This is a genomic window from Natrinema sp. 74 (assembly GCF_046097095.1).
Classification (GTDB): Archaea; Halobacteriota; Halobacteria; order Halobacteriales; family Natrialbaceae; genus Natrinema.
Genome location: NZ_CP175698.1, coordinates 673,074 through 782,142, shown reverse-complemented (window position 1 = coordinate 782,142; position 109,069 = coordinate 673,074). Strand labels below are relative to the sequence as shown.

The 109,069-nt window shown below is 65.1% G+C and carries 116 protein-coding genes, 3 tRNA genes and 1 pseudogene (2 of these 120 only partly in view); 63 read left to right on the top strand and 57 right to left on the bottom strand.

Going from position 1 to position 109,069, the window contains the following annotated elements; translation table 11 throughout:
* On the top strand, positions 1-1,564 hold the 3' portion of the coding sequence (locus tag ACJ70B_RS03885) for a long-chain-fatty-acid--CoA ligase (protein ID WP_408959101.1). Its footprint begins 11 nt before the window's first position; the window shows 1,564 of its 1,575 coding nt (coding positions 12-1,575); the start codon falls outside the window, past its left edge; the stop codon is at positions 1,562-1,564.
* Positions 1,564-2,364, top strand: coding sequence for an enoyl-CoA hydratase-related protein (locus ACJ70B_RS03880; protein WP_408959100.1), 801 nt, complete (start codon positions 1,564-1,566; stop codon positions 2,362-2,364). Before ACJ70B_RS03885 ends, ACJ70B_RS03880 begins: the two co-directional genes overlap by 1 nt.
* Before the next feature lie 384 nt (positions 2,365-2,748).
* Here ACJ70B_RS03880 and ACJ70B_RS03875 read toward each other — a convergent pair whose 3' ends face one another.
* The gene (locus tag ACJ70B_RS03875) at positions 2,749-3,195 is read right to left on the bottom strand and encodes a dCTP deaminase (RefSeq protein WP_408959099.1); all 447 of its coding nucleotides are present in this window, start codon (positions 3,193-3,195) and stop codon (positions 2,749-2,751) included.
* Positions 3,196-3,292: 97 nt separating this feature from the next.
* On the opposite strand from ACJ70B_RS03875, the gene ACJ70B_RS03870 reads away from it, so the two are divergent.
* Positions 3,293-3,961 (top strand): O-methyltransferase, encoded by a 669-nt coding sequence (locus ACJ70B_RS03870; protein ID WP_408959098.1) that lies wholly within the window; start codon positions 3,293-3,295, stop codon positions 3,959-3,961.
* On the opposite strand, the gene ACJ70B_RS03865 is transcribed toward ACJ70B_RS03870, so the two are convergent.
* Positions 3,946-4,404 carry a hypothetical protein gene (locus tag ACJ70B_RS03865; protein WP_408959097.1) on the bottom strand — a complete coding sequence of 153 codons (459 nt, stop codon included), beginning with the start codon at positions 4,402-4,404 and terminating at the stop codon, positions 3,946-3,948. The two genes, ACJ70B_RS03870 and ACJ70B_RS03865, sit on opposite strands and share 16 nt — an antisense overlap.
* Positions 4,405-4,845: 441 nt before the next feature.
* On the opposite strand from ACJ70B_RS03865, the gene ACJ70B_RS03860 reads away from it, so the two are divergent.
* Positions 4,846-5,538, top strand: coding sequence for a YqjF family protein (locus ACJ70B_RS03860; RefSeq protein ID WP_408959096.1), 693 nt, complete (start codon positions 4,846-4,848; stop codon positions 5,536-5,538).
* 1,050 nt (positions 5,539-6,588) lie between these two features.
* Here ACJ70B_RS03860 and ACJ70B_RS03855 read toward each other — a convergent pair.
* Positions 6,589-6,746, bottom strand: a pseudogene (locus ACJ70B_RS03855) (IS5/IS1182 family transposase); the annotation flags it as partial.
* 104 nt (positions 6,747-6,850) lie between these two features.
* On the opposite strand from ACJ70B_RS03855, the gene ACJ70B_RS03850 reads away from it, so the two are divergent.
* Entirely contained in the window at positions 6,851-7,213 is a 363-nt protein-coding gene (locus ACJ70B_RS03850; protein WP_408959095.1) for a hypothetical protein, read from the top strand.
* Between the two features lie 294 nt (positions 7,214-7,507).
* On the opposite strand, the gene ACJ70B_RS03845 is transcribed toward ACJ70B_RS03850, so the two are convergent.
* The 7 genes from ACJ70B_RS03845 to ACJ70B_RS03815 form a co-directional block, all read right to left on the bottom strand.
* Positions 7,508-7,581, bottom strand: a tRNA-Thr gene (locus ACJ70B_RS03845).
* A gap of 12 nt (positions 7,582-7,593) precedes the next feature.
* A complete protein-coding gene (locus ACJ70B_RS03840) occupies positions 7,594-8,109 on the bottom strand; it encodes an N-acetyltransferase family protein (protein ID WP_408959094.1) in 516 nt (171 codons plus the stop codon).
* Positions 8,078-9,298 carry a phosphoglycerate kinase gene (locus ACJ70B_RS03835; RefSeq protein ID WP_408959093.1) on the bottom strand — a complete coding sequence of 407 codons (1,221 nt, stop codon included), beginning with the start codon at positions 9,296-9,298 and terminating at the stop codon, positions 8,078-8,080. The genes ACJ70B_RS03840 and ACJ70B_RS03835 overlap by 32 nt, the downstream gene beginning before the upstream one ends.
* Positions 9,299-9,399: 101 nt before the next feature.
* Positions 9,400-10,008: a cyclic nucleotide-binding/CBS domain-containing protein gene (locus ACJ70B_RS03830; protein WP_408959092.1), complete on the bottom strand. Its 609-nt coding sequence runs from the start codon at positions 10,006-10,008 to the stop codon at positions 9,400-9,402.
* Between the two features lie 92 nt (positions 10,009-10,100).
* Positions 10,101-10,862 carry a GTP cyclohydrolase III gene (locus tag ACJ70B_RS03825; RefSeq protein WP_408959091.1) on the bottom strand — a complete coding sequence of 254 codons (762 nt, stop codon included), beginning with the start codon at positions 10,860-10,862 and terminating at the stop codon, positions 10,101-10,103.
* A gap of 74 nt (positions 10,863-10,936) precedes the next feature.
* Positions 10,937-11,263 (bottom strand): DUF5785 family protein, encoded by a 327-nt coding sequence (locus tag ACJ70B_RS03820; protein WP_408959090.1) that lies wholly within the window; start codon positions 11,261-11,263, stop codon positions 10,937-10,939.
* A gap of 32 nt (positions 11,264-11,295) precedes the next feature.
* On the bottom strand, positions 11,296-13,548 hold the full coding sequence (locus ACJ70B_RS03815) for a PAS domain S-box protein (protein WP_408959089.1): 2,253 nt from the start codon (positions 13,546-13,548) through the stop codon (positions 11,296-11,298).
* Positions 13,549-13,881: 333 nt separating this feature from the next.
* On the opposite strand from ACJ70B_RS03815, the gene ACJ70B_RS03810 reads away from it, so the two are divergent.
* Entirely contained in the window at positions 13,882-15,501 is a 1,620-nt protein-coding gene (locus tag ACJ70B_RS03810) for an MBL fold metallo-hydrolase (RefSeq protein WP_408959088.1), read from the top strand.
* 74 nt (positions 15,502-15,575) lie between these two features.
* On the opposite strand, the gene ACJ70B_RS03805 is transcribed toward ACJ70B_RS03810, so the two are convergent.
* Entirely contained in the window at positions 15,576-16,514 is a 939-nt protein-coding gene (locus ACJ70B_RS03805; RefSeq protein WP_408959087.1) for a hypothetical protein, read from the bottom strand.
* A 152-nt stretch (positions 16,515-16,666) separates the two neighbouring features.
* Positions 16,667-16,903: a ribbon-helix-helix domain-containing protein gene (locus ACJ70B_RS03800; protein WP_408959086.1), complete on the bottom strand. Its 237-nt coding sequence runs from the start codon at positions 16,901-16,903 to the stop codon at positions 16,667-16,669.
* Between the two features lie 482 nt (positions 16,904-17,385).
* Here ACJ70B_RS03800 and ACJ70B_RS03795 point away from each other — a divergent pair, with 482 nt between their 5' ends.
* The 4 genes from ACJ70B_RS03795 (at position 17,386) to ACJ70B_RS03780 (ending at position 22,103) form a co-directional block, all read left to right on the top strand.
* Positions 17,386-17,541, top strand: a complete 156-nt coding sequence (locus tag ACJ70B_RS03795; RefSeq protein WP_408959085.1) for a hypothetical protein — start codon at positions 17,386-17,388, stop codon at positions 17,539-17,541.
* Positions 17,542-17,768: 227 nt separating this feature from the next.
* Positions 17,769-17,924, top strand: a complete 156-nt coding sequence (locus ACJ70B_RS03790) for a hypothetical protein (RefSeq protein ID WP_408959084.1) — start codon at positions 17,769-17,771, stop codon at positions 17,922-17,924.
* A gap of 170 nt (positions 17,925-18,094) precedes the next feature.
* A complete protein-coding gene (locus tag ACJ70B_RS03785) occupies positions 18,095-20,758 on the top strand; it encodes an AAA family ATPase (RefSeq protein WP_408959083.1) in 2,664 nt (887 codons plus the stop codon).
* The gene (locus ACJ70B_RS03780; RefSeq protein ID WP_408959082.1) at positions 20,751-22,103 is read left to right on the top strand and encodes a hypothetical protein; all 1,353 of its coding nucleotides are present in this window, start codon (positions 20,751-20,753) and stop codon (positions 22,101-22,103) included. Before ACJ70B_RS03785 ends, ACJ70B_RS03780 begins: the two co-directional genes overlap by 8 nt.
* A gap of 328 nt (positions 22,104-22,431) precedes the next feature.
* Here the strand turns inward: ACJ70B_RS03780 and mct are convergent, their stop codons facing one another.
* Positions 22,432-23,607 (bottom strand): succinyl-CoA:mesaconate CoA-transferase, encoded by a 1,176-nt coding sequence (gene mct, locus ACJ70B_RS03775; protein WP_408959081.1) that lies wholly within the window; start codon positions 23,605-23,607, stop codon positions 22,432-22,434.
* Between the two features lie 164 nt (positions 23,608-23,771).
* Between mct and glmS the strand changes: the two genes are divergently transcribed.
* The 5 genes from glmS to citE are packed head-to-tail and all read left to right on the top strand — an operon-like array spanning position 23,772 to position 29,145.
* Positions 23,772-24,227, top strand: coding sequence for a methylaspartate mutase subunit S (glmS, locus tag ACJ70B_RS03770; protein WP_408959080.1), 456 nt, complete (start codon positions 23,772-23,774; stop codon positions 24,225-24,227).
* Between the two features lie 8 nt (positions 24,228-24,235).
* Positions 24,236-25,669 carry a methylaspartate mutase subunit E gene (locus ACJ70B_RS03765; RefSeq protein ID WP_408959079.1) on the top strand — a complete coding sequence of 478 codons (1,434 nt, stop codon included), beginning with the start codon at positions 24,236-24,238 and terminating at the stop codon, positions 25,667-25,669.
* Between the two features lies 1 nt (position 25,670).
* The gene (locus ACJ70B_RS03760) at positions 25,671-26,999 is read left to right on the top strand and encodes a methylaspartate ammonia-lyase (protein WP_408959078.1); all 1,329 of its coding nucleotides are present in this window, start codon (positions 25,671-25,673) and stop codon (positions 26,997-26,999) included.
* On the top strand, positions 26,992-28,059 hold the full coding sequence (gene mch, locus ACJ70B_RS03755; RefSeq protein WP_408959077.1) for a 2-methylfumaryl-CoA hydratase: 1,068 nt from the start codon (positions 26,992-26,994) through the stop codon (positions 28,057-28,059). Before ACJ70B_RS03760 ends, mch begins: the two co-directional genes overlap by 8 nt.
* Positions 28,060-28,101: 42 nt before the next feature.
* Entirely contained in the window at positions 28,102-29,145 is a 1,044-nt protein-coding gene (citE, locus tag ACJ70B_RS03750; RefSeq protein WP_408959076.1) for an L-malyl-CoA/beta-methylmalyl-CoA lyase, read from the top strand.
* 95 nt (positions 29,146-29,240) lie between these two features.
* On the opposite strand, the gene ACJ70B_RS03745 is transcribed toward citE, so the two are convergent.
* A complete protein-coding gene (locus ACJ70B_RS03745) occupies positions 29,241-30,344 on the bottom strand; it encodes a helix-turn-helix transcriptional regulator (RefSeq protein ID WP_408959075.1) in 1,104 nt (367 codons plus the stop codon).
* A gap of 214 nt (positions 30,345-30,558) precedes the next feature.
* On the opposite strand from ACJ70B_RS03745, the gene ACJ70B_RS03740 reads away from it, so the two are divergent.
* Together ACJ70B_RS03740 and ACJ70B_RS03735 are read left to right on the top strand one after the other, a co-directional pair.
* Positions 30,559-31,974 carry a hypothetical protein gene (locus ACJ70B_RS03740; protein ID WP_408959074.1) on the top strand — a complete coding sequence of 472 codons (1,416 nt, stop codon included), beginning with the start codon at positions 30,559-30,561 and terminating at the stop codon, positions 31,972-31,974.
* Positions 31,975-32,052: 78 nt separating this feature from the next.
* The gene (locus ACJ70B_RS03735) at positions 32,053-32,817 is read left to right on the top strand and encodes a hypothetical protein (protein ID WP_408959073.1); all 765 of its coding nucleotides are present in this window, start codon (positions 32,053-32,055) and stop codon (positions 32,815-32,817) included.
* A 271-nt stretch (positions 32,818-33,088) separates the two neighbouring features.
* Here ACJ70B_RS03735 and ACJ70B_RS03730 read toward each other — a convergent pair.
* Together ACJ70B_RS03730 and ACJ70B_RS03725 are read right to left on the bottom strand one after the other, a co-directional pair.
* Positions 33,089-33,172, bottom strand: a tRNA-Ser gene (locus tag ACJ70B_RS03730).
* 42 nt (positions 33,173-33,214) lie between these two features.
* Complete coding sequence (locus ACJ70B_RS03725; RefSeq protein WP_408959072.1) at positions 33,215-33,955, bottom strand: hypothetical protein; 741 nt, start codon at positions 33,953-33,955, stop codon at positions 33,215-33,217.
* 112 nt (positions 33,956-34,067) lie between these two features.
* Here ACJ70B_RS03725 and ACJ70B_RS03720 point away from each other — a divergent pair, with 112 nt between their 5' ends.
* A complete protein-coding gene (locus ACJ70B_RS03720) occupies positions 34,068-34,289 on the top strand; it encodes a hypothetical protein (protein ID WP_408959071.1) in 222 nt (73 codons plus the stop codon).
* 26 nt (positions 34,290-34,315) lie between these two features.
* Here the strand turns inward: ACJ70B_RS03720 and ACJ70B_RS03715 are convergent, their stop codons facing one another.
* The 4 genes from ACJ70B_RS03715 to ACJ70B_RS03700 all read right to left on the bottom strand — a co-directional run bounded on the left by ACJ70B_RS03715 (position 34,316) and on the right by ACJ70B_RS03700 (position 36,907).
* Complete coding sequence (locus tag ACJ70B_RS03715; protein ID WP_408960074.1) at positions 34,316-34,918, bottom strand: uracil-DNA glycosylase family protein; 603 nt, start codon at positions 34,916-34,918, stop codon at positions 34,316-34,318.
* A gap of 110 nt (positions 34,919-35,028) precedes the next feature.
* Positions 35,029-35,286, bottom strand: coding sequence for a hypothetical protein (locus tag ACJ70B_RS03710; RefSeq protein ID WP_408959070.1), 258 nt, complete (start codon positions 35,284-35,286; stop codon positions 35,029-35,031).
* Positions 35,283-36,359: an Mrp/NBP35 family ATP-binding protein gene (locus ACJ70B_RS03705; RefSeq protein ID WP_408959069.1), complete on the bottom strand. Its 1,077-nt coding sequence runs from the start codon at positions 36,357-36,359 to the stop codon at positions 35,283-35,285. Before ACJ70B_RS03705 ends, ACJ70B_RS03710 begins: the two co-directional genes overlap by 4 nt.
* 224 nt (positions 36,360-36,583) lie before the next feature.
* On the bottom strand, positions 36,584-36,907 hold the full coding sequence (locus ACJ70B_RS03700) for a hypothetical protein (RefSeq protein ID WP_408959068.1): 324 nt from the start codon (positions 36,905-36,907) through the stop codon (positions 36,584-36,586).
* A 93-nt stretch (positions 36,908-37,000) separates the two neighbouring features.
* Here ACJ70B_RS03700 and ACJ70B_RS03695 point away from each other — a divergent pair, with 93 nt between their 5' ends.
* Positions 37,001-37,324, top strand: coding sequence for a DUF5783 family protein (locus ACJ70B_RS03695; RefSeq protein WP_408959067.1), 324 nt, complete (start codon positions 37,001-37,003; stop codon positions 37,322-37,324).
* Between the two features lie 78 nt (positions 37,325-37,402).
* Positions 37,403-38,254 (top strand): translation initiation factor eIF-2B, encoded by an 852-nt coding sequence (locus ACJ70B_RS03690; RefSeq protein WP_408959066.1) that lies wholly within the window; start codon positions 37,403-37,405, stop codon positions 38,252-38,254.
* A gap of 21 nt (positions 38,255-38,275) precedes the next feature.
* Here the strand turns inward: ACJ70B_RS03690 and ACJ70B_RS03685 are convergent, their stop codons facing one another.
* Entirely contained in the window at positions 38,276-38,971 is a 696-nt protein-coding gene (locus ACJ70B_RS03685; RefSeq protein WP_408959065.1) for a ThuA domain-containing protein, read from the bottom strand.
* Between the two features lie 277 nt (positions 38,972-39,248).
* Between ACJ70B_RS03685 and ACJ70B_RS03680 the strand changes: the two genes are divergently transcribed.
* The 3 genes from ACJ70B_RS03680 to ACJ70B_RS03670 all read left to right on the top strand — a co-directional run bounded on the left by ACJ70B_RS03680 (position 39,249) and on the right by ACJ70B_RS03670 (position 41,560).
* Positions 39,249-40,364, top strand: a complete 1,116-nt coding sequence (locus tag ACJ70B_RS03680) for a Gfo/Idh/MocA family protein (protein WP_408959064.1) — start codon at positions 39,249-39,251, stop codon at positions 40,362-40,364.
* Between the two features lie 130 nt (positions 40,365-40,494).
* Complete coding sequence (locus ACJ70B_RS03675; protein WP_408959063.1) at positions 40,495-40,893, top strand: hypothetical protein; 399 nt, start codon at positions 40,495-40,497, stop codon at positions 40,891-40,893.
* A gap of 235 nt (positions 40,894-41,128) precedes the next feature.
* Positions 41,129-41,560: a hypothetical protein gene (locus ACJ70B_RS03670; protein ID WP_408959062.1), complete on the top strand. Its 432-nt coding sequence runs from the start codon at positions 41,129-41,131 to the stop codon at positions 41,558-41,560.
* A gap of 118 nt (positions 41,561-41,678) precedes the next feature.
* On the opposite strand, the gene psmB is transcribed toward ACJ70B_RS03670, so the two are convergent.
* On the bottom strand, positions 41,679-42,410 hold the full coding sequence (gene psmB / locus ACJ70B_RS03665; protein ID WP_408959061.1) for an archaeal proteasome endopeptidase complex subunit beta: 732 nt from the start codon (positions 42,408-42,410) through the stop codon (positions 41,679-41,681).
* Between the two features lie 164 nt (positions 42,411-42,574).
* A complete protein-coding gene (locus tag ACJ70B_RS03660) occupies positions 42,575-42,745 on the bottom strand; it encodes a hypothetical protein (protein ID WP_254763558.1) in 171 nt (56 codons plus the stop codon).
* A 347-nt stretch (positions 42,746-43,092) separates the two neighbouring features.
* On the opposite strand from ACJ70B_RS03660, the gene ACJ70B_RS03655 reads away from it, so the two are divergent.
* Positions 43,093-43,446, top strand: a complete 354-nt coding sequence (locus tag ACJ70B_RS03655; RefSeq protein ID WP_408959060.1) for a DUF555 domain-containing protein — start codon at positions 43,093-43,095, stop codon at positions 43,444-43,446.
* 60 nt (positions 43,447-43,506) lie between these two features.
* On the top strand, positions 43,507-44,046 hold the full coding sequence (locus tag ACJ70B_RS03650) for a CBS domain-containing protein (protein WP_408959059.1): 540 nt from the start codon (positions 43,507-43,509) through the stop codon (positions 44,044-44,046).
* Positions 44,047-44,195: 149 nt separating this feature from the next.
* On the opposite strand, the gene ACJ70B_RS03645 is transcribed toward ACJ70B_RS03650, so the two are convergent.
* The gene (locus ACJ70B_RS03645) at positions 44,196-44,852 is read right to left on the bottom strand and encodes a helix-turn-helix domain-containing protein (protein WP_408959058.1); all 657 of its coding nucleotides are present in this window, start codon (positions 44,850-44,852) and stop codon (positions 44,196-44,198) included.
* Positions 44,853-44,980: 128 nt separating this feature from the next.
* Between ACJ70B_RS03645 and ACJ70B_RS03640 the strand changes: the two genes are divergently transcribed.
* Entirely contained in the window at positions 44,981-45,202 is a 222-nt protein-coding gene (locus ACJ70B_RS03640; RefSeq protein ID WP_408959057.1) for a DUF2892 domain-containing protein, read from the top strand.
* A gap of 71 nt (positions 45,203-45,273) precedes the next feature.
* On the opposite strand, the gene ACJ70B_RS03635 is transcribed toward ACJ70B_RS03640, so the two are convergent.
* From ACJ70B_RS03635 to ACJ70B_RS03615, 5 genes are all read right to left on the bottom strand, one after another.
* Positions 45,274-46,248: an aldo/keto reductase gene (locus ACJ70B_RS03635; protein WP_408959056.1), complete on the bottom strand. Its 975-nt coding sequence runs from the start codon at positions 46,246-46,248 to the stop codon at positions 45,274-45,276.
* An 89-nt stretch (positions 46,249-46,337) separates the two neighbouring features.
* Entirely contained in the window at positions 46,338-48,209 is a 1,872-nt protein-coding gene (locus tag ACJ70B_RS03630; protein WP_408959055.1) for a formate/nitrite transporter family protein, read from the bottom strand.
* Positions 48,210-48,333: 124 nt separating this feature from the next.
* On the bottom strand, positions 48,334-49,431 hold the full coding sequence (locus ACJ70B_RS03625; RefSeq protein WP_408959054.1) for an ABC transporter permease: 1,098 nt from the start codon (positions 49,429-49,431) through the stop codon (positions 48,334-48,336).
* A complete protein-coding gene (locus ACJ70B_RS03620; protein ID WP_408959053.1) occupies positions 49,421-51,286 on the bottom strand; it encodes a PrsW family intramembrane metalloprotease in 1,866 nt (621 codons plus the stop codon). Before ACJ70B_RS03620 ends, ACJ70B_RS03625 begins: the two co-directional genes overlap by 11 nt.
* Positions 51,283-52,197 carry an ATP-binding cassette domain-containing protein gene (locus ACJ70B_RS03615; protein ID WP_408959052.1) on the bottom strand — a complete coding sequence of 305 codons (915 nt, stop codon included), beginning with the start codon at positions 52,195-52,197 and terminating at the stop codon, positions 51,283-51,285. Before ACJ70B_RS03615 ends, ACJ70B_RS03620 begins: the two co-directional genes overlap by 4 nt.
* Positions 52,198-52,317: 120 nt before the next feature.
* Here ACJ70B_RS03615 and ACJ70B_RS03610 point away from each other — a divergent pair, with 120 nt between their 5' ends.
* Both ACJ70B_RS03610 and ACJ70B_RS03605 read left to right on the top strand, forming a co-directional pair.
* Positions 52,318-52,740: an SRPBCC family protein gene (locus ACJ70B_RS03610; RefSeq protein ID WP_408959051.1), complete on the top strand. Its 423-nt coding sequence runs from the start codon at positions 52,318-52,320 to the stop codon at positions 52,738-52,740.
* Positions 52,741-52,938: 198 nt separating this feature from the next.
* The gene (locus tag ACJ70B_RS03605; RefSeq protein WP_408959050.1) at positions 52,939-53,772 is read left to right on the top strand and encodes a ZIP family metal transporter; all 834 of its coding nucleotides are present in this window, start codon (positions 52,939-52,941) and stop codon (positions 53,770-53,772) included.
* A gap of 50 nt (positions 53,773-53,822) precedes the next feature.
* Here the strand turns inward: ACJ70B_RS03605 and ACJ70B_RS03600 are convergent, their stop codons facing one another.
* Positions 53,823-54,452, bottom strand: a complete 630-nt coding sequence (locus ACJ70B_RS03600) for a flavin reductase family protein (RefSeq protein ID WP_408959049.1) — start codon at positions 54,450-54,452, stop codon at positions 53,823-53,825.
* 135 nt (positions 54,453-54,587) lie between these two features.
* Here ACJ70B_RS03600 and ACJ70B_RS03595 point away from each other — a divergent pair, with 135 nt between their 5' ends.
* Complete coding sequence (locus tag ACJ70B_RS03595) at positions 54,588-54,938, top strand: winged helix-turn-helix transcriptional regulator (protein ID WP_408959048.1); 351 nt, start codon at positions 54,588-54,590, stop codon at positions 54,936-54,938.
* Positions 54,939-55,049: 111 nt separating this feature from the next.
* Here the strand turns inward: ACJ70B_RS03595 and ACJ70B_RS03590 are convergent, their stop codons facing one another.
* The 3 genes from ACJ70B_RS03590 to ACJ70B_RS03580 form a co-directional block, all read right to left on the bottom strand.
* On the bottom strand, positions 55,050-56,207 hold the full coding sequence (locus tag ACJ70B_RS03590; protein WP_408959047.1) for a pyridoxal phosphate-dependent aminotransferase: 1,158 nt from the start codon (positions 56,205-56,207) through the stop codon (positions 55,050-55,052).
* A gap of 2 nt (positions 56,208-56,209) precedes the next feature.
* Positions 56,210-56,695, bottom strand: coding sequence for an Lrp/AsnC family transcriptional regulator (locus tag ACJ70B_RS03585; RefSeq protein WP_408959046.1), 486 nt, complete (start codon positions 56,693-56,695; stop codon positions 56,210-56,212).
* A gap of 201 nt (positions 56,696-56,896) precedes the next feature.
* The gene (locus ACJ70B_RS03580; protein WP_408959045.1) at positions 56,897-57,499 is read right to left on the bottom strand and encodes a hypothetical protein; all 603 of its coding nucleotides are present in this window, start codon (positions 57,497-57,499) and stop codon (positions 56,897-56,899) included.
* A gap of 29 nt (positions 57,500-57,528) precedes the next feature.
* Between ACJ70B_RS03580 and ACJ70B_RS03575 the strand changes: the two genes are divergently transcribed.
* Entirely contained in the window at positions 57,529-57,651 is a 123-nt protein-coding gene (locus ACJ70B_RS03575) for a hypothetical protein (protein ID WP_408959044.1), read from the top strand.
* A 56-nt stretch (positions 57,652-57,707) separates the two neighbouring features.
* Positions 57,708-57,935, top strand: a complete 228-nt coding sequence (locus tag ACJ70B_RS03570; protein WP_408959043.1) for a hypothetical protein — start codon at positions 57,708-57,710, stop codon at positions 57,933-57,935.
* Between the two features lie 7 nt (positions 57,936-57,942).
* On the opposite strand, the gene ACJ70B_RS03565 is transcribed toward ACJ70B_RS03570, so the two are convergent.
* Complete coding sequence (locus ACJ70B_RS03565) at positions 57,943-58,392, bottom strand: pyridoxamine 5'-phosphate oxidase family protein (RefSeq protein WP_408960073.1); 450 nt, start codon at positions 58,390-58,392, stop codon at positions 57,943-57,945.
* Positions 58,393-58,467: 75 nt separating this feature from the next.
* Positions 58,468-59,724, bottom strand: a complete 1,257-nt coding sequence (locus ACJ70B_RS03560; RefSeq protein ID WP_408959042.1) for an RNA-guided endonuclease InsQ/TnpB family protein — start codon at positions 59,722-59,724, stop codon at positions 58,468-58,470.
* A 284-nt stretch (positions 59,725-60,008) separates the two neighbouring features.
* Here ACJ70B_RS03560 and ACJ70B_RS03555 point away from each other — a divergent pair, with 284 nt between their 5' ends.
* Together ACJ70B_RS03555 and ACJ70B_RS03550 are read left to right on the top strand one after the other, a co-directional pair.
* Positions 60,009-60,572 (top strand): thioredoxin family protein, encoded by a 564-nt coding sequence (locus tag ACJ70B_RS03555; protein WP_408959041.1) that lies wholly within the window; start codon positions 60,009-60,011, stop codon positions 60,570-60,572.
* 160 nt (positions 60,573-60,732) lie between these two features.
* Positions 60,733-61,515 (top strand): HpcH/HpaI aldolase family protein, encoded by a 783-nt coding sequence (locus tag ACJ70B_RS03550; RefSeq protein ID WP_408959040.1) that lies wholly within the window; start codon positions 60,733-60,735, stop codon positions 61,513-61,515.
* Positions 61,516-61,531: 16 nt separating this feature from the next.
* On the opposite strand, the gene ACJ70B_RS03545 is transcribed toward ACJ70B_RS03550, so the two are convergent.
* Positions 61,532-62,650, bottom strand: coding sequence for an NADH:flavin oxidoreductase/NADH oxidase (locus tag ACJ70B_RS03545; protein ID WP_408959039.1), 1,119 nt, complete (start codon positions 62,648-62,650; stop codon positions 61,532-61,534).
* Between the two features lie 136 nt (positions 62,651-62,786).
* On the opposite strand from ACJ70B_RS03545, the gene ACJ70B_RS03540 reads away from it, so the two are divergent.
* Positions 62,787-63,626 (top strand): BtpA/SgcQ family protein, encoded by an 840-nt coding sequence (locus ACJ70B_RS03540; RefSeq protein ID WP_408959038.1) that lies wholly within the window; start codon positions 62,787-62,789, stop codon positions 63,624-63,626.
* A gap of 14 nt (positions 63,627-63,640) precedes the next feature.
* Here the strand turns inward: ACJ70B_RS03540 and ACJ70B_RS03535 are convergent, their stop codons facing one another.
* The 4 genes from ACJ70B_RS03535 to ACJ70B_RS03520 all read right to left on the bottom strand — a co-directional run bounded on the left by ACJ70B_RS03535 (position 63,641) and on the right by ACJ70B_RS03520 (position 67,091).
* Entirely contained in the window at positions 63,641-64,879 is a 1,239-nt protein-coding gene (locus ACJ70B_RS03535) for a tripartite tricarboxylate transporter permease (RefSeq protein ID WP_408959037.1), read from the bottom strand.
* 159 nt (positions 64,880-65,038) lie between these two features.
* Positions 65,039-65,392: a 50S ribosomal protein P1 gene (rpl12p, locus tag ACJ70B_RS03530; RefSeq protein WP_408959036.1), complete on the bottom strand. Its 354-nt coding sequence runs from the start codon at positions 65,390-65,392 to the stop codon at positions 65,039-65,041.
* A gap of 18 nt (positions 65,393-65,410) precedes the next feature.
* Positions 65,411-66,457: a 50S ribosomal protein L10 gene (locus ACJ70B_RS03525; RefSeq protein WP_408959035.1), complete on the bottom strand. Its 1,047-nt coding sequence runs from the start codon at positions 66,455-66,457 to the stop codon at positions 65,411-65,413.
* A 1-nt stretch (position 66,458) separates the two neighbouring features.
* Entirely contained in the window at positions 66,459-67,091 is a 633-nt protein-coding gene (locus ACJ70B_RS03520) for a 50S ribosomal protein L1 (protein WP_408959034.1), read from the bottom strand.
* 296 nt (positions 67,092-67,387) lie between these two features.
* Between ACJ70B_RS03520 and ACJ70B_RS03515 the strand changes: the two genes are divergently transcribed.
* On the top strand, positions 67,388-67,972 hold the full coding sequence (locus tag ACJ70B_RS03515; protein WP_408959033.1) for a hypothetical protein: 585 nt from the start codon (positions 67,388-67,390) through the stop codon (positions 67,970-67,972).
* A 165-nt stretch (positions 67,973-68,137) separates the two neighbouring features.
* Here the strand turns inward: ACJ70B_RS03515 and ACJ70B_RS03510 are convergent, their stop codons facing one another.
* The 4 genes from ACJ70B_RS03510 to ACJ70B_RS03495 all read right to left on the bottom strand — a co-directional run bounded on the left by ACJ70B_RS03510 (position 68,138) and on the right by ACJ70B_RS03495 (position 70,979).
* Positions 68,138-68,626 (bottom strand): 50S ribosomal protein L11, encoded by a 489-nt coding sequence (locus ACJ70B_RS03510; RefSeq protein WP_408959032.1) that lies wholly within the window; start codon positions 68,624-68,626, stop codon positions 68,138-68,140.
* A 108-nt stretch (positions 68,627-68,734) separates the two neighbouring features.
* Positions 68,735-69,037, bottom strand: a complete 303-nt coding sequence (cutA, locus tag ACJ70B_RS03505) for a divalent-cation tolerance protein CutA (RefSeq protein ID WP_408959031.1) — start codon at positions 69,035-69,037, stop codon at positions 68,735-68,737.
* A 93-nt stretch (positions 69,038-69,130) separates the two neighbouring features.
* Positions 69,131-69,322 carry an HEWD family protein gene (locus ACJ70B_RS03500; protein ID WP_408959030.1) on the bottom strand — a complete coding sequence of 64 codons (192 nt, stop codon included), beginning with the start codon at positions 69,320-69,322 and terminating at the stop codon, positions 69,131-69,133.
* Between the two features lie 145 nt (positions 69,323-69,467).
* A complete protein-coding gene (locus ACJ70B_RS03495) occupies positions 69,468-70,979 on the bottom strand; it encodes a phosphoenolpyruvate carboxykinase (ATP) (RefSeq protein ID WP_408959029.1) in 1,512 nt (503 codons plus the stop codon).
* A 339-nt stretch (positions 70,980-71,318) separates the two neighbouring features.
* Here ACJ70B_RS03495 and ACJ70B_RS03490 point away from each other — a divergent pair, with 339 nt between their 5' ends.
* The gene (locus tag ACJ70B_RS03490; protein WP_408959028.1) at positions 71,319-74,684 is read left to right on the top strand and encodes a chromosome segregation ATPase; all 3,366 of its coding nucleotides are present in this window, start codon (positions 71,319-71,321) and stop codon (positions 74,682-74,684) included.
* Between the two features lie 92 nt (positions 74,685-74,776).
* Here ACJ70B_RS03490 and ACJ70B_RS03485 read toward each other — a convergent pair whose 3' ends face one another.
* Positions 74,777-74,908, bottom strand: a complete 132-nt coding sequence (locus ACJ70B_RS03485; RefSeq protein ID WP_408959027.1) for a rubrerythrin-like domain-containing protein — start codon at positions 74,906-74,908, stop codon at positions 74,777-74,779.
* A 119-nt stretch (positions 74,909-75,027) separates the two neighbouring features.
* The gene (locus tag ACJ70B_RS03480) at positions 75,028-76,263 is read right to left on the bottom strand and encodes an MFS transporter (protein ID WP_408959026.1); all 1,236 of its coding nucleotides are present in this window, start codon (positions 76,261-76,263) and stop codon (positions 75,028-75,030) included.
* Between the two features lie 180 nt (positions 76,264-76,443).
* On the opposite strand from ACJ70B_RS03480, the gene ACJ70B_RS03475 reads away from it, so the two are divergent.
* Together ACJ70B_RS03475 and ACJ70B_RS03470 are read left to right on the top strand one after the other, a co-directional pair.
* Complete coding sequence (locus tag ACJ70B_RS03475; RefSeq protein WP_408959025.1) at positions 76,444-76,626, top strand: hypothetical protein; 183 nt, start codon at positions 76,444-76,446, stop codon at positions 76,624-76,626.
* A 119-nt stretch (positions 76,627-76,745) separates the two neighbouring features.
* A complete protein-coding gene (locus ACJ70B_RS03470) occupies positions 76,746-77,321 on the top strand; it encodes a class I SAM-dependent methyltransferase (RefSeq protein WP_408960072.1) in 576 nt (191 codons plus the stop codon).
* A gap of 72 nt (positions 77,322-77,393) precedes the next feature.
* Here ACJ70B_RS03470 and ACJ70B_RS03465 read toward each other — a convergent pair whose 3' ends face one another.
* Positions 77,394-77,864, bottom strand: coding sequence for a hypothetical protein (locus ACJ70B_RS03465; protein WP_408959024.1), 471 nt, complete (start codon positions 77,862-77,864; stop codon positions 77,394-77,396).
* A 349-nt stretch (positions 77,865-78,213) separates the two neighbouring features.
* Between ACJ70B_RS03465 and ACJ70B_RS03460 the strand changes: the two genes are divergently transcribed.
* The 3 genes from ACJ70B_RS03460 to ACJ70B_RS03450 all read left to right on the top strand — a co-directional run bounded on the left by ACJ70B_RS03460 (position 78,214) and on the right by ACJ70B_RS03450 (position 79,907).
* Positions 78,214-78,990: an HAD-IIA family hydrolase gene (locus ACJ70B_RS03460; RefSeq protein WP_408959023.1), complete on the top strand. Its 777-nt coding sequence runs from the start codon at positions 78,214-78,216 to the stop codon at positions 78,988-78,990.
* Between the two features lie 163 nt (positions 78,991-79,153).
* Positions 79,154-79,381, top strand: coding sequence for a hypothetical protein (locus ACJ70B_RS03455; RefSeq protein ID WP_408959022.1), 228 nt, complete (start codon positions 79,154-79,156; stop codon positions 79,379-79,381).
* 187 nt (positions 79,382-79,568) lie between these two features.
* Positions 79,569-79,907 carry a hypothetical protein gene (locus ACJ70B_RS03450; RefSeq protein WP_408959021.1) on the top strand — a complete coding sequence of 113 codons (339 nt, stop codon included), beginning with the start codon at positions 79,569-79,571 and terminating at the stop codon, positions 79,905-79,907.
* 178 nt (positions 79,908-80,085) lie between these two features.
* Here ACJ70B_RS03450 and ACJ70B_RS03445 read toward each other — a convergent pair.
* The 4 genes from ACJ70B_RS03445 to ACJ70B_RS03430 form a co-directional block, all read right to left on the bottom strand.
* Positions 80,086-80,188: transfer RNA gene (locus ACJ70B_RS03445), tRNA-Gln, on the bottom strand.
* Positions 80,189-80,506: 318 nt separating this feature from the next.
* Positions 80,507-81,652: a pyridoxal phosphate-dependent aminotransferase gene (locus ACJ70B_RS03440; protein ID WP_408959020.1), complete on the bottom strand. Its 1,146-nt coding sequence runs from the start codon at positions 81,650-81,652 to the stop codon at positions 80,507-80,509.
* On the bottom strand, positions 81,649-82,086 hold the full coding sequence (gene ribH, locus ACJ70B_RS03435; RefSeq protein WP_408959019.1) for a 6,7-dimethyl-8-ribityllumazine synthase: 438 nt from the start codon (positions 82,084-82,086) through the stop codon (positions 81,649-81,651). Before ribH ends, ACJ70B_RS03440 begins: the two co-directional genes overlap by 4 nt.
* 125 nt (positions 82,087-82,211) lie before the next feature.
* Positions 82,212-83,039: a DUF4097 family beta strand repeat-containing protein gene (locus ACJ70B_RS03430; RefSeq protein ID WP_408959018.1), complete on the bottom strand. Its 828-nt coding sequence runs from the start codon at positions 83,037-83,039 to the stop codon at positions 82,212-82,214.
* A gap of 154 nt (positions 83,040-83,193) precedes the next feature.
* Here ACJ70B_RS03430 and ACJ70B_RS03425 point away from each other — a divergent pair, with 154 nt between their 5' ends.
* The 17 genes from ACJ70B_RS03425 to ACJ70B_RS03345 all read left to right on the top strand — a co-directional run bounded on the left by ACJ70B_RS03425 (position 83,194) and on the right by ACJ70B_RS03345 (position 101,001).
* Complete coding sequence (locus ACJ70B_RS03425; RefSeq protein ID WP_408959017.1) at positions 83,194-84,408, top strand: 5-(carboxyamino)imidazole ribonucleotide synthase; 1,215 nt, start codon at positions 83,194-83,196, stop codon at positions 84,406-84,408.
* Positions 84,409-84,487: 79 nt separating this feature from the next.
* Complete coding sequence (locus tag ACJ70B_RS03420; protein WP_408959016.1) at positions 84,488-85,123, top strand: AIR carboxylase family protein; 636 nt, start codon at positions 84,488-84,490, stop codon at positions 85,121-85,123.
* A gap of 291 nt (positions 85,124-85,414) precedes the next feature.
* Entirely contained in the window at positions 85,415-85,819 is a 405-nt protein-coding gene (locus ACJ70B_RS03415; protein ID WP_408959015.1) for an NADH-quinone oxidoreductase subunit A, read from the top strand.
* Complete coding sequence (locus ACJ70B_RS03410) at positions 85,816-86,523, top strand: NADH-quinone oxidoreductase subunit B (RefSeq protein ID WP_408959014.1); 708 nt, start codon at positions 85,816-85,818, stop codon at positions 86,521-86,523. Before ACJ70B_RS03415 ends, ACJ70B_RS03410 begins: the two co-directional genes overlap by 4 nt.
* Positions 86,520-88,181: an NADH-quinone oxidoreductase subunit D gene (locus ACJ70B_RS03405; protein WP_408959013.1), complete on the top strand. Its 1,662-nt coding sequence runs from the start codon at positions 86,520-86,522 to the stop codon at positions 88,179-88,181. The genes ACJ70B_RS03410 and ACJ70B_RS03405 overlap by 4 nt, the downstream gene beginning before the upstream one ends.
* Before the next feature lies 1 nt (position 88,182).
* On the top strand, positions 88,183-89,295 hold the full coding sequence (locus ACJ70B_RS03400) for a complex I subunit 1/NuoH family protein (RefSeq protein ID WP_408959012.1): 1,113 nt from the start codon (positions 88,183-88,185) through the stop codon (positions 89,293-89,295).
* Positions 89,292-89,753, top strand: coding sequence for an NADH-quinone oxidoreductase subunit I (locus ACJ70B_RS03395; protein ID WP_006181257.1), 462 nt, complete (start codon positions 89,292-89,294; stop codon positions 89,751-89,753). Before ACJ70B_RS03400 ends, ACJ70B_RS03395 begins: the two co-directional genes overlap by 4 nt.
* Positions 89,754-89,793: 40 nt before the next feature.
* Positions 89,794-90,066 carry an NADH-quinone oxidoreductase subunit J gene (locus ACJ70B_RS03390; protein WP_408959011.1) on the top strand — a complete coding sequence of 91 codons (273 nt, stop codon included), beginning with the start codon at positions 89,794-89,796 and terminating at the stop codon, positions 90,064-90,066.
* Positions 90,063-90,536 (top strand): hypothetical protein, encoded by a 474-nt coding sequence (locus tag ACJ70B_RS03385; RefSeq protein WP_408959010.1) that lies wholly within the window; start codon positions 90,063-90,065, stop codon positions 90,534-90,536. Before ACJ70B_RS03390 ends, ACJ70B_RS03385 begins: the two co-directional genes overlap by 4 nt.
* A complete protein-coding gene (nuoK, locus tag ACJ70B_RS03380; RefSeq protein ID WP_049988572.1) occupies positions 90,533-90,838 on the top strand; it encodes an NADH-quinone oxidoreductase subunit NuoK in 306 nt (101 codons plus the stop codon). Before ACJ70B_RS03385 ends, nuoK begins: the two co-directional genes overlap by 4 nt.
* Before the next feature lies 1 nt (position 90,839).
* A complete protein-coding gene (nuoL, locus tag ACJ70B_RS03375; RefSeq protein WP_408959009.1) occupies positions 90,840-92,888 on the top strand; it encodes an NADH-quinone oxidoreductase subunit L in 2,049 nt (682 codons plus the stop codon).
* The gene (locus ACJ70B_RS03370; RefSeq protein WP_408959008.1) at positions 92,885-94,411 is read left to right on the top strand and encodes a NuoM family protein; all 1,527 of its coding nucleotides are present in this window, start codon (positions 92,885-92,887) and stop codon (positions 94,409-94,411) included. Before nuoL ends, ACJ70B_RS03370 begins: the two co-directional genes overlap by 4 nt.
* Positions 94,411-95,937: an NADH-quinone oxidoreductase subunit N gene (locus ACJ70B_RS03365; protein WP_408959007.1), complete on the top strand. Its 1,527-nt coding sequence runs from the start codon at positions 94,411-94,413 to the stop codon at positions 95,935-95,937. The genes ACJ70B_RS03370 and ACJ70B_RS03365 overlap by 1 nt, the downstream gene beginning before the upstream one ends.
* Before the next feature lie 46 nt (positions 95,938-95,983).
* Positions 95,984-97,483: a DHH family phosphoesterase gene (locus tag ACJ70B_RS03360; protein WP_408959006.1), complete on the top strand. Its 1,500-nt coding sequence runs from the start codon at positions 95,984-95,986 to the stop codon at positions 97,481-97,483.
* Between the two features lie 54 nt (positions 97,484-97,537).
* On the top strand, positions 97,538-98,362 hold the full coding sequence (locus ACJ70B_RS03355) for a CBS domain-containing protein (protein WP_408959005.1): 825 nt from the start codon (positions 97,538-97,540) through the stop codon (positions 98,360-98,362).
* A 112-nt stretch (positions 98,363-98,474) separates the two neighbouring features.
* Positions 98,475-99,215 carry an NAD(P)-binding oxidoreductase gene (locus ACJ70B_RS03350; protein ID WP_408959004.1) on the top strand — a complete coding sequence of 247 codons (741 nt, stop codon included), beginning with the start codon at positions 98,475-98,477 and terminating at the stop codon, positions 99,213-99,215.
* Between the two features lie 85 nt (positions 99,216-99,300).
* Positions 99,301-101,001: a methylmalonyl-CoA mutase gene (locus tag ACJ70B_RS03345; protein ID WP_408959003.1), complete on the top strand. Its 1,701-nt coding sequence runs from the start codon at positions 99,301-99,303 to the stop codon at positions 100,999-101,001.
* Positions 101,002-101,042: 41 nt separating this feature from the next.
* Here ACJ70B_RS03345 and ACJ70B_RS03340 read toward each other — a convergent pair whose 3' ends face one another.
* The 3 genes from ACJ70B_RS03340 to ACJ70B_RS03330 all read right to left on the bottom strand — a co-directional run bounded on the left by ACJ70B_RS03340 (position 101,043) and on the right by ACJ70B_RS03330 (position 102,185).
* A complete protein-coding gene (locus tag ACJ70B_RS03340) occupies positions 101,043-101,309 on the bottom strand; it encodes a hypothetical protein (RefSeq protein WP_408959002.1) in 267 nt (88 codons plus the stop codon).
* Between the two features lie 175 nt (positions 101,310-101,484).
* Positions 101,485-101,733, bottom strand: a complete 249-nt coding sequence (locus ACJ70B_RS03335) for a DUF6684 family protein (protein ID WP_408959001.1) — start codon at positions 101,731-101,733, stop codon at positions 101,485-101,487.
* Between the two features lie 62 nt (positions 101,734-101,795).
* Positions 101,796-102,185 carry a hypothetical protein gene (locus ACJ70B_RS03330; RefSeq protein WP_408959000.1) on the bottom strand — a complete coding sequence of 130 codons (390 nt, stop codon included), beginning with the start codon at positions 102,183-102,185 and terminating at the stop codon, positions 101,796-101,798.
* A 252-nt stretch (positions 102,186-102,437) separates the two neighbouring features.
* On the opposite strand from ACJ70B_RS03330, the gene ACJ70B_RS03325 reads away from it, so the two are divergent.
* Positions 102,438-103,145 (top strand): DUF2270 domain-containing protein, encoded by a 708-nt coding sequence (locus ACJ70B_RS03325; protein WP_408958999.1) that lies wholly within the window; start codon positions 102,438-102,440, stop codon positions 103,143-103,145.
* Between the two features lie 24 nt (positions 103,146-103,169).
* On the opposite strand, the gene ACJ70B_RS03320 is transcribed toward ACJ70B_RS03325, so the two are convergent.
* Positions 103,170-104,234, bottom strand: a complete 1,065-nt coding sequence (locus tag ACJ70B_RS03320) for a polyprenyl synthetase family protein (RefSeq protein ID WP_408958998.1) — start codon at positions 104,232-104,234, stop codon at positions 103,170-103,172.
* Between the two features lie 138 nt (positions 104,235-104,372).
* On the opposite strand from ACJ70B_RS03320, the gene ACJ70B_RS03315 reads away from it, so the two are divergent.
* Complete coding sequence (locus ACJ70B_RS03315; RefSeq protein ID WP_408958997.1) at positions 104,373-105,683, top strand: M28 family peptidase; 1,311 nt, start codon at positions 104,373-104,375, stop codon at positions 105,681-105,683.
* Positions 105,684-105,789: 106 nt separating this feature from the next.
* Complete coding sequence (locus ACJ70B_RS03310; protein WP_408958996.1) at positions 105,790-106,599, top strand: NAD(+)/NADH kinase; 810 nt, start codon at positions 105,790-105,792, stop codon at positions 106,597-106,599.
* Between the two features lie 37 nt (positions 106,600-106,636).
* Here ACJ70B_RS03310 and ACJ70B_RS03305 read toward each other — a convergent pair whose 3' ends face one another.
* Together ACJ70B_RS03305 and nth are read right to left on the bottom strand one after the other, a co-directional pair.
* The gene (locus ACJ70B_RS03305) at positions 106,637-106,885 is read right to left on the bottom strand and encodes a hypothetical protein (protein ID WP_408958995.1); all 249 of its coding nucleotides are present in this window, start codon (positions 106,883-106,885) and stop codon (positions 106,637-106,639) included.
* Positions 106,886-106,983: 98 nt separating this feature from the next.
* Positions 106,984-107,667 (bottom strand): endonuclease III, encoded by a 684-nt coding sequence (nth, locus tag ACJ70B_RS03300; RefSeq protein WP_408958994.1) that lies wholly within the window; start codon positions 107,665-107,667, stop codon positions 106,984-106,986.
* Between the two features lie 130 nt (positions 107,668-107,797).
* On the opposite strand from nth, the gene ACJ70B_RS03295 reads away from it, so the two are divergent.
* Complete coding sequence (locus ACJ70B_RS03295) at positions 107,798-108,427, top strand: hypothetical protein (protein WP_408958993.1); 630 nt, start codon at positions 107,798-107,800, stop codon at positions 108,425-108,427.
* A gap of 40 nt (positions 108,428-108,467) precedes the next feature.
* Positions 108,468-109,069, top strand: partial view of a phosphomevalonate decarboxylase MvaD gene (gene mvaD, locus ACJ70B_RS03290; RefSeq protein ID WP_408958992.1) — the 5' portion only. 382 nt of this gene lie beyond the right edge of the window; 602 of the gene's 984 nt are visible here — the first part of the coding sequence; its start codon is at positions 108,468-108,470; the stop codon falls past the right edge of the window.

Genomic DNA, 109,069 nt, shown 5'->3' with positions numbered 1-109,069 from the left:
TGTCACTAACGTCGCCAGTGCCGTCGAGGAGCACGGTGACAGCACTGCGATCGGATTTCGGGGGTCTGAAACCAGCTACGAAGAGTTCTGGGGACAAACGGGTGCCTTCGCCGCCGCGCTCGAGGAACGCGGCCTCGGTCCCGACGACCGCGTCGCGCTTTACCTTCCTAACCTACCGCAGTTCGTGATCGCGTTCCACGGGACGCTTCGCGCCGGCGGCGTCGTCGTTCCGATGAACCCGCAGTACAAGTCTCGCGAGATCGGCCACCTGCTGGGAGACAGCGAGGCAGAGGTCGTCGTTGCGCTGGCCGACCTCGTCCCCTTCGTCGACGAGGTACGGGACGACACGAGCGTCGAACACGTCGTCAGCGTGGGCGGCGACGCCGAGGGTGCGACCGCGTTCGAGGAGTTCCTCGCGCCGGGCGATGCCGAGGTCGCGGACCGAGACGGCGACGACGTCGCGGTCCAGCCCTACACGTCGGGGACCACCGGCCAGCCCAAAGGCGTCCAGCTCACCCACGAGAACCTCGCGTCGAACGCAAACGCCGCCGCGCAGCTCATTCCGGACGAGATCCGACCCGACGATAAGGGACTCGGCGTTCTCCCGCTGTTTCACATCTACGGGATGACCGTGACGATGAACGCGACGCTGTTCAACGGTGGAGCGTACTACCCGATGCCCGAATGGGACGCACAGGACGCCGTCTCGCTCATCGAGGATGAGCAGCTGACGATCATGCACGGCGTGCCGGCGATGTACAACGACGTGATCAACCAGCCAAACGCTGCGGAGTTCGATATGTCCTCGCTGCGCCTCTGTGGCGTCGGCGGCTCCGGCATTCCCGTCGAGGTGTTGCGCCAGTTCGAGGAACTGTACGAGCCGAAGATCTACGAAGGGTACGGCCTGACCGAGACCAGCCCGATTACCCACTTCAACAGCCCGATCGAGGGCCGCCGCGTCGGCAGCATCGGCAAGACCGTCCCCGGCGTCGACTCGAAAGTCGTCGACGAGGAGTTCAACGAGGTCGCCCCGGTCGAGGAGGGACCGGTCGACGAAGAGGAGGCCGACCTCCACGATATCACCGGCGAGATCGTCGTCGCCGGCCCGAACGTGATGAAAGGCTACTACGGCCTGCCCGAGGCCAACGCGGAGGCCTTCACCGAGGAAGGCGGCCGGCGCTGGTTCCACACCGGCGACGTGGGCTACAGCGACGAGGATGGCTTCTTCTACGTCGTCGACCGCGAGAAACACATGATCGTCACCGGCGGCTACAACGTCTACCCGCGTGAAGTCGAGGAGTTGCTCTTCGAGCACCCCGACGTGGCCGACGCCGCCGTCGCGGGGATTCCAGACGAACGCCGTGGCGAGACCGTCAAGGCCTTCATCGTCCGCACGCCCGACGGCGACGTGACCGAAGCGGAGATCAAAGAGTACTGCCTGACCAATCTCGCGGAGTACAAACACCCCCGCGAGGTCGAGTTCGTCGAGGAACTGCCCCGCACCACGACCGGCAAGGTCCAGAAGTTCAAACTCCGTGAGGAGGATGCGGAGGAGGCCGAATAATGGCCCTCGGCGATGCAGTCCTCCTCGAGATCGAGGACGATGGCCCCGCGACGATCACGCTCAACCAGCCCGACCGGCGCAACGCCCTCTCGGACGAGATCAGCACCGGCATCTCGGAAGCGCTCGACGAGATCGAAGGCAGCGACGCCCGCTGTGTCGTCTTGCAGGGCTCGGGCGGCTCGTTCTCGGCCGGCGGCGACATCGAGCGGATGACCGATGCCATCGAGAGCGACGTGCCCGCCGACGACCGCGTCCGGCGACTCGAGCGCTCGACGAACGAACTGATGACGCGGCTCGTCGACTTCCCGATCCCGACGATCGCGCTGATCGACGGCCCCGCCGTCGGTGCCGGCGCGAACCTCGCGATCGCGTGTGACGTGCAACTGGCGAGCGAAAACGCCGCCTTCGGCTTCGTCTTCCGGCAGGTCGGCCTGAGTGTCGACGCCGGGACATCCTACCTGCTGCCCCGGATCGTCGGCGAGAACGTCGCGAAGGAACTCGTCTTGACCGGCGATATCTTTGGTGCCGACCGCGCGAAGGACCTCGGATTGGTCAATCACGTCTACGACGCCGACGAGTTCGACGAGCGCACAGACGAGTTCGTCGCAAAGATCGTCTCCGGGCCGCCGATCGCCCTGCGCCACGCCAACCGGCTCGTCGGCGAGGGCTTAGAGAAATCCCTCGAGCAGGCCCTGACCGACGAAGCCGTCACTCAGGGAATCGTCTTCGAGACCGAAGACCACGAAGAGGGCGTTAACGCGTTCCTCGAGGACCGCGATCCCGAGTTCGAAGGCCGCTAGAGCGTCCACGTCTCGATTCGCGGCCCATTCGGTCACCGCCGTTTCGTCACCGAGTTCCGCGACGATCGCGGCCAGCATCCGTCACGTATCGATTCTCCTTCGCTCCGGCACTCACGGATTGGGCCCAGCACTGTGGGAAGAACCGCACTCGGTAGGCACAGCACTCGGTTGGTGGCCGGGGCCAGGCCGCCCTCGAGCATCAGTTGCGGTCGGGCGTTCAGCGCCTATCTGACGGTGTCCAGACACGACGGCTCCTGATGGGTACCGCCTTCGTGTGGCAGCTGCCGCTCGAGCGCATCGATCACCGCCTCGAGTCGTCAGTGCGACAGACCGGGCGGCGATTCGGTGGCCGTTACAGCGGTCGCGAGGCGAACGGTCACCCGGTTATTGCGAATCGGTTCCGAGCGACACCAGCGTCGACACCCGCGCGTTCTCCTTGATCTCGAGGCCGCCGTCGGCGACCGACAGCGGCATCAGCGGGAGGTGATCGCGCACCTGCACCGACGGATGCGAACCGCCCCGAGCCAGCAGTTCGTTGCGCGCTTGGAGCTGTGCTGGCTCTCCGAGGCCCGTCAGGAACTCGTTGTGCTGGAGCACGTACTGGCCGCCCACGAGCTCCCACCAGCCGAACTCGTCGTCGGGGTTTCGAAGCTCCGTCGGCACTGGCTCGAGGTCGGCATCCGCGAGTTCGTCGCCGCCGAAGTCGATGCGGCCGGGGGCGGCGACCTCGTAGACCGCGCCAACCGTCAGGTCGATCCCGTGGTCGTGGACCTGTGTCGGCTCGTACACCAGATTATCGACGCTTTCGACGAGCGGGTGATCGGCGGACATGTCGATCGAACCGACGGTCTCGAGCGGGAAAAAGGATACAGGTGCCCGCCCGACGAGACTCCCCGAACCCTATAGGCTGGCGCACGTACCGTCGTCCATGACCGACGTCCTCTCCGACGAGATCGCCCGCTTCGTTCGCGCGATCGGCCCGGACCCAGACGAGACCTTGATCGAAATGGACGAGTACGCGGCTGCTGAGGGATTCCCCCACGTCGGCCCCGAGGTGGGCGCGTTCCTCCGGCTCGTCGCCCGGCTGGCCGACGCCGAGCGAATCTTCGAGTTCGGGTCAGGCTATGGCTACTCGGCCTACTGGTTCGCCGAGGCGCTGCCCGACGACGGCGAAATCGTCCTCACCGAGGTCGACGACGCCGAACTCGAGCTCGCTCGCGAGTACATGGCTGCGGGCGGGTACGACGGGCTCGCACGGTACGAACTCGGCGACGCGATGGAAACCGTCGAGAACTACGACGGGCCGTTCGATGTCGTCCTCATCGACCACCAGAAGAGCCGGTACGCGGACGCGTTCGAGGCCATCCGATCGACGGTCCCAGTCGGCGGCGTCGTCGTCGCCGACAACGCGATCACGGCAAGCGTCGTCGACTTCGATGCGGTACTCGAGTGGGCCGAGGGCGGCTCACCGACCGCGGTCAACGATCACACGCAAGGCGTCATCGACTACCTCGAGACGGTACGCGCCGATCCGGCCTTCGAGACCATCGGCGTACCGCTGGGCGAAGGAATCGCGGTGAGTTACCGCGTCGAGTAATCGGGGGTCTCGCCCTCGAGAACCTGTTCGTCGGCCTCGTCGGCCGGCGCGGGGGAGCCGTACTCCTGAAAGCCGAGGAATCCCGTCGTGGCAGCCGCGGCCAGCAACGTCGCCCACGTGACCGCGGTGAGCGCGACGACGGTGGCCTGTGCGGGGCCCGGTGTGACCGAGCCGATCGTCTCGAGGCCGACGGCGTGGCTTCCGGCGACGCCGAGGAAGGCGAGCCAGAGTCCGAGCGCCGTCCGAGCGAGCGTCCGCCGGTCGACCAACTGGGCGTAACGCGCGACGCAGTAGACGCCGCCGATAGCGAGGGCCGTCGCTCCGAGCGTGAGTTCGACCGCGTCGACGGCGACGGTTCCGACGCCGGCGACGGCGAAACAAGCGAGCGAGACGGCGAGCAGGGATCGATCCGAACCGGTCGTTGTCGGAATCACGTCATGCACCGCTTTGCCGGGTTGAGTCGGTGCCCGCGTATATAGCTGTTGGCTGGCTCCGGCGACGGACTCGAGCGGCCGGTCGACCGGTCGGCGGAAAACGCCACTGTCCGCTTTTGGAATCACGGATCGGCCGCCAACGTTATTCTATCACGGTGTAAGGGAGTAGTTGGCGGGGATCGAATTCGGTCGTCTTCGACGGAATTCGTTCGACCATGCAACGCCTCGCCACACCGGAATCGTTCCACGACGGCCCACCGGCCACGTGTTCCGGTTTCGACCCGTCGATTGACGCACTACGATCGAACGGGGGCTCGAACGTCGGCGTCCCGCCGGCGTTTTCTGTGGCATCTACTCACGATAGTTAGACGCGCTCTCGGCCCGTCGTCCCGACAACTGTCTACCGAGCGAGACAGGACCTCTTTTTGGCGTGAGCGCCGAGCCATCGCTATGGTCCTTCCGCTGGCGATGGGGTGGCGAAACCTCCTGTTCGAAAACTGGCCGGTCGACCCCGCCGAGATGAACGCGCGACTTCCCGATGCGCTCGAGGCCGACACCTACGACGGCTCCGCGTGGCTTTCGGTGATCCCCTTTACGAACGTCGACGTCCGGCCGCGGGGACTCCCCGAGTGGGCCGGCGTTTCGCTGCCGGAGATCAATGTCAGAACGTACGTCACGCGCGACGGCGTCCCGAGCGTCTACTTCTTCAGCCTCGACGCACAGGGAGTGGCAAGCGTCGCCGGAGCGCGGCTGTTCCATCATTTGCCGTACTACTACGCTCGCATCTCGCTGTCTCGGGCCGACGGCGGCGTCGCGTTCGAGAGCCGGCGGTATCACCCCGGTGCACGACCCGCCCGCTACGAGGCCACCTACCGGCCCTCCGGCGAGCCGTTTTCGGCCCCCGACGATCCGCTGGCGGCGTTCCTCGTCGAGCGCTACCGGTTCTACACGGAGGCACCCGACGGCTCGCTTCGATACACGGACGTCGACCACGACCCGTGGACGCTGTCCCCGGCGACCGCCACCGTCGAGACCAACACGCTGTTGGCCGCGGACGGCTTTGCGTCCCCCGACTCGGCCCCCGTCCGCTACTACAGTCCAGGCCTCGACGTGGTCGCGAACGCGAGCCAGCGCCTCGAGTGAGCCAAGCGGGACGCGTTCGTCACGTTCGGTTCGTCGCAGTTCGCGACGGCTCGAATCGGGAGCGTGCCCGCTCGAGGCGTCATCTCGAAACCAGAAAAGCGCCCGGCAGGCCGGGGGGACGACCGTTGCCGGACGAGGCTGGGACAAGGGGTCAGGTAGGTGTTGATTGGATCGCTGTCGCGCAGTGGGTAACGCGACAGTAAACACGTTCGGCGCGACGGTTATCAACTTCTCTTCGATTCTAACGAACTTGGAATCGGCCTGTTACACTGCGTTCGGCCCGGTGTACCGGCCCCTCGCGATACCGGTGACCGGAGAACCAGCGGTGGAATTCGAACACGGTCGCAGTAACACTGCGCTCTCACGGGTATCGGGCGCATTGCCCGAGGAACTCCGCCGGCGCTCACAGCGCCCCTTCCGTCTCGATCAGTACCGATGGATGACGAACAATCGAAGATGACTGTCTCTCTTGGACGACGTTTCTATTCGCTCGTACAAGCGTTGAAGTGAATTCCGTACCCTGAGTGGAGTGAGGTGATCACCGTGCGCGACCACAACCGCGTTGTGGCCGTGTGTGTTCGCTGCGGGGCGGCGTACGCAGCGAAAGAATGCTTGGACGGGAGCATCCGCCCTATTGGAACAGCAGTCTGTTCCTGCGGGTCGAAGGACTTCCGAGTGCGAAGGTGACGTAGACTGATCTCAACTGACATAGCCCCTCTTGTTCGTAAAGATTCCTGAGTGGAGTCGGTTAGTGACCGTCTTTACCGGGTGCTGGGATCGTACCGACGGATGATAACCAAACATCAAAACTCAGACACACAATACAATGAGGGCCCAGACTGATTCGTCTCAGGACGCTAGTGGTGACTTGCTGGATGTTGGCTCGCTGTCCGAATTGTGATAACGAGCTAGGGGAGCGGGTCGCGAAGTATGCCTCTGACGGAGAGGCAATCGCGGACTTCGTCTGTCCAAATTGTGACCACAAGTGGTCGCTCCCGTTCTGATCCGGACACCCCGTCTTTCTTTTTAGCGGGACGTTCCGTGCTATTCGTAGAAGTCGGCGTCCAGCCGAGCGTTCCACGCCCTGTGGAGCGACGGAAATTCGCGGTGCGTGATGAGCGGACGAACACCAATTTCACGAACTAACGCTCGAATTGCTTGATCGTCGTCTCCTTGTCGCCGAGGAGGATCGCTACATCACTGATGTTTGAGGATTTCAACAGAGTCAACCTAAACTAATTCATTACCATGTATTGCAACCATTGAGAATTACTATTAGTTTTATCCCCATCAGAAATAAAGTGATCGTTGCATGTCACAATTGACTCGACGATCGATCCTGAAGAAAAGCGCTCTGACGACCGCTGTCGGTGCAGGAGGCGCTTCGGTGCTGGCTGGCTCGGCCGCTGCCGCCGAGTGCCGGCTCGTTGTCTACTCCGAAGGCGGTCGCGGCCAGTACAATATCGTGATTGACGACGGGACTGTCGAGAAGACCAACCACGAATTCTACGATGATGACGTGGAGGATAAGGGCAGCACAACCCGAGTCTCTGGCGAGGTCACCGACGGCTGGACCGGCTCCAATAAGGACATTTACATGTACCAGGGATCCTGTGATGACTCTGATTTCATCGACAAGGAAATTGACTCGAACGTCAGTTATCGCTGGGACTAACAGATACGCATCAGCGGACACCCGATGAAGGCCGTTGAGAGCGCAGATGGAACGAGTTTCGGCGTTCGCGCCCGAAACCGTTGTGTGGTCAGATAGGGAGATTCGGCGTTCACGCCGAAACACCCGCTTTGTCGATTCGTCGTCCGTTTGCAACGATCTCTTGTAGCGCACGACGTCTCGTCCCTTTCAGCCTCCGAGACGAACGAGCTTTGAACCGGCGGTTCTGGTCGTTGCTTGTCCTGGGCTGCCGGAGATTCGAATCTAGGAGAGAGGAGCTTTGAATCTAAGGATTCAAGCCAGGGGTGGGATTTGAACCCACGAAGTCTCGATTACAAGTCGAGTGCATGAACCGCCCATGCTCCCCTGGCGCAAGCCGTGGGTTAGCCGTCCTCCTTTGAGTGTGTATCGTTTTCGTCCGGGTCGCCGAGCGAGCGAGACATCGTCACCCTAAACTCGTCGTAGCCGTGACGGCGGTAGAACCGTCGGGCGGCCTCGTTGTCGGCCATCACCTCGAGCAACATCGTGTCGACGCCGCGGTCGGCGAGTGACTCCTCGGCGGCCTCGAGCAAGGCGGTACCGATTCCGCGGCCTCGGTACGCCGGTCGGACGTAGATGTTCGAGAGCAGGCCGCGCGTGGTGTCGAGCTCGAGGGTTCCCTGTTCGATCGATACGGAGACGAAGCCGACGATCGTGCCGCCGAGGCGGGCAACGAGGAGGCCGTCGGTGACCAGATACGCACCGAGCGTCTCTCGCATCGCCTCGCGGTTCGCGTCGGGGCGGACGGCCGATTCGTGCCGGCGCTGATCGCGGGCGAGGTCGACCCAGAGGTCCGCGAGGGCATCGAGGTCGTCCCGCGAGGCGAGCTCAATCGTCGGCCGCGGGCTGTCGTGGGGCATTCTCGAGGGCAGTCACGGCGGGGAGCGATTCGGCGGTGAGCATCCGCAGGGCGGCCCCGCCACCGGTGCTGACGTGGGAGAAGCCCTCGACGCCGAGCGTGCGCAGCGCGGAGGCCGTGTCGCCGCCGCCGACGATGCTCGTGGGGTTGTCGGTCGCTGCGTCGAACAGCCGGCGGGTCCCCGTTCGGAAGCGCTCGTCCTCGAAGACGCCGGCAGGGCCGTTGAGGATGACTGTCTCCGCGTCGTCGAGGATCCGCTGGTAGTAGTCGAGCGTCGAGTCCCCGATGTCCATCGCGGACTCGCCGTCCTCGGGCGGGAGAGCGTTGACGCCGAGTTCGTGGCGCTCGTCATCGCGGTCGACGGCGACGTCTCGCGGGAGCGCGATCCGATCGCCGTAGGCGTCGAGCAGATCGGCGGCGCGGTCGATCTCGTCCCAGTAGCCCTGATCGTAGATGAAATCGGAGCTCTCGTCGCCCAGGTCGACGCCGTCGGCGATGAGGAAGACGTTGCCGACGACGCCGGCGGTGAGGACGTGATCGGCCAGTCCCTTCTCCAAGACGGACCAGGCGACGTCGATCGAGTCGGGAACCTTCGCGCCGCCGAGGACGTAGACGCGGGGTTCGGCGGTCTCCTCGATGGTGCCGAGCACGTCGAGTTCCGCCTCCATGACGCGGCCGGCGTAGCTCGGCAGGACGGTCGGGAGGCCGACCAGCGAGGGCTGTGAGCGGTGGGCCGCAGCGAAGGCGTCGTTGACGTAGGCGTCGAGGACGGACTCGAGCCCCTCAACGAGGTGGGTCTGAGCGGCTCGCTCCGGGTCGAACTCCATGTATTCCTCGCTGTAGAAGCGCGTGTTCTCGAGGACGAGGCAGTCGCCGTTTTCGAGGTCGCTGATCGCGTCGCGAGCGGCCGCAGAGAAGGTCGCGTCCACGTAGTCGACCGGTCGGCCGAGCAGGTTCGAGAGGCGGTCTGCGTGGGGTTCGAGAGTGGCGAAATCGTCACCGCCGGGCCGGCCCTGATGGGCGAGGACGGCGACCCGTCCGCCTCGCTCGAGCAGTTCGGAGAGCGTGTCGACGTGGGCGCGCAGCCGGGCGTCGTCCGCGAGCGTCCCGTCATCGATCGGACTATTGACGTCGACGCGAACACCGACGGTAGTCCCGTCGACGTCCAGGTCGTCGAGGGTCTCGATCATTACCGGCCCCTCCACCGCGCCACCCGAAAGGTCTTTCTATCGGAGAGATAGCGTTCGGTGGGCCGGTGGCACGGCGACTGCGGCTGAACGACCGGTGTCGATCACACCGTCCGGCAGTCGGCACAGACCAGCTGGCCGTTGGCGTCCCATAACGCGTCGGCGAGCGAGCCGCAGGCCTCGCAGACTCCCTGGGTCGTGTACTCGTCGCCGCCGTTCGGGACGAGCCGGGCGTCGTCCGCCTCGGTCGCGCGGGCCGTCGTTGCATCGGCGACCTCGCGGTCGCGATCGAGCGGCGGCTCGGACGAGCGAACGGGGGTCATCGTCGCCCGGAACGAGCCCGCGGCGGCGATGACGTCGCGCTGGGTGACCAGCCCGACGAGTCCGTCCTCGTCCTCGACAACGACGTTGCGGATGTTCTGGCGGGCCATCGTCGTGGCGACGTCGGTGAGCGAGCGATCGGGACCGACGGCGATGACCGGCGCCGTCATCGCTTCCTCGACGGTCGTGCCGGCGGGGTCGTCTTCGTCGGCGACGAGTCCGAGGACATCCCACTCCGTCACGATCCCGACCGGGTCGGTCCCGCGAACGACCAGCGCGCAACTCGTTCGCTCCTCGCGCATGAGCCGGACGGTCTCGAGGATGCTGTCGGATTCGCTGACGCCGACGTACTCGTTCGTCAGGACGTCCCTGACGGACAGTTCCGATTCCATGTGTGAATTGATAGCACGAACGGGCTAAAAGCTACCCCCGCTACACTTAAGCGAGACGGCGGCGAAGTTCCTGTCTCCGGGTTTCGGGTCGTCTACCGCTCGAGTTCGACTCTGATCCCGTCGGCCCGGCAGGTCTCGAGGGCATGTTTGGCGGCGTAGCCGGCCTCGTGGGCGCTTTTTCCGCGGCCGACGCCGACCTGCATCTCGACGTCGACGGCCTCCTCGACGTGGTGGATCGCCTCTTCGTAGTCCGTTTTCTCGAGGTCGGGACAAACGACGATGACGTTGTCGCCGCCGACGAAAAAGGAGAGGCTGTCGTGGGCGTAGCGCATGTGGCGCATCAGTTCCGCGTAGCCCTGCTCGATCTCGATGAAGGTGTCGAAGGCGTTGAGTTCGTCCGTGTAGTTGCCGGTCGCGTTGATCACGTCGAAGTGGGCGATCTGGACGTCCTCGTCGGTTCGATACTCGTCATCGATGACTCGACCCTCGAGACACTCCCGGCGGTCCTTGTCCTGGGCGCTGCCGGCGTCTTGCAGGCGCTCGGTCGCGTCGGATAGCGCTTGGACGGGACTCGTCCCGGTCGCGACGCCGAGGCTGAGCGTCACCGGATAGCGGTTGCCGACCGATTCCTGGAGAAGCGCGTGGTCCTCGAACGAGCAGCCGTTGGTGACGGCGATCATGTTGTCGAAGCGGGTGAAAAAGGTGTACCCCCCTCGGTTGCCGACGAACTGGGAAATGTCCGCGTACAGCCGCGACTGCATGGTCTGGAGGTCGGCCTCTCGCCGTGGTTCGGGCGTCACCGTCCACGGCCCGTAGTTGTCGATCTGAACGAGCGTTACCTGCGTGTTAGTCACGGTGGACGATCCTTTCGAACGGCGTCGTATAAGTGATACGTAATCCAGATTCGTGACGATCCCTCGAAAACGGCTCAGGCGTGTTTCTTCTCGGGGTCGGCACCCTGCGGGTGGTACTGCCAGAAGTCACCGGCACGCATCGCCGCCCCGACGGCCTTGTGCATGTCGATCATCGTCTCGAACTCCTCGGCGTCGACGTAGTCGAAGATCTCGCGCATCGGGACGATGCGCTCGTGGTTGATCCGAATCGGATAGTCGCCGTATTCGTCGACGAACTCGGCGACGTCCATCGGGTAGTCTTCCTCCTCGTCAACCTTGTCCGCGATGATCCGCATGTCGAACTTGCGCATCCCCTCGCTACCTTCCTCGCCGTCGGGGTCGACCGGCCAATCGTTGCTCATACCTGGGTGTGTGTAGGGGTCCCGCAAAAGGATTACTCTCCGCCGCCGGCACGTCCCCGGTCCGCTCGGTCGACGCCGGTGAACTCGAACCGCGCTCCGCCGTCGGCCCCGTCGGTGACGGCGACGGTCCAGCCGTGGGCCTTGGCGACCTCCGCGACGATCGCCAGTCCGAGTCCGGTGCCGTTGTTGGCACTCGAGTACCCGCTTTCGAAGACGCGGTCGCGCTCGTCGGCCGGGATGCCGGGACCGTCGTCTTCGACGTAGAATCCGTGCCCCCGCTCGTCGTCCAGTTCGCCGATCGTGACCGTGACGCCCCGGCCGTCGTGGTCGGGGCCGTCTTGCTGAGTGTGCGAAGCAGGGCTCGCCGAGCTGTGCTCGACGGCGTTACGAATCAGGTTCTCGAGGAGCTGTTTGAACCGCGTGCGATCGGCTCGAACGATGGCGTCGGTCTCGAGTCGGAGCGTCGCCTCGGTCGTCTCGACGTGTCGCCAGCAGTTCTCGGCGACCGTCGCGAGATCGACTGGCGCGGTATCCGGATCAGGAGTGGGCTCGCGGGCGACCGCCAGCAGGTTCTCGATCAGCACCGCCATTCGGTCGTGGGCCCAGGCGACGACCTCGAGGTCCTCGCTGTCGTACTCCTCGCGGGCGATCTCGAGTCGCCCTTGCGCGACGTTCAGCGGGTTTCGGAGGTCGTGAGAGACGATGCTGGCGAACCGGTCGAGGCGTTCGTTCTGGGCCTTCAGTTCGCGTTCGCGCTTCTTGCGCTCGGTGATATCCCGCAGGACGCCGACGGTCCCTCGGAACTGGCCGTCGTCCGAGGGCAAGATCGCGATGTGGTTTTCGTGAGGGGTCCGACCGCCGTCGTTCGCGATCGTTTCCATTTCGAAGGACGCGCGTTTGCGATCGTCCGAGCACAACAGGTCGCGAATCACCGACTCGGCCGTGGCGATATCGTCGTCGTCCATGACGGTCGAGACGTGTTCGCCGACGAGGGCTGCGGGTTCGTGACCCGTCATCGTCAGGTCCGTGTCGATCGGCGGGACGATTTTGGTGAGATAGCCCTCCGCATCGAGCGTGTACACCTCGTCGGGAATCGTCTCGAGGATCGTCTCGTACTCCTCGAGTTCGCGCTCGCGCTCCTTGCGCTCGGTGATGTCGCGGACGACGCCGGCAACACCGCGGTACTGACCGTCCGCGAGCGGCAACAGCGAGATGTTCGCCTCGCACTGAATCTGTTCGCCGTCCTCGGTTTTGACAATGGTCTCGTGAGTCTGCTGTCGCGTCTCGGTCTCGCTCGAGAGCAGCGATCGGACGCCGTCGGTGCCGCGCTCGACGGATGCCTCGTCGATGAGAAACGAGATGTGCTGGCCGATAATCTCGTCTTTCTCGTAGCCGGTCAACTCGGCGTAGGCGTCGTTGACGTACGCGTATCGGCCGTCCGAGTCGACCGTGTAGACGGGGTCGCCAAGCGCCTCGACGATCGTCTCGTATCGCTCGAGATCGCGTTCCCGTTCCTTCTGGCCCGAGATGTCCTGAACCGTACAAATGAGGTCTCCGTTACCGGTCGTCGACAGCGAGTGGGCCTCGACGAAAGTCGACCCGTCCGCCCGAAGGCCGGTCGTTTCCCCGTGCCAGTCGCCCTCCGCCATCACCGTCGGAATGATCTCGTCGCGGACGGTCGCGACGTCGCCCTCGGGGTAGAGCCGTTCCCAGCCCTCGCCGATCATCTCGGCAGGGTCGTACCCATAGAGATCGGCGTACGCCTGGTTCACGTAGACGAATCGGCCGTTGGCGTCGAGGATCCCGATCCCCTCTTGGGCGGTCTCGATGGCGCTGAGTTGACGCCGGCGTTCGAGACGCGCTCGCGTCGTCGCGACGACGTCGACGACCCGATCGGTCAGCGTCGTGCTCTCGTCCCCGTCGGCTCCTTTACGGACGTACTCGGAGACGCCCGCCGAAATCGCCTCGCTCGCGACCGCCTCCGAGCCCGCGTCCGTATACAGGATAAACGGCACGTCGTCGTAGTCCGCCTGAACGGCCTCGAGTAACGCCAACCCGTCCCGATCGGGGAGGTCGTACTCCGACACGATACAGTCGATATCCGTCTCGGCGAGGCACTCGAGCGCGTCGCTCGCGCCGGTCGCTCGCTGTGTTTCGATGGCGATGTCCGCTTGCTCGAGGAACTCGGCGGCCGCGTGCGGGCGGTCCGGTTCGTCGTCTACGCAGAGCACGCGGATCGACTCCATCGAGACGTTTCCCGAGAGGGATTTGTCTCGGGTTCGCATGGCTTTTCTCTCGCCACAGCGCGGAAATAGCTTGGGGCCGGGTTCACGTCGTGAGCGCTCGGGACGGTCGATGGCGTCTCACCGCACGTGCCCGTCAGTCGTCGCACCCGCCGAGCGGTGCCGGCCGCCGTCTCCGATCGTCCGGTCCGTCGCTCGTTCGACGGTGGGGCTGGGACGACCGTCGCAGGAGCGTGTGCGGTTCGTTCGCACGCGTGCCGGCTACGGGGATGTCCGAATCCGCGCCTCCTCTCTCGAAGCTGTCATTCTCCTATGGTTTCGTCAGAACAGTATAATGAAATTAAAGTAGTGACGGTGCGTAACCCGCGTGAACGCATGCGAGTGTCCTATCAGCACGCGAACGTTCGGAGCGGCAACGAGTCGACGCTCCTCCGGGTTACGGCCAGCGACGGGACCCGCGCATGCATCCTCATTGATTGCGGTGACGGTGTCGATCTGGACGCGCTCCTCGACGATGGCGAGTATCTGAACGCGATCCTCCTCACGCACGCGCACATCGACCATTACCGAACGCTCGCGAGGAACGTCCGCCACAACGCGCCGATCTACGCGTCGCCGGCGACGGCGACCGTCCTCGAGCACGCGCTGCCGGAAGCGCGAAAGGACAACGATCTCGGCGATATCTCGGCCGCTCTCGATGCCCTCGAGCCGATCGAGGAGTGGACGTCGATCCTCTCCGAACTCGAGGTCCGGCCGGTCCCCGCGGGCCACACGCCCGGCGGAGCGGGGTTCGCGATCCGGTTTCGAGACGCCGACGCGGCCGACGGGCTCTCGAACGGTGAACGCCACCTCCTGGCGACCGGCGATTTCACTCGACGGCCCTGTGCGGGCTATCCCGGGCTGGAGACGACCTATCCGTTCGACGTCGACGCCGTGCTGTTGAACGCCTCGACCGACGACGCCTACCCGGCCGCGCTCAACGAATCGGTACAGACCGTTCTCGAGCGAGCGTACGCCGGCTCCCGGGTCGTCGTCGCGACGAGTTCGCTGACCGGCGTGCACTACGCGACGCTGCTTGGTCACGCAGCGGCGACGCTCGATCGCGACCTCCCAATCACGCTCGTTGGACAGGCCGCCAAGCTGTACGACGCACTCGAGGTAGACGATCCCGGTATCGAGACGCAGGGCGTGTTCGACCGGCCCGATGAGGCACTCGAGGAGGGCCGGGTCACGATCGCCGGGCCGGCGACGCCGACACGGGGAAGCGCAGCTCGGCTTCTGGACGCGATCGCGGACGATCCCGCTGCCGTGTTCGTCCAACTCGCGACGGGCGACGCCGCGGCGGTGTCGAACGCGCGCTGTACGACCCACCGCGTCGAATTGCGTAACCACCCGTCGATCGAGGCGATCGACGACGTCGTCCGCGACCTCACGCCGACGCAGGTCGTGATCAAACACGCGATGGGCGAAACGCTCAACCGGTTCCAGCGCCGCTTCGATCGCTGTTTCACGTGGGGAACGAACGACGAGGAGATCCACCGGCTCTACGAGGACGGCGAGTGGCTGGCCCCCGACTGGATCACGGACCGGACGGCGACGAAGATTCGAACGCGACAGTGGGAGGCGATGGACCCCCGCTCGTTCGATGCGGCCGAACCGGTTCCGACCGTCCAGCGGGAGGCGGTCGACCTCGAGGCCGAGGGCGTCGATCTCGAGGCCCTCGAGAATGCCTTCGCTCGGGTGTCGACGGCCTCTTATTCCCACTCGGCCGACGACGATGCGACGGCCGGCGACACCGACACGGACGCTGGGGAACGCGATACCGGTGACGAGTCGGCCGAGTCGGCACTCGAGGGGTCTACGGGGGAGACCGTTCGGGCCCGCGTGTTCACCGATGGCGACGACGAGCAGTTTCTGCGGCTTCTCGACACGGCGGATCTCGACGCGGGCGATACCGTCGCAGTCACGATTTCGGCACGCACCGACTCCCAGTAGCGTCGACGGGAACGCCGCGTCGGGCACTGCTTCGCGAGGCTCGAGCAAACTAGTGGCACGACTCGTAAACGCCGTCAGTTACCCCCGGAGACGGGCTCGAAGTCCGCGATGGTGACGGCGACCGCGTCCCGGTCGGGCACGTCGCGGACGGCGTAGGTCGTCGGATAGACGCCCGCGCCGGCGTCCGTCTCGGGCTGGGCGATCGGTCGCCGATCGATCCCGACGTGGTCTCGGACGTACGCCCTGGTGAGCATCGGCTCGACGAACGTCAACACCCCGGTGCCGTCGTCGTCCGGGTCTGCCACGCCCCAGATGAGCGTGTTGGTGAACGTCCCGCCGTTCAGTTCGGGAACGGTGGGATCGATCAGGTGCTCGCCCATATCGGTGATGACCCGCTCGTCGACGACCGGGCCTCGAGCGTACCCCTCGGGCACGTATCGCTCCGGAAGATCGTAGGTCGGCGCGGCCGGGCCGGCGATGGCGTCGACGGTCTCGGGCGAGCACATGTGGAAGTGTACGTCGAAGTGGGGCTCCGTCCAGACGCCCGCCGGCGGGTGACCGTCGGGGTTCCAGTTCAGCCCGAGGAACGTCATCGGCGTCGCGGCCGTCGCCGGAATCGGAACGAAAAACGCCTGCGACCACCGGTGGTGGATGACCACCGACTCGCCGGTCGGGCCGTACTTGTCCGTATAGGCGTCGTCGCCGGACCGGGCGAGGTCGTCGGCCGACGGCAGCCCCTCGAGCGCGGCCCGCTCGATGAGGAGCCCGTGGGATGCCGGACGCCCCGACGGCGCGACCGTCGTGAACGTCCTCGCCTCGCCGTTTCCGAGGGTGACGGGGTCGCCCCACTCGGTGTTGTCCTTCGGGGGAAAGGCGTCGTCCCCGCTCGCACTCGCCGGTCCGCACAGTCCGAGGACCGCGCCGGTCGCGGCGGTGGCGGTTCCGATGAATCGGCGTCTGCTGACGGTCGATCGGTCGGTGCGCGTCCGCGCTCGAGTCCGTTGTCGTGCCATTGGTAGGGAGGGGTCGCCGTTGCTCGCCCCGACGGGATGCACGCTCGAGTGGCCAATAATGGTATCCAATTGTCAGGATCGGTGGTCGCGAACTGTGCGGTGCGATCGGACGACAGTCGACGCCGGCAGCGAGCGGTCGTCCGAACGCGCCGTCACCGGTCGTCTCGCTCGGCGTCGATCCGGTCGTGGTACTCGAGCAACCGCTGGAGCCCGGCCCTGATCGCTTCGCTTCGGTTGCGGTAGACGTCGGCGTCGACGAGCGACTCGATCGCCGCGAGCTGGTCGTCGGTGGCCCGGAACGTCACCCGATCGAGCGTCGGGCCGTCCTCGAGCCGGGAGCGGTTGTGCTCCGGCGCGGGGTCTGCGGGTGGGGAACGGCTCTCGGTCATCGCCGACCACCGCCGGTCGGCTCGAGGGAGGGTCGATCCGCCGCTCCGAACGCGGTGCTCGTGGGGCCGAAGCTGGCGTGTGTAGCCGCGATGACCATGTCATCGACAGGGGCCGGTCGAGGTTAAGGGCTCGCGTAGCGCAGTGAAAGTGAAACAGGAGTCGGGATTCGTCACCGCGACATTCACCGTGGACGCCGGTGTTCCTCGAGCCTGCGTCTCTTTCATCCGGCGAACAGTAGATATAAGTCACAACGAGGCAACCAGTAAACTGGAAGCCGGTCTCCGGAATGCGGGGGCTGTATCGAAATGCCCCGGGTGGTAGGAGCACCCGAGACGTGGCTTCCAACCCGAGAGGGTTCGAAAGCCATGCTTGCGTTCATTCTACCGGGATATAAACATCCCGCACGACGGCCGAATCGCCCGCCGCACGTAGCTTCGAGTCCGAAATCGCCGGCAGCGACCGGCGGGGAGCCGTGGTCGCGATGAGCCGCGACGACGCGGCCCCCTCGTTGCCTGAGTGCCCGTCCTGTGGCGAGCCGGTGATCATCTCGGTCGCCCACGGTCCTGACACCGGCTCGGTCGGCCCCTGTGGCTGTTCCGTGCCGCCCGATCTGTTTCCGGAGTTGCGAGGGGAGTAGGTCGGGGCTCGCACTCGAGCCCCGACGGACAGCCGACCGGTCGGCGCTGTGACGGACACACCATCGAAACCACCACCTACCGACATCGCGTCGGCCGGTCGGTCCGGAAGCAGGGGCTCGAGTCATCTTCTTCCTCCATCGTTCCTGATGCCGACTGTCAGATTCCTGACTCGGGGCATTTACTTTACACTACCACTGCAATCGAATACTATGGCGGGGTCTCACAATTGCTCCAGAACTGCTGGGCCGCCATCACGGACTACGACTCGAGACGGGTCCGGATCGGTGTCACGATGCTGTCCGTCGTCGTCGGACTGGTCGTCTCGGCGGCGGTGGGCATCGCGTGGGAGCGGTTTTCGGGGCCGAGGTCGCTTCGCTGGTGATCACGCTCACCAGATACGTCTCGATACTCCTCAGTTGGCTCGTTCTCAGCTGCGTAGTTGCTCGAATCTGATAAGCGATTGAGTCGTTCCTCGGTGTCTGCGTTCGTAGCGATCTCAGTCGTACTCTCGTAACAGGATTTATAGGCTGATACTTTCTCGATTTAGAGACCATGGGAACAGGACCGTCGGCCGACGATGAAATACAGGAAAACCCACCAACTGTCTACCAAGTTCCGATAAAGACCGGTGACAACGAACCGATTCGAACGAACTTCGAACGAACCATCGTCGACGGCGTTCGTCGAGACCAACTCGAGGGTCTCTGTGATATCCCACTTGACCACGAGACGCTTCGCATATGGGGGAATCAAGAAAGCGAAGCGGCCGAGACCGATGACTATCTTTTGTTTGCGGACCGTGACGGCCGTCGCGGGGGTGACTACACGCTTCTCGCCCGTATCGACGATGCGAGGGTTCTGGACGAGGAGACGGCCGCTGCGTTTACTGATGCGGTCGGATGGGGAGAGGTGTCGGACGACTCCTACCCGCATGTGATGTTTCTCGACCCCGTCTACGAGACGACTCTTGACCGAGCAGACTTCTGGGAAACGCTCGGGTTTCTGGGATGGCCTAACGACACGTTCAGCGGCATCGACTTCGGTCGCGGCGGTTCGACGTTTTTCGAAGAATACGACTCGATAGAGGAGTTCATCGAACGAATTCACGGTACCAAGCTCTACTCGACCGAGTCAGTAGCTGAGTACGAGACGCTCGAGGCCGCGATGAGCCACGTTCGGAGTCGGCTGGTGGAGTCGTCGGAAAACACGTCGTGGCTCAAACAGCGTCTCGGAGAGGTACTGATCTCGGAGTGGTCGGCTGCGCTCGCCGGGTTCAAACCGTCTGGTACCGTCTCTGCGGAGGCCGCTGCTACGTTCGAGCAACTCCGACGCGTCTACGACTCGCTTGAGCCTAAACTCAGGGAGAGCGCTGACGAACTCAACATTGGGTCTCACTACTCGTTTTCGCCGGCCAAGACGCTCTTTCTCTGTTGGGTCCGAATCCTTCAGGAAGACATCGACGACACTGGTGGCGTACTGAGTCAACCGCGATTGAACAGTATTCTCCGCGACACGTATGCCGTAGAGAATGACACGGCAAGTAATCCTGCCTCTCGAGCGACGGACGATAACCATCCTGTGCTCTCACACATTCGGATGGCATCTCCGACGGTCTACAAGTTCACTGCGCCGTGCGACTATTGGGTGACGAGTATCGAATACGGTGCGGTGTCGTTCGAGGAAGCGTATCGGAGTCGATGGGACAGCCTCTCGACAGGTGATATCGTGATTCTGCATTCGCGCGAGGAACCATCGAACGGGACTCTCACCCCGCAACCGAACGGCATAATTGGAGTTGGAATTCTCGGTCGGACGTTCGAAAAAGACGAGCCGTGGTGGTGGGACGAACATGAACGCGGAGCATCGTATCCGCTGATCGCGATGTTCGATCGGCTGTTTCTCACCGGTTCGGCTGACGATATCGATACCTCCCGATCGATCACCGAAAAGACGACAGCGCAGATAGAGCGAGAATCTGCAGCAGTGACAGCAGACTTGCTCTCGATCGAGCAAGCCAACAGTATCTGTGACGAAGCCGCCGGAAAGGAATTCCCCGTTCAATCGGAGTACGCGACGTTCCGGAACGACGATGACGCGATCGAGTACGAACGGCCGATCGCGCTTATCGAAGCGATCGCGGAGACGTTGACTGAGGTTTCGACGGTCAACGTCCACAAACCGTATCGAGGCTCGCTTTCCGCAGAGACGCTCAAGGGTCTCTACTTCCCGGACGATCAGGGCGAACGGATTCTCGAGCAGATCTCGACGGCGCTCCGAGCCGGAAAACACGTCCTCCTTACTGGACCGCCGGGAACCGGAAAGACGGAGATCGCGCGCCGAGTTTGTTCTCATCTCACGGACTGCCGTCCATATCTGTATTCGGGATATGAGATGACCACTGCGACTGCGGACTGGTCGACGTTCGATACCGTTGGCGGCTATATGCCGAACGAATCAGATGGAAGTAGCGGTGACGAACTCGCGTTCACGCCCGGAATCGTTCTCAATCGCCTCAAAAACACGCAAACGGAAACGCAATCAAACGAATTGATCGTCATTGATGAACTGAATCGGGCCGATATCGACAAAGCGTTCGGACAGCTCTTTACGCTCCTTTCGGGGCAATCCGTTCAGCTTCCATACACCAAAGACGGCCGTGAAGTCGAGCTTACGACGACGACCGAGGTTTCGGGTCGTCCTGCAGATCATCAATACCTCGTTCCGGATTCGTGGCGGATCTTCGCGACTATGAACACCTACGATAAGACCTCACTCTACGAAATGAGCTACGCGTTCATGCGTCGCTTCGCGTTTATCCGCGTTCCGGCTCCTGAACTCCCGGACAGCCCGGCCAACGAGGAAGAACTAGAAGCGATGATCTACGACTATGCCGCAGCATGGGATCTGAACATCGGACGTCCCGAGGCGATGGCGGTCGGCCGTGTCTGGCGAGAAATGAACCACGCGGTAGAGGAGCGAGCGATCGGTCCCGCGATCATCGAGGACGTTCTCCGATACGTAAGTCACCACCCTGAATCAGAACTCGAGTATCATCTCACACAGGCGGTCATCAGTTACGTTTTCCCCCAACTCGAGGGTGTTCCGAAGCGACGGCAGATCGTCCAAGAAATCGCGGCCGTCGGAGAAATTGACGAATCGCTCCTCGAACAAGCGGCACGAGAGATGCTTCAGGTTTCAATGCCGGAACATGAATAGAGATGCACTCCTCGATCAGTTGACCGAGGACATCCTCGCACACGTCATGCGGGGATCGTTTCCCGAGCGCGAACTAGCGCAGTCGATCAAACCCGAACAGTTGGACGAGCGGTTCGAGGAGTACGAACTACTGCTCGATCTTCACTTCGTTCTCAAATCGGATATCGTCTCGTTCGTGAGAGAATTATCGAACCACCTGCGGAGCATTCGAACGGAGACCCAAACGGTCTCGCAGACGCGGCGCGGAACCGTTGACGGCCGAATCAACTGGGGATCGACCATCAAGAAACGCTACTCCGAACATCCTCGAGATCGTTCCATCTTCGTCTGTGATAACCGATCGATCGACTACGACATCCCCGAAAACATCGTTCTTAAGCGGCTGATCTCGATCATCCACACGACGATCCGCGAGGCCGAAGAATACCTCCGGGGCGAATACGACTGGGTTCGAGAGACGTGGAAGGGAAACGAGAACCTCATTGACGAACTACAACGGATCGTCGAGCGAAACGTCCACGTTCGGCGGATCCGTGAGCCGGACACCTATGAGCCGACCGAGCGGATGCTGACGACCGCCGCGAATTCGCGACAGGAGGTGTACCGAAAAGCCGCATCGCTCCTCAAATCACGAGAGCGGCTGTTTCAGGGCGACGCGGAGGAGATCCGAACGTTGCTCGATGAAACTGCGATCGCGCCCGACGATCAGGATTCGCTCTTCGAACTGTTCGTCCTCTTCCGGTTCGTCGCCACGCTTGAACGACTGCAGGAGAATCAACCGACGTTTGAGACGATCGCGACGGGACGGCAGGAAGTGGCTCGATTCGAGGGCGATACAGAGCTCGCGCTCTATCACGATAACTCCGCATCCGATCGAAATCTGTCTTTTGTCGCTGTTCCTGACGAAGATCAAGCGGAGCTTTCACGCACCGACAAAGTGCAACTCACGGCGCAGGACATCGCGAGCGATTACTTCGATCGAGAATTTCGAAACCACACTGGTCGTCCCGATGTCATCGTCCTCGAGATCATCTCCGAATCGGACGATCGACACGAGTACCTGATCGTCGAGGTGAAAAACAGCACCAACGAGGACACGATTCGTCGCGGAATCAAGGAAACGCTGGAATATCTCGCCTTTCTTCGGGTCAACGAAGATTACGTCTTCGGTCGCGACGACGAGGACTATTTCGGATCTGGATGGAACGGCCTCCTGGTCGTTCAGGATCTCGATGAAGAGACGCCGTCTCCCAAGGCACAGGCTGGAAATCCGGTGACGATATTACAAGCGTCCGAGTTAGAGCGTGAACTCGAGGATATTCTGAGTAGGATCGTGGATACGTAGGGGGAGTAGTTCGGTGCAACCACCACTAGAACTGCTCCCTATCGTCTGTGTCTTCTAGACGTTTTGTAAGTGGAGAATCGCAACGATGTGCCTTCAGGAGCTTCGTCGTGCGATTCATCGTGGGACAGAAGAAATAGTCGGAACTGAGCCGCGGTGCACACGAGGTTGGAGCGGACCTCGCTCGTCTTCCAGAGTAATCGGTACACAGCGTATCGACGAACGCTCTCTGTTCTTTCCCATTGATTTGCGGTGTTTTACCGGCTCTCGCTCGAGAACCGTTTCGACAAAGCACCTACTCTGTCTCGATAACGAAGTGAGTGAAAGGTCCCTAGTCGTCGGCCGCCTCGGCGTCCGCGCCCTCACCTAACACTTCGTCGCGGTGTTCGTCTAACAGCGGCGCGCGACCGCGGGGTTCGGGGTTCGTCTCGCTCATCTTGATCGGGTTGCCCGCGATCTCGACTTTGCGGTCGGCACCGGGCTGTTCGACCGGATAGAGCATGTCGCGTGCGTGGACGTGCGGGTCGTCGAAGATCTCTGCGGTGGTCTGGACGGGGGCGGCGGGGACCCGTCCCTCGAGCTTGCCCACGAGTTCGTCGGTGGTCTGTGCGCAGGTCCAGTCGGCGATTTCCTCGCGCAAGGCGTCGCGGTGCTCGAGTCGCTCGGGAGTCGTGGGGTACTCCTCGGCGAGATCCTCGCGGTCCATCACGTCACAGAGCTCGGCCCAGTGGTTGTCGTTGAACGCGGCGATGACGGCGTAGCCGTCGTCGGTCTCGAAGGCGTTGTAGGGGAACAGCGTGGGGTGGGAGTTGCCCCGGCGGGTGGGGGCCTCGCCGGTGTAGGACTGCTGGTAGATGGCGCGTTCGGTGAAGCTGATCATGGAGTCGTACATGCCGGTGTCGACGTACTGGCCCTCGCCGGTCTGTTCGCGGTGGTTGACGGCGGCGAGGATGCCGATGCAGTTCAGGGTCGCGGTAAAGAGGTCGCCGACGCCGGGGCCGGTCTTGGTCGGCGGGCCGTCTGACTGGCCGGTGGTCTCCATGACGCCGCCAAGCGCCTGCGCGATGAGGTCGAAGGAGGGTTGGCCCTGCCGGTCGGTTTCGCCGGTGCGCGGGTCGCCGAAGCCGCGGATCGAGGAGTAGATGAGATCCGGGTTATGTTCTTTCAGCGTCTCGTAGCCGAGGCCGTACTTCTCCATCGTCCCCGCGCGGTAGTTCTCGACGACGACATCGGCCTCCTCGACGAGCGAGAGGAAGTCCTCGCGGTCGTCCTCCTCGCGGAAGTTCAGTTCGATGCTCTTCTTGCCGCGATTGACACTTTGGAAGTAGCCACCGTAGGCTTCCGCTTCGGGGTCGTCGACGAACGGCGGGTTCGACCGGATCATGTCGCCGCCCGGTCGCTCGATCTTGACCACATCCGCACCGAGGTCTGCGAGCAACATCGTACAGTACGGCCCGGCAAGCACCTGCGTCAGATCAACGACGCGGAGGTTGGAAAGGGCTCCCATAGTCTGTACCCCCTCCTTACGAAACCATCGCCAAAACCCTTACCATCGATCATGAAGTTGTTCGATATGACTGTGACCCACGTGAACCCTCAACATTGTGACGCTGTTAGGATGTTTAAGGAGTATTATCATGGAAGATCATTAGGTTTATATCGGAGTTCCTCATGGTTTTGGATACGATGTCCCGAACGGTCGTCCTCGGCGTGATTGGCTCCGATGCCCACGTCGTTGGCATTACAATCTTAGAGCAAGCCTTCAGTGCAGCCGGCTTCGATGTCGTCAACCTCGGCGTTCAGACCTCCCAAGAGGAGTTCGCCGAGGCCGCGGTAGCTCACGACGCCGAGGCTGTACTGGTCTCGTCGCTCTATGGCCACGCCGAGCAGGACTGCCAGGGATTCCACCGCGTCCTCGAGGACGCGGGCGTCGACGCGGTCAGCTACATCGGCGGCAACCTCGCCGTCGGGCAGGACGACTTCGAGCGAACCCGGAAGACGTTCCGGGAGCTCGGGTTCGATCGCGTCTTCGACTCCGAGACGGATCCCGAGGACGCGATCGCCGCGCTCCGCGAAGACCTCCAGATCACGCCGACGGAGTCGGAACGGGCGACTATCAGTTCGTAGATGTCTAGATGATACGAGACGAACGCATTCCAGCCGACGAGCTACGGCGTATCGACGAGGAGATCCGGTCGAACTGGCCGACGGGCGCAGACGTCGACTTCGAGGAAGCCATCGAGTACCACGAGTCGCTGCCCGACCACAAGCGGTTCGCCGACGTCCTCGAGTCGGCCGACAAACCGCTGCTCCAGCCCCGCGCTGGCGTTCCCCGGCTCGACGACCAGATCGAACTCCTGCAGTACCTCCATCAGGAGGGCCAAGCCGACCTTCTCCCGACGACTATCGACTCGTATACGCGCGACAACGAGTACGAGAAGGCCCAGCAGGGCTTAGAGAAGGCCCGGGAGACGGGCGACGACACCTTAAACGGCTTCCCCGCGGTCAACCACGGGGTCGACGGCTGCCGGGAGCTAATCGACGCGGTCGACGCGCCGATCGAGGTCCGCCACGGGACGCCGGACGCCCGGCTGCTCGCGGCGATCACCTTCGCCGGCGGCTTTCAGAGCTTCGAGGGCGGGCCGATCTCCTATAACATCCCGTACACGAAGCGCCACGGACTCGAGGAGACCATCGAGAAGTGGCAGTTCGTCGACCGACTGGCGGGGGCCTACACCGAACGCGGTGTGCGGATCAACCGCGAGCCGTTCGGCCCGCTCACCGGCACCCTCGTCCCGCCGTCGATCGCCATCGCGATCATGCTGGTCGAGGGCAAACTCGCGGCCACGCAGGGCGTGCGCTCGATCACGCTCGGCTACGGCCAGGTCGGCAACGTCGTGCAGGACGTGGCTGCCCTGAACGCCCTCAAAAAGCTGGGCAACGAGTACCTGCCCGATGAGGTCGTCGTCACCACCGTCTTCCACGAGTGGATGGGTGGCTTCCCGCCGGACGAGGCCCGCGCCAACGGCGTGATCAGCCTCGGCGGGATGACCGCCGCTATCGCCCGGCCGGACAAGGTCATCACCAAGTCCCCACAGGAGTTCCAGGGAGTCCCAACGAAGGAGGCCAACTCGGCCGGCCTGCGCACTACGCGGCAGGTCATCGACATGGCGATCGAACAGCAGATCGACATCGACGGCATCGCGGAGGAACAGGACTTGATCGAGCGCGAGACCCGGTGTCTGATGGACACCATCTTCGAGCACGGCGACGGCGACGTCGTCCAGGGAACGCTCGAGGCGTTCGACTCCGGGGCGCTTGACGTGCCCTTCGCGCCAAGCGACAGCGCGCGGGGGGCCGTCCTCCCGGCCCGCGACGACGACGGTCGCGTCCGCATCTTCGAGTGGGGCGACCTCGAGATGGACGACGACATCAAGGAGATTCACAAGGCTCGACTCTCGCGACGCGCCGACACCGAGGGCCGCGACCAGTCGTTCCGGATGGTCGCGGACGACGTCGACGCGATCAGCGACGGAAAGCTCATCGGCCGACCGCAGGGTGACGTTTAACATGGAAATCACAGGAGTGTACGCGACGCCCGGTTACTCCGGGTTCTTCTTCGACGACCAGCGCGCGATCAAGCAGGGAGCAACGCAGGACGGCTTTACCTACGAAGGCAAGCCGGTCACCGACGGCTTCGACGAGATTCGACAGGCCGGCGAGACGATCATCGTCGACATCGAACTCGCCGACGGCACCGTGGTCAGAGGCGACTGTGCCGCGGTCCAGTACTCCGGTGCCGGCGGGCGCGACCCGCTGTTCCAAGCCGAGGAGTACGCCCCGATCATCGAGGGCCCCGTCGCCGACGCACTCGAGGGGCGGGACGCCACCGAGTTCCTCGACAACGCCGAGTTGCTCGAGGAGTTGCAGGTCGAGGTTCGAGGAAGCGAGGCTTCCTCGAGCCAACCAGACGCGCACGCGTCTGGTGCTGGCGACCGCCTGCACACGGCGATCCGCTACGGCGTCTCGCAGGCCTTACTCGCCGCGGCCGGGTCGGCCATGGGGACTACACGGACGGACGTCATCGCCGACGCCTTAGGCACCGAGCCCGCGACGGAGCCGGTGCCGGTCTTCGGTCAGTCCGGCGACGATCGCTACAACAACACCGAGAAGATGTTCGTCAAGGGCGTCCCCGTGTTGCCCCACGCGTTGATCAACAGCGTCGAGAAGATCGGCGAGAACGGCGAGGTTCTCCTCGAGTACGTCGAGTGGTTAGTCGAGCGCTCACAGGAACTCGGCCCGGAGGGGTACGATCCCCGGTTCCACATCGACGTGTACGGGATGATCGGGGAGGTCTTCGGTGCCCCCTACGACCGCGATGAGGTCGTCGACTACTTCGCCGCGCTCGAGGAGGCCGCCGCGCCGTTCCCGATCCAGATCGAGGGGCCGATGGACGTGGGCAACCGCGCTGACCAGATCGACGCGATGGTCGAACTCCGCGAGGGGCTCGAAGCCGCCGACGTCGGCGTCGACATCGTCGCCGACGAGTGGTGTAACACCTTCGAGGACGTGCGGGCGTTCGTCGACGCCGAGGCCGCGGACCTCGTGCAGGTCAAGACGCCCGATCTGGGCGGCATCCACCGCAGCGGGCAGGCGGTCCGCTACTGCGAGGGGACCGAAACGCGAGCCTATTTGGGCGGCACCTGCAACGAGACGGAAACCTCCGCGCGGGCCTGCGCCCACGTCGCGCTCGCGACCGACGCCGCGCAGGTGCTGGCAAAGCCCGGGATGGGCTTCGACGAGGGCTACATGATCGTCGAAAACGAGATGCGACGCACGATTACCCGCCGCGAGCGGGCACGGCAGCGACAGACCGACGAGGTGACTGCAGATGACTGACTGGACCGATCCCGACGCGTTCGCACAGGTACTCGAGCACGTCGAGACCAAAGAGAAGGGCAACTGCTTCGAGGACTTCGAAGAGGGGGACGTGATCGAGCACGACCCCGGGCTCACACTCACGCAGTTCGGCAACGAGGGGTGGATGAGCCAGACCCTGAACCACGATCCCGCCTACTGGCGGACCGACGCCGCCGAGGAACGGGGCTTCGACGAGCCGCCGGTCCACCCCGACTACCTGACCGCGGCGACGCTCGGCATCACCGTCGAGGACTTAAGCGAGAAGGGGGGCTACTTCCTCGGGCGGACCGACGTGCGCTTCCCCACCGCGCCGGTCTACACCGGCACCGAACTCCACGTCGAGAGCGAGGTTGTCAACTGCGCCACCTCGAGTTCCCGACCCGAGTACGGCATCGTCTCCTGGCGCACTCGCGGGAAAGATGCCGAGACCGGCGACGTGCTCTGTTCCTACGAGCGCACGAACATGATTCCGCGTCGCGAACCCGTCGCGACCGACGGGAGCGGTGCCGCAGCCGCCAAAGATGACGGTGACGACGGCCCCGACCTTCCCGACGAGTTCATCGCTCCCGACGGGGGGTACTTCGAGGACTTCGTCGAGGCCCTCGAGGCGGCCGACGACGAGAACGCCGCCGTCGCCTACCGCCACGAGCGCGGCCGCACGCAAGACGACGTGACCGTCGCCTCGCTGCCGCTTTCGACGCTGAACACGGCCAAACAGCACCACAACGTCGACGTGATGAGCGATTCGCCGTCGGGCGACATCGTCACCTACGGCGACGTGACCCGTTCGACGGCGCTCGGCCACGCCCGCTCCGACGAGGAGACCTGGCGCGAGGTCGGCTTCGACGACGAATCGTTCCACACGTTCGTCGCGGTGGGCGACACCGTCTACGCCTTCACGCGTGTTCTCGAGGCCGAAGCGGCTGCCTCGAGCGACGAGGCGGGCACCGTCACCTTCGAGCACATCGCGTTCAACCAGAACGACGAGCCCGTCTACTCGGGCACGCGAACTGCCGAAATTCGAACGCGTCCTAGCTGACACGATCGATTATAATAGACAACCGCAGGCAACTACGAATCCATGACCGACGATATCCAACTCTGTCGCACGTTCCAGACCGCACCGGCCGCCGTTCCGAAAGACGACTCGGCGAAGTATCTGACCTCCGCACTCGAGGCCGAGGGCTTCCAGGCCCCCGACTGGCTCGTCCCCGATATGGAAGACGGGACGGCCCCGGACATGAAAGCCGAGGGCCTCGAGAACACCATCGAGAAGGTCCCCGAGTACGACTTCCCCGGCGAGATCTGGCCCCGCGTCGAGTGGAGCTACGAGGACGAGGAGTACTGCGAGAAAGGGCGCGATCAGATCGACCGGCTCGTCGCCGACCTCGGCGATGAGATCGAGGGCGTCGTCGTCCCCAAGGTCGGCCGCCTCGAGGACGTCAAGCGCGCCGCCGAGGTCGTCGCCGAGGCCGAGGCCGAGCACGGCTACGAAGACGGCTCCATCGGCCTCTCGATCATCATCGAGACCGGTCGCGCCCGTTCGGACCTGCGCGAGATCTCCATGTTCGGCGAGGACTCCCGGCTCACCGCGCTCATCTTCGGCCCCGTCGACTACGCCGCCGAACTCGGCGGCCGCGACTTAGGCGACGGCATGCCCCGCTGGGACGGCCTGCTCGAGGCCCTCTCGAACGAGGCCAGCGCCGCCGGCCTGCTCTCGATCGGCGGCCCCTTCGACGACCTGTTCAAGGAACGCGCCGGCCTGACCTACTACAACGCCGATGAGTACGCCGATCAGGTCGAACACGAAGCGCAACTGGGACTCGACGGCTCTTGGTCGCTGTACCCCAAACAGACCGTCCAGGCCAACACCGTCCACATGCCCACCCCCGACGAGCTCGAGCGCGACGTGCACAAGATCGAGCGCTTCAACGAGGCCAAACGCGAGGGCACCGGCGCGGTCACGCTCGACGGCCAGATGGTCGACGAGGCCACCTTCAAGAACTTCAAGAACACGGTCCAGCAGGTCCGCGCGATCGACGAGATGCGCCCCGGCCAAACTGAGGAGTACTACGACGCGGAGCTGCTGACGCGAGCCCGCGAGCTCGAACTCTCCTACCGCTAAACGTCGCTCGCCTCGCGAATCGGCCGCGCGACGGTTCGTTTTCGGCCCCCTCGAGCACTGCAATCGGAAGACCGGCCTCGCCGGGCTGCGATGTCTCATTCGTCGTCTACGAGATCGATCAGGTTCTCTCGGCCGAGTCGTCGTTTTTCGACCGCTCCCTCCTCGACCATCGTCCCGACGAGGCGCGACGTTTTCGAAGTCGACCAGTCGAACGCCTCGTCGATTGCCGCCTGCCGCATGCGGCCGCCGTTTTCCTCGAGCAACGCCAGGACGCGTTCCTCGTCGGTCAGCACCGGTGCCGCCGTGGGATCGTCGGGCTGTTCCGACGAGTCGGGAGACTGGTTAGCCGTCGCGTCCGGCGGCTCTCCGCGGTCGGTCGCGGTCGACTGCACAGAGACGTCGGACCGCCGTCTCCGTCGGCGTATCGCGTACGCGGCAGCGCCGACGGTGCCGAGCGAGACGATGCCGATGAGTGTGATCGGGGGTCCATCGCCGCCGATCGAGGTCGGTGTCGCGGCGCTGTTATCCTCGGACTGGGTCTCGGTGTTCCCGCCGGTCGGTGTAAAGACGACGCGCGGGTGTTCGTTCGCGAAGTCCTCCCTGCCGGTCCACGTGACCGAGCCCTCGTCCCGGCCGTCGGGCGCGGGGTCTACGCGGTCGACCGCGTACCCCGGGGGAGCGTCGACCGTGAGCGTATCGTTGGCAGCGATGAAGAACCCACCGCGAAAAACGTCACCGACGGCGACAGCGTCGGTCGGCCGGTCGGCGAAGTTCGTCCACGTAAACTGGTAGGTGACGACGCCCCAGCGACGGGGGACCTCCTGTACGCTGGTGGTCGCGGTGACGTTCGTCGCGCGCATCTCCCGTCCGGTCGCGTTCGCCGCGTTGGCGACGACGCCGCGGATTCGATTCCGGAAGGGATCGAGATACTGCGCGGTGTCGTTCCGGAAGCGGGCCCGAAACGCCTCGTACTCGTCGACGTGCTCGTCGGTGTCGAGTCGAGTGCGGATCCGAATCGTCCACTGGGCCGTTCCGTTGGCGTCCACGTCGATCCGCGTGACCGTGTTGTCCGGTTCAGGTGCTGCCTGCTGCGTCGCTGCGCTGGCAGTTCCCGCGGGTGCGATCGCCGTCGCGAGCAAGAGTCCGACGATCCCGAGCAACGCGATCGTCCGAAGCCCGGCTTCCGGCGACCCGTACATCTGACCGCCCTGTTTCGACGAAGTTCGTATAAATTCGATGGCCACGGTAACCGTGCCGACGTCCGGTCGAAATCGCACCGCGACCGGGGCGACGCCGTTGCCGTGAAACCGGCTGCAAACGGCTGCAAACGTCGGAGCGGGTCCGAAAATGGCTGCAAACCGCGTCCAGCGCCGGTCTGATTTATTACCAGTTAGGCTGTGACGGTCTCGTACGATGAGACGACACACGATCGGCACGATACTGATCGCGGTGCTCGTCGTCGGGATGACCGTCCCGGCGGCGACCGCAACCACCGGCCAGTCGCACACGAACGCGGAGCCGGACGTAGCGGCCGCGATGCTAGCACAGGAAAACGCGACGAACGATTCGGACGCGAACGTGAACGTCACCGTCGGCCAACAGCTCTCGACGGTCATCGGCGTCTCGAGCGGCGAGGTCCAGACGGATTTCGAGAACACGGCGTTCGAGGTGTCCGTCGAAAGCGGCGACGATGAGAAACGGGCCGAAGCCATCGCCGAGCGCGCGGACGAACTCCGCGAGCGCGCCGCGGACATCCGTGAACAGTACAAGGAGGCCACCGAGGAGTACGAGGCGGGCGAGATCACCAAATCTGAGTACGCCCAGCGGCTCGCGACGTTGAACGCGCAAGCGACGAACGTGGCAGAAAGCAACGAGCAGCTCCGACAGCGGGCCGCGAACGTCTCTGCGTCCGAGTTGCAGGCGGTCGGCGTCGACCGAGCCGCGCTCGACGAGACGGTCGACAATCTGAGTAGCGTCAGCGGAAGCGGTGCGTCGGCGCTGTTGAACCGGTTTACGGGCGAGTCGCGTGGCGAGGTCGAACTCGAGACCGCCGGCGGACTCTCTATCGAGGTGAAAGGCGAGGACGGCGAGCGGTCGCGCGAACTCGAACGCGAACGCGACGACGACCGTTCCATCTCGGTGAGCCAGTCCGCCGCCCTGGAGACGGCTCGAGCGGCACTTTCGACGCCCGAGAACGGCAGTTGGACGCGCGTCGAGTCGAGCGTGAAAGACGACGAGGGCACCTACGAGTTCAAGTTCACCCTTCGGAACGCGACCGGCCAGACGGGCGAGGCCGAGGTGCGCGTCGACGGCTCGTCGGGAGAAGTGTATAAACTCGAGGAGGAAATCGAGGCTCGGGACGACGAGGACGATCCCGACCGCAAGCGGGACGACAAAGATGACCGCGAACGGGAGCATGAAGACGACGACGAAGACAGCGAAGACGGTGCTCGAGCGCTGCACGTCGACGCGACGATCGACGGCGACACCGTGACCGTGGCCGTGAGCGCCGAGGGATCGGCCGTCGCGAACGCGACGGTCACCGCGAACGATCGATCGGTCGGCACGACCAGTGCGGACGGGACGGTGACGTTTGCCGTCGATACGAACGACATCGAGGCCCTCGAACTGTCCGTCCGTGCGGGCGAGTCCGAAGCCGAACTCGAGTACGCGATCCGAGACGGCTCGCTCGTCTCGAGTGAGGACGCCGATGATGGTGACGGCGACGATGCCGAATCCGACGACGAAGCCGAGTCGGACGACGATGACGGCCGAGGAGAAACGACGGACGACGACGAGACGGAGTCGGGCTCCGAAAACGAACCTTGAACCGACGTTCATGTCAGGTTCGACGCCTCGACTCGGCTGACCGCGTTCGACTATCCCTCGACACAATGATTGACGACGATGATTGACGACGGATTCGAGACACGATCGGGACGGCAACGAGTTCGCTTCGCGTGCGTCCTCGTTGCGATCGCACTGCTCGTGACCACGCCGGTCGCTGCAGCGACGGGAGCGGCCGCGAACCAACAGTCCGAACGAGTGCCGACCGAGCCGGCGTTCGTCGTGGCGCTCGACGCGGAGGGCGCGGCGCAGGTCACCCTTTCCACCACGTTCGATCTGACCACAGACAGCGAACGGCAGGCCTTCCAGGCCCTCCGCGAGAACGAAACGGCGCGAGAGCGGCGAGCGGAGCGGTTTGCCGCGCGGATGGACGACATCGCCACCAGAATCGAAACCGACACCGGACGGTCGATGGCGATCCGCGACGCCGCCGTCTCGTTCACCGAGCGAAACAACACCGGGATCGTCGCGCTGTCGGTGACTTGGAAGGGTCTCGCGGCACAGGACGGCGACCGACTCGTCCTCAGCGAACCGTTCGACGGCGAGTTCGCGCTCGATCGCACGTTCCGCGTGACCGGTCCCGACGGCTATGCACTCGAGGGGGTGACGCCAGAGCCGGCCGACCGAACGGCGAACGCCGCGACGTGGAACGGGTCGGCTGACTTCAGCGGGTTCGAAGCGACGTTCGCCCCGACGGACAGTGGCTCGGCGGCGGACGAGAACGCTGCCAGCTCGAGCGTTCCTGGATTCGGCGTCGGGATCGCCGCCCTCGCGGTGGTTGGCGGTGCGGTGTCGGTAGCGTTTCGCGCCCGAAAGCGACGATAGCGACGCCGAAATCCGCCGGTTGTCCGGACACGGCGCATTCGAAACCATTCCCGCTTGACGCTTCGCCTCCACATATCGCTCGTTCTGAGAACGTCGTTCTCACGATTGCTCGCGTGACTCGCGAACATATCGCAAAAGCGATGGGATGGGAGTTGAACCACGCCCAGACGTGCTCGCTTCGCTGCGCGCGACTGGTCTAATTCAACTCCCACCGTTTCGGTTTCCGCTCGCGAGGCTCCTCGCTTCGCTCGTCGTATTTGCTCGCGGAAAACGGTGGGGATGGGATTTGAACCCATGAGGCTTGACAGCCACCTGCTCTCAAGGCAGGCGCGTTGGGCCGCTCTGCCACCCCACCTCGTCTGTCGGTTCTCCGCGCGTTCAAAAAGGGTTGTCGGTCTTATTCGCGCTCGAGCCCGCCGTCTGCCCCGACTTGGAGCCCGAGTTCGTCCACGAGCGCCGCCGTCGCCGCGGCTCCCGGTCGTCCGGCGGCCCGTCGCGCCTCGAGCGCCGCGAGCGTCGCCCGCAGTCCGGCCGGCGTCGCCACGGTCGGGAGCATCGGCGAAAAGCCGACGCCGAGGTCAGCATCGGCCCCACACCGGGCCAGCGTGGACAGTTCAGGTGTCGCGTAGGCATCGGTAAAGTCGATCGGCTCGGCAAAGCCCGCGAAGTAGGTCCGGCCCTCGGAGGACGGCCCCAGCACCACGTCGTGTCGCCGAAGCGACATCGCCGCGCCGTCGATTTCCGTCCGATTGACCAGCGGCACCGTCGGCTCGAGCACCCCTACGCTCTGCGCCCCCTCCCGCTCGAGTAGGTGCGTGACGGTGTTCCCGATCCGGGCCGAGCGGCTCGAACCGACCTGCCGCTCGAATCGCACGTCGGCGTCCTCGCCGAGCGCCTCGAGGGCGAGCGCCCGGACCTCGGCTTCCGGGTCGCCGTCCGCGTCCGCTTCGGGCAGGGTCTCCGCGTCGCGATAGTTAACGAGGAGGTCGCCGCCGCTCCCCGCGACGGCTCGCAAGACATCGGCGACGGCGGCCTCGTAGAGCGAGACGGCCTCGGCGTCGGACAGCGGGGTCGTTTCGACGAGCGACGACAGAACGAGTCCCTCCCGCGGCGGATCGACCGGGACGACGACGATCATACTATACACTCCGTGTGCGCGGTCCTTGAACGCGGCGCTTCCGCAACTCTACGCCTCTCCGCCACGGTGCAAATGGCGATGAATTATTATGCAGTAGCGTCTCCAGGCCGGTATGGACGAACGAACGATCGCCGGACTGTTCGCGACGGCCGTCATCGCCGCGCTGGCAGTCGTCGGCGTCGTCGGTTTCAGCAACGGCTATCTGATCGATCCGCCTACCGGTGACTACCTCGTCCCGACGATCGCCATCCTCGGTATCGCGGCCCTCGTCGTCGGGGGGCTGACCGCTCTCGGTGCCGGATCGCGACGCTGGCGCGAAAACCCCTACTGGTAACCGATTCCGTCACCCGCCGTCGGTCCTCACCGATTTCGTCGTCCTTTCGTTTGCCGATAGTCCGACGCCATTAGCTCGACGAAGGCCTCGAGCCACGCCTGCGTCTGCTCGGCCGTCTGGTCGCGGGGGTCGATCATCGGGACGAGTTCGAAGCCGCGCCCGCGGATCCGCCGCGCGTGGTCGTCGGGGAGCGCGAGGTCGTCGGCCGGCGTCGTCGTGTACTCAGTGCCGAGTTCGGCCAGCGCACGCTCGCCGACGGGGACGAGGATCTCGGGGTTGATCATTCGGATTTCGGCGTTGAGATACGGTTCGCAGTTGCCGATCTCCTCGTCGGTCGGCCGCCGGTCGGGGTCGCGACAGCGGGAAAGATTCGTCAGATAGGCGTTCTCGAGTGCGGGCCGGTCGGCCGGCGAGTCGACCGCACAGAGCCCCAATCGCTCGAGCATGCGCCGCAGTCCGTCGTCACCACTGCTGCCACCCGCACCGGCGAATGGCACGCCAGTCTCGTCGGCCTGCGCCGTCGGTCGCTCGCCGACGAACAGGAAGTCAGCGCCGACGTCGCCGTAACCGTGGACGACCTGCGTGCGCGTCTCGCAGAGCGCCGGACAGTTCGGGCACTCCTCGTCCATACCAAAGGGGTTCGCTCGGGAGTCCTGATTCGCGTCCACACTCGTCTCTCGAGGGGCGTGCCCAAAAGCGACGCGCCCAACGCCGTGCCGGCCCTGAAAACGGCGCGCGGTCAGCGCTCGAGGCCGCCGCGCTCGGTCACCTCGAGAATGTACTTCACGTTACGGACGATCTCCTCGGGAGAGGTCTCCTCGTCCTCGTCGTAGAGGTCGCTGGTCCGGTAGAGCACGTTCGCGAGTTGTTTGCTCTCGCTCGAGTCGCCCCGGACGTCGTCGGCGATCTCGCGGAGGCGTTCGACGCGTTCGGGGTCGGGCTCGAACTCGTCGGCGGCTTCCTCACCGCCGCCATCGTCGGTTCCGCCGTCGGTCATCGATCGGGCGATGCGGCCTCGTTCCGGCGTGTCTGCGAGATTCCCTGCCGGTGGACGATCCCGGTGTTGTTCGCAACGTTCTCCGTGATGGTCCGTAAGGCGTCGCTGGTGCCGTCCTCGTCTCTCAACACCGTCGGCTTCCCGCCGTCGCCGCCCTCGCGGACGGCCGGATCGAGCGGGATCGAGCCGAGGAAGGGAAGTTCGTGTTCCTCGGCGAACGCCTCGCCGCCGCCGGAGCCGAAGATGTCGTGTTCGCCGCCACAATCGGGACAGGCAAAGGTCGACATGTTTTCGGCGATCCCCAACACGACGGTGTCGTGTTTGGCAAACATCTCGAGACCCTTGCGGGCGTCGTCAAGCGCCACGTCCTGGGGCGTCGTGACGATGACCGCGCCGGTAACGGGCATGGTCTGGAGCATCGTCAGTTGGGTGTCGCCGGTCCCCGGCGGGAGGTCGACGACGAGGTAGTCGAGGTGGCCCCACTCGACGTCCTCCGTCAACTGGGTGATGACCTTGTGGACCATCGGACCGCGCCAGATGACGGGGTCGTCCTCGCCGGTGAGGAAGGCCATGCTCATCAGCTTCACGCCGTACTTCTCGGGTGGGACGAGGGTCTCGTCTTCGGTAGCCATCGGCGGCTCGTCGGCGTCGACCATCCGCGGGACGTTCGGTCCGTAGACGTCGGCGTCGAAGAGGCCGACGCGAGCACCCAGCTTCGAGAGTCCCGCGGCGAGGTTGACCGCGACGGTCGACTTGCCGACGCCGCCCTTTCCGGAGGCGACGGCGATGACGTTCTTGACGTTCGGGAGCACCTGTTCCTCGCTGACGAGATCGTCCCGGTCGGGCACGCTCGCGGTGAGGTCCGGCTCGAGGCCCGCGTCGGTCAGCTCTCGGCGGACGTCGGCGGCGATGTCGCTCTCGGACGGCGAGTAGGGTGCGCCGAGTGCGAGATCGACGCGGACCTCGTCGCCATCGATATCGATGTTGTTGACGAGTCCGAGCGACACGATGTCGTCGCCGAGTTCGGGGTCATCGACCGCCCGAAGGCGGTCGCGAACGGCGGCTTCGTCCATGTCTCTACCTACTGGCGGGCGTCGAAAAGGGTTGTGTTCCCACCTTTTTTCTTCGGGTCCTCCCTCGCGCTGCTCGGTCGAACCGCTCAAAAAATCTGTCTGGCGAGAGCTTCGCTCTCGCTGATCTTTGCTCACTTCGTTCGTAAAGAGACCGAAAAAGCCGTTCGCTCCCGTCGGTCGCTCACGGGTGCAACACTTGCGATTCATACCGCAGGAAACAGCACTTACGCGTTGAAGTCGAACCGCGGCCCGCCGTAGGTCGGCGGATCGGGCTCGAGCTCGACTCCCTGCTCGTATCGCACGAAGTTCAGATAGAACGGCCGGCCACAGCCCTCGACGGGCTCGCCCTCAAGGTCGGTAACTGGGCCGTCCTCGCCGCAGAGAAACTCGATCCCGTCGGCTGACTCGCGGTCGGGATCGTCCGGGCTCGCGTACTCCCAACCCGGCTGGCGGACTTTCGTGACCGATCGGTCCGCCAGGTCCGGCGGTCGCTCGAGGCTGATCACTGCATTGCAGTGGGGGCAGGTGTATCGGACGGTGACGGTCATGCGCCGGGCTAGGTGCTACGGGGACGTATACCGTTCGCCGGCGATCGGGATCGGTCCCGAACCGTTTACTCGATCGCGTCCGCACGCACGGCTATGACCGAGTTCGATCCCGAAAAATTCGAGGAGAAGTACGTCCACTATTTTGAGGAGCTCGAGGAGGCCTACTCTGCCGCCTACCAGCAGCTCCACGGGCAGTACGACTCCCGTGTTCTCAAAGCGATCGACCGTCAGGTGTTGAGCGAGAGCGAACCGTTCTACGCTGGGGACGGCGAGTTCCGCGTCGAGCTCCCCGAGAATCCCCGAGAGCGAGCCGGATCGGTGGCGGACCACGAGCAGTTCGACGTCGTCCTCGAGACGCTCGTCGACCGAATCGAAGCCGAGCTACGACGGATCTTCGAGTTCGACGAGACCGCCTGACCGACCTGCCGAAGCCGCTCGACGGACGGACTGAGACCACCCGGAACACCTTTCCCGCTGACGGGAATTCGTCCACGTATGATCGACGAGACGGCCGAGGAAATCCGCGAGATGCAGACCCACAGTTCCTCGGTGGTAGCGACAAACGCCGCGCGCGCCCTCGAGGAGCTGACCGAGCGGGAGTTCGCCACCGTCGAAGAGTACACGCGCGCACTCGAGCGCAACGGCTCCGTGCTGCGGCGCGCGAACCCCTCACACGCCTCGCTCCAGAACGCGGTCCGCGAGGTCGTCGACGACGTGACCGAGGCCGACCCGGACACCGTCGAAGCGGCCCGCCGGCTCACCAGCGAGAAGATCGACGAGGTCGTCACGCGGATCGAGTCCGCCAAGCGACTGGCGGCCGAAAACGCCGTCGAGCACCTCGCCGACGGTGCGACGCTGCTGACTCACGACTACTCCTCGACGGTGCTCGAGGCGCTCGAGCAGGCGACCGCGGCCGGCAAGACGTTCGACGTCTACGTCACCGAGGCCCGACCCCGCTATCTCGGGCGCAAGACTGCCCGGACGCTCGCCGATATGGACGGCGTCGAGGCGACGCTGCTGACCGACAGCGCTCACGGCGTCGCCCTCGAGGAGTGCGACCGCGTCGTCGTCGGGATGGACTGCATCGTCGACGAGACCCTCTACAACCGCGTCGGCACGTTCCCGATCGCGGCGACGGCCGCCCAACTGGCCGTGCCGGTGACCGTTCTCGGCTCCGCCTCGAAGCTCGTCAGTGAGGGGTTCGTCTTCGAAAACGAGTACCGTCCGAGCAGCGAGGTGATGGCCGAACCCGCCGACGGTTTCACCGTCGAGAACCCGGTCTACGACGCGACGCCGGTCGACCTGCTCGAGAGCGTGATCACCGACGACGGTCGCCAGACGTTCTGACCGCGTCCAACGCGGGGGCGATCAGTCCCGCTTTCCGAACGTTCGGGGCGACCCCTCCGTCGGGCTGGCCCACGCGACCGCGTTGCGAAGCACCCGGCGAACGGTCTCGTTCTCGTAGATCGGATACGTCTCGTGGCCCGGTCGGAAATAGAAGATCCGCCCGTTCCCGCGCCGGTAACAGCAGCCGCTGCGGAACACCTCGCCGCCCTCGAACCAGCTAACGAACACCAGTCGGTCGGGCTCTGGCACGTCGAACGGCTCGCCGTACATCTCGGTCTTCGGGAGCTCGGTGGATTCCGCGAGGCCGTCGGCGATCGGGTGACCGGGATCGACGACCCAGAGGCGCTCGGACGCTCCGTCTTCGCGATACTGCAGGCTACAGGACGTGCCCATCAGCCGCTTGAACGGCTTCGAATAGTGGCTCGAGTGCAGCGGTACGAATCCCATTCCCTCGAGCACCCGCTCTCGCACCCGCTCGACGATCTCGTCGGCGACCTCGTCGTGGGCCTCGTGACCCCACCAGAGCAGTACGTCAGTCGACTCGAGGACATCGGCGGTGAGTCCGTGTTCCGGTTCGTCGAGCGTCGCAGTTTGGACCGTGTGATCGGCCGCGAGCGCGTCGGCGATCGTCGCATGGATTCCGTCTGGATAGACGGCCGCTACGTCGTCGTCTTCGCGTTCGTGTCGGAACTCGTTCCAGATCGTGACTGCGGCCATGGGAGACACCTCCACCGCCGCCGACCTTAGCTCGGACGGTCCGAAGCAGTGGCCCTCATTCAGAAAATCAAGAAATAATCCTTGAATGGTATAACGGCAGGTAATCGTCTAGTTCTGGAAGAATGACGGCCAGATCGTATAGATTAATCGGTCATAACCCTTATTTCGATCGCTGCCCGTTACACTCTATGAACCGGGATCGCACTCGAACGACATCGAAACGGTACGTTTCTCACTGTTCGCTCGTCGCTGTGACCGCGAAACCGAGGGTTGAACGATGATCGGCGAAGGAATCGGCGTCGGAGTCGTCGGCCTCGGCGGCATGGGAACCCTCCACGCTAGAAGCGTTCGCGATCTCGGCGCGGACGTCGTCGCCGGCACCGACCTCGTTCCGGAGCAACGCGAACGATTCGCCAGCGAGTTCGGCGCGACGACCTACGAGACCCACGAGGAACTCGTCGATGACGACGCGGTCGACGCCGTCATCGTGACGACGCCCAACCGATTCCACGAACCGATCGCCACCGCCGCACTCGAGGCGGGCCGTGACGTGCTCGTCGAGAAACCGCTCGCCCACACCTTAGAGAGCGCAGAACGCATCGCCGCGGCGGCGGCCAGAGCCGACGGCATCTGTATGGTCGGGTTCCACAACCGCCACGCCGCGTCGATGGCCATGTTCGACGAACAACACGCCCGCGGCCGCTTTGGCGACCTCACCCACGTCGAGGCCGACTACGTCCGCCGGCGCGGCGTCCCCGGCCCCGGCTCTTGGTTCACCGATCCCGAACTCGCCGGCGGCGGTGCCTTGCTCGACATCGGGGTCCACGCCCTCGACCTCGCCCTGTACGCGCTCGACTTCCCCGAAATAGCCGAAGTCAGCGGCGTCGCGCGGACCACGTTCGGCGCCGACGAAGCGTACGCCGATCCCGACGGTTTCGGCGATAACTGGGACGCCGAGGCCGAAACCTACGACGTCGACGACTCCGTCAGCGCCTTTATCCGCACCGCCGAGGGGCAAACGATCTCCCTCGAGGCCGCCTGGGCGACCAACCGCGATGAGAGCATGGATTTCCGCGTCCGCGGCACGCAGGCCGGCGCAGAGTTCGATATCGGGGACACCGATATGCGGATCCTCGAGGCCGGAACCGCCGGCTGCGACCACTACGCCGACGTCGATCTGACCGGCGACGCCTCGGTGACCGGCTACGCCGAACAGGACGAGGCGTTCCTCACGGCCGTCTCCACCGGGACGAGACCGGCGACAAACACCGTTGAGGAAGCCCTGACCGTTCAGCGCGTCATCGACGCGATCTACCGCTCGAGCGAGACCGGCCGGGCGACGCAACCGAAGGAAAGCGACCTCGAGATCGGACAGCAGACACAGGTTCAGTAACCCTTCGCTCCGTCTTCTTCCGTTCTACCGTCGTCGAATGCGGTGTGTTTCGTTCTCTCTCAGACGGCACCTCTTCGTGTCAAATACACCTAGATAAATTTTTACGTGTCAGTGAAATCCCACAAAATGGATGAACCGCCGAAACGCGTTAAAGGCCACCGGCGCATCGCTCCTCGCGGGAACGGCTCTGACGACGTCAGCAGCCGCCGACACCGGCGACGGTCCGACGGTCGTGTCCGTCGAGTCGAACACCGACTCCAGCGGCGCGAGTGAACCCGACGAATACACCGTCGAGTATCTGGGCGACGGCATCGTCGAGATCACTGGCGTCACCGTCGCGCCGACGCCATGTCACGAGGCCGTCGTCGACAACATCTACCAGAGTACGTACGGCGACGTGGTCGACCTCTCGCTCGAGGCCGGCTCCGGAATCTGTACGACGGTCCTCGCCGAACTTGCATACACCGTCCGTCTCGAGTACGAGACCGAGGCCCGCGACGTGTTCGTCAGCGTTCCGGACGGCGCGTGACCGCTGTCTGCTGACGCAGTCCCACTCGGTCGACGTTCGGACGACGGCGACACGGGTTCTCCGGACCGAACGGCCGTGCGTCTCGTCTTGCTCCGGTTCGGTCAAGAACCCGCCCTCCTTTCAGTTATTTACTATCGTAGAAATGCATATGTATGAAGGCATTGAGGTGCCGTATAGAATGCACCGCCGTACGATTTTGAAACGAGCCGGCGCGTCAGCACTTCTCGGAGCGACGATGGGAGGAACAGCGACGGCAAACGACGACGGGTCGAGCGGCACGGCCGCTGACGGGAAGTCGACACTCGTAACACATCCGAATATCGCTGCGGACGACGGTGACCCGCGCGTCGTTCGATTCGAGCGGCTTCCAGCGAGACAGCCCGACGAGACGATGAACAAAATCGAGGCTCACGTCGACGGAACCGTCGAAATCGTCGGGACCGTCACCCTTTCGACGCCGTGTAATGCCCTTGAGATCGTCGGGATCGAATCGACGTCGTCCGGCGATCTCGTTCAAATGACGACAAACAGAACGAGCGGTATCTGTATGACTGTCGTCGCTCGCGGGTCGTTCCGTCTCGTCTTGCAATACGAAGGCGAGCCCGACGACGTTTCCCTCGAGTTCGTCGACAGTCCCGGATTGCTACATACGAACTGCTGTGCGTAACTCGATCGGCGCTCAGTCGATTTCGAATCGGTTTTTCTACGTCTCGAGCCAACGGCGTTGGGCGGAGAACTGCGCCTGCGAGGCCGATCGTGTATTAGAGACGCGGTGACCGTCCTCCTTACAGCACGTCGTCGAAGTCGTGGTGACCGTGGATGTCGACGCCCTCGTCGGTGATCTCACAGAGGAAGACGCCGTTGCCGGAGCCGGTGTCGCGCTCGACGGCCGATTTGATGCCGCGGGCAGCGACCGTCTTTGCCTCCTCGTTGGACATGTCCGGTTCGTAGGCCTGCTCTAAGTGGCCGTAGGCCAGTTGCATCCCGGAGCCGGTGACGGTGTAGTCGTCTTCCATGACGCCGCCGGCGGGGTCGATGCTGTAGACGTGACTACCCTCTTCGTCGACGCCGCCAAGAATCGGGTGGATGGCGAAGAACGGGCCGCCGCGGGCGAAGTTGCCGGCGAGCGTGGCCAGCGCGTCGATACTCATGTTCTCGCCGCGGCGGGCCTCGTAGAGGTTGACCTCGGCGCGGAGACTCGAGATGAACGACTGCGCGCCGCCGACGCTGCCGACGAGCGTGAGCGCGGCGGTCGGGTGGATCTGCTCGACCTTCTGGACGTTCTTGTTCGAGACGAACCGCCCGCCGAGGCTGGCGCGCATGTCCGTCGCGATGACGACGCCGTCGGCGGTGGAGATGCCGATCGTGGTCGTCCCGGTCTTGTTGACGTTCTCGAGGTCGGCCCGCGTCAGATCGTTCTCCGGCAGGGAGCCGATCTCCGGCTCGTAGGGGTTCGGATCGTCGGCCAACTGGTCGACCGTCCGGGAGAAGTCGGAGTCGTGTGTGGGCGTGCGCATTACCGGAGGGATACGGCCGGGACGGTATAAAACACCGGCGGTCACCTCCGTCGTTTCCGCTTCCAGCGCTTGCAAGACCGAGTCGGCTCGAGCGCCGATCGGTGCGTCCGAAACGCGGTCGCTCGGCGTACAACGAACGGAAAACGCGGAACGTGGCTAGCCGATCAGGGCTGGGTCGCCTCGTATGCCTCCTCGACGTTGGCGAGGACGCGGTGGATCGGGAGCGTCAGCCCGGCCTGGCGGGCGGCGATCGCAAGCGGCATCGCGACAATACCGGTCACGATGCAGAGTTGGTACAGTGCGAACAGCGTCGCGCGGTACACGCGGGATATCATCGGCGTTCAAGCGTGGCTCAGACGGAGGGGCTATATAAGCATTCTTGAAATGCGGAATTCATAACTATCGATATTAAAGGATTGGGTCGCCGCCTGCTTGCGATTCAATCTCGCTTTCAACGAACGCAACCAACGGCGGACTCGAGCCGATAGACAGCTATGCGGGCGGCAATCGACCGGGGGATTTCTCGTAAGTTACGGGCATTATTCGATTCACGTGCGCACCTCCCGGACCGGCGACGCGCGCCTGCGAGGCCGTCGCGACCGCCGTGCGAGCACGTCCCACTAGCGCGGCCGAGCCGGCGACGAACCGCAAAGCAGGAAACCCCCCGGACCGACCACCACGTATGAGCAATTACCTCGTCGCGATGGAGGCTGCATGGCTCGTTCGTGACGTCGAGGAGATTGACGACGCGATCGGCGTCGCCGTCAGCGAAGCCGGGAAGCGACTCAACAGCGAAGACATGGACTACGTCGAAGTCGAGGTCGGCGCGACGGGCTGTCCGGCCTGCGGCGAGCCGTTCGACTCCGCCTTTGTCGCCGCCGACACCGCACTCGTCGGCCTCGGCCTCGAGATGGAGGTCTTCAACGCCGACGGCGAGGAACACGCCTCCAGAATCGCGAAAAGCGAGGTCGGCGGCGCACTGCGGGACGTCCCGTTGTCCGTCGTCGAGGTCGCCGAAATCCCGGACGAAGACTGACTCGCGTCGGGAGCCCGACCGATCCAAAGCTCTTTCTATAACCCTCGGTTATTTACCGATATGGAACTCCCGACGCCCGCCGACCTCCGACAGCGCCGTACCGAGCTCGGGCTCACCCAGAGCGAACTCGCGGACAAAGCCGACGTCTCGCAACCACTGATCGCCCGCATCGAGGGCGGCGACGTCGATCCGCGCCTCTCGACGCTCCGGCGGATCGTCAACGCCTTAGAGAAGGCCGAAAGCGACGTGATCCGCGCCGCGGACCTGATGAACGAGGCCGTCGTCAGCGTCGCGCCCGACGACCCAGTCAGCGAGGCCGCTCGCGAGATGGAAGAGGAGGCCTACTCACAGCTCGCGGTCATCCAGAACGGCATTCCCGTCGGGTCGATCAGCCAAACCGATCTGGTCCACCTCGACTCCGAGGATCGCGACGAACCCGTCGAGGAGCACATGGGCGAGAGCTTCCCGACCGTTTCGAAAGACGCCACCGTAGACGAGATCGGCAACCTGCTCGAGCACTACAAGGCCGTGATGATCACCGAGGCCGGCGAGACCGTCGGCATCATCACCGAGGCGGACATCGCCGCGCGGCTCTCCTGATCTGTTCGGCTCGATCGCGGCCGCGATAGCCGGTTTCGACTCCTCACTCGAGACACTTCGGTCGGTACGCTCGGCGACCATCCGCCTCTTTTCGTCCGACCCCGAAACGCTCCCGCTACTGTCTCTCGTTGCTCGAGGCGCCGGCCAGCTCACGTCTCGAACAGGGACGCCATCACGGTCGACTCGGCTTTCCGGAGGTGCTCCGCGGCGGTCGCCGTCGCGCAACCGAGTTCGCCGGCCACGTCTTCCGTCATCGCCGTCCGGGGCACGTCGTAGTAGCCGAGTTCGAGCGCGGTCGTGACCGCCTCCCGCTGGCGCTCGGAGAGGCTACCGACGACGCTGTCGGCAGCGACGCGCTTCCCGCCAACCCGTTCGACGGTCACGCCGACGCCATCGGGGACGCCGTCGACCGCGGCCTGAATGTCGGCCTCCGCCCCGACGATGCTGAACGTGTTCGTCCCGTCGTCGTTGCACTCGATCGGCGGCACCGTCATGAGGCTCCCGCGGGTGAAGTTCTCGAACAGCGAGCGCGCGGCCGTCGAGACCGCCCCCTCGAGAAAGCAGTAGCACGCCCGGTCCGTGACCGAGAGCACCTCGTAATCCGACACCATCGGACTCTCGGCGAGTTCGTCCTCGAAGCGCCGGTACTCGCCCTCGAGGCGGAACAGGAATCCCGTCGGCGGGCTCGAGACGTTCCAGTTGACGATCAGCGCTCGCTCGAGATAGTCGGCCCCGCCCGCGAGCCGCTCGTAGATCGGCGGCGCGTAGGCATCCCGCGGATCGAGCGTGATGCGGACGCGTTTCATGGCCCCGCGTTCGAAGACGCCGGTCAAAACGATTACCCCGACTCGATGTCGGCCGCGGGCGTCGAAAGATAAACCCACCCGACCGATTCGGCCGAAGCGATACCTCCACGGAACCCGTTCGATCGCGTATGCAGCGCAACGTCGGCGGACTCGATCGAATCGTCAGGACCGTTCTGGGAACGTGGTTGCTCGTCGTCGCCGGTGCGGCGGTGCTCGCCGGTCGGCGGACTACCGCCGTCGCAACGGCGATCGCCGGGTCGGGCCTGCTGATCAACGCGGCGACCCGATTCTGTGGCGGAAACTTCCTGCTCGGCATCGACACGACCGAAGCGTCCTGCTCGAGCGAGTGACGCAAGCGGGCGGTGGCAACCCACAGCCGGACCGACAGGTCGGATGGCGAACCGGTACGATCAGCGAACGACTACTGGTGACCGGACACGGGCACCGGTTCGTAGGGCTCCTCGAGGTACTCCATCTCGGACTCGGAGAGGTCGATCTCGAGGGCTTCGACGGCGTCCTCGAGATGGTCGACGCTGGTGGTTCCGACGATCGGGGCGTCGACCCACTCTTTATGGAGCAGCCACGCGAGGGCGATCTGGGCCATCGAAGCACCCTTGTCGTCGGCTACCTCCGCGACACGCTCATTGATCTCCCGGCCGCCGCCCTCGCGGTAGGGGTGTTCGTACATGTGCTCCTCGGTCTCGCCGCGGGTCGTCGCGTCGATCTCCTCGTGGGGGCGGGTCAGGTAGCCGCGAGCCATGGGTGACCACGGAACGACGCCGATGTCTTCCTTGTCACACAGCGGCAGCATCTCGCGTTCCTCCTCGCGATAGGTGAGATTGTAGTGGTTCTGCATCGTCTGGAATCGCTCGAGCCCCAGCGACTCGCTCGTGTGGAGCGCGTCCGCGAACTCGTGGGCCCACATCGAGGAGGCCCCGACGTACCGCGCGTGACCCCGACGGACGGCGTCGTCGAGCGCTCGCAGTGTCGTCTCGATCGGCGTGTCGGGATCCAGGCGGTGGATCTGATAGAGGTCGATCGTGTCCATCCCCAGGCGCTCCCGGCTGGCCGCCAGTTCCTGCTCGATCGCCTTCCGGGAGAGCCCGCCGGAGTTCGGATCGTCCTCGCGCATCTGGAAGAAGCCCTTCGTCGCGACGACCGACTCCTCGCGGTGACCCTCGAGGGCCTCGCCCAGCACGCGCTCAGACTCGCCCCTCGAGTACATGTTCGCGGTATCGAAGAAGTTGATCCCGAGATCGAGTGCGCGGTCGATGATCGCCTTGCTCTCTTCGTCGTCTAAGACCCACTCGCGCCAGTCGCTCGAGCCGAAACTCATACAGCCCAGACAGATGCGACTCACCTGCATTCCGGTCGAGCCGAGCGTCGTGTACTCCATATCGGCCGTACGGAAACCGATCGGAAAACGGTACGTAGTGCGGCAATCGGCGAGATCCGTCGTGGCGTCTCCGTCGCGCCGTGGCGGACTTACCAGTGACCGAACAGCCGTTCGACGACGGTCCGCTTGCTCGGTCGCTCGGCGAGTAGAACCGAACTCTCGACTTCGTTGACGACGTCCATGTGCAGCGAATCGCTCATCAGTCGCGAGATAACCCCCTCCTCGGTCGCGCCGAGCATGACGAGCGAGCGATCCGCGGCCGCGCGACAGATGGCGTCCTCGACATCGCCGGAGTCGTCGACGACGAGTTCGGCGTCCTCGAGACCGCGCTCGGCGGCCCACTCCGCGAGGAATTGCTCGCCGGTCTCGCGGTCGTCCGGCCCGGCGACGACGTGCAAAAGCGCCACGTCGGCCGCTGTTTTCGCCTGCAGCGTCCGCGCGACCTCGGCGCTCAGGTCCGAGTCCGGCCCGCCGGCGGTCGGGAGGAGGACGCGCGAGGTATCCAGCCCGTGATCCTTGAGAATGAGGAAGTCACAGGGGAGATTGCTCGTCAGTTCGCTGATCCGGCGCTCTGCGCGACCGGAACTCCACGGTCGGTCGTTCCCCCAACCGAGCAAGACAAGATCGGACCGTTCGCGTTCGGCGGTGGCGAAGACATCCTCGAACGAGCGATGCGAGACGACCGTCGACGTCTCGCAATCGACGTCGTAGGCGTCGGCCCGCTCTCGAACGGCCGCCATGCGCTCTTCTGACTCGGCGACGATCCGTTCGGTCTGTCCGGCCCCGTAGCGCATCGAGGTCTGACCGGGCATCTGGACGATGTGGACGGCGTGAACGACCGCGTTCTCGCGGCCGCTCGCGAGCGTGCAGGCGAAGTCGACGATCGCCGACTCGGTCCGCGGGTTCGCGATCGGAACGAGGATTCGGTAGGTGTTCTCGTCGGCCCCGTGGATTTCGGCCGTGTTGATCAGCGGCACGTACGACCGGCCCGCGTAGCCGCCGAAGATCCACTCTCCGATCGAGAGCTGCCGATTCGCACCCTCGAAGCGGGCCGACTCGAGGCGGCGTTCGCTGGTCTGGAAGTAGTTAACGACGGTGACGAGGACAATGCCGCCGATGGTGTTGCCAAGCAAGACTGGCAGGACGAAGCCGTAGAGCCCAGTGACGAGGGCGAGTTCGCCACCCAGAATCAGATAGACCATCTCGGTGAAGGAGACAACGACGTGAAACAGATCACCGAGCGGAATCGCGAGGAAGGCCATGTAGACGACGACGAGCCGCGAGATGGTGTCGCGGGAGGCGTAGACGATCCAGACGACGCCGGCGACGATCAGGCCGGCGAAAGCCGCCTTCGAGAACAGCGTCCACCAGGGCGTCTCGACACCGTGCCGGGCGAGGTCCGTCGCGGCTTCACTGGCGGACTCGTCGAACACGCCGCCGTAGGAGAGCGCGACCGCGCCGAGCGCGCCGCCGGTGAAGTTCCCCGCCAGCACGATCGTCCAGTGGCGAAGCAACGCGGGGATGCTGGCCAGTCGCTCGAGGGTCAACGCGACCGGCGGCAGCGTGTTCTCGGTGTAGAGCTGGTAGCCGCCGATGATGATGTAGATGAACCCGAGTGGGTACAGCAGTTTGCTCAGGATCGGATGGCCGTCCGTCGAGGCCGTCAGTGTGGCGTACAACAGGAAGGTGATGGTGATCGCGAAGCCGGCCGCGAGGCCGCTGAAGAACAGTTCGCGGTTCCCGGATGTGACCTCCTCGTCGGCCGCGGCGACGATGCGCTGGAAAATCTCGTCGGACGAGAACCGGTCACGGACGACCGCGCCGACCGCCGGCGCACCGCTTCTGGACCGCTCGACCGCCTCTCGAACCTGTTCCTGTTCGGGCGGGTCTCGATCCGGCCGCTGTCGCTCGGCCGGCGCGTGATCTGTCCGTCGCTGATCTGGTGGATTGCGCTCGCTCATCGGATACGAACCCGTAACGAGGGAACGCGCTTAGTAACTGCCATTAGCCGCCGGCACGGTTCTCCGTTGCGACGGAGGCGACGATCGGATTCCCTCGAGGCAGCGAGCGACGGCCCGGCTCGAGCTACAGCGAGTCGGGATCGAGCCGGCCGACGCCCCGTCGGAGCGCGAGGAACGCGGCGATCCCGAGGAGGCAGTAGGCCGCGAGCAGCCCCCACGTCGTCCCCGTCGGGTTCCCGATCGCGAACTTCGCGACGGTGTTCGCGGGATGTTCGGGTAAGACGGTCGCGACGACCAGTGCGCCGACGGTGGCCACGGAGTAGAGGAGTTGAGCCTGCCGTCTGTCGGGGGCCCACAGCGCGACCGCGACGCCGCCGGCGACGACGAGCAGCGACAGCGCGGCCACCAGCACGATCAGCGCCGCGGGGCCGGCGATCGAGGTTCCGTTCGCCGTCAGCAGGAGGAGCCAGGCGATCGCCTGTATCGGTGCCAGACTGGCCGTCGCCAGCAGCTTCGCGTCGATCACGTCCGCCAGCGAGAGCGGCGCGGCCCGGAGCAACTCGAGGGTGCCCCGCTGGCGCTCCTCGATCAGCGAGTCGACGGCGATCGAACCGCTGATGAACACCGGGAGGAACAGCAACAGCGGCAGCAACACGGTGTAGGTAAAGCCGACGTACGGGCTCGCACCGACCTTGTCGGGCACCGGCAGCGGCGCTCGATCGAGTCGACCGGCGTCGGCGTTTCGCTGGCGTTCGACGCGCTCGACCTGTTCCAGCGTGTCTCGAAGCTGGACGACGAGCAGGGTGGTCCGAATCCCCTCCTCGGGCGCGGTGACCCTGACGCTGAGCCGCCCGTCGTCGTTCCTGTTCGCATCGAGGACAGCCGTTACCCGGCCGGAATCGAAGGCCCGATAGGCGTCTCCGCGGTTCCCGTAGTATTCGGCCGTGACGCTGTCGCGGTCCTCCGCGACCGCGAGCAGGGTGCCGGGATCGTCACCGGTGACGGCGACCTCGGTCTGATAGTCGCCGACGGCACTCGGATCGTACAGCGAGACGAGACCGACGACCAGAAACGACGAGAACGCCGCGATGAACAGCTGGATCGCCAGCGCGAGGATGATCGTCTTCTCCGAGCGCAGCGAGCGCAGTTCCCGGCGGGCGACGGCCAGGCGCGCTCCCCGGCTCGAGCCCGACTCGCTACCGCGGTCGCGCTCACGCGACAAGCGCGATCACCCCGAGGTTGTAAGCCGCGTGAATCAGCGTGGCCGCGAGGAAACCGACGGCGTACCCCGTCCGGCCGCGGCTCACCCCGAACGCCGAGACGACGGCCGTCGTGACGTGTAAGGCAAGCGGTGCGAGGAAGACCACGAGGAGGACGAGCGGGCCGCTCGAGACGGAGGGACCGAACGCGGCGGCACCGACCGACAGGTCGGGCAGGCCGACGAACTGGACGACGTGGGTGAGCTTCTCGCCGACGAAGAAGCCGACTCCGGAGAGCGCGCCGAGCACCGCGGCGGTCCGCAGCGTCGTGTCGAACCTCGAGCGCGCGACGCCGGCGTAGACGTGGATGCTCTTTGCGATCTCCTCGACCGCAGCGGCGATGACGACGATGACAGGCACTGCGATCGCCTGTGGGACGGCAAAGAGGAGCGCGACGGCGAGCAACTGACTCGCGAAGACGAAGGGGATAAAGAGGATCGACAGCAGCGGGACGCTCCGCCGGCCGCGGATGCGACTCGCGATCGCGTCAATCACCTTCGTCGGGATCGGCTTCTGGGCGAACATGTCCTCCTCGCGGTAGACGCCGATTCCGAGCAGGAAGAACACGGCCGCGCTCAGATAGAACGGCGCGGTCGAGAACAGGTACTCGCCGGCGGTGACCGACTGGTCTTGCAGGTCCATCACGACCAGCGTCAGCGGCGAGATCAGCGCAACGGCGTGGATGTCCGTGAAGATCGCCGGAATGAACGTGTACGTCGTCAGGAAGACGCTGATCGTGACCGTCACGAACGTCAGTTCCTTGAACGAGCGGGCGAGCATCGCGCCGACGAACGTTGAGCCGAGAAAGAGCAAGGCGATCGGCAGCGCTGCCGCGACGGCGAGGGTCCCGCCGTCGATCGCGAACGCGATGGCGACGACGATGGCGGCGAGCCCGCATAGATAGGGCAGCGTCTTGCCCGCCACGATCTCGAGGCTCGACGCCGGCGAGACCAACAGGAGTTCGCCCCGCCGCTTGACTCGCTCGTCCATGATCGTGCTCCCGTAGGCCTGAATGACGAAGTTCATCGGCACGATGAACAGGAAGGCGAGGACGAGCGACTGGAAGGGAAACGGCGGCGCGATCGAGCCGGGAGTCCCCGGGGCCGTCGACGCCGTCGAGCCACCGCCGAGGCCGGGGACCTGCAGACGGCCGCCGCCGTCGCTTCCGGACTCGCTCCCGCTGCTGCCGGCGGTCTCGGTCGTCTGCCCGTCGCCGCCGTCGGCTTCGGTCGTTCCGTCACCGGTACCGTCCGCGCCACTCCCGGTCGCGTTTCCGCCACCGGTGGTCGTCGAATCGCCGAGATTGCGGTCCTGATAGTCGATCGAGACGAGGACCGGATAGGCGGCCGCTTCGTCGGACTCATTGGCCATTAGCTTCGCGTTGTACGACTCGACGGCGTCTCGAAAGGCGTCGGCGGCGGCCTCGCCGTTCTCGCCGACGTAGCCGATCCGGCCGTCTCGCATCACGATCACGTCGGCGTTCGCACCGTCTCCGCCGCCGGTCTCGACGTCCTCGAGCGGGATTGGCCGGAACTGTTCGCTGTGGACGGCGGCGGCGTGATAGCGGCTGTCCTCGTCGACACCGACGACGTAGATCTCCCGCTCGAGGCCGAGCCCCGAGTCGGCGACCGTGAACCCGGCGGTCCCAACCGCGAGGGCCATCACGACCAGCGCCAGTGCCGTCTTCCGGTCGACGGTACCGGCACTGCGGGAGACCTCCCAGCGAGCGATGCGGGCCGTCCGCGCGGCGGCGGCGCGGAGCCGATCTGGGACTTGCTCGAGACGCACGCGGACGTCATGGAGGCGACCCTCGCTCACGCGTCGGCCTCCGCCGCCGGCTCGCTTGCTACCTCGAGGAAGATCTCCTCTAAGCTCGGCGTCTTCGTCTGGATGTCCGTGACGCGGCCGCCCGCCGCCTCGACGGTCTCGCGGATCGACTCGACGGCGTTCATGTCATCGACGACGTGACGGACTTGCCCGTCCTCGTGAGTCACGTCGATCGGTCCCGCCGCGTCTCCCCCGCTTCCGTCTTCGGTGGCGTAGACGTGGTACTCGGTCCCGCCGTGGGCGTCGCGGATCTCCTCTAAGGTGCCGCGGGCGACGATCCGGCCGTCGTTCATGATGATGAGCCGGTCGCAGATGCTCTCGACGTGAAAGAGGTTGTGCGCGCTAAAGACGATCGTCTTCCCCTCGTCGCTTAGCTCGCGCGTGAACTCGATGATGTAATTGGTCGTCAGCGGATCGAGCCCCGACGCCGGCTCGTCGAAGATCAACACGTCGGGGTCGTTCACCAGGGCTCTGGCGATCGCGACCTTCCGTTGCATTCCCTTCGACATGTTGCCGATCCGGCGGTCGCGGTGCTCGAGATCGAGCCGGTCCAGCGAGTCGTGAATTCGCTCGCGAGCCACGTCCTTGGGAACGTCATAGAGGTCCGCAAAGAACTCGAGATAGCTGACCGCGGTCATCTCCTCGTACAGCGGGGATTCCTCGGGGAGGAACCCGAGGCGGCGCTGCATCGCGGGCTCGCCGGGCGTGTGGCCGGCGACGACGGCGGTGCCGGCAGTAGGCTCGATCAGCCCCGCCAGGGTCTTCAGCGTCGTCGTCTTGCCCGCGCCGTTCGGGCCGACGACGCCGAAGACCTCGCCGCGCTCGACGTCGAAGGAGCTGCCCTCGACGGCGACGAAGCCGCCGTACTCCTTCCGGAGGTCGTTCACTTCGAGTATAGCCATTGGATAGCGCGACCGAGGGAGTCTCCCCAGTAAAGTCTAGCGGCCGACGACCGTCGTGACTCGCCGACCGTTCGACATCCCGTCCAAACCCCCAAAGCCGCGGCCGGCGTAGTAACGGGTATGACTCGAGTCCGAATCGCGGAAACGGTGGCCGGCCGTCGGCTCGAAGTCTCGACCGTCGTCGCCGCTTCGGCGGCCGACGCCTGGGACGCCATCGTCGACACGACGCGGTGGCCCGAGTGGTCGCCGATCGTTTGTGGCGTCGAGTCGACGGACCGCCGGCTCCGGCGTGGAACGACCGGCCGAGTGCGACTCCCCGGCGTCTGGCTCCCGTTTCGGATCACCTCCTGTGCCGATCGCCGGTGGACCTGGCGAGTGGTGGGCGTTCCGGCCGCCGGTCACCGCGTCGACGACCTCGGCGAGAACCGCTGTCGGATCGCGTTCGAACTGCCGCCGGCTCAGGCAGGCTACGCGCCGATCAGTCTGCGCTCGCTCGAGAACGTAGAAACGCTGCTCGAGGACGACGAGGCGATCGGTCGGTAAGGACATGCATCGCACACATCGAGTCTCACAGACGGACGTGCCGAAAGACGGCGGTGAATACCAGCGACGAGCGACGGACGGATGGTCATCGCCCCGAATCGGTGGCTGTCGTCGACCTCCGTCGGGCCCTCACGCTGAAACAGCTCGCGAGGAACCGCGACCCGACGGCGTGTCCCGCCCGATTGACGAGCGAGGAACATGGTCACCGTAGTCGAGTCATTCGTCCGGCTCACCGGCGAGAACGCGGTCGTTCAGGGGCTCGTCGGCGGAATCGTCATCGCGACGCTGAACCTGCTCGGCGCGTCGCTGGTGCTCGTCTGGCGCGATCCCTCGGAGCGCGCGCTCGACGGCGCGCTCGGATTCGCGGCCGGCGTGATGCTCGCCGCCGCCTTCACGAGCCTCATTCTCCCGGGGATCGAGCAGTACTCCGGCGGCGATCCCGTTCCTACGCTCGTCGGCGTCGTTCTCGGCGCGCTCTTTCTCGACCGCGCAGACGGTCTCGTCCCGCACGCCCACTACCTGCTGACCGGAACCAGGCGACCGGACGAGGCCGATCCGAGCACATCCCTTCCCCTCGAGAACGAGCGGCTGACCCCGGTCGTCCTATTCATTCTTGCGATTACGCTGCACAACATGCCCGAGGGGCTGGCCGTGGGCGTCGGCTTCGGCTCCGGCAACGTCGAGAATGCGATCGCGCTCATGCTCGCGATCGGGATCCAGAACGTCCCCGAAGGGCTCGCCGTCTCGGTGGCCGCGATCAACGCGGGACTGGACCGGCGCTTTTACGCGGCCGTGGCCGGCGTGCGAGCGGGCCTCGTCGAAATCCCGCTCGCGGTACTCGGCGCGCTCGCAGTGAGCGCCGTCGAGCCGTTACTGCCCTACGCGATGGGCTTTGCCGCAGGGGCGATGCTGTTCGTCATCTCCGACGAGATCATCCCCGAGACCCACATCCGGGGCTACGAACGGATTGCTACCCTCGGCGTGCTGGCCGGCACGGTCGTGATGCTCTACCTCGACGTTAGCTTGGGATAAGGCCGATAGGCCGAGTTTCCGCCGCTGATCTCGGTCAGCTTGATTCCGCTCTACGGTGGCCGCTCGAGCGAGAATCGATCGTCGGTCCGCACGTACTGACTCCCCGCGAGGCGGCCGACTGCCTCGATCTCGTCGACGTCGATCTTCCCGTCGGTGGTCACCGACTCGTCTACGTGGACGTGGCGGACCTCGCCGAGGACGAGCGTCGAACCGCCTACGTCGATCAGATCGTGGAGGGAACACTCGAAGGCCACCTTCGAACCCGCGACGCGAGGCGGATCGACCGCGACCGAGTCGGCGCGCTCGAGGCCGGCGCGGTCGAACTCGCTTTCCCCGGCGGGGAGCGTGGCGCTGGTCTCGTTCATCGCTTCGGCGAGGTCCTCGGTGACGAGGTTGACGACGAATTCGCCGGTATCGCGGGCGTTGCGCGGCGTGTCCTTGAGCCCGTCCGTACCGTCGACGGGTGCGAACAGCAACACCGGCGGCGCGACCGACGCGACGGTGAAGAAGCTGTACGGCGCGAGGTTGTCGACGCCGTCCTCGCATCGCGTGCTCACCCACGCGATCGGCCGCGGAACGACCGCACTCGAGAGGAGCCGATAGAGCGAATCGTCGCGGTCGTCGACGTCGATCTCGAGCGCACCGGTCTCGGTACCACCGGCCGGTCCGCCGCCGGTCATCGAAGCGCCTCCGTCGGCCGCGTCGCGGCCGTTTCCGTCACAGCCGTCTTCCCGGTTACTACTAACACGATGTTACCCGGTTCGAATGCGAACTACTAAAGCGGTTCGCGACGTAGCCGTCACCAGCTATCACTGATGTCATCGCCACAGACGAAACCACGCGAGCAAAATCGAGATGCCTGCCCCGTCATCGCCTCGCTCGAGCAAATTGGATCGCAGTGGCGACTCGCCGTGCTCCACGAACTGCTAGACGGCGAACAGCGCTTTAACGAACTCAAACGCTCGACCGGCGCGAACGCGCGCACTCTCTCGCGGGTCCTCGACGACCTCGGCGATATGGGCTTCGTCGAGCGCCGCATCGAGGAAGACGCCCCCGTCGCCACCTTCTACAGCCTCACTGACAAGGGCGAGTCCTTAGAGCCGGTCTTCGACGAGATCGAGTGCTGGGCCGGCTCTTGGCTCGAAGACGGGGCATTCGAGCCCTGAATCGAGAGCAGTAACGCGAAACGGAGCGGTGCGAACGGCTCAGACAGTCTGCTGTATCTTGCTACTGGCATCCCCTAGGGGAACGCCAGAGCTGACGGCCAGTTGCCCGTCTCAGGCGTGCTCGTCGACGAACGCCTCGATCCTGTTGAGCGCTTTCTTGAGATCCTCGAGCCCGGTCGCGTACGAGACTCGCAGGTGGCCTTCGCCGACGTCGCCGAAGATATCGCCGGGAACGACCGCGACGCCCTGTTCGCGCAGGACTTCCTCGGCGAACTCCTCGGCCGTGAAGCCGTCGGGCACCTCCGGGAAACAGTAGAACGCGCCCTTGGCCTCGAAGACGTCCATCCCGATTTCGCGGAATCGCGAGAGGACGAACCGCCGCCGCCGGTCGTACTGGTCGACCATCTCGCGGACGTCGTTCGCACAGGAGTTCAAGGCCTCGAGCGCGGCATGTTGGGCCGTGGTCGGGGCCGAGAGCATCGTGTACTGGTGAATCTTGTTCATCGCACCGATGGCTTCGGCCGGCCCCAACGCGTAGCCGAGCCGGAGGCCGGTCATCGCGTGGGCCTTTGAGAAGCCGTTGAAGACGATGGTGCGCTCGCGCATCCCCGGAAGGCTCGCGATCGAGGCGTGCTCGCCGTCGTAGGTCAACTCGGCGTAGATCTCGTCCGAGAAGACCGTCAGATCGTGCTCACGGGCGAACTCGGCGATCGGCTCGAGGTCTTCCTCGGGCATGATCGCCCCCGTCGGATTGTTCGGGTAACACATGACCAGCACGTCCGCGTCGGCCGCGCCAGCGTCCTCGAGGCCCTCCACGGTGAGTCGGAAGTCGTCTTCCTCTCTCGTCGGCACCGGCAGCACCTCACCGCCGGCGAAGATGACGCCGGGCTCGTAGGAGATGTACGCCGGCTGGGCGATCGCGACCGTGTCGCCGGGGTCGACGAAGGCTCGGAAGGCCAGATCGACCGCCTCGCTCGCGCCGGCGGTCGCGATGATCTCCTCGTCGGGATCGTAGCCAAGATCGAACCGCTTGGCGACGTAGTCGGCGATCGCCTCGCGGAGCTCGCGCTTGCCCCGGTTTGCCGTGTAGGAGGTCTTGCCCTGCTCTAAGGACGTGATCGCGGCGTCGCGAGCCGCCCACGGCGTCGCGAAGTCGGGCTCGCCGACGCCCAGCGAGATGACATCGTCGCGCTCTTCGGCAATTTCGAAGAAGCGGCGGATGCCCGACGGTGGGACCGACTGCACCCGCTCAGACAGTTCGAACGTCATGATCAGGGCGAAAAGGAGAGGCGGTCGTCGTCCTCACCGTCGCCGAGTTCGATTCCGTTTTCCTTGTAGGAAGTCATCACGTAGTGGGTAACCGTCTGGGTGATTTCGGGAACCGGCGCGACCTTCTCGCTGATGAATTGGGACACCTCGCGGATGGAGTCGCCCTCGACCTCCATGTCGAAGTCGTAATCGCCGCTGACCAGCCGCAGGGCCGTCACCTGTGGGAATCGTGCGAGGCGCTCGGCGATGTCGTCGTAGCCCGTCTCGCGGTCGAGGCGGACGTTCAACTCGACCTCGGCGCGGACCCGCTCGTCCTCGAGCCGGTCCCAGTCGACGACCGCCTGGTAGCCCCGTACCAGGCCCGCTGCCTCGAGTTCCTCGATGGCTGCCTCGACCTCGCTCTCCTCGAGGTCGGTCATTCGCGCGATGTCGGCCGCGGAGTACCGCGCGTTCTCACGAAGCAACTCGAGCACCTCGCGTTCGCTCATACCGCTTCGAAGCGCGAGCGCGAGTAAAGTTCTAACGTTCTCGCAGCGTCGCAGCGGTCGCCGGATCGGTGACCGGAAGGGCGTTGCGATTCCGTCCCCACGACGGGAGAACACTCCCGATTCAGACCTCCCGGTTCAGACGGCTCTACTGCCTCATCGAACGCTTCGCTGCAGCGGCGGAACGAACGACGAGCCGCCTGCTCAACGATAGTTCTTGAACAGCAGCGCTCGCACGTCATCTTTCGTCTGGACCTGTTCGGTTGCCCCATCGGGGAGCTCCACGGCGTACCGGAAGTCCGCCGAGTCCGACTCCTCCCACTTGTCATCGTGGGTCTCGAGCAGGCTCATCATCTCGTCTAACATATCGTCGTCGTCGGCCGAGCCGTCGCCGTCACCGTCGTCGGCGTTCGTCTCGTCGGTCTCATCGTCGTCCTCGTCCTCGCTCGAGCCGTCTGCATCCGATTCAGCGGACTCCACCGGCTCGGATTCGAGGTCGTCGTCCGCATCGTCGACCTCCTCGCCCGCGTCCGGTGTCTCCCCCTCGACGTAGGAGACCGCCTCGAGTTCGTGGGGATCGTCGTCACCCTCGATGGCGGCTCCGACCGACGCGGACACGTCGTCGGTCGCCGAGGAGTCGAACTCGTCGGCGTCGATTTCGATCTCCTCGTCGAGATTGTCGATCAGAAACTGGACGGCGTCTCGCTCGCGGACGAAGCCGTACTTGCCGACGACCAATTCGGAAATTTCCTCGCGGAGATGCTGGATAAAGGCGTACTGTTCGTCGGTGACCTCGAGCGTCTGCATACCCCGTCGATGACACCGGGGATACAAATATGTACGTCGTCACGGCCGGTCGTCGGGAGGGCATCTCGCTGTCGCAGTCGTCGCCCGCGCTCCACCGAGTCGGCCACCGCCGGTGGATCACCGACGACGGGCGGATCTCGGACGGAGATTGAGAGCGAGATAAACGGCAATGAAATTAAGGGGCTTCGACCGCCAGACCTGACTAGATATGGACGAGGTACTCGAACTCGTAGACGTCATCGCCGACTCGGAACTCGAGGGCGCGTTCGTCTGGCTCCTCCGGCTTGCGGGTCTGCTCGCCGTCCTCGCCGGTCTCGGCCTCTGGCTACTGACCGAGATGGGACTGCTCGTCGTTCCGCTGGCCCTGATCGTTGGCGGACTCGTGTTGCTGATCGTCCCGAGCGTCCTCCTCTCGCTCGCGGAGGTATTCGGCTGACCGGTGATCAGGGACGCGAGGGAACCTCTTTTCGCCCTGTCAGCGTCTCGGGATCGAGGCAGAAAAACCGGAACGTGACTTCTGATCGCGGTCGCTCGAAGATGTCGACCCGCGGGACCTGAATCGCCCACATACCCTGCACCGTGCTGGACTCGTACGGCATATCGTCGACGTCCTCGAGCGCGCCGGTCGCGATGACGCTTCGCCACCTGTCGTCGATCTTATCATACGCGATGAAGGAAACGGGTCTGTCGATCAGCTCGCTTTTACGGCTGTCTCGCGGGAACGAGAGCTGATAGTAGAACAGTCCCTCGTCGGCGTTGTAACCGTACGAAACCGGGATCGAGACCGGCGGCTCGTCGGGCTTCGTGGCGAACAAAATAACCCGGGTCTCGCCCCGGCCGAGGAACGCCGTAATCTCCGCGTCGGTCAGTTGAAGCCAGCGCAGCCCTTGCATGCCCCGTCCGGGCGACGCGGCGCTAATTGACATCCTCCTCCGGCTAAAGCCGGAGGAATCCCGAGCGTTGGGATATTAGGGTTTGCAGTCTCCCTGTTCTCTCGGTGTGAACCCTCCGCTCTCGCGGTCGAACAGGAAGACTCCGGGCTGTGCCAACCAGCCGTTACTCATATCCCCTGTCGGGGGACTCTGAGTTATCTTTCTACGGATGTTCACCGCACCATTCACATCTGCATTCATCGTCGTCTCGCACGATGAACAGACGTACAGCCCTCGCTCCACGCGGTTGCTGTCCCGAATTTGCCCGCAACACGAACACGTCTTCGACGTGTTCTCCTCGTTTACCCGGTCAACGAGAATGCCGTGTTCCTCGGCCTTGTATTCGAGGAGACGGGCGAATCGGTCGAACTCCCAGCCGTGCAACTTCTTGCTCCCCGACGCACCCCAGTTCCGCGAGTCACCGTTCTCATCCTCGCGGATGTCACTAAGGTCGCCAACCGCTATCTGTCCCACACCTTTTTCGATACACCGCTCAACGATGTGTTTCGACAGGGTATGGAGGAAGTGGTCTTTGCGTCGGGAGAGTTTCTGCCGAGCCTTCAACGCTTGCTTTGACGGCCCGTTCTCGCCTTCGGTCTGGTACTCCTCGCGGGTGAAGTAGTGCTTGTCCTCTGTCAGCACGTTCCCCGGATACAACTTCGAGGGGCCGTCCTCGTAGTCGATGGCGAGATAGTTGCTGATGCCGAGGTCGATACCCGCCGTGTTGTCACCGGGTGCGTCTTCGACAGGAATCTCTTTCTTACAGACGAGGTGGAGTTCCCACTCGTCGCCGTTCCAGACGGCACGCACCTGCTGGATGTTCTCGACTTCTACGTCAGGGCGGGTTTCGTACTCCGCGAGGAGGAAGTCAGACCGACTCTCTTTCAGGTTGAAGCCTTTCGAGAGGCGAAGTTGGCCGTGTTTGTCGTCGTGCTTGATGGCTCGTTTCTTCCATGTGACGGTGGAGCGAGGGTGTCGGTCGCCACGTTTCCGGTAGCCCGGTGGGTTGTTGCCGTCGTCAGAGTTGTACCAACCAGTGAACGCCTCAGCAAGTTCTTCGAGAACTCGCTGACTTGACTGAGAATGGAGGTCACTGTAGCGTTCGTGGTCTTTCAACTCCGATTTCAGTTCGGCTTCGTTGGGTATTTTGCCGTCTTCGTCCCACCGTTGTTGGATATAGTAGCGACCGACGTTCCACAGTTTCGAGGCTGAGAACCCGCACTGGTCGAGATCGTCACGAACCTGCTGGTGGTTCGTGATTCGGGCGACGTAGGTGCGGGTCGTCTCCAGCATCGAACTGACCTCATAACACCTTATGAAGAAGTTCTTATTAAACCAACGACCGGGCGTGGAATATCCGGCTGGAATGTCGTCGGTGGATTTCCGGTCAGAATGTCGGATTCATCACGCGCCTTTAGGCGCGGGTATTCTCCTTGTTCTTTATAATACGCCGTCACTGACCGCTGAACAGTCCCGATAGACTGTACTCGAGTCCGTTGTACGCTCCGGCCGCCGACCCGCTCGAGCCAATTGCGACCAACGTGACGATTAAGGACGAACGTGAGGAAATCACCGGTATGGTACTGAAAGAATCCGATTCCGAACTCGCGGCCGGCGACGCTGCGCCAGACTTCGAACTCGAGGGCGTCGACGGCGAGACCCACTCGCTCGACAGCTTTGCCGACGCCGAGGCGTTACTCCTCGTCTTCACGTGTAACCACTGCCCGTACGCGCAGGCGAAGTTCGACCTGCTGAACGAGCTCGCCGATGCGTACGACGACGTCGCGGTCGTCGGGATCAACGCCAACGACGCCGACGAGTATCCCGACGATTCGTTCGAGATGATGCGAGAGTACGTCGACGAGGGGACGGTCGAGTACGACGCCTATCTCCGCGACGAAAGTCAGGCTGTCGCCCGCACGTACGGCGCGGTCTGTACGCCGGATCCGTTCCTCTTCGCTCGTGACGACGGCGAGTTCGAACTGGTCTATCACGGCCGCCTCGACGACGCGCTCAGTCCCGACGATGAGCCCACGCGGTTTCACGTTCGCGAGGCCATCGAGTCGGTGCTGGCGGGCGAGTCGGTCGACCTCGAGTGGCAGCCGTCCCAGGGCTGTTCGATCAAGTGGGAAGACGACTGAGCTGGGCCACTGGACGTTATTACCGCATCCCCGGGACCCGTTTTCCGGGGAACGTCGGTACCCAGGCAAAGCAGACCGTCTGAACGTCTCGGTGCGGTGACGGTCTCCGCCGGCGACGGCTGAACGCTCGATTTTAGTAGTGGCCGTGGTAGGCGGGGTCATGAGTCAACCCCGCGGTAACGCACTCCGCGAGATGCTCGAGTCTGGCGCGGTCGCGCTCGGCGTCCTCGAGAACACGTACAGCCCGACTGCCGTCGAACTCCTCGCGGGGCTCGGCGTCGATTTCGTCTGGATCGACCTCGAGCATGGCGGGCCGAGTCCGTGGGACGGCGAGCGACTCGAAGCACTCCTCCGAGCGGCCGACGGCACCGACACCGAACTGCTGGTGCGTGTCGCCGATACGGACCCGGCGCTCGTCCGGAAGGCCCTCGACGCCGGCGTTCGGAACGTCTTCCTCCCGCGGGTCAGCAGCGCCGAAGAACTCGAGCGCGCGGTGCGGGCCGGCCGCTTCGAATACGACGGCGAGTCGGGCCGGCGCGGACTGGCGAGTCCCCGCGCACGACGCTGGGGACTCGTCGATGACTACGTCGAAAGCGAGGACGAGTCGGTCGTTGTCGGCGTCACGGTCGAAACGGCGGCCGCGCTCGAGGACCTTGCGGATATCCTCGCAGTTCCCGAACTCGGCTTCGTCTTCATCGGCCCGCTGGACCTCTCGGTGTCGCTCGGCCATCCCGGCGACCTCGATCACGACGAGGTCGCAGACGCCATCGAGACGATCCGCTCGGCGGCCGTCGACGCGGGCGTCCCCGTCGGCGGCCTCGGGTTCGGAATGGACGACGTCAACGACAAAGCCGAAAACGGCTATCAGTTGCTGAACATCGGGACGACGACGGGCGCGTTGCAATCGAGCGTTACTGGCTGGCTCGACGCGTACGACGAGTGACCGACTCCGCGGCCGGTCAGCGCTGTGCCGCGCGCCGATACTGTACCGGCCACTCCTCTGCGACCGCTTCCGGGTCGCGCTCGAGCGCCCCCGTCGCGCGGAGTCCGAAGTATGGATCGCGCAGGAATTCCCGGCCGACGAGGACGAGGTCGGCCCGGTCGTTGCGGACCAGCGCGTCGGCTTGTTCGGGTTCGGTGACGCCGCCGACCGCACCGACTGCGATGTCGGCTCCCTCGCGAACCCGCTCTGCCAGCGGCACCTGAAAGTTCGGCCCGCCGGGGACCGCCTGCTCGGGGTGGAGCCCGCCCGAGCTGACGTCGATCAGATCGGCACCGAGCTCGGCCAGGTCGTCGGCCAGCCGCACGGACTGGTCGATATCCCACGCGTCGCGGTCCTCGAGCCAGTCCGTCCCCGAGATCCGAACGAAGACGGGTTTCTCGTCCGGCCAGACGTCGCGGACCGCGGTGACGACCTCGCGGACCAACCGCGTCCGATTGTCGAAACTGCCGCCGTAGTCGTCCTCGCGGCGGTTCGTGACCGGCGAGAGGAACTCGTGGAGCAGGTAGCCGTGGGCCGCGTGAACCTCGGCGATCTCGAACCCCGCCTCGAGCGAGCGCTCGGCCGCCGCTCGGTAGGCGTCGATCACGCCCTCGATGTCAGCTTGGTCGGCCTTCCGGATCGCCGGGCGCTCGCCGTCGAACGGCGGATAGGCGTCGGGCGACGGTGAAAGCACTTCCCAGCCCGACGCGCCGGTCGGATCGGTCTCGTCGGGCTGGATCGGGACGTGGCTGTCCCAGGGGCGCTCCTTGCTCGCCTTGTGGCCCGCGTGGGCGAGTTGGATCGCCGGCACGCCGCCTTGGTCACGAATGAACTCGGTGATCGGCTCGAGTGCGGCCGCGTGCTCGTCGCTCCAGATGCCCAGATCGTGAGGTGTGATCCGGCCGTCGGGGGAGACGGCGGTCGCCTCGGTCATGACGATGCCGGCACCGCCGACGGCACGGCTCCCGAGGTGGACGCGGTGCCACTCGGTTGCCAGTCCGTCAGGACCACAGGAGTACTGACACATCGGCGAGACGGCGATCCGGTTCCGACTCTCTACGTCGCGCAGCGAGACCGAAGAAAGCGCGTCAGCCATCGCCCGATCCTAGCCACGGCAGGGAGAAAACGACCCCGAATGGAGCGTCGATTGCCGCCTCGTGCGACGCCGGTCAGCGTCCCCGCCGCGTCGGCCGGCCGTGACATCTTATCTCGCTCGCGCTCACAGATCCGATATGGCTTCGCGAACCTCCGTCCTCGAGCGGTTCAACGCCGACCGTCCCGTCATCGGCATGGTCCACCTCCCGGCACTGCCCGGCGCGCCCGGCTTCGATGGTGACCGCGACGCCGTCCGAACGCGCGCGCTCGAGGATGCACGGACGCTCGAGACCGGCGGGGTCGACGGACTCATCCTCGAGAATTTCGGCGACGCGCCGTTCTACCCCGAGGACGTGCCGCACCACGTCGTCGCCGAACTGACCGCCGTCGCGTCGGCCGTGACCGACGCCGTCGACGTGCCCGTCGGGATCAACGTCCTCAGAAACGACGCCGCGGCCGCGGTATCGATCGCCGCCGCCGTCGACGCCGACTTCGTCCGAGTCAACGTTCATATCGGCACCGCCGCGACCGATCAAGGCCTCCTCGAGGGACGGGCCCACGAGACGCTCCGGCTTCGCGACCGGCTCGCGGCCGACATGTCGATCCTCGCGGACGTTCACGTCAAGCACGCGAGCCCGATCGGCGAGCGAGACATCGAACGCGCGGCGCTCGAGACGGTAGAACGCGGGAAGGCCGACGGTGTCATCGTCTCCGGCCCCGGCACCGGCGTCGAGACGCCGCTCGAAGCTATCGAGTGCGTCGCCGCCGCGGTTGCCGGCCGAGGCGCGGAGACTGTCCCGGTATTCGTCGGTAGCGGCGTCACGAGCGAGACCGTCGGCGACTGTTTCGCCGCCGGTGCGGACGGCGTCATCGTCGGTACCGCGCTCAAACGCGGCGGTGAGACGACCGCACCGGTCTCGAGCGAGCGGGTCACCGCGGTCGTGGACGCAACACGAAGGGCCGACTTGAGCGACTGACTCCCCCAGCGCAGTTAGAGTCCGAGCATCAGCGGTCCGATCAGGACCCCCATCAGATGAACGCGCCGAGCGCGCAGTCGGACCGGTACGAGTCCGATGGCGGTCGCCGCGACGAAGATACCGATTCCGACGATACCGGCGAAGAGAAAGGCGAGGACGAGCAACAGCCCGAGAACGGCGACCGAGACTTTCCAGTACGCTACCCGCCCGATCAACTCGAGGTAGGCGTCGCCGACGACGATCACGAGGACGAACCCGATCAGCCCCGCAAGGACGACGGCCGCGAGTAGGATCGGGAGCTCGAGGGGTGCGCCGAGACCGTCGAAAGCGACCATGATACCGGTCCGGGGCCGGTCGATCGCGGCCAATGCAAAGAGCGCGAAGATCGCGTTTGCCGTGTCCACGCCGCTGGTCGCGACGATGTAGCCCCGGTCGCTGGCTCCGTGTGGCACGACGGCCAGCACCGCGACGGCGGCGATCGCCGCCGTAATCCCGGGCAGATAGCCAACCGCGGCACCCGCGAGCGTCCCGGCGATCGCCGTGACGCCGATCAGCCCTTGCGACATCGCGATCCCGTCGCCGGTCTGGCGGGGGAGTCCGCCCCCGCGAATCGCGTCGAGCAACACCGGCGCGCCGAAGAGACCGGCGAACAGTGGGGCGAGGGTACCGCCGGCCTCGAGCGGGGCCGCCGGCTCGAGATCAAGCGTGAGCGCGCCCAGCCCGGCCGCCAGTGCGAACGAGCAGAGACCGCCGAGCCGGCTCCGCCACGTCGGCTCTGAGGCGAGCAACGCGACCGTAATCATCGCGAGGACCAGCGAGAGGTGCCCTCGTACCGTCGGATAGACGGCCGTCACGCCTCGAGTGACGGGAACGGAAAGCGGCACCGCGGCGAGGACGGCGAGGACGCTACCGATCGCGGAGAGTCGGATCGCTTCAGGGCCCCGGCCAGCGAGGACCAGTCGGTGACCCGGAAGCGCGGTGACCGCCATCTCGGCGTCGGGGACGCCCAACGCCATCGCGGGCACGGCGTTGAGAAACGTGTGGACGACACCCGCGGCGAGCATCGCACAGCCGACGAACAGCGGCGGGCCGGGGACCGACGGCGCGACCCCGGCTAGCAAGAGTGCGAAGTTGTTGGCGTGGAGGCCCGGAACGAGGCCGCTGCAGGCACCAAGCACCGAGCCGGCGAGGACCCACGCGAGCACCTGCAGCGTCAGCCCCGGCTCGGTTACAACCTCAACTAGAGCGGGCATCGGCTGTTCTGGCCGCGCCTTCGGTTATAAGTTCTCGGTCGGACCGTCCGTCTTGCGCGATACGCGACTGAGCCGTCGGCTCGAGAACATTGTCACTCGTCGTTCGGTGCGATAAAAATCGGTGTGTGCGGCTCGTCGAAACCGGATCGACAGTGTGACTTACCCGAAGAGTTCGCCGAGGCCTTCGCCGTCTGCCTCGTCGTCGTCATCGTCGTCGTCCGTCGTGTCCGGCACGTCGCTGGTCTCTTCGACTTCCTCGTCGGCTTCTTCGCCGCCTTCCTCGGCTTCGGCTTCGCCACCCGCGGCACCGCCTGCAGCGGCACCGCCAGCGGGGACGGCAGCAGCCTCGGAGACCGCCTCGTCGATGTCGACGTCCTCGAGCGCGGCGACGAGCGCCTTGACTCGGGACTCTTCGACGTCGACGCCGGCAGCGTCGAGCACGTCCGTCAGGTTCTCTTCGTTGATCTCTTCGCCCGATTCGTTCAGGATGAGTGCAGCGTATACGTATTCCATTGTTGTGTCCTCCGTTAATTATCCGAACATCTCGCCGAGACCGGCCGCGCCGTCGCCGTCGTCTTCGTCGTCATCGTCGGTATCGGCGTCTTCGGCCTCGGTCTCAGTCTCGTCTTCGGTCTGGTCGTCTGCCGATTCGTCTTCGTCCTCGGCCGCCGCTGGTTCGGCGGCCGCCTCGACGTCCTGTAGCTCCTCAGGGAGCGCCTCCTCGTCGTCGATCTGGGCCGCAAGCGCACGCAGCTGTGCGTCGGCCTTGCTGACGAGGTCGGGCATGAGGTCTTCGTCCTCGATCGCAGCCTGTAGACCGAGGCTCTTGGCCTCGCCCGTGGCCTTCGCGATGAGTGTCGGGGCCGTCGTCGCGGTCGGGAAGCTCGCGTTGACCGAGAGGTTCTGTGCGCAAGCGGCGGCCGTCGAGACATCGCTCCGGTAGGCCTCGACGTCGATGTCGAGGTCCTCGGGGTCGAACAGGACGCCGTCGGCGATGACGGCGCGCAGGTCGAGTCCGACTTCCTTGGGCTCGATACCCAGTTCGTTGAGGACGTTCGCCAGATCCGCAGAGACTTCCTCGCCGGCCTCTAAGACCGTCGAGTCCTCCATGACCTGGATCGAACCCTCTTCGATTCGCGCGTTCGCACCGACCTGCTGGAGTTCGCCGACGAACGGGCCCGGATCGACACCGGTGTCCCCCTCGGGGATGACGATGTCGTTCGGAGCAACCTCGCCCTCGTTGATCGGAGCGGGCGTCTTCGACGCCTCGAGCTCCTTGTACAGCGAGAACGGGTTCTCGTTCGTCGCAACGAGGCCGACTTGGCCTCCGATATGCTCAACGAGGTCGCCGAGCCCGGCGTCCTCGAGCGCACGCGTCTGCAGGGTATTGCGGCTGACCCGCAACACGGCGGTGCCGTGCAGGTCGCGGCGCATGTCCTGGAGCTGCTTCGAGGGAATGCCGGCGATGCCGACGACGCCGACACTCTCGTAGTCAGCGATGAGCTGCTCGAGTTCGTCGACCTCCTCTTGCTTCCACTGGGGAAGGTTCTCAGTCTTGCGTTCAGCCTGTGCGCTCATGTTAGGCCACCTCCACGGACGGCCCCATCGTCGTCTTCACGTAGACGGCGTCGATATTCTGGGGTCCCTTCTCGAGGTCGGCGTGCAGGCGACGCAGGATGACGTCGATGTTGTCGGAGATATTCTCGGCATCCATGTCCTCGGCACCGACGAGAGTATGGAAGGTCCGTCGGTCCCCGGAGCGAAGCTGCACGGTGTTCTTGAGTCGGTTGACGGTCTCGACGACGTCGTCGTCGGGCGAGAGCGGGTCCGGCATCTTCCCTCGCGGTCCGAGGATCGTACCCAGATGCCGGGCGATGTCTTGCATTATCGCTTCTTCGGCGATGAAGAAGTCCGTCTCGTCGGCCATGTCCTTGGCCTCGTCGTCGTCCAGATCGGCCACGTCGTCTTCCGAGAGTACGTCGTCCGCGACCTCTTCGGCGCGGACGGCGGTCTCTCCCTCGGCGATGACGACGATACGCGTTTCCTGGCCGGTTCCAGACGGCAGGACGATCGACTCGTCGACGCGGTTCGACGGTTCGTTCAGGTCTAAGTCGCGCAGATTGATCGCGAGGTCCACCGTCTCGGTGAAGTTCCGATCGGGGGCGTCCTCGAGTGCGCGCGCTACTGCGGTTTCAATATCCGAATCTGCCATCGTTCACCTCCGTAGTACGCAGGAGTGCTCCTACGGGTCAGTGAAACAGGCGATGCCTGTCTCCCTTGAACCGAGGACCATGCTAAACTTAAACCCGTCGAACCACCAGAGACCCGGCTCAAACCACCGATCAGCGTCTCACTCCCGAAAAACGGCGCACAGCGATCGAACCGCGGTCGGCCCGCCGCCGAGTCGAGTCCGTGATTGTTCGCATCACTGTACAGTCAGTGAGACCGGAAGGTCTATAATAAGTGCCTGAATACTTTACGGCCATGGGGCCAGTAGAGTTATATACTATGATTGCCGCGCCGACGGTCGACTCGGTCGCGGTGGTGTCGGGACACGGGGCGACACTCGAGGCGTATCGATCCCTCGAACCACCGGTTCGTGCAGCTGTGCAGTTCGCCGGAACACTCTTCGTCGCGATGGGCGTGCTCGGACTCCTCCAGGGGTTCAGCGCGCATGCGGTGGCGAAGTCTCGTCGGAGTCCCGTTATCTCGACCTGTATCGGGCTTCCGGGACTGCTCATCGTCGGCGGAGTCTCGAGCGCCGGGGTTTTCATCTCGGACATGAGTATCGGACCGTTCTTTGCGATTCCAATGGTAATTCTCGGGGCGACGGTTCTCCCGACCGTAACGGCAATTGGATTCACCGCGATCGGCCGGTCTCTTGCCTCGCGACTCGGGGCTGATCGACTGTGGATCGGCGTTCTCGTCGGAGCGGTCGTCAGCGGACTCGCCGGGTTGGCGTTCCCAGTGATCGTCGCCGTCGCCACCGTCGCCGGTGCACTCGGCCTCGGCGCGACCGTTCGCATCGTGTTCGGCGGTATCGGTGCGGGGCGGCCGGATGAGCGGACCGTTCCGCCCGCGAACAAGATCTGACGGCGGCCGATTAGCGTACCGTTCGGTCACCGTTTTGCTACTTCTATAGGCCCGTCAGGGCTCGAGGGCCGACAATTCGGCGCGATGAATTGCTCGGCAAAACAAAACGAACTGCTCCGCTCTGTTCGTGAAAACAACGACGCGTGACAGCGTGACGCTCGTCGATTACGCTGTCGCTTCGTCTGCGAGAACGTCGTCGTACTCGCCGTCGTCGACGCGTTCCTTGAACTCTCGAGCGTCGTTGCCCTCGATGGTGACGCCCATCGAGGCGCAGGTGCCGACGACTTCCTTCGCGGCGTTGATCGTGTCGTAGGCGAGCAGGTCGGGGTGTTTCTGCTCGGCGATCGTCTTGACCTGTTCGACGGAGAGATCCGCGACGAAGTCCTCCTGGGGCTCGCCGCTGCCGGTTTCGAAACCGGCCTCGTCCTTGACCAGCGCCGCCGTCGGCGGGACGCCGACGTCGATCTCGAAGGCGCCGTCGTCCTCGTAGTCAACGGTGACGGGAACTTCGGTGCCGTCGAACGCGGCGGTCTGATCGTTGATCTCCTGTACGACGGCCTGCACGTCGACGGGCGTCGGTCCGAGCTCGGGACCGAGCGGCGGGCCAGGGTTGGCCTGCCCGCCCGGAACGAGCACTTCGATGGTTCCAGCCATACCCGTCACAACCCGTGCGCGAGTTTTAAGGGTTGCTTTTTCGGGCAGTCCTCGTCTGTGACGCTCTCACGTATCGGTCGCCGTCACGTATCGTCACCGCTTGCACGTCTATTCGACGCTCTCGTCTCGCCACGTCGCGAATGACGCGAGGAGGTCGCGCTCGTCGAACCGCTCGATACAGGGAACGTCGTACGGATGCAGTTCCTCGACGCGTGCGACGAGGTCGTTGTACGCGTCGTCGGTCGTCTTCGCGAGCAACAGCGCCTCCTCGTCGCGGTGTACGTCGCCGTCCCAGCGGTAGGTCGAGGTCGTCGAAAGGCGATTGACGCAGGCCGCGAGCCGTTCCTCGACCAGCGTCTCGGCGATTCTGTCGGCCGCCTCGGGCGGCGCGGTGATGTAAACGGTCGGCATAGCGGCGGCTACGCTCGAGCAACGCAAAAGGACACCGCCCCGTCGGCGCGCTGGCGTTCCGTCAGCGCCGGTTATCGGTCGGGCGGAAGGCGGTCAGCCGTCGGTGCTCTCAACCGGGTTGAACGTTCCGTTGATGTCCCACTCGTGGATGCAGTGGGGGTTGCCGACCTGCTTCTCGCCGTTTTCGCGGGCGAGTTGCCAGGCCTCGAGGTCTTCGTCCCATACTTCGCCGCGACCGCATGCTTCGCAGACCCTCGCGGTCGGTGTTCGTACCTGTGCGCTCATTACCCACCCGTGGGAACTCGACGCATATAACGGTATTCGTGTGCGGTGAGGAGTGCGCCGCCGCTGGCGGGTCGTGTAAGCGGAAAAACCAGGGACCGAAGTCTCGTTCGTCGTGCCGCCGGTCGAGACCGGTGTCCGAAGCCGGTCAGTAGACGGCGTCTTTGATCTCGTCGCGGAGTTCGTCGAACTGCTCTAGGTACTCGCGGCGCTCGGCACGCAGGTCGGCGAGCGCATCCTCGTAGTCGTCGACGTGGTCGGGCACGTAGTAGTCCTCGATGTCGATGCCGGGGACGGTCTCGGGGATCGTCAGACCCATCCGGTCGTCGTCGGTCCACTCGATGGTCTCGCGGGCGGCCTCCGTGAGGATGGTGACGGACTCGGTGACGCCGATGTCAGCCGATTTCTGGCCGAGATAGCCCGTGTTGATGACGTAGCAATCGACGTCGAGGATGTCGATGAGCTCGTGGAAGATGTTGCCCTCCTCGCCCTCGGGGCCGACGATGAAGGGATTCGTCCCGACGACGCGGATCGATTCGCCGGCCCGGGACGGATCGCCCGCGCTGGTCTCGATCGACTCGCCGAGCATGAAGGCGACGGCGGCCTGCTTCTGGTCGAGTTTCGCGACCGGCGGCATCAGCGGATTTCGGGTGATGAAGAAGACCTGATCCATCCGGCCGAGGTCGATCTCCTCGTCGGCGCTCTCGAGTTCGTCGCGCTGGACGATCGCCCGGGAGTTCGAGGTGTAGCGGTCCTCGTCGAAGTGGACGGTGCCGTCGTCGTCGACCGCGACGTTTCCTAGAATCGCAGACTCGTCGGTCGCGGCCTCGTAGAGTTCCGGCTGTTCTTCCTCGTCGAGGCCGATCGTCTTGATGAACAGCCCCTGGCCCTCGCTACCGGCGACGGAGCCGGTCGGCAAGAGCCCGCAGACGTCGTCCTGAAGCATGGCGGCGCTTTCGGGTTCCTCGAGCCAGCAGCCGTGGGAGGTCAGCGTGGATTTCCCGGTCGCGGAGAGGCCCATGAACACCTGGCCGACGGTCTGTAGGTCGCCGTCCCCGTCGCGGACGCGGACGCGCTTGCTACCGGCGTGGAGTCCGAGGCCGCCCTGCTGTTTGATCCGGTACATGAACAGTCGGAGGAACGACTTCTTGGCCTCGCCGTTGTAGTCGGTGCCCAGTACGGCGGTAAAACCGGTGTCGGGTAGGATGCGGACCGCGGTCTCGTCGTGGTCCGGCAACTGGACGGTATAGAGGTCGGGATCTCGTCCGTCGGCCGGCTCGAAGAGGTTCGCCCAGGCGTAGGCGATCCGGGCGTAGTCGATCGGCACGAACAGGCGACAACAGAAGGTCGCGTCCGGGTGCCGACCCATGAGTCGGTCGACGCAGATGAGTTCGATCTCGTCGGTGCGGTCGACGGCGTCGTCGATCAGGTCGTGGTCGCGCTCGGAAAAGTCGTCGTCGACGGCGTTTTTCGTCCGATCGGCGCTTCGCGAGCGGAACTCGCTGACGTACGACGGCGAGCCGAACTCGGTCGTCGTCTCGTCGGGCTCGGCGAGTTCGCGCAGTTCCGCGAGCGACGGGTTGTACCGGACGTTCGACGCTGTCGCTGGATCGGGGAGCTGTCGGACCAGCGGACGGGACTCCGTCCCGGTTTCAGACATACATATAATCCACCACCAGCCTGATAAATAAGCGTGAGGATTTCTCTCTTCGTGTGCTATCGACTACCCAGTTATCGAGTGACGTATCCCGTCTGTCCCCTTCAGCGAGCGGAAATCAGCCGTTTCCGCCTCGGCGGCAAATGAGGGTGTGCCGACTCCAAACAAGTACTCAGATACGAGATAATTCTTGGAAATCCGAGTGGGCCTCGAGCGCCGACGGCGATAGCCGACTCCGGGCGGCGACGACGGAGTGTCCGGGACCGTCTCGTCGTCGGGCCGATTTTCATATCTGGTACTCTGGGGGGAACCTCCAAGAGGATAGTACGAGTCGCCGAGACCATGGACTACGGTCTCGACATCGGTCCAGGGGGGATCCGGGCCGCAACCGACGCCGGCGACGGCGCGGCGATTGAATCAGCTCCGCCGGTCGCACTGGCGGTCGACGACGACGCGCTCGAGGCGGCAGGAAGCTCGGGGGAGAGCACCACCGTTCGGGTGGACGGAACGACCTACGCGGTCGGCGAAACCGCTCGGACGGTCGCCGACGCGGTCGGCGACGAGCCCGAGTCGCTGTTCGCAGGTGGCGGTCTCGTCGCCGACTCGAGGGCACACGTTACGTCTGCGCTGGCTGCCCTCGTCGATGTCGCTCTGGGGGACGCGACGGACGGTCGACTCTGCTATACGACGCCAGGTCCGTTCGTCGATACCGCGGAAGCGACCGACGCACACCGCGACATCGTCGCGTCGGTGCTCGACGACCGCGACCTCGAGGCGACTCCGGTTCACAAGGGTTTCGCGGTCGTCTACGACCAGTTCGCGAGCGATAATTACACCGGCTTGGGGATCTGCCTCGAGGCACAGTCGACCAGCGTCGCGCTCGCGTACTACGGCGTCCCGGCGCTGGCGGTCTCGATCGAAAAGGGTCGCGAGTGGATCGTCGAGCAGGCGGCCGGCGATACCGGTCACGAACCAGCACAGATCGCCGGCGTCCTCGAGGAGTTCGCGCTCGATCCCGACGCGGCGGCGGGCGGGATCGAAAGCGCGCTCGCACAGGCGTACGACGACCTGCTCGGCGAGGTGATCGCGGCGCTCCGCGATGCGGCCGACGAGAGCGACCTCCAGCAGGGACTGTCCGTCCCGATCGCGATCGCCGGTCAGGGCGCAGTCGAAGGACTCGAGTTCCTCGTCGGCGGTCGGTTCGACGCGGCTACGCTCCCGTTCTCGGTTCGCGGCGCTCGACGCGCGGACGAACCCACCGCGAGCGCCGCCAGAGGGGCGCTCGCCGCCGCCCGAGATGATGTCGAGGCGTACGAGGGCGTCACCTGGTCTGAATCGGTCGACGGCGACGGCGGCGGAACGGACGGGAGGCCGACTAGTACGGACGCGACTGCCGACACCGAGCGAACGGCGCTCTCGTTCGACGAGCCGGCGGCCGCCGACGCGGCGGCCGACCGAACCGACGATGCCATCGAGCGACTGTTCGACCGGCTCGCCGATCGCGACGACGAAATTCGGTCCGTCCGCGAGGACCTCGAGGCGGCACTCGCCGACCTCGCGGCCATTGAGGAACGGGCCGCTGCGGTCGACGATGTCGACGAACTTGACGAGCGACTCGAAACGATCGCCGACGAGCTAGCCGACCTCGAGGCCGAGAGCGAGACGCACGCGAGTACCGAGCGCCTCGCGGCGCTCGAGGACGAACTCGAGGCCCTGTCGACGGCGCTCGAGGAGTTAGACGGTCACATCGAGATCGTCGAGGGATACCTTGAGGACGTCGAGACAGACGCGGCCGACGAACGGGCGGCGCTCGAGGACCGGCTCGGCGATGTGGCCGCCGATATCGGGGACGTCACGGACCGAACGGCGGCGCTCGACGACGATCTGGCGGCGGTTCGAACGGCGCTCGAGGAACTGGAGGGGACCGCCGCTACCAAGTCATCGCTCGAGGACGTCGAAGCGGCCGTTTCCACGCTCGACGATGATCTCGAGGACGTCGGGGAGCACCTCGACCGAACCGGGACTCGCGTCGACGGGTTCGCCGGTCGGCTGGAGGAACTTACCACTCAGGTCGACGGCGTCTCGGAGCAGGTCGCGGAGGTCTCGCAGCGGGCGGACGGACGGTTCGACGCACTCGAGTCGACGATCGACGCGGAGACCGACGCCGTCGACGACGAACTCACCGCTGTTCGCGAGACGCTGGACGATCGCACCGACGCGCTCGAAACGGAACTCGACGCCGCACGGGCTGCGATCGACGACCTTGAGGACGCGGCGGCCGATGCCGATCGGGTCGACGCCGTCGCGGACGATCTGGCCGCCCTCGAAACGACGGTCGAGGACGACCTGACGGCCCTCGAGACGGCTGTCGACGAGATCGACGAGGCTGTTGCCGGTGTCTCGGAGCGACTCGACGAGATCGACGCGCGGACGGCGAGCGCGGAGACGGTCACCGCACTCACGGCCGATCTCGAGGCGGTCGAAACGGAACTCGAGACGCTCGAGTCGGAGCTTCGGTCTCTCGACGATGCGGTCGAAGAGCGGATCGACGACGCGGTCGCCGACGTCGAGACGGAACTCGACGCAGCGACCGACGCGTTCGAGGGCGATGTTGCGGACCTGGCGGACGACCTCGACGCGCTCGAGGCGACCGTCGAGCGACTCGACGACGAGGCGGTGGCGGCGGACGAGCTTACCGCCGTGCGCGAATCGATCGCCGACGCCGGCGATGAGATCGAGGCGACGGCCGCGCACATCGACGATGTCGCGGCGGATCTCACGACCGTCGAGGAGCGACTCGACGAGTTCGACCGCGAACTCGCGACCGGGCTCGAGGACGTTCGGGCGACGGTCGACGATCGAGTCGATGAGACGCGGACGGCAGTTGACGAAGCGCGGACGGAACTCGACGATAAAATCGACGAAACGCAGGCGGCACTCGACGATCGGATTGACGAAACGCGGACGACGCTCGACGGGCAGATCGACGACGTTCGAACGGCGCTCGACGATCATCGCGACGACGTTGACGAGACGCAAACGGCACTCGAGGAACACGCGGCCGCGCTCGAGCGCGAAACCGATGCGTTCGCCGACGACCTCGAGACGCTCGCGGACCGCGCCGACGACGGTGAGCGACGGCTGAACGACCACGAACGCCGCGTCGACGAACTCGCGTCGACGCTCGAGTCGGTCGAGACCGCCGTCGGTCGCATCGACGACGATGTCGAGTCGCTCGCGGGCCGCATCGACGAGGCGGCGAGCGAAGACGAGGTCGCGTCGCTCGCGACCGACCTCTCGTCCGCCGGCGACCGTCTTGAGGCGCTCCGATCGGAACACGACGACCTCGCTGAAACCGTCGCCGACGACCCGGACGAGGCGGCCGTGCGGGCGCTCGAGGACGACGTCGGCTCGCTGACCGAGCGGGCTGCGACGGTCGAGGACGGCCTATCGACCCTCGAGACGCGAGTCGAGTCGATCGACGGGGCTACCGACGAGGAACTCGAGGCGCTTCGAACGGAACTCGAGGCGGTCCGAACCGACGCGACCACATCGCCGGCGTTCCTGTCCGCGGTCGCGGCCGGCGGCGGGAGCGCGGGTATCGTCGCGGGGGCTGTCACCGCGCTGGCTGGAGACACCGCCATCGGGCTCGGTGCAGTCGCTCTCGGCCTCGTCCTACTTGCCGTCGCGTTGCGACAGACGCGTTAGCGCTCAGCAGCAGAAGGAACGGTGTCTTTCGCGAGCGTAGACTACCGCTCCCACTCGAGGAGCGTCAGTTCGACGGGTGCCACCGGGAGCACTCAGTCGCGAACCGGTTCGACGTTTCGCATTTCGCCGCCGCAGCGGCGGCACGTGCTCAACAGCGCGTCGCCGGCCGTCTCCCGCCGGCCGCACCGTACGCACTCGTATTCGCGTTGGACCTCGAGAGCCATGTGTTACCAGTACACACCCTTCCCCATTAACTCTTTTCGTGGGTAATCGGACCAGCGAACGACGACGACGATGGCCGGTGTTGGTCCGTGCGGTCGACGTCGGTCTGGCGGCGAACGGGTCAGTCGTTACGGTTCCTTTCGACAACCCAAAGCGAGCAGCCGAGTCCCGTCGCACAGACGATCGACGCCGCGAGCAGCCAGAACGCGGCCTCGAAGCCGGCCGTCTCGGAGAGTGTGCCGACGACTGCGGGTGCGATCGCACCGGCTCCCATCAGTAGCGTTCGGACGACGCCGAGTCCGCCGCCGGCGATGTCGTCCGGAATGGCCGACATCAGGTACGCGCCCCTGACGGGACGAAAGCCGTGTGAGCCGATTCCGACGGCGACGAGCAACCCGCCGAGCAGGATCGGCGTTCCCGTCTCGGTCAGTGCGACGAATCCGACCAGCGCGACCGATGCGAGTCCGAGCGTCGCGACGATGATCGGAAGCCGGCCGATGCGATCGCTGAGGTTTCCGGTCACCAACTGAACGAAACTCGCGAGGAAGAGGCCGCTGTAGAGCAAACTCGCGGTTGCGGTCGTGAGCCCCGCCTCCACCGTCAGATACCGCGGCGCGAACGCGACCAAGCCGTTGTACGTGAACGAAAAGAGGACCGTCAACAGGGCGAAGGCCGAGAACCGCCAGTCTCGAAAGAGCGCGGCGTACCGCGCGATCTCGCCGCCGCGTCCGCCCTCGCTCGCGTCGGTCCCGCTGGCTTCGTCGGGGAGTCGCGTGGGAACCCGAATCCGGAATGTCACCGCGAGCGCCACCCCGACGAGACCGGCACTGAGGAAGAGCAGCCGCCAGCCGACGAACGGGCCGACGGACAGCGATACGACCGCGACCACGGCGGCGGGCGCGACGACGCCGCTGAGAGCGCCGAACGTATCGAGGACACCGAGGGCCCGCCCCGTTCGCGTCGGATAGGCTCGAGCGAGGAGCCGAACGGCGACAGTCTTGTGCGCGCCGGTACCGGCTCCGATTAGGAGCATTACGCCCACAACGACGAGGAACGGCGACTCGATGGCGAGCGCGAGCGACGCGGCGGCCGCGACGACCGCGCCCGCCGTGATGACGGTCACGGTCCCTAGTCGGTCGGCGACGACGCCCGAGGGGAACTGCATGGCTGCGTAGACGAGCATGAGTCCGGAAAAAGCGGTCCCGAGGACGGCGTCGGAAACGCCGAAGCTCTCTCCGAACGCGTCGAACAGCGGTGGAAACGCGTATCGGAGGAATTTCGCGAGGAACCAGATCGCGGCCGTCAGGACGAGCGCATCGTAGCGTGCGAATCGTCCGGCCGCGCGTCGAACCGACATTCGTTCTCGCCGGGAGTCGCCACCGAAGGGCCGAGTATCCTCCGATCGCGCGCCATCGCCGTCACCTGCGTCTCGTGTCGAACCGATCGCCCTGCCACCATCGTCATTATATACCATATTATTATAATAGACCTTAATGGGAAGGTCCTATATGATAGATAATGATAGATGGCAGCACCAATGGCAGCGAACACGACCACAGACTGGATCGATCCGATCACCTGCCCGTTCTGCGGCGACGAACTCGCGTCACCGGGTGCCGGTTTCGTCGATCACATTCACGATAGCGCCGACTGCGAGGACGCCTTCGACCACTGGCGGGAGAACATCGCCGGCGACCTCGCCGGCGAGTGGAGCGGGTAACCGAATCGGAGCCACCCGCGAACTATAGCGAGGCGAGTTTCGAGTGACGCATTCATGTCTCTCGGGAGCGACGCCGTCGGAGGCGTAACGTGGAAGTCTCGACGGCACGGATCGGTCGTATGGGCTTTCACACCTTTCCGACCGAGCGGGCGGCGTCCCTCGAGGACCCCGGGCGCTATCGTTACTGTTCTCGCGAGGAACTGCTCGCAATGCTCGAGCCGTCGGCCGACGGTGTCGTGGCTGATCTCGGCTCGGGGACGGGCTTCTACGCCGACGATGTCGCACCGTTCGTCGATACGCTGTACGCGGTCGACGTGCAACCGGCGATGCACGACTACTACCGGGAGAAAGGCGTCCCCGACGCCGTCGAGTTCGTGACGGCCGAGGTGTCGTCACTCCCGTTCGATGACGGCCACCTCGACGGAGCCTACTCGACCATGACCCACCACGAATACGCGTCGCCGGCCGCAGACGGCGCGGATGACGGTGCGCTGGCCGAACTGGCGCGCGTGATTCGTCCCGGCGGCCGGCTCGTCACGGTCGACTGGTCGGCCGACGGCGAGGGAGACGACGGCCCGCCGGTCGAGGAGCGGTTCAGTCTCGCCGACGCGACCGCCGGACTCGAGGCCGCCGGTTTCGAAATCGAACGAGCCCGTGAGCGTCCGGAGACGATCGCGATCGTCGCGACGCGCTGAGGGGACTGGACGATCGTCCGACGACGCCTCGACTGGGCCACCGGGAGTCGAGCGCCGAACCGACGCTCGCGATCAGTCGAAGTCGGGGAGATCCTCCGGCGGCTCGTATTCGGCCTCCCAGTCCACGTACTCCTCTTTGAGGGTCACCGAGACGATCTGGCCGAACTCGGTAAGCTCGGCGTTGATCGAGGAGACCGTACCCCAGGTATCGAGATCAGGGTGGTACTCGCGGGCCTGCCAGTCCTCCGGAATACCGGGCGCGTGATAGCCGACGCGGTCCGCGAAATCGTCCCAGAAGAAGTCGAACTCGGCGAAGAGATCGAGGTCGCGAGCGATCCCGTACTCGCGTTCCTCGAGATCGGTGTCCGCGCGCCACTCGTCGAACGCCGCTTCCCAGGCCCCCTCCTCGAGGAACGCCTGTAGCTCCTCACGGCGATAGTCGATCTCCTCGGCACCGTCGGCGCTGATCGTCGCGTCGTCATACTCGTTCGGATCGACGAACTCCAGTTCCGGGGGTTCGGGAGGGACGACCTCGAGTGTCATGGGCGGTCGTAGGTCGGGTCGGCGGATAAGAATTCCCACCTCGCGGCCGTTCCGTGTGCAGGTTGCGCCGTCGCGATCTCGAGTGTGCTCCGCGAAGCCGTCACTCCCACGTGTAGCCGAGCACCTCCCCATCACGGTGGGTGTAGTCGTTTTCCAGCACGTCGCTCACCGTCCAAGTCCTGCGGCCCGCCCAACGTCGGCGGCTCAGGAGGTTCGACGTCGAGTGGCAGATGCTGCGCTACGATCGACAGTGAGATGGGAGGTTCCCCGGAGCCCGGCGGTCCGACCCGTTGCCCGCTCGAGTCGCCGATCCCAACACTCAATCGCCGACCGACCGTATCGGCTGCCGATGATCGAGTACGAGGCGGCGATCCTCGACGTCGACGGGACGATCGTCCGGGGCGACGAACTCCTACCCGGCGCGGCCGACGGTGTGCGCGCGCTCGAGACGGCCGGTTGCTCGCGTTTGCTCTTCTCGAACAATCCCACGCGGGGCAGCGACCACTACGGTGAGAAGCTCACGCCCTACGGGATCGACGTCGACCCGGACACCGTCCTCACGTCCGCGACAGTCTCGGCAGAGTATCTCGCCGCGACTCATCCCGGCGAACGGGTCTATCTCGTCGGCGGCGAGCGACTCGAGGCCATCTTGACGGCGGCGGCCGTCGAACTGACGAGCGATCCCGACGCGGCCGACGTCGTGCTCGGCTCGTTCGACAGGAACTTCTCCTTCGGCACGCTCTGGGAAGCCCTGCGAGCGCTCGAGGGTGACGTGCCGTTCTACGGCACCGACCCGGACGCGACGATCCCGATCAACGAGGGGGAGATCCCCGGCTCGGGCGCGATCCTGGCCGCGATGGAGGCCGTCGCCGGCCGCGAGCCGGACGCGATCCTCGGCAAACCGTCGTCCGTCGCGGCCGCCGCCATGGACCGACTGGATGCCGATCCGACGAAGACGTTGGTCGTCGGCGACCGACTCGACACCGACATCGCCCTGGGGAACCGGGCAGGCATGGAGACGGCCCTCGTCCTCACCGGCATCACCGATCGCGCGGCCCTCGCCGCATCCGATATCGAGCCGGATCACGTTCTCGAGTCGCTGGCCGCGCTCGAGACGCTCCTCTGAGACGGTCCACTGGGCGTCAGGTCCGGCGTCCCCCGGAAAGCGGGTCCCGGGGACGCCAGTACCCGGTTACAGCAGCCCTGACTGCCCCTTCGAGTCGCCGGGTCCGCTTTCACGGACGCGTTCGAGAGACATATTTATCCGTCATAGTACCGATATACAACACATGAGAGAACGACTCAAGCAGGTGTTGCTCCGCGCTCGCTACGCGGCGATGGGCGCAGCGATCGGCGCGGCGATCGGCGGACTCTTCAGCCGGAACGCTGCGAGCACCGGCGGCGCGATCGGCGGTCTCGTCGGTGCGACGGTCGCCGACACTCGCGGGACGCTCGAGGGAGTGTTCGAGGACCTCCAGGAGCACGACCCTCGATCGCAGGACAGCGAACGCGAGTAAACACGGCGTTGCTGCGATTACTCCGGCCGCCATCGCCGGAGCTCCGGTCGCGTCTGGACCGAGCATTCCCTGAACGCTCTCTTGGTTCCCGATTGGAGCTCGTTCGCTCGAGAGTTCCGACCGTACCGTAATGGGCACATCATTGCAGGCTCGGTCATACGGTCGTCCTCTCGAGGGAACCACATCCATGGCTACCGTCGAGACCGTCCTGTCGTCGATCTTCAGTACGGTTCCCGAACTGCACTCCGGCCAACTCGGGCTGCTGTCGGGCGTTCTTGTCGCCCTCCTCTACTGGCACGGCTACCGGCGATCGTCGCTCGCCCTCCTGACCGCGTTCTACCTGCTGGCGCTCGGGGTCGTGCCCGCCGCTTCTCGCGGGTTGCTGGTGGTCCAATCAAAACCGTGGTACTTCTGCTCGCTTCTGGTCCTCACGTCGCTCAGTGCGATCGGTGGTCATCTCGCGTACAGCCGGATCGGTCGCTCGAGTCGGCCGCAGGTGCCGGAGGTCGAACAGCGCGAGATCTAGCGGTCTCGTTCTGGCACGTGATGACCCGTTCTGTCAAAGACGAACCGTCGCCGGCCATAGTGGCAGACGACCTCTTATATTTCATCGGGGATTCGAACCGCGAGGACTCGAATCCTCTCGTCCTCTGGGTTCGAACCGCCGAGGATATTTCGCGCTCACGGTGTTGTTCGCGCGAAAATAGTCCCGGGCGGATTCGAACCGCCGTCATGGGCTTACTTCCGTGACGGCCTAAACCGGACACGTCCAAAGGCCCATATGATTGGCCACTACACCACGGGACTTCTCAGATCATTCGCCATCCCGCGAGCCTCGCAAATCAGTACAGATTTGCTCACCACAACGGGACTTCAGTCGCATGGTAGACTGCCGTCGCACAATAATGTTACTTTTCGGCGGCAGCCGATACGGCTCTCTGTCACTCTTCGGTGCGCCGATGACAGGTCCGACAGAGCACGACCACGGTGTCTATCGTGTGTGTCTTCGACGTGCTCGAGATCGAACGGGTGACAGATGATCGCCGGCCGATTTCGACCGAGTTCCTCGTCTTTACTCCACAGTGGCGATACTCGTGGTCGAAAACAGGACTGCAGGTAGCCGACTTACAGGTACCCTTCTTCAGCCAGCCGCTCGATACCCTCCTCGAGTCGCTCCTCGCTCGCGGCGTAGGAAATTCGTGCGTAGCCGGGCGTGCCGAACGCGCTGCCGGGGACGGTCGCGACGTGGGCGTCTTCGATTGCGCCTTCACACCAGGCCTGATCATCGTCGTCAACCGGGAGCATCATGTAGAACGCGCCCTCCGGCACCGCCACGTCGACGTCGTGCTCGTCGAGCAGGTCGACGACCAGGTCGCGGCGCTCTTCGAAGGCCTCGACCATCTCCGCAACGGCGGCTTCGGTCTCGAGGGCCTCGAGTCCGGCGTGCTGGACGAAGTTGACGGCCGACGACACCGAGTGACTGTGGAGCTTGCCGGCCTGATCGACGAGTTCCTCGGGGCCGGCGAAGTAGCCAAGCCGCCAGCCGGTCATCGAGTAGGCTTTCGAGAAGCCGTTGACGGTGATGGTCCGATCTGCCATCCCCTCGAGCGTGCCCAGACTCGTCGGCGCGACGCCGTAGGTGATCTCCTTGTAGATCTCGTCGGAGATGACGGTGATGTCGTGCTCGACGGCCAGATCGCGGACGCCCTCGAGGGCGGCGTCGGAGTAGACCGCGCCGGTCGGGTTCGACGGCGAGTTGACGATCAGCAGTTCGGTGTCGTCCGAGACGGCGTCGGCGAGATCGTCGAGGGCGGGCTCCAGTTGGAACTCGTGGGAAGAGAGGTCGACGCGGGTCAGGTCGCCGCCGGCCATCTTCACCATCGCTTCGTAGGAGACCCACGCGGGGTCGAGCAGGGCGACCTCGTCGCCGTCCTGAATCAGCACCTGGACGATCTCGTAGAGGGCCTGCTTCGCGCCGGGCGTGACGATGATTTCGTCGGCGGTGTGCTCGAGGCCGTCGTCGGCCAGTTTGTCGGCGATCGCTTCGCGAAGCTCGAGGATGCCGGCGGAGGTGGTGTATCCGGTGTGGCCGGCGTCCATCGCGTCTTGGCCCGCTTCGATGATGTTCTCGGGCGTGGGGAAGTCGGGCTCGCCGACGGAGAGGTCGACGACGTCCGCGCCCTCGGCCTCGAGTTCGGTGGCGAGCGCGGAGATGGCGAGCGTTGCGGACGGTTCGACTCGGGTTACGCGGTCGGTGAATTCCATCGTCATTGTGGATCGGAAGGATTCGTGGGACTGGGGTCGGGGAGTTCGTCGACGAGGTCGAGCGCGCCGTCGACGGCCTTGGCTGCGTTCTCGACGCGCTCGCGCGCTTCGGCGGCGGACATGCCGGGCCCCGTCACGCCGAGGGTCACGGGCGTGTCGCGCTCGAGACTCACGTCGGAGAGTCGCTGGGCAGTGGCGTCGGTGATCACCTGGTCGTGGTCGGTGTCGCCGGTGATGACGGTGCCGACGACGGCGACTGCGTCGACCTCGTCGCGGCGGGCGAGCCGGTCGGCCGCCAGTGGCGCGTCGTAGGCCCCCGGGACGTGGACGGTCTCGTACACCTCGGCACCCGCTGTGGTGGCCGCCTCGAGCGCTTCCTGCTCCATCTGCTCGGTGATCGGTCGGTTGAACTCCGCGACCACCAGTCCGAGCGAGGTCATAGGCGAGCGGTGGGGAGGGCGGGTAAAAGAGGTACCGTTCTCGGGCGACTACGCGCCGACGCACCGCCGCCGGATCGAACCTAAATATATCCGTTGACTGATCACGAAACGCTCGTCTGACGGCGTTACGACGCGTCTTCGCTTTGAACCGTCACGCTCCCGTTCGTCGTCTCGATACGAACCGTCCGCGTTCCGTCGCCGAGTGTCGTCTCGACGTCCCCCTCGCTCGAGACGTCCGAACCGTCGAATCCCGCTATCGACACGTCGCCGTTCGTCGTCGAGACGGTGACCGTCGCGTCGAGCGACGGCGGCGCGCGAACCGTCACGTCCCCGTTGGTGCTGTCGACGGTCAGATCGCCGCCGTCCGCCGCGAGAGTGGCGTCGATGGTGCCGTTTGTCGTCTCCGCACGCACGTCACCGCTGACCTCGGCCGCGTGGATCGTCCCGTTCGTGCTGTCGGCGACGAACCCGCCGTCGACGCCCTCGACATCGATTCGGCCGTTCGTCGTGTCCGCGACCAGTTCGCCCGCCACGTCGCGTACCTCGATGTCTCCGTTGGTCGTCTTCGCACGCGCGAGCCGGATTCCCGCCGGAACCGCGGCCTCGAGGTCCAGCTTGGAATCCGGACCGATGAGGAACGGCGTCTCGTCTCGGTTCGTTTTCACCGTGAGGCGACCGTCGCTCCGGTCGGTCTCCAGGGTCAGCGACTCGAGGGCGTCCTCGGTCGGAGCGGCTTTGCGGCCTCGAATCTCGATTCCGTCTCTCTGCCTTCCCTCGACGGTAACGGAGCCGTTCTCGGCGACCAACGAGAGCGCCTCGAGATCGTCGGTCCCGTAGGTCTTCGTCACGGTCTCCGTCGCCCCCCTTCCGGTCGCGAGACAGCCGGCGAGCGATCCAATCACTCCGAGGCACCCCCCAGTGAGGAGCCGGCGTCGCGAAACGTCGCGTTGCATACACGTGGCTGTGGACGGTCACCGAGTTATAAAGCATCATCCGATTTCCAGGACAGGTGCTCTACACCAAGATTTTTATAGGAAGAGCGGCCGCTCGGCGATCGACCGGGCCGTTTGAGAATTCTTAAGCGCGGGCGACGGCAACCGGCGCGCAATGACGACGTTACGAACGCCGGGACCGACGATCGGCGTCGTCGGCGGAGGACAGCTTGGACGGATGCTCGCCGAGGCGGCCGCGCCGCTGGGCGTCGACGTGATCGTCCTCGACCCGACGACGGACTGTCCGGCCGCGCCGGTGGCCCGCGACCAGCTCGTCGCCGAGTTCGACGATGAAGACGGGATCCGCGACCTCGCCGAGCGGGCGGACGTGCTCACGTTCGAAATCGAGCTCGCAGACCAAGACGTGATGGCGCGCGTCAGCGAGGAGACCGGGACGCCCGTTCACCCGGACCCGTCGACGCTCGAGACCATTCACGACAAACTCGTCCAGAAGCGCGAACTCGAGGACGCCGGCGTTCCGGTGCCGCCGTTTCGCGCGGTCGACGACGCCGACGACATTCGTACAGCGATCGACGACTACGGCGCGCCTGTGATGCTCAAGGCCCGGACCGGCGGCTACGACGGCCGTGGCAACGTCCCCGTCGAGTCGAAAGCCGAGGCCGAAGCCGCCCTCGAGTCGGTCGCCGGCCCCGCGATGGTCGAGTCGTTCGTCGACTTCGAGCGCGAGGTCTCTGTCATCGCGGTCAAGGGCGAGGACGAGATCGCGACCTTCCCGCTCGGGGAAAACGTCCACGAAGAGGAGATCCTCCGGGAGACGATCGTCCCCGCGCGCTCGAGTGAGGCCGTCACCGAGCGCGCTCACGCGGTCGCGCGCGACGTGCTCGAGGTGATGGATGGACGCGGCGTCTACGGGATCGAACTGTTCGAGACGAGCGCGGCGCAAAGCGCCTCGGACGACTCGAGCGGGCAGGGCCCGCGAAAAAGCGAGGGCGAGATTCTACTCAACGAGATCGCACCGCGTCCGCACAACTCCGGCCACTGGACGATCGAGGGGGCGGAGAGCTCCCAGTTCGAACAGCACGCCCGGGCAGTCCTCGGCTGGCCGCTCGGCTCGACCGACCTGCGCTCGCCGACGGTCTCGAAGAACCTGCTCGCCGACGTCGACGAGGAGCGACCCGCGCAACTGGGCGATATCGACGCCATCCTCGAGACGCCCGGCGCGAACCTCCACTGGTACGGCAAGCGCCAGGCCCGGCCCCTGCGGAAAATGGGGCACGTAACGCTCTCGGGCGGCGACGCGGACGCCTCAGTCGACGATCTGCTCGAGACCGCGCGCGACCTCGAGGACGCGGTCACGTTCCGATCGTAACGTCGCTCGATCGCAAGCCGCCCCGGGCTCGCGGCCCGTTTGCCACTGTTTGAAGTCGCTCGCCCGACCACGACCAGACATGAGCGACAGCGTCTCAGACTTGATCGATCGCCTGCACGACGAAGCCGATCAGGACCGCCCGGCCGAGGAAACTCCCGACGTGGGAATTGTGATGGGCAGTGACTCCGACCTCGAGACGATGATGACCGGTGGCAAACGGCGCGGAGCCTACGACGCGTTCGTCGACGAACTCGGCTTCGCCGAACAGACGGACTACGCGAGCGCGCCCGCTGAGCGCTTTACGTTCGAGACCTACGTCACCTCCGCCCATCGCACGCCCGACTTAATGTCGGCGTACGCCGAAACGGCCGAGGATCGCGGCCTCGAAGTGCTCATCGCCGGCGCGGGCGGCAAGTCTGCGGATCTGCCGAACATGACCGCGTCGATCGCGTACCCGCTGCCGGTCATCGGCGTTCCGGTCCAGGAGAAGTCCGTCGACAGCGTTATCGGAATGCCGACCGGCGCACCGCTGGTCGCGGTCGACGCGGGCAAGTCGTTTAACGCCGCATTATCGGCCGCCCAGATCCTCGCTCGACAGCACGACGCGGTCCGCGAGCGACTGGTCGAGTACCACGAGACTCTGCGCGCGGGCGTCGGAAACGTTTCTCGAGAGCTCCACGACGGCGGGACGCCGGCGTTTCGACAGCGCGACTGACGGAACGCAGCGCGAACCGATCAGCTCGCCTCTCTCGTCCGGTGATGGCACGGTCGGTCGAATCCGTTCGCGAGAGAAGCGGTCTCGGTCCCACCCGCGTATCGAGTCGTTTCCGCCTCGAGTAAGATCGTATTTCCGGCCCGGTCACGCTTCAATCGGCTATATATAGTTTAAGGTGATTATTTACGAGGGTCGGCTCAAGCTGAAATCGCGATACGGGACCGCGTGCCCCGGAAAAACGAAGAATCAACCCTTATATGCATGCGGTTTGAAGCTCCGAACGTTACCGAGATGAATGATTGGATCGCCATCGGGGCGCTGGCGCTCGTCGGGGTACTGATACCGTTCAGCATGATGGCGGTATCGTATCTCCTGCGGCCCACCGTGCCCGAAACGAGCAAACGCGCCACCTACGAGAGTGGCGAGATTCCGACCGGCGGCACGCGCATCCGGTTCAACATCCAGTACTACATGGTTGCGCTTCTGTTCGTCGTCTTCGATATCGAGACCGTCCTCTTGTTCCCGTGGGCGGTCGCCTATCAAGATGCGCTCGCCGCTGATATCCCGCTGGTCCGCGCGCTCGGGCCAATGTTGTTGTTCGTCGCCATCCTGCTCGTCGGACTCGCGTGGGCGTGGCGCAAGGGCGCGGTACAGTGGGCACGGACACCCCGCCAGCTGGAGACAGACAGACTATGAGCAGCGATCAACCACGCCAATCGATTCACAGCAGCACCGCACCGTCGACGGACACCCGCGACTCGCGGATCGGCGAGGGTGCCGACGACCGATTCAACTCCAAGCTTCGCGAAGCCTTCGGTTCGACCCCGTTCATTCTCACGAAGTTCGACAAGTTCATGAACTGGGTCCGGGGCAACTCGATGTTCATGCTGCAGTTCGGGATCGCGTGTTGCAGCATCGAGATGATGCACACCTACGCGATCAAACACGACCTCGACCGCTTCGGCGCTGGGGTTCCGCGCGCGTCACCGCGCCAAGCCGACGTGATGATCGTCCCCGGGACGATCGTCTCGAAGTTCGGCCCGCGCATGAAGCGAGTCTACGACCAGATGCCCGAACCCAAGTTCGTCGTCGGGATGGGGTCGTGTACGATCTCCGGCGGCCCCTTCCAGGAGGGATACAACGTCGTCAAGGGTGCCGAAGAGATCATTCCCATCGACATCCACGTCCCCGGCTGCCCGCCGCGGCCGGAGGCGCTCGTCTACGGCATCGCCAAACTCCAAGAGCGGATCCGCAACGGCGAGTCGACCCCCGTCGTCGTCAAACCGTACGAACTCGAGGAGTTCGGCGACCTGCCGAAAGACGAACTCGTCCAGAAACTCGCCGACGATATCGACGAAGATGACCTCGTTATGCGCTACAACTGGGCTGATTCACCATGAGCACGGGACTCGAGCGAGAGCAGCGGCCGCCGATCGAGGTCTCGGAGGACGACCTCGAGGCAATCATCGGTGATCGCGCGCTCGCGCGAGACGATCACCTGAACGCCCCCGGCTTCGTCATCCGACCTGACGACGTGCAGGAGGTGCTCACGGACCTCCGGGACGAGGCCGGATTCGACCACCTTGCTAACCTCACCGCCCAGGAGTATTCGGATCGCTACGAGTCGATCTACCACCTCCGGAAGTACGCCGACCCGACCCAGGGGGTAAGCGTCGTCGTGCCAACGACCACCGACGAGCCGGTCAGTCAGACCGCCGAACCGGTGTTCCGGACCGCCGACTGGCACGAGCGCGAGGCGTTCGACCTCGTCGGCATCGACTACGAGGGTCACCCCGATCCCCGACGGATTCTCCTGCCCGAGACCTGGCAGGGCCATCCGCTCTCGCGGGACTACGATCAGGAGAAACCCCAGATCGTCACCCTCACGGAGCACGCCAATCCGATCCGGCCGGACCACCGCGACGACGAGTCGGACACGATGTTCCTGAACATCGGTCCCCATCATCCGGCGACCCACGGCGTCCTCCACATCGAGACCGTTCTGGATGGCGAGACGGTCGTCGACGTCGACCCCGACATCGGCTACCTGCACCGCTGTGAGGAACAGATGTGCCAGCAGGGGACCTATCGGCATCAGATCATGCCCTACCCGGACCGCTGGGACTACGTCTCGGCCGGACTCTTGAACGAGTGGGCCTACGCGCGAACGGCCGAAGACCTCGCGGATATCGAGGTCCCCGACTACGCGCAGGTCATCCGGACGATGGGCGCAGAGCTCTGCCGGATCGCCTCGCACATGCTCGCACTCGCGACCTTCGCACTGGACGTCTACGGCGACTTCACCGCTATCTTCCAGTATGGCATGCGCGACCGCGAGGTCGTCCAGGACATCCTCGAGGATCTCACCGGCCAGCGGCTCATGTTCAACTACTTCCGGCTGGGCGGGGTCGCCTGGGACCTCCCCGAGCCCCGCGCGGAGTTCATTGAGAAGACGCGGGACTTCCTCGATGGGCTCCCCGCCAAGGTCGACGAGTACCACAATCTGCTCACCAGCAACGAGATCTTCCAGATCCGAACCCACGACACCGGCATCTTAGAGCCCGACGTGGCCAAACAGTACGGCTGTACCGGCCCCGTCGCTCGGGGTTCGGGGATCGACTACGACCTCCGCCGAGACGATCCGTACGGCTACTACGACAACCTCGAGTGGGACGTGGTCACCGAGGACGGCTGTGACAACTACAGCCGCGTCCTCGTACGCATGCAGGAAGTCGAGGAGTCCGCGAAGATCATCGAACAGTGTCTCGACTTGCTCGAGGACTGGCCCGAAGACGAACGAGAGGTACAGGCCAACGTGCCGCGAACGCTGAAGCCGGACGCAGACTCTGAGATCTACCGCGCCGTCGAGGGCGCGAAGGGCGAACTCGGGATCTACATTCGCTCGGACGGGACGGACAAACCCGGCCGATTCAAGATTCGGAGTCCGTGCTTCCACAACCTCGCGGCACTGCCTGAGCTGTCCGAAGGCGAGTACGTGCCGGACCTAATCGCGTCGCTGGGCAGCCTCGACATCGTCCTCGGGGAGGTGGACCGATAGTATGTCCGGGGTACAGACCGCGGCTGCGGTTGCCGCGACGTCGGCGGTACCACTTCAGGATACGGTCTTGCTCCCCGAACGGATCGGTGAGCTGACCGGTCTCGACGGATTCGGGCTCGGCGGCGAACTGCTCGCGGCGTTCATCGCGGCCGCCCTCGTCGGGACACTAATGCTCACGATGACCGGCGTCGCAGGGCCGTGGGCAAAGCGGAAGATCACCGCCGCTTTTACCGACCGAATCGCGGTCAATCGGCTCGGGCCGGCGGGCATCCTCATTATCGTCGCCGACGCCGTCCGACTCCTCTCGAAGGAGTTGGTCGTCCCCGAGAACGCGGATCGACCGGCCTACGACCTTGCACCGATCGTCGTTGCGGGCTCGGCGCTGCTTGGGTTCGCCGTGATCCCGATGGGAAGCGGCATTCAACTCGCCGACCCCGAAGTCGGGCTCGCATACGTCTTTGCGGTCTCGGGCATCGCGAGTCTGGGGCTGGTGATGGCCGGCTACGCATCGTCAAACAAGTACTCGCTGATCGGCGGGCTTCGGGCGGTGGCACAGAACATCGCCTACGAGATCCCGCTCGTCGTCACCGGGATGTCGGTCGTGATCTTCGCCGGTACCTTACAGATGGGCGAGATCGTGGCAGCACAGCACGAGACGCTGGTGGAGATCGCGGGTATCTCGATTCCAACGTGGTACGCGCTGGTCAACCCCTTCGCGTTCGTTCTATTCCTCGTCGCGAACTTCGCGGAGGTCGGGCGCAACCCCTTCGACACGCCGGAGGCACCGACCGAGATCGTCGCGGGGTATCAGACCGAGTACTCCTCGGTCTATTTCGTGCTGATCTATCTCGGAGAGTTCCTCCACATCTTCCTCGGCGGTGCGATCATCGCGACAATTTTCCTCGGCGGCCCAGCCGGTCCGGGGCCGGCGGCACTCGGCATCGTCTGGTTCCTCATCAAGATCTGGGCGGTGTTCCTCGCGACGCAGTGGCTGCGCTCGGCGGTGCCACGCGTTCGTATCGACCAACTGATCGAGATCGGCTGGAAGGGACTGCTCGTCCTCTCCTTTGCCAATCTCATCCTGACCGCAGCGGTTGTGGGGCTGATAGCATGATCGGGATACTCAAATCGATGGCAACGACGATGAAGCATGCGCTAGACGGCTCCACCTTCACGGTGGAGTATCCGGAGACCGCACCCGACGTTTCGCCGCGCTTTCGCGGCGTCCACAAGTTCAGTCAGGAGCGGTGTATCTGGTGTCGGCAGTGTGAAAACGTCTGTCCGAACGACACGATTCAGATCGTCACGAACGATCAGCGACAGGGCGAACAGTACAACCTCCACATCGGACAGTGCATTTACTGCCGGCTCTGCGAGGAGGTCTGTCCCGTCGACGCCATCCTGCTGACGGAGAATTTCGAGTTCACCGCGGACACGAAACACGACTTCGTCTACAACAAAGAGCAGCTGAAAGCAGTACCGTGGTACAAGGATATCGACCCGCTGGCCTCGCGCGAACCAGATCGAGGCGCGTGGGTCGGCGAGGGCGAAGGAGAGGTCGACTACCAGTAACGGGTCCGCCCGTCCCGCAAACGGGCACTATCAACAAACCATGAACTACGAGCTGATCGCGTTCGCGCTGTTCGCGTTCGTCACGCTTTCCAGCGCGGTGGGTGTCGTACTCGTGCAGGACCCGTGGCATTCGGCGCTCCTGCTGGGTGTGGCGCTGCTCAGCGTGGCGGCCCACTACGTGATGCTGGCGGCGGAGTTCGTCGCCATGATGCAGGTTCTCGTCTACGTTGGCGGGGTCCTCGTCCTTATCACGTTCGCCGTAATGCTGACCCAGCGCGACTCCGACGCCGATACAGAGGTGGTACAGGCATGACGACCGGACCGAAACTCCGGCTCGGCAAACCGCTCGTTCCGGGGTTACTCGCCGTCGGATTGTTCGCCGTGATGGCGCTCATCGCGTTGAACACGACGTTCGAGCCGATGACGCAGGCCGCGGGGGCCGGCTTCCCCGACGATATCTCGATTACGGCCGAACTCGGCTACGCGTTGTTCGGCTTCGACGAGTTGCAGACGGTCGGCGGTACCGAACCGTTCCTCGCCGCCGTCTTGCTCGTCGCGGTCGCGCTCGACGCCGCACTCGACGCCGCGCTCGTCCTCGCGAAACGCGAGGAGGGCGGCGAACCCGTCGCCGCACTCTCGTCGACCGGCGAGGCCTCGAGCACCACCGAGGGAGCGGAACCAGCCGTTGCCGACGGCGGTGAGCGGTCTGCGAGCGGATCGCAACCCTCGTCGGAGCGTCGATCCGATGGTGGGAGATCCGAGACAGGAGGTGAGAGCCGATGACCGTCGACGTGCAGTACTACGTGCTGCTGTCGATGGCGCTGTTCTGTATCGGCCTATTCGGTATTCTGACGCGTCGTAACGCACTGTTGTTCCTGATGTCCGTCGAACTGATGTTGAACGCGGCGAACGTCAACCTGATCGCGTTCGCGTTCTATCACGGCAACCTCACGGGCCAACTCTTTGCGCTGTTCACGATGGCGCTGGCCGCCGCCGAGGTGGCCGTCGGACTCGGGATCATCCTGGTGCTGTACCGCAACTTCCGTGACGTCGACGTCACGGTTCCAACGACGATGAGGTGGTAAGATGGCAGCGACAGCAACAGGACCGTTCGGATTTGCACCGGCGATCGCAGTGCTCCCGCTCGTGGCCTTCGCCGTCACGCTGCTGTTCGGGAAACACCTGCCGAAGAAAGGGGCGCTTCCCGGTATCATCGCGACAGCGGGCTCGCTCCTGCTATCGCTCGTGATGTTCGCAAGCGTCGCGGGCGGAAACGCACATCACGCGACGCTGTACGAGTGGACAGCCGGCGCGGCCACCAGCGCGACGAACGCCGAGGGGATCGCCTTCTCGTTCGGCGTGCTGATCGACCCGCTCTCGGCGCTTATGCTGGTAATCGTCTCGCTGGTCGCCCTGCTCGTCCACGTGTTCAGTCTCGGCTACATGAATGCCGAAGGGGAGACCGGGCTGCGGCGGTACTACGCCGAACTCGGCCTCTTTACCTTCAGCATGCTCGCGTTCGTCTTCGCTGATAACCTGCTGATGGCGTTCATGTTTTTCGAGCTCGTCGGGCTGTGTTCGTACCTGCTGATCGGGTTCTGGTTCCGCACGGAATCGGCCCCCTCGGCCGCGAAGAAGGCGTTCCTCGTCACCCGTTTCGGTGACTACTTCTTCCTGGTCGGGGTCGTCGCCATCGCGGCGACGTTCGGCACGGTCGGCTTCGCCGGCGAGGAGTCGTTCGTCACCGCCGCGGAGACGGCAATCGACGACGGCGCGACGCTGTTCGGCTTCGACGCCCAGACGTGGGTGACGATCACCGGGTTGCTCGTGCTGGGCGGAGTGCTTGGCAAGTCCGCGCAGTTCCCGTTCCACACCTGGCTGCCCGACGCGATGGAGGGTCCGACGACCGTCTCCGCGCTCATCCACGCGGCGACAATGGTTGCGGCCGGCGTCTACCTCGTCGCGCGGATGTACGGCTACTACGCGCTTTCCCCGACCGCGCTGGCGATCATCGCCTTCGTCGGCGGCTTCACCGCGCTCTTTGCCGCGACGATGGGCGTCGTCAAAGACGATATCAAGCAGGTGCTGGCATATTCGACGATCAGCCAGTATGGCTACATGATGCTCGGACTCGGCGTCGGCGGCTACGTCGCCGGGGTCTTCCACCTGCTGAACCACGCCTTCTTCAAGGCGCTGCTGTTCCTCGGTGCCGGAGCCGTCATCATCCTCATGCACCACGAACAGGACATGTGGGAGATGGGTGGCTTAAAGGAGAAGGCACCGATCACCTACTACACGTTCCTCGCCGGCGCGCTCGCGCTCGCGGGGATCGTCCCCTTCTCGGGCTTTTGGTCGAAAGACGAGGTGCTGTTCGACGCGCTCGCGGTCGGTTTGGAGCAGCCCGTGATCCTCGCGGCCTACGCGATGGGTCTCGTGGCGGTGTTCTTCACCGGCTTCTACACCTTCCGGATGGTCTTCCTGACCTTCCACGGCGAGCCCCGCTCGGAGACGGCCGAGGACCCCGAGTCGATCGGCTGGGCCATCAAGGTCCCGCTGCTCGCACTGGGCGTCCTCGCGACCGTCACCGGCCTCGCGAACATGGCTCCCGTCGCCGAACTGCTCCACCTCGATATCACCTGGCTCGAGTTCTGGCTCGATGGCGAGTACGGCCACGTCGAGGGACTGACCTACCACGCCTACCACGAGACGGTCGCCTTCGAGGAAGGTATGCTCGGCTCCGAGACGACCACCATGCTCGTGAGCGCGGGCCTCTCGCTTGGGCTGGCACTGGCCGGTGCGTTCGCGGCCCACACGCTGTACAACGTACCCGAGCCCGAACGGCATACGCGCAAGCTCGGCGGTGCGTACCGCGTCCTGAAGAGCAACTACTACCAGGACGAGTATCAGGTCTGGCTCGCCCGCGGCGTTACGCTCCCGGTGGCTCGAGCCGCCGACCGGTTTGATCAGACGGTCATCGACGGGATCGTCAACGGCACGTCGACGATCAGTCTCTTTGGTAGCGACTGGATGAAACGACTGCAGACAGGTATCGTGACTAACTACGCGGCGTTGCTGGTCGCCGGGTTTATCGGCTTACTGCTGATCCTCGGCGCTCTCGGAGGGTGGTTCGTATGATGATCGAAGCATTGATCGCGGTGACTCTGGTGGGCGCGCTGGTAACGTTCGTCGCGCCGAATCGTATCGCTGGCAAACTGGCCTTTGCGATCAGTCTCGTCCCGGCTGCGCTGTCGCTATGGCTGTTTAGCGCCTTCGACGGCAGCGGGAACGCCTTGCTCAATGGCGACCTCGCGTTCGAGTCGCAGACGGCGTGGCTCGAGGTTGGCGGATATACGATCTCGTGGTTCGTCGGCTTAGACGGGATCAGCCTACCGCTCGTCATTCTGACGACGATCCTCTGTACACTGGCGATCGTCAGCTCGTGGACGCCGATCGACGAGCGAGAATCGCAGTTCTACGGCCTGATCCTGTTCATCGAGGCGATGCTGATCGGCGTCTTCTCGGCGCTTGATTTCTTCCTGTGGTTCGTCTTCTGGGAGGCGGTCTTGATCCCGATGTACCTGCTGATCGGGATCTGGGGCGGTCCGCGCCGGAAGTACGCCGCGATCAAGTTCTTCGTCTACACGAACGTGGCGTCGCTGGTGATGTTTGGTTCCTTTATCGCGCTGGTTTTCGGGCTCGATGTCTCGTCCTTTGCACTGCCCGAGATCGCGACGGCGATGCTCGAGGGCGGCCCCGATGGTTTCGCCGGTCTTAGCGGATCGACGCTCGCTTCGGTGGTGTTTATCGGGATGTTCCTCGGCTTCGCGGTGAAGGTGCCCGTGGTGCCGTTTCACACGTGGCTGCCGGACGCCCACGTCGAGGCCCCGACGCCGGCGTCCGTGTTGCTGGCCGGCGTCCTGCTGAAGATGGGGACCTACGCCCTGCTGCGGTTTAACTTCACGATGTTCCCCGAGCAGGTCGAGACCTACGCGGTGCCGATCGCGGCGATCGCCGTTATCAGCGTCATCTACGGCGCGATGTTGGCGCTTGCCCAGACGGACCTCAAACGGATCGTCGCCTACTCGTCGGTCTCGTCGATGGGCTACGTTATCCTCGGCTTGGTCGCCTACACCCAGTTCGGGGTCGGCGGTGCGACGTTCCAGATGGTCTCCCATGGCCTCATCTCGGGGCTGATGTTCATGGCCGTCGGCGTCATCTACAACGCCACCCACACCCGGATGGTCACCGACATGTCCGGGCTGGCAGACCGGATGCCGATCGCGGTCGGCGTCTTGATCGCCGGCGCGTTCGGCTACATGGGGCTGCCACTGATGTCCGGTTTCGCCGCCGAGTACTTCATCTTCTTCGGCGCGTTCGGCTCCGATCTGCTCGCGTACTCGCCGCTGTTTACGGCGCTTGCGATGTTCGGCATCGTCCTCGTCGCCGGCTACCTTCTGTTCGCGCTCCAGCGGACGGTCTTTGGCCCGTATCGACTCGAGACCGACTACGAAGTGGGCCGCGCGCCCGTCCACGACGTGGCGTCGATGATCGTCCTGCTAGGACTGATTATCGCGCTCGGCGTGGCCCCCGATCTGATCTTCAACATGATAACTGACGCGATCGATCCGATTATTCACGGACAGGGAGGTGGGCTCTGATGGCGGTCGTGCAACTCCCCGAGTGGACGGCGCTCGCACCGGCCCTGATCCTGGCAGGGACGGCGATCGTCCTGTTCCTGCTAGACAGCAGTAGTCCGCGCTCGACGAACCGTCCGCTGCTCGCCGGCACCGCCGTCGTCGGTTCGCTGGCCTCGCTGGCCGTCGCCGTCTGGTTCACCGCCGCCGGCGTCGGCGCGACGGGGATCGAGAACTACGGCGTCATCGATCTCATGGGCGGTCAGTTCATCGTCGACCGGCTAGCGCTGTACTTCATGATCATCATCGCGACTGTCACCGCGCTTGTCGCGGTCGCGAGCTACGACTACCTGCGGGATCACTCCTACCAGGCCGAGTACTACTCGCTGATGATCCTCGCTGCGACCGGGATGTCGATGATGGCGGCCTCGAACAGCCTCGTGACGATCTTCATCGCCCTCGAGCTGACGAGCCTGCCGTCGTACGCGCTGGTCGCGATCCTAAAGGACAACCGCGGCAGCGTCGAAGCGGGCCTGAAATACTTCCTGATCGGCGCGCTGTCCTCGGCGATCTTCGTCTACGGCGTCTCGTTGGTCTACGGCGCGACCGGCTCGTTGCGACTCCCGGACATCGCGACGGGACTGCAAAACGCCGGCGAGATGGGTGGCCTGCTCGGACTGGGCATCCTGATGCTGATCGGCGGGATCGCGTTCAAGACCGCGAGCGTGCCGTTTCACTTCTGGGCCCCGGAGGCCTACGAGGGTGCGCCCGCGCCAATCTCGGCGTTCCTCTCCTCGGCCTCAAAGGCCGCCGGCTTCGTGCTCGCGTTCCGCGTGTTCACGACGGCGTTCCCGATCGAGGCGACGACCGACGTCATCGGCGTCGAGTGGACGTGGGCGTTCGTGATCCTCGCGCTCGTCACGATGACGGTCGGCAACTTCGCGGCGGCGACCCAGGAGAACGTCAAGCGGATGCTTGCCTACTCCTCGATCGGCCACGCCGGCTACGTGCTGATCGGGCTCGCGGCCCTCTCTACCGAGGCCAGCGAGCTCGTCATGGGTGCGGCCATGATGCACCTGCTCGTCTACGGCTTCATGAACACGGGCGCGTTCCTGTTCGTCGGCCTGGCCGAGTACTGGGGCGTCGGCCCCCGGTTCGAGGACTACAACGGCCTCGCGAAGCAGGCACCCGTCGCCTGCGCCGCGATGGCCGTCTTCATGTTCAGCCTTGCGGGTATTCCGCTGTTCGGCGGCTTCTGGAGCAAGTATCTTCTCTACACCGCGACGCTCAAAGCGGCCGCGGACAACGCGGTCTTGCTCGTCCTCGCCGGCGCGCTCGTCGTCAACAGCGCGCTGTCGCTGTACTACTACTCGCGGCTGGTCAAAGCGCTCTGGATCGAGGACCCGATTCTCGACCGAGACCGGCTCGCCCAGCCGATCGGGCTCTACGCGGCGGTCGTCGTCGCTGCGGTGATCACGGTCCTCATCCTGCCGGCGTTCGGTCTGATCGAAGACGCCGCGATCGAGGCGGCCACCGCGGTCGTCGCTTGAGAGAGACCCGGTAGCTTTTACCCGTCGCGGTCGCAAGCCGCGATAAATGGTTTTCTGGCTCGTGCTCGGCTGTGGGACCATTTGCCGGCAGGTCACCGAGCGGCTGTCCGGGCGCGACGGCGGGCGAGTGCTCGCCATCACCGACGATGAGAGCGTCGTCGAGACGCTGCGCGACGAGAGCATCCCGGCTCGACGCGCCGATCCCGCCGATCCGGCGGCCATTGCGACCGTCGATACGCCGGACGTGGTCTTCGTCGCCGGCGACCGCACCGACGTCAATCGAGCCGCGCTCGAGGCCGCCAGAGATCGGTTTCCCGACGCGTCGATCGTGGCTTACACGGGCGGCAACGCGACCGCGGCCGATCGCGAGCGGTTTGACGACCTCGCCGACCGCCTCATCGACCCGTCGCTGGCCATCGCCAATCGGGTGCTCGAGGACGCCGCGAGCCCGTCGGCCGAGGCCGCCATCGAACTCCGGGGGCTGCTGTCCTCGATCGACGGGCGGCTCGCGGTCGTGGCCCACGACAATCCGGACCCGGACGCCATCGCCAGCGCGGTGGCGCTGGTCGACGTCGCCGAATCGGTCGGGATCGACGCCGACGCCTGTTACTTCGGCGACATCTCCCACCAGGAGAACCGGGCGATGGTCAACCTGCTCGATCTCGACCTGCGCAACGTGGATCACGACGAGTCGCTCGAGGAGTACGCGGCGTTCGCGCTCGTCGATCACTCGCGACCCGGCGTCAACGACCAATTGCCCGAGGACCTCTGCCCAGACATCGTCATCGACCACCACCCGCCCCGGGGGCCGGTCCCCGGTGAGTTCGTCGACCTTCGTCAGGGAGTCGGCGCGACCAGCACCGTCCTGACCGAGTACGTCGATCGGTTCGATCTCGCGTTCGATCCGTCGACGGCGACGGCGCTTTTGTACGGCATTCGAGTCGATACGAGCGACTTCACGCGAGAGGTCTCGCCCACCGACTTCCGGGCCGCGTCGCGCCTGTATCCCCACGTCGATACGTCGCTCTTGCGCCAGATCGAACAGCCCTCGCTCGAGGGCGACACCCTCGAGACGATCGCGCGCGCGATCAAGAATCGCGACCAGCGCGACTCGGTCGCCGTCGCCAGCGTTGGCCGGATCAGTGACCGCGACGCGTTGCCGCAGGCGGCAGACCAGTTACTCGCGATGGAGGGCGTCGAGACGACGCTCGTCTTCGGGTTCGACGACAAGATGGTGTTTCTGTCTGCCCGTTCGCGAGCGGCGGACGTCGACCTCGGCGAGACGCTCCGAGACGCGTTCGATCAGATCGGCAGCGCCGGCGGCCACGCCGACATGGCCGGCGCGCAACTCGAGATCGGTGTTCTCGGCAGCGCCGACACCGAGGCGGAGATCGAGTCGATCATCAGCGTCGTCGAGGAGGTCATCATGGACCGGTTCTACGAGGCACTCGAGACGCGGCCGGGCGTTCCGGTCGGGGCGTACACGCAGACTAGCGAATGGCTGTTCACCCAGCGCGGCGAGGGCGACGACGGCGAGTCCGCCTGAATCGGGGTCGACGCCATAACAGTATTTTTGCGCGCGGCTCTCGTTCGGTGCGATATGGAGGTCGTGTCGGACCGGACGAAGCCCCGAGTCAAAGACTACATGACACGCGACGTAGCGACGGTGTCGCCCGACGAGACCGTCGACGAGGTCGCGACGCGGATCGACGAGAGCGAGGAGCACAGCGGCTTTCCCGTCTGCGACCGCCGCCGCGTCGAGGGGTTCGTTAGCGCCCGCGACCTGTTGCTCGCCGACGACGGCGATCCGATTTTCAAGGTCATGGCGACCGATCTACTGGTCGCCCACCCCGACATGAAAGTAAACGACGCCGCCCGGGTCATCCTTCGGTCGGGCATCCAGAAGCTCCCCGTCGTCGACGACGCGGGCAACCTCGTAGGGATCATCTCCAACGCCGACGTTATTCGCAGTCAGATCGAGCGCGCGACCCCCGAGAAGGTCGGGAAGCTGATGCGGACCTTAGAGCAGATCCACGAGATCGAGCTATCCGAAGAACGGCGCACGATCGCCCTCGCCGAGCTCACCCCCACGCAGGGACGGGTCTACGCCGACGAACTCGAGGGGCGGCGCTACGAACTCGAGCGGGGGCTGGCCGAACCCCTGGTGGTCATCGATAACGACGGGACGCTCCTGTTAGCTGACGGCCACCACCGCGTGCTTGCGGCCGATCGGCTCGGGATCGACGAGATGGACGCCTACGTCATCGTGGTCGACCACGAGATCGATCTCGGGATGGCCCGCACGGCGGAGAAGGAGGACTTAGAGCGGATCGACGATATCGACATCGTCGACTACGCGCGCCATCCGCTGGTGCAGACGACGAAGCGACTCCAGTCCGACGAAGCGGGCACCGAAACGGAGTGAGCGCCCCGTTTCGGGCCCCGCCTGCGACGCCGTCGCACGTTCTCCGCGAATGGACGGTCAGCGCCGTCGACCGCTGGAGAGGGTTTTCCGTCTCCGCGCGGTACCTCGCTCGATGGCTGGATCACGCACACCCGACCGCGTCCTCATCGCCGGTGCGAGCGGCGCGACCGGACAGGAACTCCTCTCCGTCCTGCGGCCGACCGACCTCGCCGTCCGCGCGACGACGCGGTCGTACGCGAACGTCGACACGCTCGAGCGCCACGGGGCGGACGAGGTGCTGGTGGCCGACTTCTTCGAATCGGCCGACGCCGTCGCGGCGGTCGAGGATTGTGACATCGTCTGCTGTGCGCTCGGTACACCACCGAGCTTCCGCCACGTGACCGGCGGGAAACTGGTCGACCGGACCGGCGTCGTCAACCTCGTGACCGCCGCGGTGGCCGAGGAGGTCTCTCATTTCGTCTTCGAGAGCGCGATCGGCGTCGGGAACTCGAAGGCGGGGATGCCGTTCCCGGCTCGGCTCGTGGTTCGGGGCTCGCTGTCGGCGAAACGCGACGCCGAGACGGCGCTGCGACGGTCCGGGCTACAGTATACGATCGTCCGGCCGGGACGGCTCACGAACGAACCGCCGACCGGCGAAGTCGTCGTCGGTGAGGGCGGCGACTCCGTCTCGGGGTCGATTCCACGAGCCGACGTCGCCCGTGTCATGGCCGCCGCGCCGTTTACCCCCGACGCCCGCAACCGAACGCTCGAGGTTGTCAGCCGCGACGGGCTGTCAGGAACCCCGACAAACGTCGTCTCCGTCGATTGGGCCGACGATCGACTCACGGCCGCGGGCGAACGCCGCCGACTCTGACCACCACACGCCCGACGGGCGGCTGGTTCTCACTGCGGTCGATTGCGCCCGAACCTTCATTGCGTTGTCGGCAAATATTACGACCATGTACGACGAGGACGATCTCGAGGAGATTCGCGACGCCGGCGAGCGGTGGGAGGCCGAAACGCTCGATTCGGTCCTCGAGAGCCACGGCGAACGACGGGAGCGGTTCGCGACGGTGTCGAACCACGAGGTCGATCGCCTGTATACTCCCGACGACATCGCCGATCTGGACTACCTCGAGGATCTCGGCTTTCCGGGCGAGGAGCCCTACACCCGCGGGCCGTATCCGACGATGTATCGCGGGCGGACCTGGACCATGCGCCAGTTTGCCGGCTTTGGCACCGCCGAGGAGACCAACGACCGGTTTCACTACCTGATCGACGAGGGCCAGACTGGCCTCTCGGTGGCCTTCGACATGCCGTCGCTGATGGGTCTGGACTCGGACGACCCAATGAGCGAGGGCGAAATCGGGAAAGAGGGCGTCGCGGTCGATACGCTCCGAGACATGGAGATCCTCTTCGATGGGATAGATCTCGCCGAGATTTCGACCTCGTTCACGATCAATCCGTCCGCGCCGGTGATCTACGCGATGTACGTCGCGCTGGCCGACCGGCGCGGCGTCGCTCGCGGGACCCTTCGTGGGACCCTCCAGAACGACATGTTCAAGGAGTTCATCGCACAGAAGGAGTGGGTGATTCCGCCCGAACCCTCGCTTTCCCTCGTCACCGACGTCGTCGAGTTCAGCACCGCCGAGACTCCGAAATTCCACCCGATTTCGGTTTCGGGCTACCACATCCGGGAAGCCGGTTCGACGGCGGTACAGGAACTGGCGTTCACCCTCGCGGACGGCTTCGGCTACGTCGAGGACGCCGTCGAGCGAGGGCTCGCGGTCGATGACTTCGCGCCGCGGCTCTCGTTTTTCTTCAACTGTCACAACTCCTTTTTCGAGGAGATCGCGAAGTTCCGGGCGGCCCGTCGGATCTACGCGCGCGTAATGGACGACTGGTACGACGCCGAAGCCGACGAGTCCAAGCGCCTGAAGTTCCACACGCAGACGGCCGGCCAGTCGCTGACGGCCCAGCAGCCGCTGAACAACGTCGTCCGAGTGACGATTCAGGCGCTGGCCGGCGTCCTCGGCGGCACGCAGTCGTTACACACGAACAGCTTCGACGAGGCGCTGGCCCTGCCCGGCGAGAAGGCCGTCCGCGTCGCCCTGCGAACCCAGCAGATCATCGCCGAGGAGTCCGGCGCGGCCGACATTGTCGACCCGATGGGCGGCTCCTTCGCCGTCGAGGCGCTCACTGACGAGATCGAGCAGCGCGCGATGCGATACATCGAAGAAATCCGCGAACTGGGCGACGGCTCCGTCCGCGATGGCATCCTCCGCGGAATCGAGGAGGGCTACTTCCTCCGGGAGATTCAGGAGGCCTCCTACGAATACCAGGAGCGCGTCGAGCGCGGCGAGGAGGTCGTCGTCGGCGTCAACGAGTACACCTTAGCTGAGGACACCAGCCCCGAGGTCCTCCGGATCGACGAGACCACGGCCGAGCGGCAACTCGAGCGCCTCGAGTCGGTGAAAGAAGAGCGGGACGACGGGGCCGTGGAGGCGGCGCTCGAGGCACTGGGCGAGGCCTGCGAGCGCGACGAGAATGCGATGCCGTACATCGTGGACGCGGTGAAAGCCTACGCGACGATGGGCGAGATCATGAGCGTCTTCGAGGACCAGTACGGGGCCTACAGCGAGGAGATCGGGTTGGCCTGAGAAGACGAGAGCTCCACTTGTGCGGCCGCGGAGAACGCCGATCAGACAGCGTCCTCGTCGAACTGCGAGGCGGCCTCGACGACGAGCACGGCGGTCGCCAGCGCGGTTCCCATGGCGACGGCACCGTAGACGGCCAGCGTGAGCGGCGAAATGGGTACAACGACCGTGAGGAGCACGATCTCGGTGACGCCCAGCTGATCCGGCAGGGTCGCGCCAAGCACCGCGCCGAAGGCCGCCGTCGCGGCGATCAGCGCGAGGCCCAGGCTCGCGACGACGCCCCGGCCGGCAATCCGACGATCGTCCGACACGAGTCGCGGTACGTCGTCGCGGAAGTAGGTTTTTGCGCCCGGCCGATGAGAGCGCGCACATGGAAGAGAAGGAATTGTTCTTGCTCTTGCTGGTCGGCATCGCAGCACTGATGGCGGTGACCGGGTTGGTGCTCATCGTCAACTGAGCCCACCGGTGTCGGCGCTCAGACGACAGTCAGGTTTCGGGCGGCTCCCCTCGCGTGCGATCGTCCGTCTCGATCAGCCTGGCCGCGACGTAAGTCACGGTCGCCAACAGAATCATCGTCGTCACGAGGATGGTGAACTGGACCGTCGACTGGAGGAGGTCGAACCCCCACGGATTGAACAGCGCGAAGACGGCGACGAAAAAGCCGATGATCAGGAACGGGATCAGGTTGACTGCGAGGTCGAGCGCGATCTCCGTATCAAAGGCACGTCGGCTCATGGGGTGCTCTGTGGTGTCTGTTGTCTCTGTTTCGACGGCGGTTCCGGTTCCGTTTCGCGTTCCTATCTCTGCCGCAGTCGCAGGAGACCGGCCGCAGACGCGGTTGCGACGCCGGCCCCGACGAGTGCGACACCGCGACTCGTCAGTCCCGAGAGGGGCTCGAGGAGGCCGATCGGAACCGTTCCAGTGCCGTGGACGACCAGCACCGCACCGACGATCGCGAAGGCGACGCCGAGTCTGGCCGCGAGCGCGACAGGTCGATCGACGTAGTCGGCGTCCGCGAGGATGCCGGCGACGCTCGCGGCGAAGACGACGAGGCCGGCGACGGCGACGGGGAGGAACCCCACGACGAGTCCGACTTCCGAACCGGCGAGGCCAAGGGCCACGAGGAGCGGCCACGGCCGCGCGCCGTCCGTCCGCTCGGCCCCGACCTGCCTCGAGTGGTCGGCCATGGTCAACGTTCCACGTCGAGGGTGTAGTATCTGGCCCTACCGGCCGGGTCTCGTTACAGTCGCGGCGTCGTGACGGATCAGATCGCTCCTCGACCGTCACAGACGGAAAGGTCATCGTCGTACCGCGACTACGAGTGGTATGGTATCAAGAGAGTACTCGTCCGTCCGCCCCGGCGTTCTCCCCGAGCGTGGCGCGTTCGCCGGCCTCACCGTCGATCGTCCGCCGTCTCTCTCGAGCGCCGGAGGCGACCGATGACGGAACCGAACCCCGATGACTTCGATTCGACCGCTCCCGACGAGCGAAACGTCGCCACCGTCGCGGCGACCGACCGCGAGGAGTTCCTCTCGTTGCTCCCTCACTACTACCGCGGCGAAATGTCGCAGTCGGGAAACCTCCTCTCCCGACTCGACCTCACGACCGACTGGGCCATCGTCGCGGTCACGGCCGTTCTCGCGCTCGCGTTCCAGGGCAGCGACGTCTCCGCGTACCTGCTACTGATCGGTATCGTCGGCGTCTCGTTGTTCCTCCTGTTCGACGTCCGCCGGTACCGGGCGTACGACGCGAGCCGGGCCCGGATCCGCCTCCTGGAGGAGAACCTGTTCGCGAACGCCCTCGAGCCGAGCGACGCGCCCCTCGAGGCGTGGCGGGCCGAACTCGGCGAGGACCTGCGGACGCCGACGTTCAAGGTTTCCTACTGGGAAGCCGCTTCGCGGCGATTACGGCGCATCTACTACCCGCTCTATCTGTTGCTCGGGGTCGCGTGGCTCTTCCGAATCACGCTGTACGCACCGGGAGAGCCGTGGACGAAGACCGCGTCGGTACCCGGCGTCTCAGGAACGGCCGTCGTGGCCGTCGTGGCCGTGTTCTTCCTCGCAGCGACCGTCGTCACCGTCTGGCCGCGTGGACGGGAGGCGAAAGGCGAGTTCCACGGGGAGAAATCGGGGCACTGGAAGGAGTGACCTGACTTACAGCGCGCGATCGCACTACTCGTCGCGCTCGATGACGAACTCCGTGAACTCCTCGAGTTTTCGGCTCGTCTCGGCGTCGAACTCGAGTCCCTCGATCGCCGCGCGCGCTTCGGCCGCCAGTTCGAGCGCGCGTTCGCGGGCGTACTCGACGCTGCCAGCGTTCTCGAGGATCTCGAGGGCTTCGAGGATCTCATCGTCGGTATTGTCGTCGGCCCCCAGAATGGCCTGCAGCCGGCGGGCGCGCTCTGGCTCGCTCTCGCCGATGGCGTGGATGACCATGAGCGTCGTCTTGCCTTCGCGGATGTCGTTGCCGAACTCCTTGCCGAACTCGCCGGCGCGGCCAAGAGAGTGTTCGACGTCGAGAATGTCGTCGCCGATCTGGAAGGCGACCGCCGTCAGTTCGGCGTACTCGGCGATGGCTTGCTCGATCTCGGAGGGCTGATCGGTGAGTATCGCGGCGAGCCGAGCGACGATTCGGCCGAGACAGCCGGTCTTGCACGCACACATCTCGAGGTACTCCTCGATGTCGACTCGGACCTCGCGTTCGTTGTGCCAGCAGATGTCCATCCCCTGGCCGAGGTGAGTCCGGTTGAGTTCGTGCATGAGCATCTCGTAGGCGGCCAGTCGTCGGTCGGCCGGGAGGTCGGCCGGGTCCTGCGTGATGATTTTCAACGGCAGAAAGTACATCGCGTTGCCGGCGTTGAGTGCAATATCACGGCCATGAATGCGGTGCAGCGCCGGCTCGCCGCGCCGAATCGCGGCACCGTCCTCGACATCGTCGACGATGATCGTTCCGTTGTGGAGGATCTCTGGAATACAGGCGTAGGGAAGGTACTCGGCCGGATCCTCGCCGAACCCTTCGACGAAGACGAGAAAGAGGATCGCGCGCCACCGTTTGCCGCCGCGATCGAGCAGGTCCCACAGCGGCGTCGACAGCGCGCGCTGGACGCCCTCGGGATCGTACTCGTAGGTGGGGGAGCCGAAAAACGACTCGAGGTAGTCGGCGTCGATCTCGCGTGGGACCAGGTCGGCGATCGCCTCGTCGACGGCCGGCCGCCAGTCGGCAAGCGTCTCCCGCATACCCGCACCGAGAGGGAGCGGCGTAAAAAAGATTCGCAGTTGGACCTATCAGCGACGGCCAACGACGCTCCACCGGCACGCCCGTCTTGACTTCGCGCGAGCGATACAGTTACACGGTCGTGTCCCGACGCCTCATCCATGTCCGACTGGATCGGCTCGATTTTCGAGAGCGACGCCGGCTGGGACCACCTCGAGGCGCTGGTCGACGTGGGGAACCGCATGGCCGGCAGCGAGGGCGAACGCGAAGCCGCCGAACTGACCCGCGACGCGCTGGCCGAGGCCGGGGCGCGAAACGCCCGCCTCGAGTCCTTTGACATACAGGGCTGGACGCGCGGCGACAGCGCGATCACGGCCGGCGAAACGACGCAGGACTGCATCGCGCTCCCGCGTAGCCCCGACGAGCGCGTCGTCGCGCCGCTGGTCGACCTCGGCTACGGCCTCCCCGCTGACTTCGAGGAAACGGACGTCGAGGACGCGATCGTCATGGTCCGCAGCGACGTGCCGGGCTACTACGACCGCTATCTTCACCGCCGCGAGAAATATTACCACGCCATCGAGCACGGGGCGGTGGGGTTCGTCTACCGCAACCACGTTGAGGGCTGTCTCCCGCCGACCGGCAGTGTCGGCTGGAAGGACGAACCAATCGGCCCGATTCCGGCCGTCGGCGTCTCGAGCGAGGTCGGCGCGCGGCTGGGTCGCCGGTTCGACGGCGAGTCGATCACGCTCTCCGTCGAGGCCGATAGCCATCCCGCCGAGAGCCAGAACGTCCGCGCCGAGATCGGCCCTGACACCGACGAGCGACTCCTCGTGACGAGCCACGTCGACGCCCACGACATCGCGGAGGGTGCGATGGACAACGGCGCGGGGACCGCGATGGTGGTCGAGATCGCGAACGCGCTGGCCAAGCGGGAAGCCGACCTCGAGACCCGCGTCGAGTTTGTCGCCTTCGGCGCGGAAGAGGTCGGCCTCCTCGGCTCTATGCGCTATGCTGACGCGGCCGATCACGACGCGATCAAAGCGGTGATCAACAGCGACGGCGTCGTCCGCGATCGAACGCTCTCGATCATCACGCACGGGTTCGACGCGCTTGCCGAGACCGCAGACGAAGTCGCGGACCGGTACGATCACCCGATCGGGACGGTGCCGAAAGTCGGTCCCCACAGCGACCACTGGTCGTTCGTCGAGTCCGGCGTGCCGGGCTGTCACGTCAAGTCGATCTCCGACGGCGAGGGCCGCGGCTGGGGCCACACCTTCGCCGACACGATCGAGAAACTCGAGCCCCGAAACCTGCGCGAACAGGCGATCCTCCTGACCGCGTACGTCGTCGCGCTCGCCCGCGAGAACGTGACGGTCGAACCCCGCGAACCGGCGGCCATCGCGGCCGACCTCGAGGAACAGGGGCTCGCGGAAGGCATGAAGGCCACAGGCGACTGGCCCTACGACGACTAAGCCGGCATGATTCGGCGAGGCGGCCGGCAGCGGACGGATCGATCGCCGGCTCCCGGTTGCGACCGACAACCGTACGCTTTTGAGCGGGCCGTGTGAACTTGCGGCCATGGATACCGCGTGGCACGCGGGCGAGGACCCCGTCGTCGGCGTCATCGACCGCGAGGGAACGCCGAACGACGCCGACGAGACCGACGCTCACCTCGAGATCGATGCCCTCGAGTCGGCGTTTGCCGGCGACGCGACGATCACGGGCGTCGATCTCGAGGACGCCCTCACGGCCGACCCGTCGTTGCTGGTCGCGGCCGGCGAGGCGACCCTGTCAGCGGCCGCTCGCGCCGGCGTCGACGTCCCCGTTCTCCCGGTTGGCTCGATCGCCGGCATCGAGTCGGTCGACCCCGATCGGGTCCCCGACGCGCTCGCGGCGGTGCTCGAGGACCGCGCCGTTCGACGCACGCATCCCGTTCTGAACGTCGATCTCGAGTGCGCGTCCGAATCGGACGGGCTCGAGAGCAGCGAACGCGCGCTGTACGACGTGACGCTCGTCACCGACGAACCGGCTCGCATCTCAGAGTACGGCGTCCACAGCCGCGGGGAGACCGTCGCGACCTTTCGTGCCGACGGCGTCGTCGCCGCGACGCCGGCCGGCAGCCACGGCTATGCGAGCACCGTCGACGCGCCCCATCTCTCGGGCGCTGTCGACGCGGTCGCAGTCGCGCCGATCGGCCCGTTCGTCACCCAAACTCGGCGATGGGTGCTGCCGGACGACGGACTGTCGGTGACGGTCGAACGCGACGAAAGCGACGTGGCACTCGTCGTCGACGACCGCTCGGTCGGCACGGTCACGGTCGGGTCTCGGGTTCACGTCTCGGCGGTCGATACGCTCGAGACGGTCTCCGTGCCGGCCGAGCGACTGTAGAACGGCGACGGAAAGTCAGGCGACGGGCGAGCCTCGCTCAGCTATTGTACGGCTCCTCGTCTCGGTGGTTGTCCGGGTTCGTGTTCTCGAGGGCTTCGTTTTCCCGATCGTCTGATTTGTGTTCGATGTCCTGACGACGCTGCTCCTCGTCCTGTCGCTCTCGCGCCGCTTTCTCTTCTTCGGTGAGTTCCTCTTCGTCTTGCTCTTCGTTCGGATCGGTCGCTTCGTGCTCGAGCTGGACGTCTCGCCCGTGTTCGTCCTTGGTGTTCTGGTGGTCGTCGGACATAGTGATCCCGAACGGGGATACCCGCGAGTCGCGAAAAGGCATTGGGCTTGCGAAGGTCGGCGTGGCGCGCCCTCGAGGCTCGATCCGTTGGCCGTCGGTTACCAGGGCTCTCCCGAAGCGAGGTCGATCTCGCTGTCGCCTCGCTCGGAGGGACAGACGTCAGCCAGCACGCAGTCGTCGCAGTCGGGATTCCGGGCCGTACAGACCGCCCGGCCGTGATCGATACAGAGGTGCGTAAACTGCTGCCAGTGCTCCTCGGGGACGATCTCCATCAGGGCCTCCTCGATCCGCTCAGGGCGCTCTTCCTCGGTCAGACCGAGCCGTCGTGAAAGCCGCTGGACGTGCGTGTCGACGACGATCCCCTCGACGATGTCATGGCCGTGCTGGAGGACGACGTTCGCCGTCTTCCGGCCGACGCCCGACAGCTCCGTCAATTCGTCCATCGTGTCCGGTACCTTGCCGTCGTGGTCCTCGAGGATCGTCTGACAGGAGTTGCGGATGTACTCCGCCTTGCTGTTGTAGTAGGTGATCGAGTTCAGGTCCTCCGCGAGTTCGTCCTGTGGCGCGTTCGCGTAGTCCTCGGCCCCGTCGTACTTCTCGAAGAGGGCAGCGGTCTCCTGGTTCACTCGCTCGTCCGTACACTGCGCGGAGAGGATCACCGCAATCAGCAACTCGAGGCGGTTCGAGTACCGCAGCGAGATCGTCGAATCGGGATACTCCTCCTCGAGGCGGTCGACCACCGTCTCGGCCTGTTCCTGCGTGGTCTCACGTGGCGTTCCCATAGGACCGTGGTGGCAGCCGTCCCGGTTTAGCGTTCGGGTTCCGCCCGCTCGGCGTTCCGTTCGATTGGCCACTATTATTATCCCTCGGCCATACCGTACGAAAAGACGATCGACGGGACGGGTTCAGACAATGACGGAGGACGAACGGCAGACAGAGCTTGATACGGGGGGAGAGCGACATCGGGTCGACATTCTCGACGCACTATTGGCCGAACTCGAGGCCGACGACGGAACGCGGACGGCCGCGTTCCGGCGACATCTTGGGACCGAGTCGACGGCCACCGCGGAGCGACTCGCGGCGGTCGAAGACGAACTTGCGTCGCTGCGAGCCGAGGTCGACGACCTCGCGTCGGCCGACGCGCGGCGACGGGCGGCGATTGAAAACGAGCTGCAGCCCCGACTCGACGACCTCGAGCGGCGACTGCGCGAGATCGACGACAAAGTGACGAACGTCCGCGCCGAGACGGGGGGACTCCGAACCGAGGTCACTGGCGTCCGCGACTCGCTTGAGGCCGCGTCCAAATCTGAGCCGGCGTCCGGCGACGATCCTGATATCGAGGCCCTCGCGGACGACCTCGCGGACCTCGAGCGAACGGTCGTCGACGCTTTCCGGACGGTCACGTCGGATGTCGAGGGCGATCTCGAATCCCTGCAGGCGACGTTCCGAGAGGATATCGCCGCCCTCGAGCGGCGACTGGACGCACTCGAGGCGGCGGCCCGTGCCGACGGAAACGCGGATACCGACGACCCGTCGTCGTGATGCCGTGAGCTTTAAGCAGTCATCATCCACCTATCAGGATATGAAAGCCACCGCTATGGCCCACCCCATTCAGGGGCTGGTCAAGTATCACGGGATGCGCGACGAGATCGAGCGGCTCCCCTATCACGACAGTATCAGCGTCTGTACGGCCCCGAGCCACACCCGGACGACCGTCGAGTTCTCGATGGACCACGACGAGGACACCTTCATCGTCGACGGCGAGGAACTCGAGGGCCGGGCGTACGAACGGGTCGAGGCCGTCGTCGAGAAGGCTCGCTCGATGTCCGACGCCGCCCATACGGTGTATCCGGTGCGACTCGAGAGCGAGAACAGCTTCCCCACGAACGTCGGATTAGGCTCGTCCTCGTCCGGCTTCGCGGCCGCGGCGATGGCGCTGGCCGAGGCGGCCGAACTCGATGCCTCGAAACAGGAAATATCGACGATCGCTCGCGTCGGATCGGCCTCGGCCGCGCGAGCGGTCACCGGTGCGTTCTCACATCTCCGAACCGGTCTGAACGACGAAGACTGTCGCTCTGAGCGGATCCCCTCGAACCTCCACGAGGACCTCAAGATCATCGTCGGACTCGTCCCCTACCACAAGGACACCGACGACGCCCACCGCGAGGCCGCCGACAGCCACAT

Bases quoted from the DNA above. Each gene is read 5' to 3' on its own strand.
- ACJ70B_RS03880 (WP_408959100.1), top strand. From the start codon at position 1,564: ATGGCCCTCGGCGATGCAGTCCTCCTCGAGATCGAGGACGATGGCCCC.
- ACJ70B_RS03875 (WP_408959099.1), bottom strand. From the start codon at position 3,195: ATGTCCGCCGATCACCCGCTCGTCGAAAGCGTCGATAATCTGGTGTAC.
- ACJ70B_RS03870 (WP_408959098.1), top strand. From the start codon at position 3,293: ATGACCGACGTCCTCTCCGACGAGATCGCCCGCTTCGTTCGCGCGATC.
- ACJ70B_RS03860 (WP_408959096.1), top strand. From the start codon at position 4,846: ATGGTCCTTCCGCTGGCGATGGGGTGGCGAAACCTCCTGTTCGAAAAC.
- ACJ70B_RS03850 (WP_408959095.1), top strand. From the start codon at position 6,851: ATGTCACAATTGACTCGACGATCGATCCTGAAGAAAAGCGCTCTGACG.
- ACJ70B_RS03840 (WP_408959094.1), bottom strand. From the start codon at position 8,109: ATGCCCCACGACAGCCCGCGGCCGACGATTGAGCTCGCCTCGCGGGAC.
- ACJ70B_RS03835 (WP_408959093.1), bottom strand. From the start codon at position 9,298: ATGATCGAGACCCTCGACGACCTGGACGTCGACGGGACTACCGTCGGT.
- ACJ70B_RS03830 (WP_408959092.1), bottom strand. From the start codon at position 10,008: ATGGAATCGGAACTGTCCGTCAGGGACGTCCTGACGAACGAGTACGTC.
- ACJ70B_RS03820 (WP_408959090.1), bottom strand. From the start codon at position 11,263: ATGAGCAACGATTGGCCGGTCGACCCCGACGGCGAGGAAGGTAGCGAG.
- ACJ70B_RS03815 (WP_408959089.1), bottom strand. From the start codon at position 13,548: ATGCGAACCCGAGACAAATCCCTCTCGGGAAACGTCTCGATGGAGTCG.
- ACJ70B_RS03810 (WP_408959088.1), top strand. From the start codon at position 13,882: ATGCGAGTGTCCTATCAGCACGCGAACGTTCGGAGCGGCAACGAGTCG.
- ACJ70B_RS03805 (WP_408959087.1), bottom strand. From the start codon at position 16,514: ATGGCACGACAACGGACTCGAGCGCGGACGCGCACCGACCGATCGACC.
- ACJ70B_RS03800 (WP_408959086.1), bottom strand. From the start codon at position 16,903: ATGACCGAGAGCCGTTCCCCACCCGCAGACCCCGCGCCGGAGCACAAC.
- ACJ70B_RS03795 (WP_408959085.1), top strand. From the start codon at position 17,386: ATGAGCCGCGACGACGCGGCCCCCTCGTTGCCTGAGTGCCCGTCCTGT.
- ACJ70B_RS03785 (WP_408959083.1), top strand. From the start codon at position 18,095: ATGGGAACAGGACCGTCGGCCGACGATGAAATACAGGAAAACCCACCA.
- ACJ70B_RS03780 (WP_408959082.1), top strand. From the start codon at position 20,751: ATGAATAGAGATGCACTCCTCGATCAGTTGACCGAGGACATCCTCGCA.
- mct (WP_408959081.1), bottom strand. From the start codon at position 23,607: ATGGGAGCCCTTTCCAACCTCCGCGTCGTTGATCTGACGCAGGTGCTT.
- glmS (WP_408959080.1), top strand. From the start codon at position 23,772: ATGGTTTTGGATACGATGTCCCGAACGGTCGTCCTCGGCGTGATTGGC.
- ACJ70B_RS03765 (WP_408959079.1), top strand. From the start codon at position 24,236: ATGATACGAGACGAACGCATTCCAGCCGACGAGCTACGGCGTATCGAC.
- ACJ70B_RS03760 (WP_408959078.1), top strand. From the start codon at position 25,671: ATGGAAATCACAGGAGTGTACGCGACGCCCGGTTACTCCGGGTTCTTC.
- mch (WP_408959077.1), top strand. From the start codon at position 26,992: ATGACTGACTGGACCGATCCCGACGCGTTCGCACAGGTACTCGAGCAC.
- citE (WP_408959076.1), top strand. From the start codon at position 28,102: ATGACCGACGATATCCAACTCTGTCGCACGTTCCAGACCGCACCGGCC.
- ACJ70B_RS03745 (WP_408959075.1), bottom strand. From the start codon at position 30,344: ATGTACGGGTCGCCGGAAGCCGGGCTTCGGACGATCGCGTTGCTCGGG.
- ACJ70B_RS03740 (WP_408959074.1), top strand. From the start codon at position 30,559: ATGAGACGACACACGATCGGCACGATACTGATCGCGGTGCTCGTCGTC.
- ACJ70B_RS03735 (WP_408959073.1), top strand. From the start codon at position 32,053: ATGATTGACGACGGATTCGAGACACGATCGGGACGGCAACGAGTTCGC.
- ACJ70B_RS03725 (WP_408959072.1), bottom strand. From the start codon at position 33,955: ATGATCGTCGTCGTCCCGGTCGATCCGCCGCGGGAGGGACTCGTTCTG.
- ACJ70B_RS03720 (WP_408959071.1), top strand. From the start codon at position 34,068: ATGGACGAACGAACGATCGCCGGACTGTTCGCGACGGCCGTCATCGCC.
- ACJ70B_RS03715 (WP_408960074.1), bottom strand. From the start codon at position 34,918: ATGGACGAGGAGTGCCCGAACTGTCCGGCGCTCTGCGAGACGCGCACG.
- ACJ70B_RS03710 (WP_408959070.1), bottom strand. From the start codon at position 35,286: ATGACCGACGGCGGAACCGACGATGGCGGCGGTGAGGAAGCCGCCGAC.
- ACJ70B_RS03705 (WP_408959069.1), bottom strand. From the start codon at position 36,359: ATGGACGAAGCCGCCGTTCGCGACCGCCTTCGGGCGGTCGATGACCCC.
- ACJ70B_RS03700 (WP_408959068.1), bottom strand. From the start codon at position 36,907: ATGACCGTCACCGTCCGATACACCTGCCCCCACTGCAATGCAGTGATC.
- ACJ70B_RS03695 (WP_408959067.1), top strand. From the start codon at position 37,001: ATGACCGAGTTCGATCCCGAAAAATTCGAGGAGAAGTACGTCCACTAT.
- ACJ70B_RS03690 (WP_408959066.1), top strand. From the start codon at position 37,403: ATGATCGACGAGACGGCCGAGGAAATCCGCGAGATGCAGACCCACAGT.
- ACJ70B_RS03685 (WP_408959065.1), bottom strand. From the start codon at position 38,971: ATGGCCGCAGTCACGATCTGGAACGAGTTCCGACACGAACGCGAAGAC.
- ACJ70B_RS03680 (WP_408959064.1), top strand. From the start codon at position 39,249: ATGATCGGCGAAGGAATCGGCGTCGGAGTCGTCGGCCTCGGCGGCATG.
- ACJ70B_RS03675 (WP_408959063.1), top strand. From the start codon at position 40,495: ATGAACCGCCGAAACGCGTTAAAGGCCACCGGCGCATCGCTCCTCGCG.
- ACJ70B_RS03670 (WP_408959062.1), top strand. From the start codon at position 41,129: ATGGGAGGAACAGCGACGGCAAACGACGACGGGTCGAGCGGCACGGCC.
- psmB (WP_408959061.1), bottom strand. From the start codon at position 42,410: ATGCGCACGCCCACACACGACTCCGACTTCTCCCGGACGGTCGACCAG.
- ACJ70B_RS03660 (WP_254763558.1), bottom strand. From the start codon at position 42,745: ATGATATCCCGCGTGTACCGCGCGACGCTGTTCGCACTGTACCAACTC.
- ACJ70B_RS03655 (WP_408959060.1), top strand. From the start codon at position 43,093: ATGAGCAATTACCTCGTCGCGATGGAGGCTGCATGGCTCGTTCGTGAC.
- ACJ70B_RS03650 (WP_408959059.1), top strand. From the start codon at position 43,507: ATGGAACTCCCGACGCCCGCCGACCTCCGACAGCGCCGTACCGAGCTC.
- ACJ70B_RS03645 (WP_408959058.1), bottom strand. From the start codon at position 44,852: ATGAAACGCGTCCGCATCACGCTCGATCCGCGGGATGCCTACGCGCCG.
- ACJ70B_RS03640 (WP_408959057.1), top strand. From the start codon at position 44,981: ATGCAGCGCAACGTCGGCGGACTCGATCGAATCGTCAGGACCGTTCTG.
- ACJ70B_RS03635 (WP_408959056.1), bottom strand. From the start codon at position 46,248: ATGGAGTACACGACGCTCGGCTCGACCGGAATGCAGGTGAGTCGCATC.
- ACJ70B_RS03630 (WP_408959055.1), bottom strand. From the start codon at position 48,209: ATGAGCGAGCGCAATCCACCAGATCAGCGACGGACAGATCACGCGCCG.
- ACJ70B_RS03615 (WP_408959052.1), bottom strand. From the start codon at position 52,197: ATGGCTATACTCGAAGTGAACGACCTCCGGAAGGAGTACGGCGGCTTC.
- ACJ70B_RS03610 (WP_408959051.1), top strand. From the start codon at position 52,318: ATGACTCGAGTCCGAATCGCGGAAACGGTGGCCGGCCGTCGGCTCGAA.
- ACJ70B_RS03605 (WP_408959050.1), top strand. From the start codon at position 52,939: ATGGTCACCGTAGTCGAGTCATTCGTCCGGCTCACCGGCGAGAACGCG.
- ACJ70B_RS03600 (WP_408959049.1), bottom strand. From the start codon at position 54,452: ATGACCGGCGGCGGACCGGCCGGTGGTACCGAGACCGGTGCGCTCGAG.
- ACJ70B_RS03595 (WP_408959048.1), top strand. From the start codon at position 54,588: ATGTCATCGCCACAGACGAAACCACGCGAGCAAAATCGAGATGCCTGC.
- ACJ70B_RS03590 (WP_408959047.1), bottom strand. From the start codon at position 56,207: ATGACGTTCGAACTGTCTGAGCGGGTGCAGTCGGTCCCACCGTCGGGC.
- ACJ70B_RS03585 (WP_408959046.1), bottom strand. From the start codon at position 56,695: ATGAGCGAACGCGAGGTGCTCGAGTTGCTTCGTGAGAACGCGCGGTAC.
- ACJ70B_RS03580 (WP_408959045.1), bottom strand. From the start codon at position 57,499: ATGCAGACGCTCGAGGTCACCGACGAACAGTACGCCTTTATCCAGCAT.
- ACJ70B_RS03575 (WP_408959044.1), top strand. From the start codon at position 57,529: ATGTACGTCGTCACGGCCGGTCGTCGGGAGGGCATCTCGCTGTCGCAG.
- ACJ70B_RS03570 (WP_408959043.1), top strand. From the start codon at position 57,708: ATGGACGAGGTACTCGAACTCGTAGACGTCATCGCCGACTCGGAACTC.
- ACJ70B_RS03565 (WP_408960073.1), bottom strand. From the start codon at position 58,392: ATGCAAGGGCTGCGCTGGCTTCAACTGACCGACGCGGAGATTACGGCG.
- ACJ70B_RS03560 (WP_408959042.1), bottom strand. From the start codon at position 59,724: ATGCTGGAGACGACCCGCACCTACGTCGCCCGAATCACGAACCACCAG.
- ACJ70B_RS03555 (WP_408959041.1), top strand. From the start codon at position 60,009: ATGGTACTGAAAGAATCCGATTCCGAACTCGCGGCCGGCGACGCTGCG.
- ACJ70B_RS03550 (WP_408959040.1), top strand. From the start codon at position 60,733: ATGAGTCAACCCCGCGGTAACGCACTCCGCGAGATGCTCGAGTCTGGC.
- ACJ70B_RS03545 (WP_408959039.1), bottom strand. From the start codon at position 62,650: ATGGCTGACGCGCTTTCTTCGGTCTCGCTGCGCGACGTAGAGAGTCGG.
- ACJ70B_RS03540 (WP_408959038.1), top strand. From the start codon at position 62,787: ATGGCTTCGCGAACCTCCGTCCTCGAGCGGTTCAACGCCGACCGTCCC.
- ACJ70B_RS03535 (WP_408959037.1), bottom strand. From the start codon at position 64,879: ATGCCCGCTCTAGTTGAGGTTGTAACCGAGCCGGGGCTGACGCTGCAG.
- rpl12p (WP_408959036.1), bottom strand. From the start codon at position 65,392: ATGGAATACGTATACGCTGCACTCATCCTGAACGAATCGGGCGAAGAG.
- ACJ70B_RS03525 (WP_408959035.1), bottom strand. From the start codon at position 66,457: ATGAGCGCACAGGCTGAACGCAAGACTGAGAACCTTCCCCAGTGGAAG.
- ACJ70B_RS03520 (WP_408959034.1), bottom strand. From the start codon at position 67,091: ATGGCAGATTCGGATATTGAAACCGCAGTAGCGCGCGCACTCGAGGAC.
- ACJ70B_RS03515 (WP_408959033.1), top strand. From the start codon at position 67,388: ATGATTGCCGCGCCGACGGTCGACTCGGTCGCGGTGGTGTCGGGACAC.
- ACJ70B_RS03510 (WP_408959032.1), bottom strand. From the start codon at position 68,626: ATGGCTGGAACCATCGAAGTGCTCGTTCCGGGCGGGCAGGCCAACCCT.
- cutA (WP_408959031.1), bottom strand. From the start codon at position 69,037: ATGCCGACCGTTTACATCACCGCGCCGCCCGAGGCGGCCGACAGAATC.
- ACJ70B_RS03500 (WP_408959030.1), bottom strand. From the start codon at position 69,322: ATGAGCGCACAGGTACGAACACCGACCGCGAGGGTCTGCGAAGCATGC.
- ACJ70B_RS03495 (WP_408959029.1), bottom strand. From the start codon at position 70,979: ATGTCTGAAACCGGGACGGAGTCCCGTCCGCTGGTCCGACAGCTCCCC.
- ACJ70B_RS03490 (WP_408959028.1), top strand. From the start codon at position 71,319: ATGGACTACGGTCTCGACATCGGTCCAGGGGGGATCCGGGCCGCAACC.
- ACJ70B_RS03485 (WP_408959027.1), bottom strand. From the start codon at position 74,908: ATGGCTCTCGAGGTCCAACGCGAATACGAGTGCGTACGGTGCGGCCGG.
- ACJ70B_RS03480 (WP_408959026.1), bottom strand. From the start codon at position 76,263: ATGTCGGTTCGACGCGCGGCCGGACGATTCGCACGCTACGATGCGCTC.
- ACJ70B_RS03475 (WP_408959025.1), top strand. From the start codon at position 76,444: ATGGCAGCGAACACGACCACAGACTGGATCGATCCGATCACCTGCCCG.
- ACJ70B_RS03470 (WP_408960072.1), top strand. From the start codon at position 76,746: ATGGGCTTTCACACCTTTCCGACCGAGCGGGCGGCGTCCCTCGAGGAC.
- ACJ70B_RS03465 (WP_408959024.1), bottom strand. From the start codon at position 77,864: ATGACACTCGAGGTCGTCCCTCCCGAACCCCCGGAACTGGAGTTCGTC.
- ACJ70B_RS03460 (WP_408959023.1), top strand. From the start codon at position 78,214: ATGATCGAGTACGAGGCGGCGATCCTCGACGTCGACGGGACGATCGTC.
- ACJ70B_RS03455 (WP_408959022.1), top strand. From the start codon at position 79,154: ATGAGAGAACGACTCAAGCAGGTGTTGCTCCGCGCTCGCTACGCGGCG.
- ACJ70B_RS03450 (WP_408959021.1), top strand. From the start codon at position 79,569: ATGGCTACCGTCGAGACCGTCCTGTCGTCGATCTTCAGTACGGTTCCC.
- ACJ70B_RS03440 (WP_408959020.1), bottom strand. From the start codon at position 81,652: ATGACGATGGAATTCACCGACCGCGTAACCCGAGTCGAACCGTCCGCA.
- ribH (WP_408959019.1), bottom strand. From the start codon at position 82,086: ATGACCTCGCTCGGACTGGTGGTCGCGGAGTTCAACCGACCGATCACC.
- ACJ70B_RS03430 (WP_408959018.1), bottom strand. From the start codon at position 83,039: ATGCAACGCGACGTTTCGCGACGCCGGCTCCTCACTGGGGGGTGCCTC.
- ACJ70B_RS03425 (WP_408959017.1), top strand. From the start codon at position 83,194: ATGACGACGTTACGAACGCCGGGACCGACGATCGGCGTCGTCGGCGGA.
- ACJ70B_RS03420 (WP_408959016.1), top strand. From the start codon at position 84,488: ATGAGCGACAGCGTCTCAGACTTGATCGATCGCCTGCACGACGAAGCC.
- ACJ70B_RS03415 (WP_408959015.1), top strand. From the start codon at position 85,415: ATGAATGATTGGATCGCCATCGGGGCGCTGGCGCTCGTCGGGGTACTG.
- ACJ70B_RS03410 (WP_408959014.1), top strand. From the start codon at position 85,816: ATGAGCAGCGATCAACCACGCCAATCGATTCACAGCAGCACCGCACCG.
- ACJ70B_RS03405 (WP_408959013.1), top strand. From the start codon at position 86,520: ATGAGCACGGGACTCGAGCGAGAGCAGCGGCCGCCGATCGAGGTCTCG.
- ACJ70B_RS03400 (WP_408959012.1), top strand. From the start codon at position 88,183: ATGTCCGGGGTACAGACCGCGGCTGCGGTTGCCGCGACGTCGGCGGTA.
- ACJ70B_RS03395 (WP_006181257.1), top strand. From the start codon at position 89,292: ATGATCGGGATACTCAAATCGATGGCAACGACGATGAAGCATGCGCTA.
- ACJ70B_RS03390 (WP_408959011.1), top strand. From the start codon at position 89,794: ATGAACTACGAGCTGATCGCGTTCGCGCTGTTCGCGTTCGTCACGCTT.
- ACJ70B_RS03385 (WP_408959010.1), top strand. From the start codon at position 90,063: ATGACGACCGGACCGAAACTCCGGCTCGGCAAACCGCTCGTTCCGGGG.
- nuoK (WP_049988572.1), top strand. From the start codon at position 90,533: ATGACCGTCGACGTGCAGTACTACGTGCTGCTGTCGATGGCGCTGTTC.
- nuoL (WP_408959009.1), top strand. From the start codon at position 90,840: ATGGCAGCGACAGCAACAGGACCGTTCGGATTTGCACCGGCGATCGCA.
- ACJ70B_RS03370 (WP_408959008.1), top strand. From the start codon at position 92,885: ATGATGATCGAAGCATTGATCGCGGTGACTCTGGTGGGCGCGCTGGTA.
- ACJ70B_RS03365 (WP_408959007.1), top strand. From the start codon at position 94,411: ATGGCGGTCGTGCAACTCCCCGAGTGGACGGCGCTCGCACCGGCCCTG.
- ACJ70B_RS03360 (WP_408959006.1), top strand. From the start codon at position 95,984: ATGGTTTTCTGGCTCGTGCTCGGCTGTGGGACCATTTGCCGGCAGGTC.
- ACJ70B_RS03355 (WP_408959005.1), top strand. From the start codon at position 97,538: ATGGAGGTCGTGTCGGACCGGACGAAGCCCCGAGTCAAAGACTACATG.
- ACJ70B_RS03350 (WP_408959004.1), top strand. From the start codon at position 98,475: ATGGCTGGATCACGCACACCCGACCGCGTCCTCATCGCCGGTGCGAGC.
- ACJ70B_RS03345 (WP_408959003.1), top strand. From the start codon at position 99,301: ATGTACGACGAGGACGATCTCGAGGAGATTCGCGACGCCGGCGAGCGG.
- ACJ70B_RS03335 (WP_408959001.1), bottom strand. From the start codon at position 101,733: ATGAGCCGACGTGCCTTTGATACGGAGATCGCGCTCGACCTCGCAGTC.
- ACJ70B_RS03330 (WP_408959000.1), bottom strand. From the start codon at position 102,185: ATGGCCGACCACTCGAGGCAGGTCGGGGCCGAGCGGACGGACGGCGCG.
- ACJ70B_RS03325 (WP_408958999.1), top strand. From the start codon at position 102,438: ATGACGGAACCGAACCCCGATGACTTCGATTCGACCGCTCCCGACGAG.
- ACJ70B_RS03320 (WP_408958998.1), bottom strand. From the start codon at position 104,234: ATGCGGGAGACGCTTGCCGACTGGCGGCCGGCCGTCGACGAGGCGATC.
- ACJ70B_RS03315 (WP_408958997.1), top strand. From the start codon at position 104,373: ATGTCCGACTGGATCGGCTCGATTTTCGAGAGCGACGCCGGCTGGGAC.
- ACJ70B_RS03310 (WP_408958996.1), top strand. From the start codon at position 105,790: ATGGATACCGCGTGGCACGCGGGCGAGGACCCCGTCGTCGGCGTCATC.
- ACJ70B_RS03305 (WP_408958995.1), bottom strand. From the start codon at position 106,885: ATGTCCGACGACCACCAGAACACCAAGGACGAACACGGGCGAGACGTC.
- nth (WP_408958994.1), bottom strand. From the start codon at position 107,667: ATGGGAACGCCACGTGAGACCACGCAGGAACAGGCCGAGACGGTGGTC.
- ACJ70B_RS03295 (WP_408958993.1), top strand. From the start codon at position 107,798: ATGACGGAGGACGAACGGCAGACAGAGCTTGATACGGGGGGAGAGCGA.